At 72.3% G+C, this 91262-nt stretch carries 69 protein-coding genes and 6 pseudogenes; 43 read left to right on the top strand and 32 right to left on the bottom strand.

What is annotated here, in order from left to right; translation table 11 throughout:
* Positions 1 to 357: 357 nt before the first annotated feature.
* A pseudogene (locus ACIREI_RS41165) lies at positions 358 to 549 on the top strand (CorA family divalent cation transporter); the annotation flags it as partial.
* Between the two features lie 288 nt (positions 550 to 837).
* On the opposite strand, the gene ACIREI_RS41170 reads toward ACIREI_RS41165, so the two are convergent.
* Positions 838 to 1191: a hypothetical protein gene (locus ACIREI_RS41170; protein WP_403344753.1), complete on the bottom strand. Its 354-nt coding sequence runs from the start codon at positions 1189 to 1191 to the stop codon at positions 838 to 840.
* Between the two features lie 369 nt (positions 1192 to 1560).
* Here ACIREI_RS41170 and ACIREI_RS41175 point away from each other — a divergent pair, with 369 nt between their 5' ends.
* Together ACIREI_RS41175 and ACIREI_RS41180 are read left to right on the top strand one after the other, a co-directional pair.
* Positions 1561 to 1863 (top strand): hypothetical protein, encoded by a 303-nt coding sequence (locus tag ACIREI_RS41175; protein ID WP_403344756.1) that lies wholly within the window; start codon positions 1561 to 1563, stop codon positions 1861 to 1863.
* A 77-nt stretch (positions 1864 to 1940) separates the two neighbouring features.
* Positions 1941 to 2252, top strand: coding sequence for an ArsR/SmtB family transcription factor (locus ACIREI_RS41180; RefSeq protein WP_403344759.1), 312 nt, complete (start codon positions 1941 to 1943; stop codon positions 2250 to 2252).
* A 107-nt stretch (positions 2253 to 2359) separates the two neighbouring features.
* Here ACIREI_RS41180 and ACIREI_RS41185 read toward each other — a convergent pair whose 3' ends face one another.
* The 11 genes from ACIREI_RS41185 to ACIREI_RS41235 form a co-directional block, all read right to left on the bottom strand.
* Complete coding sequence (locus ACIREI_RS41185; protein ID WP_403344762.1) at positions 2360 to 4102, bottom strand: ABC transporter ATP-binding protein; 1743 nt, start codon at positions 4100 to 4102, stop codon at positions 2360 to 2362.
* A complete protein-coding gene (locus ACIREI_RS41190) occupies positions 4099 to 5838 on the bottom strand; it encodes an ABC transporter ATP-binding protein/permease (protein WP_403344765.1) in 1740 nt (579 codons plus the stop codon). The genes ACIREI_RS41185 and ACIREI_RS41190 overlap by 4 nt, the downstream gene beginning before the upstream one ends.
* The gene (locus tag ACIREI_RS41195; RefSeq protein ID WP_403344768.1) at positions 5835 to 6962 is read right to left on the bottom strand and encodes a SagB/ThcOx family dehydrogenase; all 1128 of its coding nucleotides are present in this window, start codon (positions 6960 to 6962) and stop codon (positions 5835 to 5837) included. The genes ACIREI_RS41190 and ACIREI_RS41195 overlap by 4 nt, the downstream gene beginning before the upstream one ends.
* A 10-nt stretch (positions 6963 to 6972) precedes the next feature.
* Positions 6973 to 8352 carry a YcaO-like family protein gene (locus ACIREI_RS41200; RefSeq protein ID WP_403344771.1) on the bottom strand — a complete coding sequence of 460 codons (1380 nt, stop codon included), beginning with the start codon at positions 8350 to 8352 and terminating at the stop codon, positions 6973 to 6975.
* On the bottom strand, positions 8349 to 9830 hold the full coding sequence (locus tag ACIREI_RS41205) for a CocE/NonD family hydrolase (protein WP_403344774.1): 1482 nt from the start codon (positions 9828 to 9830) through the stop codon (positions 8349 to 8351). Before ACIREI_RS41205 ends, ACIREI_RS41200 begins: the two co-directional genes overlap by 4 nt.
* A complete protein-coding gene (locus ACIREI_RS41210) occupies positions 9827 to 10648 on the bottom strand; it encodes a hypothetical protein (RefSeq protein ID WP_403344777.1) in 822 nt (273 codons plus the stop codon). The genes ACIREI_RS41205 and ACIREI_RS41210 overlap by 4 nt, the downstream gene beginning before the upstream one ends.
* A gap of 95 nt (positions 10649 to 10743) precedes the next feature.
* Positions 10744 to 10857: a streptamidine family RiPP gene (gene amiA / locus ACIREI_RS41215; RefSeq protein ID WP_004004115.1), complete on the bottom strand. Its 114-nt coding sequence runs from the start codon at positions 10855 to 10857 to the stop codon at positions 10744 to 10746.
* Positions 10858 to 10914: 57 nt separating this feature from the next.
* Positions 10915 to 11736: an ABC transporter ATP-binding protein gene (locus ACIREI_RS41220; protein WP_403344780.1), complete on the bottom strand. Its 822-nt coding sequence runs from the start codon at positions 11734 to 11736 to the stop codon at positions 10915 to 10917.
* Between the two features lie 17 nt (positions 11737 to 11753).
* Positions 11754 to 12761 carry a FecCD family ABC transporter permease gene (locus ACIREI_RS41225; protein ID WP_403344783.1) on the bottom strand — a complete coding sequence of 336 codons (1008 nt, stop codon included), beginning with the start codon at positions 12759 to 12761 and terminating at the stop codon, positions 11754 to 11756.
* Positions 12758 to 13780 carry a FecCD family ABC transporter permease gene (locus tag ACIREI_RS41230; protein ID WP_403344963.1) on the bottom strand — a complete coding sequence of 341 codons (1023 nt, stop codon included), beginning with the start codon at positions 13778 to 13780 and terminating at the stop codon, positions 12758 to 12760. Before ACIREI_RS41230 ends, ACIREI_RS41225 begins: the two co-directional genes overlap by 4 nt.
* A 104-nt stretch (positions 13781 to 13884) precedes the next feature.
* Positions 13885 to 14865, bottom strand: coding sequence for an ABC transporter substrate-binding protein (locus tag ACIREI_RS41235; RefSeq protein ID WP_403344965.1), 981 nt, complete (start codon positions 14863 to 14865; stop codon positions 13885 to 13887).
* A 94-nt stretch (positions 14866 to 14959) separates the two neighbouring features.
* On the opposite strand from ACIREI_RS41235, the gene ACIREI_RS41240 reads away from it, so the two are divergent.
* The 3 genes from ACIREI_RS41240 to ACIREI_RS41250 all read left to right on the top strand — a co-directional run bounded on the left by ACIREI_RS41240 (position 14960) and on the right by ACIREI_RS41250 (position 17464).
* The gene (locus ACIREI_RS41240) at positions 14960 to 16159 is read left to right on the top strand and encodes a YncE family protein (protein ID WP_403344786.1); all 1200 of its coding nucleotides are present in this window, start codon (positions 14960 to 14962) and stop codon (positions 16157 to 16159) included.
* A gap of 625 nt (positions 16160 to 16784) precedes the next feature.
* Positions 16785 to 17249 carry a Fur family transcriptional regulator gene (locus tag ACIREI_RS41245; protein WP_403344789.1) on the top strand — a complete coding sequence of 155 codons (465 nt, stop codon included), beginning with the start codon at positions 16785 to 16787 and terminating at the stop codon, positions 17247 to 17249.
* Complete coding sequence (locus tag ACIREI_RS41250; RefSeq protein WP_403344791.1) at positions 17192 to 17464, top strand: hypothetical protein; 273 nt, start codon at positions 17192 to 17194, stop codon at positions 17462 to 17464. Before ACIREI_RS41245 ends, ACIREI_RS41250 begins: the two co-directional genes overlap by 58 nt.
* Before the next feature lie 306 nt (positions 17465 to 17770).
* On the opposite strand, the gene abc-f is transcribed toward ACIREI_RS41250, so the two are convergent.
* Positions 17771 to 19423, bottom strand: a complete 1653-nt coding sequence (abc-f, locus tag ACIREI_RS41255) for a ribosomal protection-like ABC-F family protein (protein ID WP_403344794.1) — start codon at positions 19421 to 19423, stop codon at positions 17771 to 17773.
* An 817-nt stretch (positions 19424 to 20240) separates the two neighbouring features.
* Here abc-f and ACIREI_RS41260 point away from each other — a divergent pair.
* The 21 genes from ACIREI_RS41260 to ACIREI_RS41360 all read left to right on the top strand — a co-directional run bounded on the left by ACIREI_RS41260 (position 20241) and on the right by ACIREI_RS41360 (position 47852).
* Positions 20241 to 21719 (top strand): sugar transferase, encoded by a 1479-nt coding sequence (locus ACIREI_RS41260; protein WP_403344797.1) that lies wholly within the window; start codon positions 20241 to 20243, stop codon positions 21717 to 21719.
* A 133-nt stretch (positions 21720 to 21852) separates the two neighbouring features.
* On the top strand, positions 21853 to 23169 hold the full coding sequence (locus ACIREI_RS41265; protein ID WP_403344800.1) for a nucleotide sugar dehydrogenase: 1317 nt from the start codon (positions 21853 to 21855) through the stop codon (positions 23167 to 23169).
* Positions 23159 to 24433: a glycosyltransferase family 4 protein gene (locus ACIREI_RS41270; protein ID WP_403344803.1), complete on the top strand. Its 1275-nt coding sequence runs from the start codon at positions 23159 to 23161 to the stop codon at positions 24431 to 24433. The genes ACIREI_RS41265 and ACIREI_RS41270 overlap by 11 nt, the downstream gene beginning before the upstream one ends.
* On the top strand, positions 24430 to 25800 hold the full coding sequence (locus ACIREI_RS41275) for a Wzz/FepE/Etk N-terminal domain-containing protein (protein ID WP_403344806.1): 1371 nt from the start codon (positions 24430 to 24432) through the stop codon (positions 25798 to 25800). Before ACIREI_RS41270 ends, ACIREI_RS41275 begins: the two co-directional genes overlap by 4 nt.
* Positions 25797 to 27332: a Wzz/FepE/Etk N-terminal domain-containing protein gene (locus ACIREI_RS41280; RefSeq protein WP_403344809.1), complete on the top strand. Its 1536-nt coding sequence runs from the start codon at positions 25797 to 25799 to the stop codon at positions 27330 to 27332. The genes ACIREI_RS41275 and ACIREI_RS41280 overlap by 4 nt, the downstream gene beginning before the upstream one ends.
* Before the next feature lie 3 nt (positions 27333 to 27335).
* A complete protein-coding gene (gene asnB, locus ACIREI_RS41285) occupies positions 27336 to 29270 on the top strand; it encodes an asparagine synthase (glutamine-hydrolyzing) (protein WP_403344812.1) in 1935 nt (644 codons plus the stop codon).
* Between the two features lie 17 nt (positions 29271 to 29287).
* The gene (locus tag ACIREI_RS41290) at positions 29288 to 31474 is read left to right on the top strand and encodes a bi-domain-containing oxidoreductase (RefSeq protein ID WP_403344815.1); all 2187 of its coding nucleotides are present in this window, start codon (positions 29288 to 29290) and stop codon (positions 31472 to 31474) included.
* Positions 31471 to 33450, top strand: a complete 1980-nt coding sequence (locus ACIREI_RS41295; protein ID WP_403344817.1) for an alginate lyase family protein — start codon at positions 31471 to 31473, stop codon at positions 33448 to 33450. The genes ACIREI_RS41290 and ACIREI_RS41295 overlap by 4 nt, the downstream gene beginning before the upstream one ends.
* The gene (locus tag ACIREI_RS41300) at positions 33447 to 34976 is read left to right on the top strand and encodes a right-handed parallel beta-helix repeat-containing protein (RefSeq protein ID WP_403344819.1); all 1530 of its coding nucleotides are present in this window, start codon (positions 33447 to 33449) and stop codon (positions 34974 to 34976) included. Before ACIREI_RS41295 ends, ACIREI_RS41300 begins: the two co-directional genes overlap by 4 nt.
* 1 nt (position 34977) lies before the next feature.
* Positions 34978 to 36294, top strand: a complete 1317-nt coding sequence (locus ACIREI_RS41305) for an O-antigen ligase domain-containing protein (RefSeq protein ID WP_403344822.1) — start codon at positions 34978 to 34980, stop codon at positions 36292 to 36294.
* A gap of 2 nt (positions 36295 to 36296) precedes the next feature.
* The gene (locus tag ACIREI_RS41310) at positions 36297 to 37520 is read left to right on the top strand and encodes a glycosyltransferase (RefSeq protein ID WP_403344825.1); all 1224 of its coding nucleotides are present in this window, start codon (positions 36297 to 36299) and stop codon (positions 37518 to 37520) included.
* On the top strand, positions 37521 to 38771 hold the full coding sequence (locus tag ACIREI_RS41315; RefSeq protein WP_403344828.1) for a class I SAM-dependent methyltransferase: 1251 nt from the start codon (positions 37521 to 37523) through the stop codon (positions 38769 to 38771). It begins immediately after the preceding gene.
* Positions 38768 to 39562, top strand: coding sequence for a sugar phosphate nucleotidyltransferase (locus ACIREI_RS41320; RefSeq protein ID WP_403344831.1), 795 nt, complete (start codon positions 38768 to 38770; stop codon positions 39560 to 39562). The genes ACIREI_RS41315 and ACIREI_RS41320 overlap by 4 nt, the downstream gene beginning before the upstream one ends.
* Positions 39559 to 40206, top strand: a complete 648-nt coding sequence (locus ACIREI_RS41325) for a PIG-L deacetylase family protein (RefSeq protein WP_403344834.1) — start codon at positions 39559 to 39561, stop codon at positions 40204 to 40206. Before ACIREI_RS41320 ends, ACIREI_RS41325 begins: the two co-directional genes overlap by 4 nt.
* 3 nt (positions 40207 to 40209) lie before the next feature.
* Positions 40210 to 41235 (top strand): NAD-dependent epimerase/dehydratase family protein, encoded by a 1026-nt coding sequence (locus ACIREI_RS41330; RefSeq protein WP_403344836.1) that lies wholly within the window; start codon positions 40210 to 40212, stop codon positions 41233 to 41235.
* Positions 41223 to 42533 (top strand): DUF4910 domain-containing protein, encoded by a 1311-nt coding sequence (locus ACIREI_RS41335; RefSeq protein ID WP_403344838.1) that lies wholly within the window; start codon positions 41223 to 41225, stop codon positions 42531 to 42533. Before ACIREI_RS41330 ends, ACIREI_RS41335 begins: the two co-directional genes overlap by 13 nt.
* 5 nt (positions 42534 to 42538) lie before the next feature.
* Positions 42539 to 43828: a hypothetical protein gene (locus ACIREI_RS41340; RefSeq protein WP_403344967.1), complete on the top strand. Its 1290-nt coding sequence runs from the start codon at positions 42539 to 42541 to the stop codon at positions 43826 to 43828.
* A complete protein-coding gene (locus tag ACIREI_RS41345) occupies positions 43825 to 44772 on the top strand; it encodes a glycosyltransferase family 2 protein (RefSeq protein WP_403344841.1) in 948 nt (315 codons plus the stop codon). Before ACIREI_RS41340 ends, ACIREI_RS41345 begins: the two co-directional genes overlap by 4 nt.
* A complete protein-coding gene (locus tag ACIREI_RS41350) occupies positions 44769 to 45971 on the top strand; it encodes a polysaccharide pyruvyl transferase family protein (RefSeq protein ID WP_403344844.1) in 1203 nt (400 codons plus the stop codon). Before ACIREI_RS41345 ends, ACIREI_RS41350 begins: the two co-directional genes overlap by 4 nt.
* Positions 45968 to 46519, top strand: coding sequence for a dTDP-4-dehydrorhamnose 3,5-epimerase (rfbC, locus tag ACIREI_RS41355; RefSeq protein WP_403344846.1), 552 nt, complete (start codon positions 45968 to 45970; stop codon positions 46517 to 46519). The genes ACIREI_RS41350 and rfbC overlap by 4 nt, the downstream gene beginning before the upstream one ends.
* 7 nt (positions 46520 to 46526) lie before the next feature.
* The gene (locus tag ACIREI_RS41360; protein WP_403344848.1) at positions 46527 to 47852 is read left to right on the top strand and encodes a glutamate-1-semialdehyde 2,1-aminomutase; all 1326 of its coding nucleotides are present in this window, start codon (positions 46527 to 46529) and stop codon (positions 47850 to 47852) included.
* Positions 47853 to 47871: 19 nt separating this feature from the next.
* On the opposite strand, the gene ACIREI_RS41365 is transcribed toward ACIREI_RS41360, so the two are convergent.
* The gene (locus tag ACIREI_RS41365; protein ID WP_403344969.1) at positions 47872 to 48534 is read right to left on the bottom strand and encodes a phosphatase PAP2 family protein; all 663 of its coding nucleotides are present in this window, start codon (positions 48532 to 48534) and stop codon (positions 47872 to 47874) included.
* Between the two features lie 269 nt (positions 48535 to 48803).
* Positions 48804 to 49559, bottom strand: a complete 756-nt coding sequence (locus ACIREI_RS41370) for a response regulator (protein ID WP_403344851.1) — start codon at positions 49557 to 49559, stop codon at positions 48804 to 48806.
* Between the two features lie 407 nt (positions 49560 to 49966).
* On the opposite strand from ACIREI_RS41370, the gene ACIREI_RS41375 reads away from it, so the two are divergent.
* The gene (locus ACIREI_RS41375; RefSeq protein ID WP_403344971.1) at positions 49967 to 51172 is read left to right on the top strand and encodes a serine hydrolase domain-containing protein; all 1206 of its coding nucleotides are present in this window, start codon (positions 49967 to 49969) and stop codon (positions 51170 to 51172) included.
* Between the two features lie 46 nt (positions 51173 to 51218).
* Here the strand turns inward: ACIREI_RS41375 and ACIREI_RS41380 are convergent, their stop codons facing one another.
* On the bottom strand, positions 51219 to 53936 hold the full coding sequence (locus ACIREI_RS41380; protein WP_403344854.1) for a SpoIIE family protein phosphatase: 2718 nt from the start codon (positions 53934 to 53936) through the stop codon (positions 51219 to 51221).
* A gap of 340 nt (positions 53937 to 54276) precedes the next feature.
* Here ACIREI_RS41380 and ACIREI_RS41385 point away from each other — a divergent pair, with 340 nt between their 5' ends.
* Positions 54277 to 55698, top strand: a complete 1422-nt coding sequence (locus ACIREI_RS41385) for an NAD(P)H-quinone dehydrogenase (RefSeq protein ID WP_403344857.1) — start codon at positions 54277 to 54279, stop codon at positions 55696 to 55698.
* A 507-nt stretch (positions 55699 to 56205) separates the two neighbouring features.
* Here the strand turns inward: ACIREI_RS41385 and ACIREI_RS41390 are convergent.
* Positions 56206 to 56592, bottom strand: coding sequence for an antibiotic biosynthesis monooxygenase family protein (locus ACIREI_RS41390; protein ID WP_403344860.1), 387 nt, complete (start codon positions 56590 to 56592; stop codon positions 56206 to 56208).
* Positions 56593 to 56788: 196 nt separating this feature from the next.
* On the opposite strand from ACIREI_RS41390, the gene ACIREI_RS41395 reads away from it, so the two are divergent.
* The 6 genes from ACIREI_RS41395 (at position 56789) to ACIREI_RS41420 (ending at position 61767) form a co-directional block, all read left to right on the top strand.
* A complete protein-coding gene (locus ACIREI_RS41395; protein WP_403344862.1) occupies positions 56789 to 57670 on the top strand; it encodes a ThiF family adenylyltransferase in 882 nt (293 codons plus the stop codon).
* Positions 57667 to 58665 carry a hypothetical protein gene (locus ACIREI_RS41400; RefSeq protein ID WP_403344864.1) on the top strand — a complete coding sequence of 333 codons (999 nt, stop codon included), beginning with the start codon at positions 57667 to 57669 and terminating at the stop codon, positions 58663 to 58665. Before ACIREI_RS41395 ends, ACIREI_RS41400 begins: the two co-directional genes overlap by 4 nt.
* Positions 58640 to 60070: an MFS transporter gene (locus ACIREI_RS41405; RefSeq protein ID WP_403344866.1), complete on the top strand. Its 1431-nt coding sequence runs from the start codon at positions 58640 to 58642 to the stop codon at positions 60068 to 60070. The genes ACIREI_RS41400 and ACIREI_RS41405 overlap by 26 nt, the downstream gene beginning before the upstream one ends.
* Before the next feature lie 298 nt (positions 60071 to 60368).
* The gene (locus ACIREI_RS41410) at positions 60369 to 61073 is read left to right on the top strand and encodes an ArsR/SmtB family transcription factor (RefSeq protein WP_403344868.1); all 705 of its coding nucleotides are present in this window, start codon (positions 60369 to 60371) and stop codon (positions 61071 to 61073) included.
* A 50-nt stretch (positions 61074 to 61123) separates the two neighbouring features.
* A complete protein-coding gene (locus tag ACIREI_RS41415) occupies positions 61124 to 61420 on the top strand; it encodes an FAD-dependent oxidoreductase (RefSeq protein ID WP_403344979.1) in 297 nt (98 codons plus the stop codon).
* Complete coding sequence (locus ACIREI_RS41420) at positions 61417 to 61767, top strand: aldehyde dehydrogenase family protein (RefSeq protein ID WP_403344973.1); 351 nt, start codon at positions 61417 to 61419, stop codon at positions 61765 to 61767. Before ACIREI_RS41415 ends, ACIREI_RS41420 begins: the two co-directional genes overlap by 4 nt.
* A 111-nt stretch (positions 61768 to 61878) precedes the next feature.
* Here the strand turns inward: ACIREI_RS41420 and ACIREI_RS41425 are convergent, their stop codons facing one another.
* Positions 61879 to 62775: a pirin family protein gene (locus ACIREI_RS41425; protein WP_403344871.1), complete on the bottom strand. Its 897-nt coding sequence runs from the start codon at positions 62773 to 62775 to the stop codon at positions 61879 to 61881.
* 25 nt (positions 62776 to 62800) lie between these two features.
* Positions 62801 to 63727, bottom strand: coding sequence for an NADP-dependent oxidoreductase (locus ACIREI_RS41430; protein ID WP_403344874.1), 927 nt, complete (start codon positions 63725 to 63727; stop codon positions 62801 to 62803).
* Between the two features lie 92 nt (positions 63728 to 63819).
* Here ACIREI_RS41430 and ACIREI_RS41435 point away from each other — a divergent pair, with 92 nt between their 5' ends.
* Entirely contained in the window at positions 63820 to 64284 is a 465-nt protein-coding gene (locus ACIREI_RS41435) for a MarR family winged helix-turn-helix transcriptional regulator (RefSeq protein ID WP_403344877.1), read from the top strand.
* Positions 64285 to 64340: 56 nt separating this feature from the next.
* On the opposite strand, the gene ACIREI_RS41440 is transcribed toward ACIREI_RS41435, so the two are convergent.
* Genes ACIREI_RS41440 through ACIREI_RS41450 form a run of 3 tightly spaced genes read right to left on the bottom strand, consistent with a single transcriptional unit; the run spans position 64341 to position 67453 of the window.
* Positions 64341 to 66356 carry an FtsX-like permease family protein gene (locus ACIREI_RS41440; RefSeq protein WP_403344880.1) on the bottom strand — a complete coding sequence of 672 codons (2016 nt, stop codon included), beginning with the start codon at positions 66354 to 66356 and terminating at the stop codon, positions 64341 to 64343.
* A gap of 23 nt (positions 66357 to 66379) precedes the next feature.
* The gene (locus ACIREI_RS41445; RefSeq protein ID WP_403344882.1) at positions 66380 to 67063 is read right to left on the bottom strand and encodes an ABC transporter ATP-binding protein; all 684 of its coding nucleotides are present in this window, start codon (positions 67061 to 67063) and stop codon (positions 66380 to 66382) included.
* An 18-nt stretch (positions 67064 to 67081) separates the two neighbouring features.
* Positions 67082 to 67453 (bottom strand): DUF4333 domain-containing protein, encoded by a 372-nt coding sequence (locus tag ACIREI_RS41450; RefSeq protein WP_403344884.1) that lies wholly within the window; start codon positions 67451 to 67453, stop codon positions 67082 to 67084.
* 165 nt (positions 67454 to 67618) lie between these two features.
* Between ACIREI_RS41450 and ACIREI_RS41455 the strand changes: the two genes are divergently transcribed.
* Positions 67619 to 68806 (top strand): sensor histidine kinase, encoded by a 1188-nt coding sequence (locus tag ACIREI_RS41455; protein WP_403344886.1) that lies wholly within the window; start codon positions 67619 to 67621, stop codon positions 68804 to 68806.
* 82 nt (positions 68807 to 68888) lie between these two features.
* On the opposite strand, the gene ACIREI_RS41460 is transcribed toward ACIREI_RS41455, so the two are convergent.
* The 5 genes and pseudogenes from ACIREI_RS41460 to ACIREI_RS41480 form a co-directional block, all read right to left on the bottom strand.
* Entirely contained in the window at positions 68889 to 70229 is a 1341-nt protein-coding gene (locus ACIREI_RS41460; protein ID WP_403344888.1) for a DUF3500 domain-containing protein, read from the bottom strand.
* A gap of 174 nt (positions 70230 to 70403) precedes the next feature.
* A complete protein-coding gene (locus tag ACIREI_RS41465; protein WP_403344890.1) occupies positions 70404 to 71858 on the bottom strand; it encodes an ATP-binding protein in 1455 nt (484 codons plus the stop codon).
* Positions 71855 to 72589, bottom strand: a complete 735-nt coding sequence (locus ACIREI_RS41470) for a response regulator transcription factor (RefSeq protein ID WP_403344892.1) — start codon at positions 72587 to 72589, stop codon at positions 71855 to 71857. The genes ACIREI_RS41465 and ACIREI_RS41470 overlap by 4 nt, the downstream gene beginning before the upstream one ends.
* A 112-nt stretch (positions 72590 to 72701) precedes the next feature.
* Positions 72702 to 72965, bottom strand: a pseudogene (locus tag ACIREI_RS41475) (MFS transporter); the annotation flags it as partial.
* A 20-nt stretch (positions 72966 to 72985) separates the two neighbouring features.
* Entirely contained in the window at positions 72986 to 73516 is a 531-nt protein-coding gene (locus ACIREI_RS41480; protein ID WP_403344894.1) for a DinB family protein, read from the bottom strand.
* Positions 73517 to 74041: 525 nt separating this feature from the next.
* Between ACIREI_RS41480 and ACIREI_RS41485 the strand changes: the two genes are divergently transcribed.
* Genes ACIREI_RS41485 through ACIREI_RS41500 form a run of 4 tightly spaced genes read left to right on the top strand, consistent with a single transcriptional unit; the run spans position 74042 to position 86814 of the window.
* On the top strand, positions 74042 to 81571 hold the full coding sequence (locus ACIREI_RS41485; RefSeq protein ID WP_403344896.1) for an SDR family NAD(P)-dependent oxidoreductase: 7530 nt from the start codon (positions 74042 to 74044) through the stop codon (positions 81569 to 81571).
* A 14-nt stretch (positions 81572 to 81585) separates the two neighbouring features.
* A complete protein-coding gene (locus ACIREI_RS41490) occupies positions 81586 to 84621 on the top strand; it encodes an aldehyde dehydrogenase family protein (protein ID WP_403344898.1) in 3036 nt (1011 codons plus the stop codon).
* Positions 84618 to 84884, top strand: a complete 267-nt coding sequence (locus ACIREI_RS41495; protein WP_403344900.1) for an acyl carrier protein — start codon at positions 84618 to 84620, stop codon at positions 84882 to 84884. The genes ACIREI_RS41490 and ACIREI_RS41495 overlap by 4 nt, the downstream gene beginning before the upstream one ends.
* Positions 84877 to 86814, top strand: coding sequence for a fatty acyl-AMP ligase (locus ACIREI_RS41500; RefSeq protein ID WP_403344902.1), 1938 nt, complete (start codon positions 84877 to 84879; stop codon positions 86812 to 86814). The genes ACIREI_RS41495 and ACIREI_RS41500 overlap by 8 nt, the downstream gene beginning before the upstream one ends.
* A gap of 66 nt (positions 86815 to 86880) precedes the next feature.
* Here ACIREI_RS41500 and ACIREI_RS41505 read toward each other — a convergent pair.
* The 4 genes and pseudogenes from ACIREI_RS41505 to ACIREI_RS41520 all read right to left on the bottom strand — a co-directional run.
* Positions 86881 to 86967 (bottom strand): annotated as a pseudogene (locus ACIREI_RS41505) (IclR family transcriptional regulator); the annotation flags it as partial.
* 79 nt (positions 86968 to 87046) lie between these two features.
* The gene (locus tag ACIREI_RS41510) at positions 87047 to 87712 is read right to left on the bottom strand and encodes a TetR family transcriptional regulator (RefSeq protein WP_403344975.1); all 666 of its coding nucleotides are present in this window, start codon (positions 87710 to 87712) and stop codon (positions 87047 to 87049) included.
* Between the two features lie 84 nt (positions 87713 to 87796).
* Positions 87797 to 87952, bottom strand: a pseudogene (locus tag ACIREI_RS41515) (ATP-binding protein); the annotation flags it as partial.
* A gap of 526 nt (positions 87953 to 88478) precedes the next feature.
* Positions 88479 to 88565, bottom strand: a pseudogene (locus tag ACIREI_RS41520) (DNA-binding response regulator); the annotation flags it as partial.
* Between the two features lie 191 nt (positions 88566 to 88756).
* Between ACIREI_RS41520 and ACIREI_RS41525 the strand changes: the two are divergent.
* Positions 88757 to 89455, top strand: coding sequence for a LuxR C-terminal-related transcriptional regulator (locus ACIREI_RS41525; RefSeq protein ID WP_403344904.1), 699 nt, complete (start codon positions 88757 to 88759; stop codon positions 89453 to 89455).
* Positions 89456 to 89472: 17 nt separating this feature from the next.
* Here ACIREI_RS41525 and ACIREI_RS41530 read toward each other — a convergent pair whose 3' ends face one another.
* Positions 89473 to 89985 carry a GNAT family N-acetyltransferase gene (locus ACIREI_RS41530; protein ID WP_403344906.1) on the bottom strand — a complete coding sequence of 171 codons (513 nt, stop codon included), beginning with the start codon at positions 89983 to 89985 and terminating at the stop codon, positions 89473 to 89475.
* A gap of 330 nt (positions 89986 to 90315) precedes the next feature.
* Here ACIREI_RS41530 and ACIREI_RS41535 point away from each other — a divergent pair.
* Positions 90316 to 91262: pseudogene (locus ACIREI_RS41535) on the top strand (hypothetical protein); the annotation flags it as partial.

Genomic DNA, 91262 nt, shown 5'->3' on the forward strand with positions numbered 1-91262 from the left:
GCCGGTGGCCGTTCATCTATGCGGGCACCATCCCGATGCCGGAGCAAACCCCCGGATCAGGTCGAACCCGTACACCATCTCCCTGGACGCAACCCCACTCTGACTCGCCTCTGGCAGCCCTCCAACCCGAACTGTGTGTGATCGCCGGTCGACACCCGAATCACACACAGCAGGGCCGTTCCCTGGGCCACTGAGCAGTTCCTCTGGGGAGAATCTGGGGAGTATGCGCGTCTCCGGGGAGCGCGTGGGGAGAATCGACTGCGCACCGAGGCACGAACCTGAACAACCACGAAAGAAGGATCTACGCAGGCCAGAGACCCGATCCGCCACGTTTCCGCAGGTCAGGCCCGCCCGGTAGACGACTTCAAGAAGATCTCGTCCTGGGCGGCCATTTTGTTCGCTCCGACGCTGGTCGGGACGATCTACGGGATGAACTTCAAGTACATGCCGGAGTTGCACTGGGTGCTCGGATATCCCTTCGCGATCGCCCTGATGGGGGTGGTGTGCACCAGTTTGTACGTCATCTTCAAGCGGCGGGATTGGCTCTGAGTAAGCACCGTGGAGGGCTGCAGCCTTGAGCTCGTGCAACTCCGATCGAGGGCGCACATGACGCGTTCGGGGCCGCTGGGAGTGTGTGGGGAGAATGAGCCGCGCTCCGTTGGGACGGTCTCCTGCGATCGTGGGCCTTGGCATGCGAGAGCCTCGCCGACTGCGATGGCGTCTGGGAGTGCCGACGGTCACGGACCGTAGTGGCCTTCCGGGCTGAAACACCAAAACGGATGGGCCGCAGCGACGTGCTGTGGCCCATCCGTTTGCGCGGGTTGCGCGAGTGGTGGTCTACGCGGCCGCGACAACGGCGGCAGGTTGGCCGGGCAAGGCATCGATGGCCCCGCACCCCTTCCCGCCGGCCTCGGGCATGAAGTGTGCGTAGTAGTCCAAGGTGATGGTCGGGCTCGAATGGCCCAGCCAGCGGGCGAGTGTGACGACGGACTCGCCCGCTTCGGGGATGACCGAGGCATACGTGTGCCGGAGCACGTGAAAACCGTCCTTGCGAGACGCCTTCCACCGCTCGCCCTTCGAGCGAAGGGCGTTGCCGTACGGCGTGGTGAGGACGAGCGGGAACTTCTGCGTCTCACGCTCGGGTTCCGGGCCACCCCACGGCAGCTCGACCTCGACTGCGGGGTACTCCATGAAGTACTGGGCAAGCGCCGCTGCGACCGCCGGAGGCATGTCGACGACGCACGTCTTGCCGCCCTTCGGCAAAGTGAAGTACGCGGCCGTTGCGGTGTCCGTGGTCTCGGTGACGGGCCCTCCCCCATGTCGCGCAAACGTCCCGTGAGTGAGGCCACCGGGCCGTGCCTCGGCACCTGCGCCAAGAGCCACTTTCCACAAGTCATTGCCGCCACTTGGGCCACTGATGACCTTCCGTCACCGAGGATCGAAGTGGCGATCGGGAGCAGGCACTCGCCTAACGCATGCACGAATCGCTATATGTTAATGTCGCCAAGTCGCCCGAGCGGGAGAACCACGGGCGGCCGCGAGTACGAGCAAGGAGCCCCCATGAGCACTGCCACCGAGCACCACACCCACGAGGACCACGCGCACTCCCACGGCGCCGACTGCGGCCACGTCGCCATCCCGCACGGCGGCCACACGGACTACGCCCACGACGGCCACATCCACCGGCTGCACGACGGCCACGTCGACGAGTGCGCCGCCTCCGGTCACGCCGTCCACGAGGGCCATGACCACCAGCACGGCGAGGGCTGCGGTCATGTCGCCGTACCGCACGGCGACCACACCGACTACGTCCACGACGGCCACCGTCACGCCGCCCATGACGGGCACTGGGACGACCACTGACGAGCCGGGCCCATCAGCCCTACGCCACAGGAACCGCCTCAGAACTGGAAATCATTGCCACATGCTAATGTGTGCATGTGACAACGACTTCCCCTCCCCCGTCGGACGAGCCGGCCCAGGACCTGCAGGCGGCGAGCGAATTGCTGCGCGCACTGGCCTCACCCGTACGCGTGGGCATCGTGCGCGAACTGTCCGACGGCGGGAAGTACGTCCATGAACTGGTCGCCGCCCTGGGCGTGAGCCAGCCGCTGGTCTCCCAGCACCTGAGGGTGCTGCGCACCTCCCGGATCGTCACCGCCCGGCGCCAGGCGCGCGAGACGCAGTACACGCTGACCGACGACCATGTGGCCCACATCGTGCTGGACGCCATCCGGCACGCCCAGGAGTAGCGACCACCGTCACGCGACGCAGCACCACCTCGACGGCCGCCCGGCTTATCACTGGGCGGCCGTCAGTGAGTTTCGGCCCACTCTGTGGCCGGCCTCGGCCGGCGGCGTCAGGATGACGTGACGGTCAGTACACGAGTGAGCGCGCTGTCGGGGCGCGCGGTGAGTTCCTCCCAGGTGCCCTCCTCCGCGATACGGCCGGCTTCGAGGACGGCGATGCGGTCGGCCCGGCGAATGGTGGCGGGGCGGTGGGCGATGACGATCGTGGTGCGGTGCCCCTTGCCGAGCGCAGCGGCGAGTTGGGCGTCGCCGGCGTTGTCGAGGTGAGCGGTGGTCTCGTCGAGTACGAGGACCCTGGGTTCGGCCAGCAGGGCGCGGGCGAGAGCGATGCGGGCGCGCTGGCCGCCGGAGAGGGTGGAGCCGCGCTCGCCGACGAGGGTGTCCATGGGGGCGACCTGATCGACGCCGCACAGTCGGGCTGTTTCGGCCAGGAGGTGTTCGTCGGCATCGGGTGCGACGAGGCGCAGGTTCTCGGCGAGGGTTCCGTGGAAGAGGGGGGTGTCCTGGCCCACCACGGCGACAGCACTGCGGAGTTGGGCGTCGGTCAGGTCGCGGAGGTCGACGGGGTCGTGGCCGTCGGGCACCAGGTGGACTGCTCCTGTGGACGGATCCCAGAAGCGGGCCAGCAGGTGAGCGCAGGTCGACTTGCCGGCTCCCGAGGCGCCGACCAGGGCGAGGGTCTGCCCCGCCGGCACCGTCAGCTCGACGCCGTCCAGCACGGGCAGGCCCCCGTAGTCGAAGCTCACCTGGTGAATCCGGACACCCAGCGGTCCCGGTGGAAGCGGGCGGGGTGAGGCAGGCGGCGGGGCGAGCGCGGGCGCCTTCAGGGCCGCGTCGACACGGGCGGCCGCAGCGCGCAGTCCCACCGCCTGGCTCAGTGCCCGGGCCGACTCGGCGACCGGGCCCAGCACCGACAGGGCCAGCGCCATCGCCGCCGGGGCCCACGCGCCGTGCAGTCGCCCGGCGGTGACGGACTGGGCCGCGGCGGCCACCACACCGAGGACCGCGAGCACGATGAGTGCGTCGCGGACGGCTGCGGCCGTGGCCTCCCAGGTGGCCTCGGCCCGCTGAGCCTCGCCCACCCGTCGGCCCTGTTCGGCGAGCTGACCGCGTCGCTCGGCCAGTCCTCCGAAGGCGAGCAGTTCACGCAGCCCGTCGACGGTTTCCACCGTGTCGGCCGAGAGCTTCGCGGTCGCCGCTCGGGTGCGGGCTCCCCGTTCTGCGCGCCCGCGCGCGTCGGCGAAGGGCGCCACGGCGAGCAGCGCGGCGACCGGCAGCACTGCCACCAGCAGCCACGGTTCCACCGTGGCCAGCGCCGCGGCTCCGCCGGTGAAGACCACGCCGGAGGCGAGGAGTTGGGCTGTGGTGTGGGCGTAGAAGAACTCGAGTGCCTCCACGTCGGCCATCGCGGTGGCGGCCAGGTCTCCGCTGCGCTTGCCGGCCACGCGGGCGGGTGCGCTGCGGGCGAGCCCGTCGAAGATCCGCACGCGCAGTTCGGCCAGCACCCGGTAGGCAAGGTCGTGCGAGAGGTCCATCTCGCGCCAGGTCATCAGGGCGCGGACGAGGACGAGCACGACGAGAGCGGTGACCGTACCGGCCGAGGGGGCGTGGTCCTCGATGACGGCGGTTCCGACGGTGTGCGCGGCCAGCGTCAACAGGGCGACCAGTGAGCCCTGTTCGAGCAGGGCGGCGGCACAGGTGCGGGCCGTCATGGACCGGTGCCCGGCAAGGGCGGGCAGCAGGGCGCGCAGTGAGCCGCGCGCGGGCAGGGAGACGTCATGGGTGCTGGTCATGCGGCGAGACCTTCCTCGTGGGTACGGCCGGCCTTGACGAGTTCGGCGTAGACGCCTCCGGCTTCGACGAGGGCGGCGTGTTCGCCGACGGCGTCCACGTGTCCGCCGTCCAGCACCACGATGCGGTCGGCGTGCCGCACGGCGGCGAGCCGGTGGGCGACCACCAGGACGGTCCGGCCGCCCGCGGCGTCGAGCAGCTCGCGGACGATGTCGGCCTCGCGGCGTTCGTCGACGGCGCTGGTGGCCTCGTCGAGGACGAGTACCGGGGCATCGGCGAGCAGGGCACGTGCGAGGGCGAGCCGCTGGCGCTGGCCGCCGGACAGGGTGGCGCCGCGTTCGCCGAGGACGGTGGCGTAGCCGTCGGGGAGGGCGGCGATCTCGTCGTGGATGCCGGCGGTGCGTGCCGCCCGTTCGAGCTCGTCGTCCGTGGCGGCCGGCCGGGCCAGGCGCAGGTTGTCGGCGATGGTGGCGTGGAAGAGGTACGTCTCCTGGGAGACGACGGCGATGCCTTGGCGCAGCGAGTCGAGTGCGTACTCGGCCACGTCGCGGCCGCCGATCATGATGCGGCCCTGCTGCGGGTCGCGGTGGCGCAGGAGCAGGGCGAGCAGCGTGGATTTGCCGGCGCCCGACGGGCCGACGATCGCCGTGGTGCGCCCGGTCTCGGCGGTGAAGGTGACCCCGCTCAGAGCGGGTACGTCCGTGCCGTCGTAACTGAACTCGACGTTCTCGAAGCGCAGTTCGGGCGGGCTCGGCCAGTGCGCCTGGGCTGTTCCCGTGTCGGGGACGGCGGGTGCGGCGGTGCGCAGCGCCGCGAGCCCGTCCGCGGCCGACACACCCAGGTATCCGGCGTGCCACTCGCGGGACAGGTCGCGGACGGGCCGGAAGCACTCGGAGGCGAGGAGCAGCACCAGATAGGTGCCCGTCGCCGTGGTGGATCCGGTCACGGCCGACCAGCAGGCGAGCAGCGCGGCGGCCACGACGCCGCCCTGGATGGCCAGATCGGTCAGGCCGGTGTCGACGAGCGACACGCGGAGCTTGGCGACGGTCGCCCGGTGCAGGGCCGCCGAGCGTTCCTCCAGTCGCTCCCGGGTGCGCGTGACGGCGCCCGCGGCCCGCAGCACGGGCATGCCCTGCAGGGCTTCGAGGTAGTCGGCGCCCAGGCCCTCGTAGGTGTCCCAGTGTTCCTTGCCGCGCTTGGCGAGGAGCCGGTCCCAGGCGCGCGGTCCGGCCAGGGCGAGCAGCAGGGCGGGGAGGAGGCCGAGGAGCGCGCGCGGTTCGATGGCGGCCAGGGCGGCGAGCAGCAGGGGCGGCACGGTGAGGGTGATGAGGAGCTGGGGCAGGTAGCGGGAGACGTAGGCGTCGACGCCCTCGACCCCGTCGACGAGGGTGGTGCGGACGGCGCCGGCGCGGGCGGTGGTGAGATGCGCGGGCCCCAACTGCCCGATTCGGGCGAGGAGTTCGTCCCTCAGGTGCACCCTGACCTGTGCCCCGGCGCGGGTGGCGGTACGTCGCTGCCAGGTGCCGAGCACGGCCCGGCCGACGACGACGCCGAGCACGGCCCCGAGGAGCAGGGGGAGCCGGTCCGTGTCGCCCCGGGCCAGGTCGGCGAGGGCGACGGCGAGCAGCACGGCCTGCGCAAGGTGGGTGAGGGTGACGGCCCCCTGCAGGAGGGTTGCCGCGAGCAGAGGGCGCCGGGCGTGCCCTGCGGCACGGCGCAGCTCGGGGTGGACGATCACGGGGTCCTCTCCTCGGGGTGGGTGGTGCCGAGGGCCAGGCCGTGGACGATCCAATCCTTGCCCGGCGCGGCGCCGAGCGCGGCGCCCAGGTCGGCCTGCTGCCAGGAGCCGACGGGGCGGGCTGCCAGCCCCTGTCGTACGGCGGCCATGTGGGCCAGGTGGACGGCGAATCCGGCGCGCAGGTGTGCCCGGCGGATCTGCGGGGCTTCGGCGTCCGTCGGGCAGCCGTACCCGAGCAGGACGGCGCCGGCCTCCGCGATCCATGCCTGACCCGCGGCCCAGACGGCGAGCGTCGGCCGGGCCTCCCCCGCGGCGAGACGTCGCAGTGTGCCGTCCGGTGCCAACTCGGCCAACTGGGGCTGCGGTTCGCCGACGGCCACGCACCAGGAGAGCTCACCGGCGCCGGCGTCGGCGGCGGTGGCGAGCAGCGCCCGCAGAACGTCCCGGGGCGGGGTGCCTCGCAGCGGTGGCGGGGCGCTGCGGCGGGTCAGCAGCTCGTGGGCCGTGGGCCTGTCCGCCATAGGGCCGGCTCTCTCGGGGGCGGCGGCCCGACCTGGCCGCTCGGCTGGGTGAGCCTCCTGGGGCAGGCCGAAGTGCACTGCGGCCACGGGATCCTCGGTGAGCCCGTCCAAGCGAAGTACGGCTTTCGGGACGCCCAGCGCCTGTCCGGCGAGCACCAGCGCCGCGGCGGCGTGCCCGGTGTCCAGGAGGATCAGCGGCGAGGCGCGGTGGCCGTAGTGGGAGACCGTACGTCGCGGAGTGACGGAGAGTTCGGCGGTCGCTCCGGGCGACGCGTCATCGGAAACCGGGCCGAGACGGTGCACGCGATGCGCCACCGGGTCGTAGCCGTAGCGCCCGGGCGGCAGCGAGCAGTCGGTGCCTACGACAAGTCGGGTGTCCACGGGGTGCAGTGCGCCCGCGGACGGGGCGGGCCGCAGCCGACCGGCACCGTCCACGGCGGTCAGCGAAAGGCGGAGCAGCCGCCCCAGATCCAGCTCCCCGGGACCGGGCTCCGGCAGGCGGCGCGGCGGCCCCGGCCACGCGCGCACGGCGCGACCGGCGGGCGTGTCGGGGCCGGGCTGCTCGGGAGAACGGGCGCGGGCGAGGGCGGTGACGAGATCCACGGGGCGGCCCTCACATGTGGGGCGGAGGAGCGAGCGTGAAGTCCTCCGGCCCGGTCGGGGCGGTCGTACGCCAGCCACGTTCGACGGCGGCCTCGGCCAGGCGCGGGCAGCCGAAGTAGCCGAAGGCGGCGGGCGCGTTGGGTATGAGCCCGGAGACGAGGACCCGGGCGACGCGCAGCGGGGTTTCGGCGACGTCCTCCGTCGTCACGTCGAACGTCATGACGCGATGGCTCCGGTCGTGGAGCGCGCGCTGCAGCCGGGACCGGCTACCGGGCTCGACCGCTTCGATGGACACGACCCCGTGCGCGGGCTCGGTGAACCGCCGTGCCTCGGGCGCCATCCGCTCGTCCAGCCATACCTGCACGTGCGCGCCCAGGTCCCGTACGTGCTCGAACTGTTCGCCGCAGGCGTCCAGGTAGCGGCCGTCCTCGCGGTGGTCCAGGTAGAGGCCGCGGGCGAGGAGCCCGGCCTCGACGGCCTGGAAGACCCAGCCGTCGGGGTCGGTGAGGCCCTGGGTGAACACCCAGGTGTGGACGGCTTCGAGCACGGCCTTGCGGGCGGCCTCGGCCGGGTCGTACTTGCAGGCGAAGCCGGCGGCGTACAGGCCGAGTCGGGGGTCGTGGACGAGTGCGGCCATGCAGGGGGCGAACTCCGAGGGCATCTCGACGAGCCATACGTCGAGCCGGCAGCCGGCGAGGTCGTCGGTGAGGCCGGGCACGCTGGCCGGGTCGATGCCGCGGGTGGGGCCGTCGAGGTGCCACCACAGTTCGAGCGCGTCGCGTTCGACGATCTCCAGCAGGCCGCGCTCGACGGCGTCGTCGAAGCCCTGTCCGGTGGCGATGCCCGCGTAGTTGAGGTGGTGGGTGCGGGGCAGCGAACGGAGTTCGCCCTGACGCCAGTTGAGGTGGGTGAGTGCGACGGGTGCCCAGACCTCGGTTGTCTCCCCGCCGGGCAGCCGTTCCTGGCCGCGCGTCCACAGGGCGGGCGTGTCGGCGGTGAGGGGGCGGTAGGGGAATTTCTCGCGCGCGTACTGCCAGTCGGCGTACGCGGGCAGTTCATCCGGTCCGTACAGCCGCAGGCCCTTCTCGGCGAGCTCGGCGGCCGTGGCGCGCAGTGGTGCGTCGGGGTGGCCGGGCGGCGGCACGCGGTTGCCGCAGTACCGTTCGACTCCCTCGGCTATGGCGGCTGTGCGGGCGCCTTCGGGGTCGCCGAAGGTGGTGCCGAGCGACACCCGGTCGGCGGGCCACAGCCCGAGCTTGCGTGCGTCGGCGATCTCGGCGGTGAGCGCGGTGTAGCGGGGCGGGGCGCCCGCGGGGTGTTCGACGGGCTTGACCTTGCGGACGATGCCGCAGACGGGGTCGACGAGAGCTTCCAGCGGCAGCGGCGTCATCGCAGGATCTCCTCTGCGGGATCGGTGGGAGTGGGACGGGTACGGAGCACGGGCAGCCGCAGCACCACGCGCCCCGGGTCGACCGTGCGTCGGGAGGCGAGCAGCCGGGTGGCTGTGACCGGGTTGTCACCGGTGTGGGGGTTGCGGGCGTGGGCCGGGAAGTGGTGCCCGGCGATCTCCAGGCGGAGCCGAGTGCCCGCCGGCAGGCGCCGCGCGAGCCGGCCGAGCGCCACGCTGAACTCGGCGGCCCGACCAGGAGGGTCCGCACGCCGCACGACGCCGACGGCCAGCCGCTCGGCCGTGCCTTCGGGGGTGACCGCGACGAGTCTGGCGAACCAGTCGGCGGAGGGTGTGTCGGCGGTGGCCTTCAGTCGTACCTCGGCGGGTCCGACGACGTCCAGCGGGCGCGGCAGTGGTGCGGTGACGAGCAGACAGCGGTCGGGCGGGCCGTCGGCGGGGACGGTCAACTCCCCCGATGACACGGGTCGTTCGGGATCGGCGGTGAAGGAGGCGCCGTGCAGCAGCCGTACGTCCGGGCTGTACGGCTCTCCCTCCGTGCCGGCGGACACCCACAGAGGGCTGCCGCCCAGGCCGCCCGCACCGCGCTTCCCGTGCCCGAGTTCACCGGCGAGGGCGAGTCGGGCCCAGCGTGCGTAGAGGTCGCCGAGACTCACCCGGTGTGCCGGTGTGGCGTCGAGTCCGGGCGTGGCGACGAGGCCGTGTCCCCAGGGGCCCATCAGCAGGCGCGCCGAGGGCCCGCCCCAGTGGCGCCACAGCGTGACGGTGTCCTCGGCGAAGTGGTCGTGGTGGCCGCCCACCGCGAGCAGGGGCATCCCAGCAACGCCCGCCCGGGAGCCGAACCGGCCGCGCTCGTGGTCCCGCCACACGCCCGGCCAGGAGGGAAGCTCGCGGCCCAGTCGCGCCGGGAAGTCGCTCACCGGCAGGTGCGCGAGCAGCCCGGGGTCGGCCGCGAGGGCCTTCTCCAGGGCCTCCTCGTCCGAGTCGCGCCGGTCGCCGTGGGCCGCCCACCACCCGGCGCGGGCCGCCAGCCGTTCCACACCCGAGGATTCGCGCGCCGTCTCGGCGAAGCCCAGCGCGGGCACGGCCGCGATGACCGCGTCGGGGCGGGCGTCCTCGGGCGCGTCGAGAGCGAGCGCGAGGGCACAGTGAGCTGCGTAGGAGGCGCCTGCCGCCACCAGCCGCCCATTGCTCCAGGATTGTCGGCGGATCCAGAAGGCGGTTGTCGCTCCGTCGGCGGCCTCGTTCTCGTACGGGTGCCACTCCCCCGCCGAGCCATGCCGACCGCGTACGTCCTGGGCCAGTGCCGCGAACCCGCGCCGCGCCCAGCCGCGCAGCTCGGCGTGGTGGCGTCGCCGATCGTACGGCGTGCGGATGAGGACGGCCGGGAAGGGGCCCTCCCCGTCCGGGAGTTGAATGTCGGTGGCGAGGCCCTCGACCGCGGCGGTGAACGGCGTCATCCGGCCTTCTCGGGCATCGGGGCGACGTCGGGGACGGGCAGTACGGGATGCTCGGTGACGGTCAGCGTGCGCAGGTCGACACGCCGAAGTCGGCGCCGGGTGGGCAGGCCGCCGGTGTCGGGGGCGTCGGTGGCCCACCGGGTGAGGTCGTCGGCGAGCAGGGCGGCGAGCAATCCGGCTGCCGGGGTTTCGAGGCGGAAAGATTCGCCGGATGTACGAGGGCCGATCCAGTAGGCGTCCAGCTCGCGGTGCGCGGGCGTGGCGGCGAGCCGACGGGCACGGACGTGGGCCGAGGTGACGTCTCCTGCGGCAACCGCGAGCGGCTCGACGTATGCCTGCCAACCCTCGCGATGGCAACGCAACCAGGCGATACCGCGCTCGGGCAGCCGGTCGGCGGCGTCCCACAACCCTTGGGGCACGGGCCCGTCCAGGCACCACACCACGGCGGCGGGCTGTCCGTCGGCCGCATCGTCGGGCTCCGCCGCCCGCGGCTCGGCACCCGCGGCCCGCAGGTACGCGGCCAGCGGCTCGGTCAGGACGGAGTCGCCCACCAGCCGGACGTCCCGGCGCCTGGCCGGCCATGCCGTGTGCCGCGGGCGTTCTGCGAGGTATCCGGCGTCTTCGAAGGCCCTGACGAGGCGGTCGAGTTCGGCGTCCGGCCCGTCCGTCACCGCACCGGAGAGCCGGGCGAGCAGCGCCTCCTGGTCCGCCTCGCCGACCCGCACGCTGAGGAACTCCCCGTCGGCCGTACGGACGGCGAGACCCCGTCCGGGCACGGCTACGACCTCGACACCGGGTGCGAGCTGGCTGCGGGACACGTCGGTTCTCCTGTCGGGAAGGGCCGTGGAGGTGGGTGTGGGCCCGCCCGGAAGGCATCGGGCGGGCCCACGAATCAAGGGCGCTTACCCCTTGCTCACTCCTCGGTGTCGTCGAAGGGGTTCTCGACGAGCGCGTTGGAGTGGGAGGCCGAGTCGTGGGCCAGCTGACCCGGGTCGGCGATCGGCGCGAAGACCTGCTCGTTCTCCATGAACTCTCCTTATTCCAAGGGAAGTTGCGGCGTTCGGGTGAGCGCCACACGGAGAACCTAATGAATATGATTATCATTTACTACCCCTGGAAGAGGGTGATCCGGGTAACACACCGGCCAGCCGCCCTCGGGATCCTCACCGACCCGGCCCGCCACCTGGAGGACATCCGCCAGCAGCCCGGGGGTGACCACCTCCTTCGGCGCCCCGTCGGCCACCACGCGGCCGTCCCGCAGGGCGACGATCCGCTCGGCGAACCGGGCGGCGTGCGCCAGGTCGTGCAGCACCATCACGACGGTGAGACCGCGCTCCTCGCGCAGCCGCACCACGGTCTGCAGGACGTCGAGCTGGTGGTGCAGGTCCAGGTAGGTGGTCGGCTCGTCGAGCAGCAGGACGCGGGTGTCCTGGGCGAGTGCCATCGCGAGCCGGACCCGCTGCCGCTCGCCGCCGGACAGCGCGTCGATGTCGCGCTCGGACCACTCCTCCACACCGACGTCACGCAAGGCACGCTGCACCACGGGGTCGTCGCCCTCGCGCAGCATGCCGAGCGGACCCCGGGCCGCGTACCGCCCCTGCCGCACGAGCTGCCGTACGGTCATGCCGGGGACGGCCGGGGCCGACTGGTGCAGCAGCGCGACCCGCCGGGCGGTGGCGCGCCGGGAGAGCCGGACGAGGTCGTCCCCGCCGAGCAGGACGCGCCCCTCGTCCGGCCGCAGCAGCCCGGCGGCCAGCCGCAACAGCGTTGATTTGCCACAGCCGTTGAGCCCGATGAGGGCGGTCAGTTCGCCCGGTGCGACGGTCATGTCGACGCCGCGCAGCACAGGTCGGGCGGGGTAGCCGAAGCGGACCCCTTCGACGCGGATCCCCACGGGCTCGGTCATGCTTCCCTCCGTCGACATCAGAACGTATGGCTCGGCGCGCGGCGCACGACGACCAGCAGCAGCGCGGCCCCGAGGCAGGTGGTCAGTGCCCCGACCGGTAGCGTGAGCCGCCCGAAGTCCAGCGCGATGGCCAGCAGGCGTGACAGCAGCTGCGCCGCAGCGTCCGACCCGCACACCACGGCCGCCCCCACCAGGGCGGCACCGGGCAGCGACACCCGCAGGTCCGCACCGAACACCGCCACGGCGACGTGCGGCACGAGCAGCCCGACGAACCCCAGCGCCCCGACGGCGGCCACCGCACCCGCGGTCAGCGCCACCGCGCACAGCAGGGCGAGGGTCCGGGCCCGTCGGGTGGACAGCCCTGCGGCGGCGGCGAGTTCGTCCCCGCAACGCAACAGGGTCAGCGGGCCGGCGAGCAGCCATGCCGCGGCACCCCAGGCCAGCGCCCAGGGCCACAGCAGGTGCCAGTGCTGCCACACCCGGCCCTCCGTCGTACCGACAAGCCACTGCACGACGCTGCCCAGCTCCCCCGGCGCGACCAGCAGCACCATGGCGGTGAGTCCGCCGAGCACCGCCGAGACGAGGACCCCGTGCAGGGCGGTCTGCGCCGGGTCGCCCCGGCCACGTCCGGCGAGCAGCCACAGCAGCGCAGCCCCGGTGCAGCCGCCGACGCACGCGGCGACGACCACGGCGAGGGGCGATTCCCACCCCGCGAGGCCGAGGCCGGTCGCGGTGACGGCCCCTAGTACCGCGCCCGGCGTCACACCCGTGACCTCGGGCCCGGCGAGGGGGTTGCGCAGCGCGGACTGCAGGACCAGCCCCGCGACGCCCAGACACGCTCCCGCGCCGAGGGCCACGAGCAGCCGGGGCATCCGCAGTTGGAACAGGATGTGCCGTTCCGTCGCGTCGCCGCCTCCGCCGAGTACGTCCCAGACCACGGCCGGGGACATGCCTCGCCCAGCCAAGAGTTCGGCGCAGGCGCATACGATGACGAGCGCGACGAGCGCCGCGAAACGCCGGTTCACCGGGCCTCCCCCACTGTGGTCGCCCCGCCGGACTCGGAGCGCACGGCACCGGAACCCGCCGCCCGTCGCAGGGCGGCCGGCCTCCGGTTGCCCGACCGGAGCAGGGCGACTCCGGCCGGTACGCCGACCAGGGCCGTCCAAGCGCCGACCGGCGTCTCGACGGGCGCCAGCGCGAGCCGGGCCGGGACGTCGGCGACGGCCACCACGACCGCGCCCCACGCCGCCGACCAGGGCAGCCAACGCACCGCGTCCGCAGCGGGGTTGAGCCGCCGCGCCAGGTGCGGGGCGAGAAACCCGACCCATGCCACCGGCCCGCACACGGCCGTGACCGGCGCGATCAACACGACGGCGATGGCCAGCGCGGCCAACCGCGCCCGCTGTGCCCGGACGCCCAGCGCCTCGGCGTCCTCGTCCCCCAGCCGCAGCACCGAGAGAACCGGCGCGCACAGCACGAGCGCCGGTACCGCGACCAGCAGCCAGGGCCACAGCCCGGTGACGTCGTCCCAGGTGCGCGCGGACAGGGAGCCGAGCAGGTACCGGTAGATCAGCTGGAGGTCGAGCTGGTCGGCCATCACCATCAGCACCAGCAGCGCGGCCTGCAACGCGGCGGCGACCGCCGCCCCGGTGAGCAGCACGGCCGACGGGCTGCGCCCCAACCCGGCGGCGAGCAGGGTGAGTCCGCCGCCGATCACGGCCCCACCGATCGCCAGCAGCGGTTCGACGGCCGCAGGAATGGACACCGCCAGCACCAGCGGGGCGGCGACCCCGAACGCGGCTCCCGACGACACCCCCAGCATCTCGGGGATGGCCAGCGGATTGCGCAGCGCCTCCTGCAGCACGAGCCCGGCAGCACCCAGGCAGGCCCCGGCGACCAGCGCCAGCACCAGCCGGGGCACACGGAGTTCGGTGACGACGATCCCGGCGAGGGAGGCGTCGGCGTCCCGCAGCGCACCGGGCAACTGGTGCGGCGGCACATAGGGCGTGCCCAGGCTCAGCGCGCAGCCTGAGGCGACGGCCAAGAGCGCGACCAGGACGGGGAGTTGCCACGACCTTCCGGAACGCACGGCCCCCCGCCCACGCGTGGCCACGTCACCCGCTGCGTCCTTGGCCGCAGGGGGTGCACTCACCGCAGCGCGGCCATGGCCTCGTCGAGCACGATGCCGAGCGAGCGGGTGCCGCGCCCCTTGGCCCACACCTCGGAGTTCACCTCGTGGACGTCCCCGTTCTTCACTGCCGGGATCTTGCCCCACAGCGGGTTCTTGGCCAGCTTCTGCGACAACTTGCCGTCCGCCTCACCGAAACTGATCGTCTCGGAGAAGATCACGTCGACGTCCGCCGCGAGGATCTCCTCGAGGCTGTAACTCCCCTCCACGCCACGCGACTTCCACGGGTAGTCGGCCAGCTTGGGGAACAGGCTGGCCGCCACGTCCGTCTCCGGGGTGGCGACGCCGAAGTTCGCGTCACTGCCGTAGATGACGATCGCCGTCTTGTCGCTCCTGGTCTGCTCGGCCTTGGCGAGCTTGGTACGGAAGGTCTTCTCGGCCTTCTCGCCTTCGGCGGTACGGCCGGTGAGCGCGGCGGCATCACGCAGGTAACCCACGCTGTCCTGCCAAGTCTCCGGCTGCATGGGCCAGAACGTGGTCGCACCCTTCAGCGCCGGAGCGAGCTTGCCGTGGGTGTCTTCCAGGCCGATCACGAGATCGGGCTTGTGGGAGAGGATCGCCTCCACCTCCGGCGCGATGAAACCGCCGGGAATGACGTCGACCTGCTTCGCCTTCTCCTCACCCAGGAAGTCGGGGTGGGCGAGCAGTGCGCTGTTCGTGGCCGTGGGGACGATGCCCAGCTCGGTCAGGATGTCGTCGCAGAGCGCGAAGAGGCAGACGATCCGCTCCGGTTCCTTCTTCAAGGAGATCTTGACGCCGTTCGCGTCCGTCAACTCCCGCGTGGCCTTGATGGGTTCGACGGTGACGTCGGTCTTCGGCCCGGCCGCGCCAGCGTTCTGCTCACTCGCGGGTTCGGTGGACGCGCCGCATCCGACCAGGACCGACCCCACTACCGCTGCGGCGATGCAGCTACGGACGAATCTCGACGGTGAGCGCAGCATCGATGCCCTCGCTTCTTCCTTGATGGTCCCCAGACCCACCGAACATACATGATAATCGTTTTCACCAAATCCCCTTTCAACGATGGAGGCAACGATGACCACCGCTCCACTGCTTCTCGTCTCCGACCACGTGGGGGGAACCGTCCATGTGCTGACCGTGCCGGACGGCACCCAGACGGGCCGCCTCACAGGCCGCCATCTCTCCGAGCACGCCGGATTCCTGGCGCTGCCCGGCGGCCGGGTGGCCTGCGTCGACGACCGCAGGGGCGAGCTGCTGGTGCTCGACCCGTTCGGCCACGAGCTGGTGCAGGCCGCGATTCCGGTCGCCGTGCCGGCCGAGCACCTCGCCGTCGACCCGTCCGGCCGATGGGTGGCCGTCACCACCGGCCTGGGCAAGAACACCGAGCCGTGGTCGGACCTGCTGACAGTCGTAGACCTCATCACCGAAGACGCGGCCCGGGTGCGCACGCGCGTGGGCGAGCCGGGAGTGACCGTACTCGGCGACGGCGACCCCCTCGTCATCCTGCGGCACAGGGAGCCCGGCGCCCTGACCTCCCATCGGTTCGCCGACCTGCTCGGCACACCGCCCGGCTGCCCGACGGTAGCCGCCCACGCACACCTCCCCCTCCCGGACGACGGGCACGGAGATGCCCAAGCCCCGGACCGCGGCCAAGTGTTCGCGGCCACCGGCGAGGGGGTGCACCGGGCACGCCGTAAGGGCGACGCACTCCTCGCGGAGCCGGTGATCCCGTGGGGCTCGCCCGCCCGGGGCTGGTACCTGCGCCTCGACCCACGGCGGCCGGTCCTGTGGTCGACGCTACGAGGAGGCCCCGCGGACCCCCTCCGCTGGCCGGAGTGGACGAACCAGGCGTGGCGTCACGACCTGGACACCGACCGTACGACCCTGACAGAACTCGGCCCGGGGCTGGTCTTCCGGCTGGCCCTCGCCAAGGACCACACCGCCTTCACCCGCATCCACCCGGACGGCGACGAACTGATCCTGCTGGACGCCGACGGCAAGACCGCCCGCCACCTCCCCCTCCCAGCCATGGACGGCGCACCCCGCCTCGGCGGCACCCCCTGGGAGGGCGTCCAACGCCGGGCGGTGGCAGCCTCACCGGGCGGGGACTGGGTCGCCGTCACCCGCGGCGGTCATGGCGAGGTTCACCTCTTCGATGCCCGAACGGGCAGCGAGGCGGCTCGCTTGAAGCTGGGCACACCCTTGCATCACGGCGGCCACGCGGTACTGCGCACACAGACCGACAGGGCCGAAGGTGACCCCGTGGGCCGGTAACAGTCGATCGACACCGGACTGACCACCCTCGAGTGGATCCGGAACCCAACCGAGGGGCCGCGGCCGCCCCTGGGGCGCGCAAGGTCCGCCGCGTCGTCGGCCTGATCGCCGAGCGCATCCCCGATTCGCACTGAGCGAGGCCGAGGCGCATGTGCAGCGGGCCTGCGCCGCCCGGCGGAGACAGCCGCCTGGTCCACCGCACCCAGCCCCTCGCCTCCCGCAGGCCCACTTGGCTGCCGAACACCGCTGTACAACCGAACAGACGGACGCACCCATGTCCGTCGACGCCCCTCTTCGCTCACGGCCTGCTTCCATGCGGCAGACGCATCCCGTTCAGGCCAACCAGGACATGGCCCGCGCCCCGAGCGAGAGCGGAGGGGTCCCGACCAGACCTCGAGAATGACACCGATGATGAACACCCCCGGCAATAGCGCAGTTTTGTACGACCACCAGCTTCCGGGCGCGGCGTGAGAGCGCAACGGCGGTGGGCCCTGGGCACGTTCGTCGCCGAGCCCAGCCCACAGGCCCTCTGAACGAATGCATGAATCTGCATTCACATGGACATGGATTTCATTGTCATCTAGCTTGGGGTCACCGATTCGGCGAATGCCAGGAGGTGACCTGCGTGGACGGGCGAAGGACCCCGCAACGGTCGGCGGTCATGCACGCGCTGGCAAGCTGCCAGGACTTCGTATCGGCCCAGGAGCTGCACAACCGGCTCGTCGAGAACGGCATCCGCATCGGCCTGACCACGGTCTATCGCGCCCTGCGCGGTCTCGAGGCGTCCGGCGGCGCGGACGTCGTGCGCGACGACGCCGGCGAACGGCTCTACCGGACCCGGCCGGCCGACGGCCACCGCCACTACCTGCTGTGCCGCGCCTGCGGCCGCAGCCGCCCCGTGGACTCGGACGTCGTTGAGGAGTGGGCCGGACGGATCGCCGCCGCCACCGGCTACGCGGCGGTCGAGCACACCGTCGAACTCACCGGCGTCTGCACCACCTGCCAGCCCTCCGGGGCCGAAGGAGAACCGCCATGGCACTGGGAACACGCCCCGGACACCCCCGGCCGAGCCCGCAGCTGCGCGAGCTGAAGGAGACCGTGCGCACCCTGCTCGCGCTCGACGACGACACCGCCGTCATGATCCGCCGGCTGACCTGCACGGAACCGGGCTGCCCGCCGGTCGAGACCGTCGTCGCCGTACTGCCGATGGACAGCACGGCTCGCCGCTGGACGCTGCACCAGCCCACCGACCAGATCACCAAGGCCGACCTGCGGGCCGCCCTGCTCAACACTCAACCGCGCTGAGTGGAACCCGGCTTGACCACTCCGGACCACACCCGCGACGCACGCGCCCCCGTCACCGTCCTCACCGGCACAGATCTGATCTGCCTTATAGGCGCTGCCTGTCAGTCGGTTCCGGCGGGGACGGCCATCGCCACCCGCATCGTGCAGGACATCTCTCGGTAACTGGCTGTCCAGACGCAAACGCTGCCTGGATGCGAGGGAATGCGAGCCGGGCAGCATGGCTCCGTCGTTTCAGCCGGTTTTCCGGCTGTTGGGCAGGTCGAGGCGTGGGCGAGGGCCGTTCGCGGAGGACGAGGATCCGAGGGGTCAGCGCCTGCGGCCGGCGTGCAGTTCCAGCCGCTCCCCTTCGAAGCGGGTGCGGAAGTCACGGTCGTGCGACACCGCGACCACCGCTCCTGGGTACGTGGCGAGCGCCGTCTGAAGGTCCTCGACCAGGTCGAGCGCGATGTGGTTGGTCGGCTCGTCGAGGACGAGGAGGTCCGCGGGCCGGGTCACCAGGCGGGCGATCTGCAGACGCCGCTGCTGGCCCACGGACAGGGCGGCGACCGGGACGTGCAGGTCCTCCTCGCGGAACAGTCCCAGCGCCAGGAGCTTTTCTGCGTACTCCGCCGGCTGTCCGGGCCGCCCGGCAGCGAACGCGGCGAGCAGCGGGAGCCGCGTGGAGTGCGCGGGCAGTTCCTGGGCGAGGTAGCCGATCCGGGCGGGGCGGCGTGCCGTGCCGGCGTCCGGCTCCAGGTCGCCCGCCAGGACGCGCAGGAGCGTCGTCTTGCCCGCGCCGTTCTCGCCCGTGACCAGCAGCCGCTGTCCGGGAGCTATCGCAAGGAGCCCGTCCAGACGCAGCCGCTCGCCGACCCGTATGCCGTCGAACTCGGCGACGGGGCCCTGGGCGGGGCCGTCTGCCGGCGACAGCGCCGTGGTGAAGCGGAGTGGTGCCGGCGGCTCGGCCACCGGGTTGCGCCGCAGCTGGGCCAGGCGCTCCCGGACGGAGCGCACCTGCCCGCCGAGCTTCGCCTCGCTGGACCGGCGGTGCTTGCCGAAACCCTGCTTCGGGTCGCGGCCGGTGGTGGCAAGCCGCCTCCCTGCGGCCTCGAGCAGTTCCTCCATACGGGCCACCTCCTCGACCCAGTCCGCGTACCGCTGCTCGGCGCCGCGCCGGGCGGCGGCCTTCGCGGCGCGGTAGCCGGCCCAGCCGTCGCCGTACCGGAGCACCGTGCGCGTGTCCCGGTCGACCTCGAGGATGGTGGTGGCGACGCGTTCCAGGAAGCCGCGGTCGTGGGTGACCGCCACGACGGTGCCGCGGTGTGCGCGCAGGTGCTCCTCCAGCCAGTGCACGGCCGCCGCATCGAGGTGGTTCGTCGGTTCGTCGAGGAGCAGCAGTTCGGGGTTGGCGGCCAGGACGCAGGCGAGCGCGAGCCGCGACTGCTCGCCGCCGGACAGCGAGCCGAGCAGGCGGTCGCGGGTGATCCGGGCGAGCCCGAGCCCGTGCATCGCGGCATCCACACGGGCGTCCGCCTCGTATCCGCCGCGTTCCTCGTATGCGGTCAGCAGGTCGCCGTACGCGGCGAGTTCCTCTTGCGTTGCCTCGCCGAGGGACTCCTCCGCGCTCCGCAACTGGTCCTCCATGTCGCGCAGTTCGGCGAGGGCGAGGTCGACGGCGTCCTGCACGGTGCGGTCCGCGCCGAGGTCGAGGGTCTGAGCCAGGTGGCCGGTGCCGCCGGGGAAGCTGACGGTGATCTCCCCGGCGTCCGGCGTCTCAGCAGCGGCGAGCAGCCGCAGCAGGGTGGACTTGCCGGAGCCGTTCTCGCCGATGACGGCGGCCTTCTCGCCCGGACGGACGGTGAAGCAGACCTGGTCCAGGACGGTCCGGGTGCCGTAGGACTTGGTGACGTCCTTGACGGACAGCTGCGCCACGGCAGCGGGGGCGACGGTGGGCACGGCGGTATGGGCGCGGTCGCGCATATGGCTTCCCTGGGCATATGAAGGGTCTACGGGCGGCGGAAACGGCGGCATCGGCCGTGCCGTGACTCAGACGAAGAAGAGGAAAGCCATGCCCTCACCATAACAAGACGAACCGTCTCGCCTCAATTCAGATCCGGGGCCCCCGGTGATCGCGAAGTCCGCCACAAGAACCCGGAGAGGGCCCGCTCGCCCCCGGCGACAGCGGACCGGCTCGCCACCCTCGGCTCCTGAGTGACCATCGCCGCGCATGCGCTCGCCCGCCACACCTGGCGACCTGACGCCTCATCCGCGAGCGTCAGATCAGATACGCGTCACAGTTTCAGGTCCGACTTGCTCCCAGTGCACGAACACCAGGCTGGATCCAGCCCCAAAGCTTGAACACAAATTACACACATCCCCTCTACACACCGGGCCCCGATGGTCTAGATTGACCGTGCTTCAGCTGTTCGGATCACGAAGCGGACAGTAATGATCTATAGGTCCGGCGCTACGGAAAACCAGCAGTCGCGTCCCCGGCGCCAGACGTGGGGGTGATCAATTCTTGGAGCCCGAGACGGGGCCTTGGGTGCGGGGAGCACCCGGGAGCATCCGAGGTTTCGACGGGATCCCGCACACCTTGAGAGTTCGGCAGGACATGCGAATCCGCTGCCGCCAGGGTGAGTTGTTCAAGTAGCGCTGAAATAGCCGGGATGTCATGCGCGGGAGGCGGGGGCCTCCCGAGGGGAGGAACAGCGCGGCGCGGGGGGCGGGGGTGCCTCCCGGGGGGAGAAGCAGTGTTAGGCGAACACGTCGAACCACTGGTGACCTGGGGGGTCCTGTGCAACAGGGGGAATTAGTCGACCCGTTTCCGTCGGCGCGCGGGCGTCTGGCGAACGGGGCGATCAGCCGGCCCGCGATCGACTGGGAGCAGCGGTACCGCCGTACCGTGATCATGAGCGATACCGTGGCCACCGCTTTCGTGGTGGCGGCGATCGGCAACTTCTTCGGGGCCCGGGACGCGGCCAACTGGCATGAGAAATGGGGAATTCTCGCATTCGGCACCGAGCTGCTGGTGCTGGGGGCACTCGCGGTGAGCCGATCTTGGGCTCCGGCCGTGCTCGGCCAGGGGGCCGAGGAATTCCGCCGGCTCGGACGCTCACTGTTCATGGCGACCGTCGTACTGGCGCTCGGCGGTATCGCCCTCACCTCGCGCAACATCAAACTCTGGATCTTCGTCGCGATCCCCGCGATCGCACTCATCACCATGATCGCGCGGTATCTGCTGCGCCTCCGGCTGCACAAACAGCGGAAGGAAGGGCGGTGCCTGAGACCGGTGCTCGCTGCCGGGAGCCCGGACACCGTGCGCGACCTGATCACCCGGACCCGCAAGTTCCCGCACCTCGGCTGGCGGGTGGACGCTGTGTGCACGACGGACGGACTCGGGCTCGACGGTGACCATCTGGACGGGGTGCCGGTCGTCGGGCAACTGGAGGACGTCGCCAAGCACGTGCGCCACGACGGCTACCGGGTCGTCGCGGTCACCCCCGACCCGCACTGGTCACCGGACCGGCTGCAGCGGCTGGCCTGGAACCTCGAAGGCAGCGACGCCGAAATGGTCGTGGCCCCCGTGCTGATGGAGGTGGCCGGCCCGCGGCTGCACGTCGACGCGGTGCTCGGGATCCCGCTGCTGCGGGTCAGCATGCCGGCCTTCACCGGGGGCCGCCGGGCGGTCAAAGGGGTCGTCGATCGGATAGGCGCAACGTTTCTGCTGATGCTGTTCGCGCCGCTGATGGTGTTCGTCGCGGTGCTCGTGCTGATGGACAGCCGGGGTGGGGCGTTCTACCGCCAGCGCAGGGTCGGCAAGGACGGTCGTGAGTTCACCATTCTCAAGTTCCGCACCATGGTCGACGGGGCCCACGGGGCACGAGCCGAGCTCGCCGACCGCAACGAGGGTGCGGGGCTGCTGTTCAAGGTCCGCCGGGATCCGCGGGTGACCCGGGTGGGAGCGGTGCTGCGCCGGTACTCGATCGACGAACTCCCGCAGCTCTTCAACGTACTCACCGGATCCATGTCGCTCGTCGGTCCGCGGCCTCCCTTGCCGGAGGAGTCCGCCGCGTACGGCCCGGACATCCGGCGGCGGCTGCTGGTCAAGCCCGGACTCACCGGCCTGTGGCAGATCAGCGGACGCAGCGACCTGCCGTGGGAGGAGGCGGTCCGCCTCGACCTGCGGTACGTGGAGGACTGGTCGCTCGCCCTGGACGCGGTGATCTTGTGGAAGACGCTGCGTGCGGTGATCCACGGCCAGGGGGCCTATTGATGCGCGGGGGCCGTCGTCCGGCCGGCGCTCGGACCGCGGGCCATAGCGGCCTGCATGGGGGGATCGCAGGTCACAAGGGCCTGCGTTGGGGGACGGCAGGCCACATGGGCCTGCCTGGGGGGAGGAACGCGTCATGAGAGTCAGTGTTTTCGGGCTCGGCTACGTGGGCTGTGTGTCGGCCGCGTGCCTGGCCAGCATGGGTCACGAGGTCATCGGGGTGGACGTGAACCAGGTGAAGGTCGACCTGGTGAACGACGGCAAGGCCCCGGTGGTCGAGGAGCGGATCGGCGAGCTCATCGCCGACGTCGTAAGGGCGGGCTCGTTACGCGCCACCGGCGACGTCCGCGAGGCGGTCATGGGCAGCGAGATATCGCTGGTGTGCGTGGGCACGCCGTCGGAGCCCAACGGCAGCCTGTGCACCACGTACTTGGAGCGGGTCACCGAGGAGATCGGCGCGGCGCTCGCCGAGCGGGGCGGGCGGCACACCGTCGTGTTCCGCAGCACCATGCTCCCGGGCACCTGCCTGAACCTGCTGGTACCGATCCTGGAGAAGTACGTCGGCGGCACGGCCGGGGTGGACATCGGGGTCGCGGTCAACCCGGAGTTCCTGCGCGAGGGCACGAGCGTGCGGGACTTCTTCGACCCGCCCAAGACCGTCATCGGCGAGCTCGACCCGGCGAGCGGCGACGCGGTGATGAAGCTGTACGACGGCCTGCCCGGCGAGGTGTTCCGGGTGCCGGTCCCGACGGCCGAGGCGATCAAGTACGCGGACAACGCGTTCCACGGCCTCAAGATCGGCTTCGCGAACGAGCTGGGCGCGGTGTGCCAGGCGCTCGGGGTGGACTCGCACCAGGTGATGGACGTGTTCCTGGCCGACCGCAAGCTCAACATCAGCCCCGCCTATCTGCGGCCCGGCTTCGCCTTCGGCGGTTCCTGCCTGCCCAAGGACCTGCGCAGCCTGGTCCACGCGGCACAGCGGGCCGATGTCTCGGTGCCCATCCTCGCCCACGTGCTGCCCTCCAACGCCGACCATCTGCAGCGCGCGGTGGAGCTGGTCGAGCGCACCGGCAAGCGCCGGGTGGGCCTGTTCGGGCTGTCCTTCAAACCCGGCACCGACGACCTCCGCGAGAGCCCGCTCGTCGAGCTGGCGGAGAGGCTGCACGGCAAGGGCTACGACCTGCGGATCCACGACGCCAATGTGAGCCTGTCCCGGCTGATCGGCGCGAACCGCGAGTACATCGAGACCCGGCTGCCGCACCTCGCGCAGCTGCTCGCGGACTCCGTCGACGAAGTGCTCGAACACGCCGAGGTGTGCCTGGTCGGGACCAGGGATCCGGCCGTCCTTTCGGCGCTGCCCCATGGTGGCGGCCCCGTGATAGTCGACCTCATCCGCCTTCCCGACGCCGAGGCGCGCCGGGCCGAACCGGGGTACGTGGGCCTTGCTTGGTAACGCAATACGCGGTGACGGGTCGGGCCGGCGCGCGCTGATCCTGGTGGAGAACCTGTCGGTGCCGTTCGACCGGCGGGTGTGGCAGGAGTGCACGACGCTGCGCGACGCGGGCTGGGAGGTGCACGTCATCTGTCCCCGGGGGGAGAAGCGGGACACGGAGCCGGAGGCGGTGATCGACGGGGTGCGGATCCACCGCTACCCGTTGCGCGCGGCCACCGGAGGGCCGGCCGGCTACCTGCGGGAGTACGGATCGGCGCTGTGGCACACGGCCCGGCTGGCCCGCAAGGTGGGACCGGTCGACGTGGTCCACGCCTGCAACCCGCCGGACCTGCTGTTCCTGCCGGCGCTGTGGCTGAAGCGGCGCGGCGCGCGGTTCGTCTTCGACCAGCACGACCTGGTGCCCGAGCTGTACCTCTCCCGGTTCGACCGCGGCAAGGATCTGCTCTACCGCGCCGTGTGCGCGCTGGAACGACGCACCTACCGGGCCGCGGACGTCGTACTCGCCACGAACGAGAGCTACCGGGACGTCGCGGTGCGCCGTGGCGGTCGACGCCCTGAGGACGTCTTCGTGGTGCGCAGCGCGCCCGCGATCGAGCGGTTCCAACCGGTGCCGCCCGAGCCGGAGTTGAAGCGCGGCAAGCCTCATCTGCTGTGCTACCTCGGCGTCATGGGCCCGCAGGACGGCGTCGACTACGCCTTGCGGGCCCTGGCGAAGCTGCGCGACGAGGTCGGGCGGACCGACTGGCACGCGGTGTTCGTCGGCTCCGGCGATGCCTTCGACGCGATGGTGGAGCTGTCCCGGCGGCTCGGACTCACGGAGCAGGTGCAGTTCACCGGGCGCATTCCGGACGCCGACCTGGTGCGTTACCTGTCCACCGCGGACGTGTGTCTCTCCCCCGACCCGCGCAATCCCCTCAACGACGTGTCGACCATGAACAAGGTCCTGGAGTACATGGCGATGGGCCGGCCGATCGTCTCCTTCGACCTGAAGGAGGCGCGCGTCTCCGCCGGTGACGCCGCCGTCTACGCGCCCGCCAACGACGAGGGCGAATTCGCCCAGCTCATCGCGGAGTTGCTGGACGATCCGGAGAAGCGGGCCCGGATGGGCAAGATCGGCGAGGAGCGGATCAGCGGGCCGCTTTCCTGGCGGAATTCGCAGACGTCGCTGCTCGCCGCCTATGCCGCCGCGTGCCGTGACCAGACTCCGGTGTCGGCGGGCGGCCCGGTCCGCACGGTCCGTACAGGGAAGAGGCCGCGCCGTTGAGCGATGACACGATCCGCCTCGTCACGATCGGGCGGATACTCCGTCGGCGGTGGCGGCTGCTCGCCGCCCTCACCATCGTGGGCGCGCTCGTCGGCTACGGCGCCTCGGTGGTGGTGTTCCCGCCGCGCTATACGGCGTCGGCATCCGTGTTGCTGCCGGGGCAGTGGGAGGAGCGCGAACTGCTGACGCAGGCGGAGATCGCGACCAGTTCCACGGTGGTCGAGCGCGTGGCCGACAAGCTCGACTGGACGGACGTCAGCCGCGCCGAGCTGCGGGAGCGAGTGACCGCCAAGGCCGCCGACGGGAACATCATCAAGATCTCGGGTACGGCCGACACCCCTCAGCGGGCGCAGCGGCTCTCCGACCAAGTGGCCCAGCAGTTCGTCGCATTCGCCGCGCGGATCGCGGGCGGCGGCACCGACTCCGAAGCGGCCACGGGGCCCGAGGCGCTGCGCAAGAAGGTCGAGGAGACCAACCGCCGCATCACCGACCTGGCCAATGCGGCCGATCCGGGTCGGACCGTGGAGAGCGTGCAGGCCCGTACCTCGCTCGAGAAGCTGCGCACCTCGCTGGAAGAGGCCATGACGAAGCTGGACGAGGCCGATCCCGCGACCAGCATGGCCGGCATGGTCGTCATGGGGCCGGCGGTCCGGCCGACCGGCGAGGCGCCGCCGACGAGGACGCAGCTCGTCGTCGGCGGGGCAGTGCTGTTCCTCCTGCTCGCCGTCATCGGCCATCTCGTCGCCGCCCGGGTCAATCGCCGGCTGCGCACCGAACCGGAGATCGCCGCGGCGCTGGGCTCGGCGCTGCTCGGCACTGTCGACGTGCCCGATGACCCGCGCGCGCACCGGCCGGAAGGCAGCGGGTCACGGGCCCGGATCCGCCGGCTCCTCGGCATGGACACCCGCTGGGACGCGCCGGCCCCGCTAAGGTCCGTCGACGCGGCCGGCAGGCGGATCCGCTACCGGCGGGTGTGCGCTCGCCTCCGGGACCGGCTGCCCGCTCCCCGGCTCCTGTTGGCTGTCGTACCGGACGGCGACGAGGTCGCCCGCCGGGCCGCCGAACAGCTCGTCGTCGAGGCCGAGAGCGATGTGCTGCTGCGGGTGGTGGAGGTGTCGGTGGACCGGCCGATGGTGCCGGACCGCGACACCGAGAACGGTGCCCTGGTCGTCCTCAGCGCGGGCTGCTGGACCGCGGAGGAGCTCGCGGGCGTCGCCGAGGCGTGTGCGGACGGCGGGCACGAGGTCGTCGGCATCGTCGTCGCCGACACCGTCCGGGACCGTCCGGCGCGGTCTGCCGGCTCTTCCCCGGACGCCGCCACTCCGGCGCTCGCGGTGCGCGGCCACGCGACGGGAGGTTCGGTGTGACGACGAGCAAGACTTCGGAGGCGTCGGCCGCCGCTCCGCTCCTCGACCTGCAGGCGCTGGTGGTGGCGGTGCGCAGGCGCCGCCGCCTGTGGTGCGCCATGGCGCTCCTCGGCCTGCTGGCCGGCGCGGCGGTGGCGGTCCTGCTGCCACCGCCGCCGAGCGCGGTGACCAAGGTGCTGGTCGCGCACAAGCAGGACCAGCCGAACGACACCGGAACGCTGATCCGTACCGATGTCGAGCTGCTGCAGACCACACGGATCGCCGACAAGGCGCTCCAGGCCCTCAAGTCCCCTGAAAAACCTGAAGACTTCATGCGCGACTACCGGGGCACCGGCCTGACCAACAACCTGCTGCAGATCGAAGTGACCGGTGACAGCGACACGGAAGCGGTGGCCCGGGCCAAGGCGCTGGCCGACGCGTTCGTGGCGGACCATGTGCGGCGGATGCGGGAAACCGCGCAGGCCGAGGCCAAGGCCCTGCTCGACCAGCGGGACCGTATGCGGGACGAGCTCGCCCAGGTCAACAAGGACATCGGAGACCGATCGCCGGAGACGGAGAGCGACCCGAAAGCGTCGGCGAGCATCGAGTCGCTCTTCGCCCGACGGGCCGAACTCACCTCGCGGATCGCCGATTTCGACCAGCGCGCCGCGGAGGCGCGCACCGGCACGCCCGAGGTCGTCGCCGGCACGCAGATCGTGGACGCACCGCGCGCGGTGCGCCACTCCCTGCCCAAGGCCGCTGTCACCAACTCCGCGATCGGCCTCGTCCTCGGGCTCGTCCTCGGGCTGGCGCTGGCCGCGGTCGGCACGGTGGTGGCGGACCGCCCCGTGTTGCGCCGGGACATCGCGGCGAACCTGGGCGCCTCGGTCATCGCGGAGCTGCGCCGCACGTCCTTGCGGTCGCGCGGGCGGTGGCAGCGCCGACGGACCCGGGCGGCACGCGAACGGCTCACCACGACCCTTGCCCGCACGGTGCGCGGCTCCGCGGAACCGGTGTCGCTGCTGGAACTGGGCTGTGCGCGCGGCACGAGCGTGATCGCCCTGGACGTCGCCCGGGCACTGGCACCGGACGGGCCAGTGGTCATCGTCGATGGCCTGCCCGGCCCGCATCTCTCGGGCCGCCGCCCGAAGCCGGGTGACCCGACCGTGGTCAGCGGCGCGCGTGCCGCGACCGTGCCGGACCAGCAGCGTCGGCTCGGCGTCGGCTCGGTGGCGCCCGGCACGGCGTGGACCGACCTCCAGTACCTCGGCACCCGGACCGTGCTCGTCGTGCGGGCCGGGCACGGCAGCGCCGCGTGGCTGCACACCGTGGCACGGCAGCTCGCCGACCAGCGCATTCCGGTGATCGGTGTGGTGCTGATCGACCCCGATCCGCGTGACCGGACCGACGGGACGCTGTGGGACGGGCTGCACACCGCGCTGCGCGGCCGCAGCGAGCGTACGGCCGCGCAGAACGGGACGGGCCAGCGGCATACGGAACGACAGCCGGCGTGGGCCGCACGGGTCCCGGACAACGACCAGGAGGCGCGGTAGGACATGTGTGGCATCGCAGGTACTTACCGATGGCCGGACGGGAAGCCGGTGACCGACCGGCTCACCGAAACCCTCGCCCACCGCGGTCCGGACGGGGCGGGCCGGTACGGCCACTCCGTCGGTGACGGCGAAGTGCACCTCGGCCACCGCCGGCTGGCCATCATCGACCTGTCCGAGACCGGCGCCCAGCCGATGGTCTCCGACGGCCTCGCCCTGACGTACAACGGCGAGCTGTACAACGCGCCCGAACTGCGCGCCGAGCTGGCCGCCGCCGGAGTGCGCTTCCGCGGTACCTCCGACACCGAGGTGCTCCTCGAGGCCTGGCGGCGCTGGGGCACGGACTGCCTGCCCCGGCTGCGCGGCATGTTCGCGTTCGGGATCTTCGACGAGCGAACCGGTGAACTCGTTCTCGCCCGCGACCAGTTGGGCATCAAGCCGCTGTTCCTGCTCCGGCGCGGTGAGGGTCTGGTGTTCGCGTCCGAGCTGAAGGCGCTCGCCGCCGCGACCGGCGGGTCGCTGGAGGTGGACCATGCGGCACTGGTGGCCTCGCTGCTGTATTACTGGGTGCCGGACTCACGCTGCGCGTTCCGTGAGGCGGAGAAGCTGCCGCCGGGCAGCTGGCTGCGGTGCCGGCCCGACGGCCGGGTGGAGCGCGGCCGGTTCTGGAACCTGAAGGACGTCGCCGCCGAGGGGCGGGAGCGCGCCCGCAGCGGCGATCAGCCGGACCTGGCCGCCGTCGTCGAGGAATCGACCCGGCGCCACCTCCTCTCCGACGTACCCGTGGCGACCTTCCTCTCCGGCGGGCTGGACTCCAGCTACCTGACCGCGCTGGCGGCCCGCCATCAGCCCGGGATCTCCGCTTACACGATCGGATTCCGCGCCGAGGACGCCAAGTTCGAGGCGATGCCGGACGACCTGCGCTACGCCCGGCAGGTGGCCGAGCGGTTCGGCGTCGACCTGCACGAGATCGAGATCGCCCCGAACGTGCTCGACCTGCTGCCCCGGATGACGTACGCCTTGGACGAGCCGATCGGCGACCCCGCCGCGATCAACACGTTCCTGATCTGCTCGGCCGCCCGGGAGGCCGGGGTCAAGGTGATGCTCTCGGGGATGGGCGCCGACGAGCTGTTCGCCGGGTACCGCAAGCACTTCGCCAACCTGCTCGCGCTGCGCTACCAGCGCGTGCCGCGGCCCCTGCGGCGCGGGGTGTCCGCGGCCGTGGACCGGCTGCCGGTCGCCACGTCCCGCCGGGGGTACCGGTCGGTGCGCTTCGCGAAGCGGTTCCTGTCCTTCGCCGAGCTGCCGGAGGAGGCCGCGTTCCGGCGCAGCTACACCATGTACGACCAGGACGAACTGCTCGCCCTCCTCGACCCGGACCTGGCCGGGACGGTCGACGACGTGCTGACCGAGCACGCGGACATCTACCAGGACAACGACCTCGACGACTTCGTCAACCGCATGTGCCTGACCGACGCCCGGATGTTCCTGCCGGGCCTGAACCTCACGTACACGGACCGCTCCAGCATGGCCGCGTCCACCGAGGTGCGGGTGCCGTACGTGGACGTCGAGGTGGTCAAGGCGGCGTTCGCGGTGCCCGGTGATCGCAAGATCGTCGGGCGGCAGGGCAAGGCCGTCCTGAAGGAGGCGGCCGTCTCGGTCCTGCCCCGGGAGATCGTGTACCGGCCCAAGGGCCTGTTCAGCGCCCCGCTGCGGGCCTGGATGAGCCGGGATCTGGCGCCGCTGGTGCGCGAGGTGGTGAACGACGGCGAGCTCGTCCGTTCCGGGTTCCTGCGCCGCGACGCGCTGGCGCGGATGGTCGCCGAGGACGCCGCCGGGCAGCGGGACTTCTCCAAGCATCTGTGGCATGTGCTGACCCTCGAGTACTGGTATCGCGACGCGACCTCTGGGTCCGGCCAGAGCACTCGGCAAACGGCTTAGGAATCAGGGGAGTTCGAGTGAAGCAGGTTGTACAGAACTACAAGAGCGGCGAGCTGGCGGTGCTCGACGTTCCGGTGCCGGGGTGCAAGCCGGGCGGTGTGCTGGTCCGCAGCGCCTACTCGCTGATATCCACCGGGACCGAGCTCATGAAGGTGTCCGAGGCCGGCATGTCGATGCTGGGCAAGGCCCGCTCCCGCCCGGACCAGGTGGCCAAGGTCATGCAGAGCGTGGCCACCAACGGGGTGCCCGCCACGTACCGCAAGGTGATGGGCAAGCTGGACTCCTACACGCCGCTGGGCTACTCGCTGTGCGGGGTGGTCGAGCAGGTCGGCGCCGGCATCGACGACGTGAAGGTCGGCGATCTCGTGGCCTGCGCCGGCAACGAGCACGCGTTGCACGCCGAGCTGAACTGGGTGCCGAAGAACCTCTACGCCCCGGTGCCGGACGGCCTCGCGTCGCGCCACGCCGCCTTCGGCACCGTCGGGTCGATCGCGCTGCAGGGCGTCCGCCAGGGCGAGTCACAGCTCGGCGACGTGGCACTGGTCATCGGCCTCGGGCTGATCGGGCAGTTGGTGGTGCAGCTCCTGGCCGCCTCGGGGGTCCGTGTCGTCGGCGTCGACCCCGACCCGGTGCGCTGCGAGCTGGCGGAGCGTCTGGGCGCCGCGGCCTGCGGCGATCCCGCGTCCCCGGCCGTGGAGACCGCCGTCGCCGAACTCACCGGCGGTCACGGCGTGGACCAGGTGTACCTGGCCGCCGGCGGCGGCAGCAACGAGCCCGTCGAGCTGGCCGCCAAGCTGTGCCGGGACCGCGGCCGGGTCGTCGACATCGGCAAGTGCAGCTTGAACCTGCCGTGGAACGCTTACTACGAGAAGGAGCTCGACGTCCGGTTCTCGCGTTCGTACGGCCCCGGGCGCTACGACCCGGAGTACGAACTGGAGGGCCGGGACTACCCGATCGGCTACGTGCGCTGGACCGAGCGCCGCAACCTGGCGTGCTTCCTCGATCTCCTCGCCCGCGGCAGCGTCGACGTGGAGCCGCTGGTCTCCCGCATCGCCGACTTCGACGACGCCGTCGAGACGTACCGGAGCCTGAAGGACGGCGATCTGAAGGCCGTGGCGGTGCTGTTCCGGTACCCCGAACAGGCCGGGGAAGCGGAGGAAGCGGCGGCCCCGGCGGTGGCCGTGCCCGCCGTGAACGTGCAGCGGGGTCCGGTCCGGGCCGCCAGGACGCCGGTGCGCCTCGCGTTTGTCGGCGCGGGGAACTACGCGAGCTCGATGCTGCTGCCGCACCTGGCCCAGCGCGACGGCGTCGAGCTGTCCACCGTCGTCACCACGACGGCGCTGTCCGCGGCCAACGCGCAGCGGAAGTTCGCCTTCGCCGAGGCGACCACCGATCTCGACGCCGTGCTCGGCGACAAGTCCATCGACGCGGTGTTCGTCGTCACCCGGCACAGCTCGCACGCCGAACTGACCCGGAAGGCACTGCTGGCCGGCAAGACCGTCTTCGTGGAGAAGCCCTTGGCGCTCACCGAGGACGAACTGGCCGACGTACTGGCCGCTGTGGAGGAGTCCGGCAACGACCGGCTGCAGGTGGGCTTCAACCGCCGGTTCGCGCCGCTGCTGCGGGAGGCCAGGGAGCGGTTCGGCGCCCGGACCGGCCCGGCGAACCTCCGCTACCTGGTCAACGCCGGCCGCCTCGACCACGGCAGCTGGTACCTCCAACAGGGCAGCCAGGGCTCGCGGTTCGTGGGCGAGGGCGGGCACTTCATCGACACGGCGAGCTGGCTGCTCGACGCCGACCCGGTGTCGGTGTACGCGGTCGCCACGCCCGGCAACGACGACCTTCAGGTCGTACTGCGCTACCCGGACGGGTCCACCGCCACCATCAGCTACGTCACCACCGGCCCGGGCAGCTTCCCCAAGGAGACGCTGGACCTGGTCGCGGACGGCCGTGCGCTGCGGCTCGACGACTTCGTCCGTGCCGCTGTTTACGATGGCCGCCGTAAGCGGTGGGTCAGTTCGCGGCTGCCCAAGGCCCGGGACAAGGGCCAGAACGCCGAGCTGGCCGCGTTCGTCAAGGCCGTGCGGACCGGTGGGCCGATGCCGGTGCCGCTTCAGTCGCTGGTCGCCACCACGGCGGCCACCCTCGCCGTGCAGACCGGCCTGGCGGCCGGTGCCCCGGTGACGTTGGCGGGGGCGCGATGACCATGAGCGCGGGCTGGTACCTGCGGCGGCTGTCCCGGATGGGGCCGCAGGAGGTCGCGGGCCGGGTCGGCGACGCGGTGCGCAGGCGGCGGTGGCGGTCGGCGCGGCCCAGCTGCCCGAGCGTGACCGGCGCTCGGTTCACCGCGGTCCTGCCCGCCGGGACGATCGCCGCCATACCTGCGGACGCCGCGAAACGTCTCGTCGCCGAGGCGGACCGGCTGATGTACGGGCATGCCGAGTACTTCGGGGTGGTCCGCGACGACCTGACCGACCCGGACTGGTGGTACGACCCGAAGACCGGCCGCCGGGCTCCGTTCGGCTACGCCTTCGACGTGCCGTACCGGAACGAGGACGCGGTCGGGGACATCAAGCAGATCTGGGAGCTGTCCCGGCACCAGTACCTCACGGTGCTCGCCGCCGCCTACGCGATCACCGGGGACGAGCGGTACGCCGAGCGGGTGGCCGAGCACCTGCGGTCCTGGTGGGCGGCCAACCCGCCGCTGCGCGGCGTGCACTGGATCAGCGGTATCGAGCTGGGCATCCGGCTGCTGTCCTGGGTGTGGATCCGCCGGCTGCTCGACGGCTGGCCGGGCGCGGCCGGGCTGTTCGAGGGCAACCCGGTGGCGCTGAAGCAGATCTGGCACCACCAGCGCTGGCTGGCCGCCTTTCCCAGCCGGGGGTCTTCGGCGAACAACCACGTCATCGCCGAGGCCGCCGGGCAGTTGGCCGCGGCCTGCGCGTTCGGCTGGTTCCCCGCCTCGCCGCGCTGGCGGGCCGACGCGCTGCGGTCACTGGAGCGGCACCTGCGCGGCAACACCTTCCCCTCCGGCCTCAACCGCGAGCTGGCCACCGAGTATCACGGCCTCGTGCTGGAACTCGGCCTGGCCGCGGTGGCCGAGGCGGACGCCGCCGACGTGCCGGTCCCCGCGTCCGTCCGGCTGGTGCTGCTGCGGATGACCGACGCGCTCGCGGCCGTGGTGGACAGCCGGTTACGGCCCCCGCGCCAGGGCGACGCGGACGACGGGCACGGCCTGGTCGTCGACGGCCCGGCCACCGACCGCTGGGGCTCGCTCCTGGCCACCGGGGACGCCGTGTTCGGCCGGCTCGCCTGGTGGCCGACAGTGACCGGCACCGACGTACGCACCCCGCTGCTGGCCGCGCTCATCAAGCCGTACGCGAAAACCGGAACCGCACCGGCCGTGACCCGCCCCGCGAGCCGACCGGCCCATTTCGCCGACGCGGGCATGACCATCCTGCGCGGACCGGAAGGGACGGAAGAGATCTGGTGCCGCTGCGACGGCGGTCCGCACGGCTTCCTTTCCATCGCCGCGCACGCCCACGCGGACGCCCTGTCCGTGGAGGTCCGGCACGACGGGGTCGACGTGCTCGCCGACCCGGGGACGTACTGCTACCACGGGCAGCCCGAGTGGCGGCAGTACTTCCGGTCGACCCTCGGCCACAACACCCTGCAGGTGGACGGCGGTGACCAGTCCGTCTCCGGCGGCCCGTTCCTTTGGACCCGGCATGCCCACAGCCGCGTCCTGGCGGTGGACACCTCCGGTGACGGTGCGGCCCGCTGGTGTGCCGAGCACGACGGTTACCAGGGCTCCGTCCACCGCCGCCGGGTGGAACTGATCGCCGCCGGCCGGGAGTTGTGGGTGGTCGACGAGGTGCGCGGTCCGAACCGGGCCGTGCGGCTGGCGTTCCACCTCGGCCCGGCCATCGCCGCGGACCTGGTGGGGAACCGGGCCGAGCTCACCTGGACCCGGGACGGCGAGGAGCGCTCCGCGGTGCTCGACCTGCCCGGGCGGCTGAACTGGCGGGCGCACCGCGGCGAGAGTGACCCGCCGCTGGGCTGGTACTCCCCCGGCTTCGGACGCAAGGAACCCGCCACCACGCTGGTCGGCACCGGCTTCGCCGACGGCGCGGAGGGCTTCGCCACCGTGCTCAGGTTCCGCGGCCAGGGGGGCGCGTGAGGAACGGGAGGCGGCTCTGGGCGTTGGCGGCGGCACCGCTGACGCTGGCCCTGCTGGCGGCGACCGGCTGTGAGAGCACGAGCACCTCGGACGCCGGGGCGAAGCCGACCGCCACGCAGCCGTCCACGCCCGTGGCCCGGGTGTGCGCCAAGCCCGCGGCCGGACCGGCGAAGGCGCCGGCGGGCGCGGTCACCGTCGACCCCGCGGTGGTCGGCGACCTGGCGGCGAAGACCAAGAGCAGCCCCCCGAACACGACGTTCTGGCTGCGACCGGGCAAGCACAGGCTCGACCCGGACCGCTACGCCCAGGTCATCCCCAAGGAGGGGAACCGCTACCTCGGCGCGCCCGGCGCGGTGCTCGACGGCCGGAAGAAGAACCAGTACGCGTTCGGCGGCAGCGCCCGTGACGTCACCATCCGCCACCTGACCGTGCAGCGCTTCGTCGCGCCGCCGGACGAGGGCGTGGTCAACCATGACTCGGCCGACGGGTGGGTGATCGAGCACGCGACGATCCAGGACAACTCAGGTGCCGGACTGATGGCCGGCGCCCGCCAGCAGGTCCGCGCCAGCTGCCTGCGTGACAACGGCCAGTACGGCATGAACGCGTACAAGGCCGGCGACCGGATCAGCGGCCTGGTGGTCGAGGGCAACGAGATCGTGGGCAACAACACCGACGACTGGGAGCGGCGCCGGGAGGGCTGCGGCTGCACCGGCGGCATCAAGTTCTGGGCCGTCAACGGCGCCGACGTGCGCGGCAACTGGGTGCACGACAACCGCGGAACGGGGTTGTGGGCGGACACCAACAACAACGACTTCCGCATCGAGAACAACGTGCTCGAAGCCAACGACGGTGCCGCCCTGATCTACGAGACCAGCTACAACGCGGTCATCCGGAACAACACGATCCGGCGGAACAACTGGGTCGAGGGCCGCCGGGAAGCCAAGCGCGGTGACAACTTCCCCTACGCGACGGTCTATCTGTCCGAATCCGGCGGCGAACCACGGATCAAGGCCCGCACCGACAAGATCGAGATCTACCGGAACGTGCTGGAGGACAACTGGTCCGGGATCACCCTGTGGGAGAACGCCGACCGGTTCTGCAACAGCCCGGCCAACACGTCGTCCGGTGACTGCACTCTGCTGGTGCGCGACACCGACCGCTGCGCGCGCCCGGCGATCGCGAAAGCACCGCTCTACGCCGACTGCCGGTGGAAGACCCAGCGGGTGGACATCCACGACAACCGCTTCGTGCTGGACAAGTCCGTCGTCAAGTGCACGGCGAAGTGCGACCGCATGGCGGTGCTGGCCAACTACGGCACCTATCCGGACTGGTCGCCGTACCAGGGCGAGCGGGTGGCCGAGGCGATCACCCACGAGCAGCACAACCGCTGGCACGACAACGTCTACGTCGGCCCGTGGAAGTTCGTCGCCCACGACCCGAGCCGGGTGCTGACCTTCGGGAAGTGGCAGGGCACGCCGTACCGGCAGGACGCGGGCAGCACCTTCCGCGCACGGGCCGGTGGTTGAGATGGGCGAAGACCTGCGACACGGTGTGCTGCCCGGTGGGCCGGACACGGGGGCCACGCACCCCGGCGCCGAACCGCGCCCTGACAGCACACCCGACGGCACACCGAGGATCGTCGGGATCGTCTGGGGGCTGCTGGTCCTCAACACGCTCGGCTCCGCCGGGGCGAAGACCATCGTCCCGCTGCCCCGCTCCCTGATCCAGATGATCACCATGGGCGCGCTGGTCGCCGCGTTCACGCTGGCGCTCGCCGTCAATCTCCGACTGCGCGTCCGACCCAGCGCCTACGTGTTCCTGCTGACCCTGCTGCTGGTGCCGAGCGTGATCTCCAGCGTGAACCTGGAGTCCGGGTTCGGCGCGCTGTTCCGCTGCGCCCGCCTGGCTCTCTTCATCGGCACGCTGTGGCTGCTCAGCCGCTGGTGGAACGGCGGCCTGACGTTCGTCCGGCACCACATCCGGATGTACTTCGCGGTGCTCGGCTCGGTCGCCGCCGGTCTGGCCATCTCACCGGGCGCGGCCCTGCCCGAACTCTACGGCGGGCGCCTGGTCGGCGCGTTGTGGCCGCTCACCCCGCCGCAGATCGGACAGTACGCCGCGGTGATCACCGGGCTCACCGTGCTGCTCGCACTGGGCCGCCGGACCGACCGGGCCAGTGCGGCGATGGTCATCGTGCCGTCGCTCGTCCTGCTCGCGCTGACCCATACCCGGACGGCCACGCTCGGCCTGTTCATCGGGCTGACCTTGGCGATCGGCTCGCTCATCCTGACCAGCGCCGCGGCCCGCCGGTTCTTCACCTGGGCGGTGCTGTGCGCCGCCGTGGCCGCGGTGGGGTTCGCCTCCGCGCTGCAGGCGTGGTTCCTGCGCGGGCAGAGCAAGGAGAACTTCTCCAACCTCACCGGTCGCGCCAAGGTCTGGGACGCCCTGCTGGCCGCGCCCCGGTCGACCTCGGAGAAGTGGTTCGGCGCGGGCCTGGGCGACAAGTCGTTCGGCGGGCTGCCGATCGACAACAGCTGGCTGGCCGTCTACCAGGAACAGGGTCTGTTCGGCGTCGCCTTGGTGGCGGCGGTCATCATCGTGCTGGGCGGCGTCGCGTTGCTGCGGCCACCGTCGCTGCAGCGGGCCTGCGCGATCTTCCTGATCAGCTACTGCGCGATCGCCTCGTACACCGAGGCGGGCCTCGGCGACGCCTCGCCGTATCTGCTGCATCTGGCCCTGGCCGCCTCCCTGTTGGCGACCCCTGTCGCGGCCACTCCCCTCTCGACGCCCGCAGTTCCCGGACGACGTATCCCGCGCTGGGCCCGGGATCGGGAGGTGACCTGAGCATGCATGTTCTCGTGGTGCACAACCGCTACGCCTCGGCGCAGCCGAGCGGGGAGAACAAGGTCGTCGATCAGGAGGTCGAGCTGCTGCGCTCGGCCGGCCACCGGGTCGAGGTGTTCGAGCGGCGCAGCGACGACATCGCCGCCCGGTCCCTGCTCGGCAAGGTCGCGGTGCCGCTCCTCGTGCCGTGGAACCCGGGGGTCCGCAAGGAACTCGCGGCGCGGCTGCGCACCGAGCGGCCGGACATCGTCCACGTCCACAACGTCTTCCCGCTCCTGTCGCCCGCGGTCCTCGCCGCCTGCGCCGACGCCGGTGTGCCCGCCGTCGCCACGCTGCACAACTACACCCAGGTCTGCCCGCCCGGCACGCTGCAGCGGGACGGCCGGCCGTGCACCGAGTGTGTCGGGTCGGCGGTGCCGCTGCCCTCCGTCCGGCACGGCTGCTACCGCGGCTCCCGCCTGGCGACGGTGCCGCTCGCGGTCAGCCTGGCGGGCAACCGGCGCCGGTGGTGGTCCGGCGTGGAGCGGTTCTTCTGCATCTCTGCGGCGCAGCGCGACGTCCTGGTGCGAGCCGGTATGCCGGCCGAGCGGCTGGCGGTGAAGCACAACTTCGTGCCCGACCCGGACGACCGCCGATCAGGCGCCGGCGAGCATGTGCTCTATCTCGGCCGGCTCGCGGAGGCCAAGGGCGTACGGCTGCTCATGGCCGCGTGGGACGAGATCGCCGCGAGCGGCGGGGTGGGCGTGCCGCTCGTGATCGCCGGCGCGGGGCCGCTGGAGCGAGAGGTGACCGCCTGGGCGGCGGGCCGCGACGACGTGCGCTACGTCGGCCTGCTGGATCCGGCGGAGTGCCGGAAGGCCGTAGCGCGATCGGTCGCCGTGGTGGCGCCCTCGACGTGGCTGGAGGCGTTCGGCCTGGTCGTCGTGGAGGCGATGGCGGCCGGGGTCCCCGTCGTCGCCGCCGGTCACGGCGCCTTCGTCGAACTCGTCGAGGACGGCGTGACCGGCCTGCTGCACCGGCCGGGCGAGCCCGTGTCGCTCGCGGCCTGCATACGCCGGATCGCGGCCGAGCCGGACCGCAACCGGGAGATGGGCCAGGCGGCCCGGCGCCGTTACGAACAGGGCTTCAGTCCGGCCGTCGGGCTGGAGCGCCTGCTGGAGGAGTACCGCACCGCGATCGCGGGTCGGTCGGAATCAATGGGGGACGGAATCAATGGGGGGCAGTAGATGACACGATGCCGACTGTGCGGCTCGGCGGCGCTGGCGAGCGTCGTCGACCTCGGGGCGACGCCACCGTGCGAGAGCTTTCTCGCCGCGGACCAACTGGACCAGCCGGAACCGGCGTACCCGCTGCACCTGCGGGTCTGCACCGAATGCTGGCTGGCGCAGATCCCGCCGCTGATCACGCCCGAGGAGACGTTCACGCAGTACGCGTACTTCTCGTCCTACTCGACCTCCTGGGTGGAGCACGCGCGTACTTTCGTCGCCGACGCCGCACAGCGGGTGGGTCTCGGCCCCGACTCCTTCGTGGTCGAGGTGGCGAGCAACGACGGATACCTGCTCAAGCACGTGGTGGCCCGGGACATCCGCTGCCTCGGCATCGAGCCGTCGGTGAACGTCGGTGCGGCGGCGCGGGACGCGGGCGTGCCCACGCTCACGAAGTTCCTGGACCCGGCCACCGGCGACGCCGTCCGCGCCGAACACGGCCCGGCGAACCTGGTCGTGGCCAACAACGTGTACGCGCACATCCCCGACGCGGTCGGGTTCACCCAGGGGCTGCGCGCCCTGGTCGCCGACGACGGCTGGGTCTCCATCGAGGTGCAGCACCTGCTGACCCTGATCGAGGAGAACCAGTACGACACGATCTACCACGAGCACTTCCAGTACTACACGGTCGCCTCCGCGGCCCGGGCCCTTGCGAGCGGCGGACTGTCGCTCGTGGACGTCGAGTTGCTGCCCACGCACGGCGGCTCCATCCGGCTGTGGGCCCGGCCGAGCGAGGTGGCGGGAGAGCCGACGCGGCGGGTGGCCGACGTACTGGACCGGGAGAAGGCCGCCGGGCTGCAGGAGTTGTCCGGGTACACCGAGTTCTCCGCCCGGGTGGCCAAGGTGCGCCGGGACCTCCTGAAGTTCCTCATCGAGGCGGCCGAGCGCGGCGAGACGGTCGTCGGCTACGGCGCCCCGGGCAAGGGCAACACCCTGCTCAACCACTGCGGCATCCGGCCCGACCTGCTCCCGTACACGGTCGACCGCAACCCCTACAAGCACGGCAGGTTCACCCCGGGCACCCGCATCCCGATCCTGGCGCCCGAGCGGATAGCCGCCGACAAGCCGGACTACGTCCTCGTCCTCCCGTGGAACCTGCGGGCCGAGCTGGTCGAGCAGCTGTCCTTCGTCCACGAGTGGGGCGGCCGGCTGGTCTTTCCCGTCCCGGAACTGAGCATCGTCGAGGTCGCGTCCCGAAAGGTCACAGCATGAAGGTCGTTCTGTTCTGCGGCGGTTACGGGATGCGGATGCGCAACGGAACCTCCGACGACGTGCCCAAGCCGATGGCGATGGTCGGCCCGAGACCGCTGATCTGGCACGTCATGCGCTACTACGCGCACTTCGGGCACACGGAGTTCATCCTGTGCCTCGGGTACGGGGCGCACCACATCAAGGACTTCTTCCTCAACTACGAGGAGACGACGTCCAACGACTTCGTGCTGCGCGGCGGGCGGACCGAGCTGCTGTCCACCGACATCTCGGACTGGACGATCACGTTCGCGCAGACGGGCGTCGAGTCACCGATCGGGGAACGGCTGCGCCGGGTGCGCCACCACCTGGACGGCGACGAGATGTTCCTCGCCAACTACGCCGACGTCCTCACCGACGCGCCGCTGCCGGAGATGATCGACCGGTTCGCCCGGCGCGACGCCGGGGCGTCGATGATGGTGGTGCCGCCGCAGTCGTCGTTCCACTGCGTGGAGTTGGGCGAGGACGGCCTCGTGGGGGGCATCACCGCGGTCAGCGAACTGCCGCTGTGGGAGAACGGCGGCTATTTCGTGCTCCGTCAGGAGGTCTTCGACCACATACCGGAGGGCGGGGACCTGGTCGCCGACGGATGCGCCCAACTGGCCAAGAACGGCCGGTTGGTGGCGCACCGGCACCGCGGTTTCTGGAAGCCGACCGACACCGTGAAGGAGCGGGCCGCGCTCGACGCCGCCTACGCCCGGGGCGACCGCCCGTGGGCCGTGTGGGAGCGGGACGGCGCCGGGGTGAGCGCGTGATCCGGCTCGGGGCGGGGCACCCGGACCGGGTCGTCGCGGTGGGCGCGCACTGCGACGACATCGCCATCGGCGCCGGAGGCACACTGCTGGCGCTGTGCCACGCACGGCCGGGTATCCGTGTCGACGCGCTGGTGCTCTCCGGCGGCGGCAGCGAGCGGGAGCAGGAGGAGCAGGCCGCGCTCGCCGCCTTCTGCCCGGACGCCGACCTACGGCTGACCGTGCACAAGCTGCCGGACGGCCAACTGCCCGCGCACTGGGAGGAGGCCAAGGCAGCGGTCGAGGAACTGCGCGCGCAGACCGACCCGGATCTGGTCCTGGCCCCGCGCACCGATGACGCGCACCAGGATCACCGCGGCCTGGCGCAGCTGATCCCCACCGCCTTCCGCGACCACCTCGTGCTCGGCTACGAGATCGTCAAGTGGGACGGCGACCTCGGCCGTATGACGGCGTATCAGCCGCTGTCGCCGGAGATCGCCGAACGGAAAGTGCGGCTGCTGCAGGAGCACTACCCGTCGCAGCGGCACCGGCCCTGGTACGACCGGGAGGCCTTCCTCGGCCTGGCACGGATCCGCGGCATCGAATGCCACGAGCGCTACGCCGAGGCGTTCGCCGTCACCAAACTCACGCTCAACCTGGGGGGTTGAACCATGCGCGTACTTCTGACCGGACACCAGGGATACCTGGGCACCGTGATGGCCCCGGTCCTCGCCGCCGCCGGGCACGAGGTCGTCGGCCTCGACGCCGGCCTGTTCGCCGACTGCGTCCTGGGCCCGACGCCCGCGGACCCGCGGGGGCACCGGGTGGACCTGCGCGACGTCACGGCCGAACACGTGGCCGGGGTGGACGCCGTGATCCACCTGGCCGCGCTCTCCAACGACCCGCTGGGCTCGCTGGCGCCGGAACTCACCTACGACATCAACCACCACGCGTCCGTACGGCTCGCCCGGCTGGCCCACGACGCCGGAGTGCGGCGCTTCCTGTACGCGTCGACCTGCTCGGTGTACGGCGCCGCAGGCGGCGACGACCTGGTCGCCGAGGACGCCCCATTGCGCCCGGTGACGCCGTACGCGGAGTCCAAGGTGCGGGTGGAGGACGACCTGCACGCCCTGGCCGACGGCGACTTCAGCCCCGTGTACATGCGCAACGCCACCGCCTTCGGCTACTCCCCCAGGCTGCGCGCCGACATCGTGCTGAACAACCTCGTGGGCCACGCGCTCCTGTCCGGCGAGGTCTTGGTGCTCTCCGACGGCACCCCCTGGCGCCCGCTGGTGCACGCCGCCGACATCGCACGGGCCTTCACGGCCGCGCTGACCGCGCCGCGCGAAGCGGTGCACGACCGGGCGTTCAACATCGGCAGCGAGATCAACAACGTCACGGTCGCCGAGATCGCCGAGCAGGTCGCCGAGGCGGTGTCCGGCGCCGAGGTGGTGATCACCGGGGAGACCGGTGCCGATCCGCGCTCGTACCGGGTGGACTTCTCCCGGTTCCGCGCCGCGGTGCCCGGCTTCGACTGCGAGTGGACGGTGAAGCAGGGCGCGCTCGACCTCGCCGACGCCTACCGCCAACACGGGCTGACCCGGGAGGACTTCGAGCAGCGCTTCACCCGCCTTGCCGTGCTGCGCGCGGCGTCCGACGCCGGCACCGTCGACGACACCCTGCGGTGGCGCCGGTGACCGCGGCCGCCGGCGACCAGCCGATGGCCAAGCCCGGCGAAGAGATGTACGCACTGGTCGAGCGGCTGTACCCGCTCTGCCGGAGCATCACCGGCGACGGTGTGCGCGCCACCCTGGAGATCGTCGGCGAGTACATCCCGCTGCGGACGCACGAGGTGCCGACCGGGACGCAGGTGCTCGACTGGACGGTGCCACAGGAGTGGAACATCCGGGACGCGTACATCGCCGACCCCGCCGGCAAGCGGGTCGTCGACTTCGCCGAGTCCAGCCTGCACGTGCTCGGCTACAGCGTGCCGGTGTCGAGGACCATGCCCCTGTCCGAGCTGCGCGCACACCTGCACACCCTGCCGGACCACCCGTCCTGGGTGCCGTACCGCACCAGCTACTACAAGCCGGAATGGGGGTTCTGCCTGGCCCAGGAGACCCTGGACGCGCTGCCGGACGGCGACTACGAGGTGCGCGTCGACTCCACCCTCGCGGACGGCCACCTCACCTACGCCGAGCATGTGGTCCCCGGTCAGGTCCCCGACGAGGTGATCGTCTCCTGCCACGTCTGCCACCCGTCGCTGGCCAATGACAACCTGGCCGGCATCGCGGTGGCGACGTTCCTGGCCCGGGTACTGGCGGAGCGGACGCCGTACTACACCTACCGGTTCCTGTTCGCGCCCGGCACCATCGGGGCGATCACCTGGCTGGCCCGCAACGCCGAGCGGGTGGAGCGGGTCAAGCACGGGCTGGTGCTGGCCTGCGCCGGGGACCCGGGCTCGCTGACGTACAAGCAGAGCAGACGCGGCGACGCGGAGATCGACCGGGTGATGCGGCATGTGCTGGCCGCCTCCGAACGCCCGCACCGCGTCGCCGAGTTCACACCGTACGGCTACGACGAACGGCAGTTCTGCTCACCCGGGTTCAACCTCGGCGTGGGCTCGCTCAGCCGGACCCCGTACGCGGGCTATCCCGAGTACCACACCTCTGCGGACAACCTGGACTTCGTCTCCCCGGAGGCGATGGCGGACACCCTGGCGGTCTGCCGCGAGGCGTTCGCCGTCCTCGACCGCAACCGGCGGTACCTCAACCTCAGCCCCTACGGCGAACCCCAGCTGGGCCGACGTGGGTTGTACGACGCGCTCGGCGGCCGCAGCGACACCAAGCAGGCCCAGATGGCCATGCTCTGGGTGCTCAGTCTCTCCGACGGCGAGCACAGTCTGCTGGACGTCGCCGAGCGGTCCGGGCTGCCGTTCGACACCGTCGCCGCGGCGGCCGGCGCCCTGCACGGCGCCGGGCTGATCAAGGCATGACGCCGATGACCACCGAGGGGGAGAAGACGAGGCCGACGGCCGCCACCGCCGGGCGCGGCATCGTCGGCCGGCTGTCCTGGGGACTGGCCGACCAGGCGGCCTCCAGCATGACCAACTTCGCGGTGGGGATCTATGTGGCGCGCTCGCTGGGGCTGACCGCGTTCGGCGTGTTCAGCCTGGCCTGGGTGACCTACGGCGTGGTGCTCAACGTCTCCCGCGGACTGGCCACCGACCCGCTCATGGTGCGCTTCAGCGGCGTGCCGGACGCGGCCTGGCGCGCGGCGGTGGTCCGGTCGTCGGGTACCGCGCTCGGTGCCGGTGCCGCCATCGGCGCAGCGTGTCTGGTGGTCGGACTGGGGCTCGGCGGCCACGTGGGGCCCGCGTTCGCCTGCCTCGGCGTCGTCCTGCCGGGGCTGCTGCTGCAGGACGCCTGGCGGTTCTCGTTCTTCGCCGCCGGAACCGGCCGGAAGGCGTTCGTCAACGACCTCGTGTGGGGCGTCGTGCTCGTCCCGGCCATGGTGGTGGCGGCCCGGGTGGGCAGCGTGGCCGCTTTCGTGCTCGCCTGGGGCGGGTCCGCCGCGGTGGCCGCGGTGTACGGCTGCTTCCAGACCGGCATCCGGCCCCGGTTGACCGGTGCGCGCGAGTGGCTTCGCGAGCACCGCGACCTCGGCTACCGGTATCTGGCCGAGAACGTCAGCAACAGCGGCGCGAGCCAGCTGCGGGCGTACGGGCTCGGCGCGATCGTCGGGGTCGGCGCGGTGGGTGTGGTCCGGGGCGCCGAGCTGCTGCTCGGCCCGTTCCTCGCCGTGCTGATGGGGCTGTCCCTGGTCACCGTCGCGGAGGCGGCCCGGGTGCTGCGACGGGCCCCGCACCGCCTGGGCGCGTTCTGCCTGCTGCTGGGAGGCGGGCAGGCCGTCGCCGCGCTGCTCTGGGGCGGGGCACTCCTGCTGGTGCCGGACCGGGGCGGCGAGTTCGTGCTCGGCGGCGTCTGGAGCTCCGCCTCGGAGCTCATCGTGCCGGTCACGCTCGGCGTCGCGGGCGCCGGTCTCGGCACCGGCGCGGCGGCCGGGCTGCGCGCGCTCGGCGCGGCCCGGCGCAGCCTGCGCAGCCAGCTGATCGCCTCCGCCTGTTACGTCATCGGCGGGCTCGGCGGGGCCGCCGTGGGCGGCACGGTCGGCTCGGCCTGGGGCGTCGCCGCCGCGACCGTCTGCGGCTCGGCCGTGTGGTGGCTGCAGTTGCGCTCCGCCCTGCGCGAGCACCGCCGGATCCCCATCCCCGAAGTGAGGACTTCATGACCGCCCATCCCCGGCTGAGCATCGGCCTGCCCGTGTACAACGGCGAGGAGTACCTCGCCGAATCGCTCGACGCCCTGCTCGGCCAGACCTACGAGGACTTCGAGCTGGTCATCTCCGACAACGCCTCGACCGACGGAACCCAGGACATCTGCCGCAAGTACGCCGCGCGGGATTCGCGCATCCGGTACATACGGCTGACCCGGAACATCGGTGCCGCGCCGAACCACAACTACGTGTTCACCGCATGCCGCGGCGAACTGTTCAAGTGGGCCTCGCACGACGACCTCTACGCCCGGGACCTGCTGCGGCGCTGCGTCGAGGCGCTGGACGAGCGGCCGGACGTGATCCTCGCCCACTCCGGCCAGGCGGTCATCGACGGCGAAGGCCAGGTGAAGGTCCCGTACGCGTACGGGCTCGCCACCGACTCGCCGCACGCGCCGGAGCGCTTCCGCAGTCTGCTGTTCGAGCCCGGTGGCGACGACTTCTACGGCGTGATGCGGGCCGACGTGCTGCGCCGGGTGAGGCCGCACGACAGCTACCACCACGCGGACCGCACGTTCGTCGCCGAGATCACCCTGCACGGGCCCTTCCACCAGGTGCCGGAGCTGCTGTACTTCCGCCGCGACCACCCCACGCGCGCCGAGCGGGCGAACCCGAGCAAGCGCTCCCGGTGCGTCAACCTGGACCCGCGCCGGGCCGGTCCGCTGCACCCGACGCCCCGGCTGCTCGCCGAGTACGTGTGGGGCTTCGCCTCGGCGATCCGGCGGGCACCGCTGTCCCCGGCGGACCGGCGCGCGTGCTACCGGCACCTGGCCGCGTGGATGACCAGCCGGGTCCGGCCGGGCGCCGGTGAGCGGGTCGAGGACCGCGCGCCGGTCGACCCGGACAAGCTCGCTGTCTCCGTCGACGCCCTGGTCGCCGGCCGTGCGGGGAGGCAGGCGTGAGCGCTGCCCGCGTCGGGGTGTTCGGCCTGCTCGGCTCCGGCAACCTCGGCAACGACGGGTCGCTGGAAGCCGTGCTCGGGTACCTCCGCGCCGAGCACCCGGAGGCGGTCGTGGACGCGCTGTGCGGCGGACCCGAGGTCGTCGCGGCCCGGTACGGGATCCCCGCGACGCCGCTGCACTGGTACCGCGGCGAGTACCGGACCGCGTCGCGTGCGGGCGCGATCGCGGCGAAGGGTATGGGCAAACTCGTCGACGCCGTCCGCACCGCCGCCTGGGTGCGCCGGCACGACGTGGTGATCGTACCGGGCATGGGCGTCCTGGAGGCCACGCTGCCGCTGCGGCCGTGGGGCTTCCCGTACTCGCTGTTCCTGCTCTGCGCGAGTGGCCGGCTGCTGCGCACCCGGGTCGCGCTGGTCGGCGTCGGCGCGGACGAGATTCACCACCGCCCGACGCGGGCCCTGGTGCGCTGGTCGGCCGGGCTCGCCGCGTATCGCTCGTACCGCGACGACCTGTCCCGTGACGCACTGCGGGCGATGGGCGTGAACACCGCGCGCGACAAGGTCTACCCGGACCTCGCCTTCGCGCTGCCGACACCGCGCGGGAGCGCACCATCGGGCTCGGTGTGCGTAGGCGTCATGGACTTCCACGGCGGCAACGACGACCGCGCCCGGGCCGAGGAGATCCACCGGCGCTACCTGGACGGGACGACACGGTTCGTCCGCGCCCTGGTCGAGGACGGCAGGCGGGTACGGCTGCTCACCGGCGACGCCTGCGACGCGCCGGTCGTGGCCGCGATCCTCGACGCGGTGGACTCTCCCCTGGTCACCGCACCCGAAGTCGCCTCACTCGCCGACCTGATGAGGGAGATGGCGGCCGCCGACACAGTGGTGGCGACCCGCTATCACAACCTGATCTGCGCGCTGAAGGTCGGCACCCCCACTCTCGCGCTCAGCTACGCGGCGAAGAGCGACGCCCTCATGGACCGGGTGGGCCTCGCCGCCTACTGCCACCCGGCCCGCGAGGTCGATGCCGACCGGCTGCTCGAACAGTTCCGGGAACTGGAGAAGCGATCGGCGGAGCTGCGCCAGACACTGACCGAACGAAACCAGGCGGCGAACCGCCAACTCGCCGAGCAGTTCCACGAGTTGACGGCGACCCTGCTGCCCGCGAACCACCGACCCCGCCAGGAGACCGCATGAAAGTGACCGAAGTCCCGGCGATCGCGGGCGCGTTCCTCTTCGAGCCGACGCCGTACACCGACGAACGCGGCTTCTTCTGCCGCACCTTCGACGCCGACGTGGTCCGCTCGGCGGGCCTCGACCCGCACGCCTTCGTCCAGGACAGCGTGTCCCGCTCGATGCGGGGCGTGCTGCGGGGCCTGCACCTGCGCTCCGGCGCCGGCGAGGCCAAGCTCGTGCGCTGCTCGTACGGGAGGATCTTCGACGTCGTCGTGGATCTGCGGCCGGACTCGCCGACGTATCTGGGCCAGGCCTCCTTCGAGCTGTCCGACGAGACACAGGCGACCCTGTACATCCCGGCGGGATGCGCGCACGGCTTCCAGGCGCTGACCGGGACCGCCGACACCTCGTACCGGATCGACCGCCCGCACGATCCGGCCGAGGACGTGACGATCGCCTTCGACGACCCGGAGCTCGCCATCCCCTGGCCGCTGCCGGTCACTTTGATGTCCCAGCGGGACCGGGAGGCGCCGAGCCTCGCCGAAGTCCTCAAGCACAGGGAGAGTTGAGGTCGTCGTGGACACCGAGGAATTCCGACTGCCCCGGTCGCGGCAGGCCAACGAGCGGCTGCACGCCCTGATCCCCGGCGGCGCGCACACCTACGCCAAGGGCGACGACCAGTACCCCGAGAACCTGGCCCCGGTCATCAGCCACGGCCGCGGTGCCCACGTCTGGGACATCGACGGCAACCGCTACATCGAGTACGGCTCCGGCCTGCGGTCGGTCAGCCTCGGCCACGCCCACCCGCGCGTGACCGAGGCGGTGCGGCGCGAACTCGACCGCGGCAGCAACTTCGTGCGCCCGTCCATCGTGGAGGTCGAAGCCGCGGAACGCTTCCTGGCCACGGTGCCGACCGCCGAGATGGTGAAGTTCGCGAAGAACGGCTCCGACGCCACCACCGCCGCGGTACGCCTCGCCCGCGCCGCCACCGGACGCCCGCGGGTGGCCCTCTGCGCCGACCATCCGTTCTTCTCCGTCGACGACTGGTTCATCGGTACGACGCCGATGTCCGCCGGCATTCCGGCGGCGACCAACGAGCTCACCTTGGCGTTCCCTTACGGCGACCTGGCCGCCACGGAGGAGCTGCTCACCCGGTACCAGGACGAGGTCGCCTGTCTGATCCTCGAACCCGCCACCCACACCGAGCCGCCGCCCGGCTACCTCACCGGCCTGCGCGAACTGGCCGACCGGCACGGCTGCGTCCTGATCTTCGACGAGATGATCACCGGCTTCCGCTGGTCCGAGGCGGGCGCCCAGGGCCTGTACGGCGTCGTCCCCGACCTCTCCACGTTCGGCAAGGCGTTGGGCAACGGTTTCGCCGTCGCCGCGCTGGCCGGGCGCCGCGAGCTGATGGAGCGGGGCGGGCTGCGCCACTCCGGCGACCGGGTGTTCCTGCTGTCCACCACGCACGGTGCGGAGACGCACTCCCTGGCCGCCGCGATGGCCGTGCAGGCCGCCTACGCCGAGGAAGGCGTCACCGCGCGGCTGCACACCCTCGGCGAGAGACTGGCCGCCGGGGTCCGCGACGCCGCGGCGAGCATGGGCGTCGGCGACCACCTCGTCGTCCGGGGCCGGGCCAGCAACCTGGTCTTCGCCACCCTCGACGAGAACCGGCAACCGTCGCAGCAGTACCGCACCCTGTTCCTGCGCCAACTCCTCGCGGGCGGGGTGCTGGCCCCGTCGTTCGTGGTGAGCGGCGCGCTCAGCGACGCCGACATCGACCACACCGTCGAGGTGGTGGCCCAGGCATGCGCGGTGTACCGGAAGGTACTGGACGCCGCCGATCCCACTCCCTGGCTGGGCGGGCGACCGGTGAAGCCCGTGTTCCGCCGCTTGGCATGACGTACGTGCCGTGCTGCCGTCAGAGGCGCTCCCGCCGTCCGGCGTCAGCCGTCCGGTCGACCAGCCACGCGGTCGCCGGTGTCACCGCCAGCGCGGTGCACCAGCCGCCGAGGACGTCGGTCGGGTAGTGCGCGCCCAGGGCGACCTGCGCCCAGCCCATGGCGGCGCCGGCAACCAGCGCCGCGGAGAGTACGAGTGACGTGCCGGCCGTCCTGCCGAGACCGAGCCGGCCGGTCGCGAGCAGCGCCACCGCGAGGGCGAGCGCGGTGAGGAAGGCGGTGTGCCCGCTCGGATAGGACAGGTTGGCGTCACCGTGGATGGTGCGTCCCACCAGGGGTTTGAGCAGCGTCGTCGTCCCCACGGTCAGGCCGGGACCGGCAACGACGAGCACCGCCGCGCGAGGGCGCCGAAGGAGCAGGCAGCCCGTCACGGCGGCCACGACCAGCAGCGCGGCTCCGGCGGGCTCCCCCAGGAAGTCCGTCGCCAGAGCGACGTACCGCCACGGCGGGCGCACGCTGTCCGCCGTCGGCTGGACGATCCACCGGTCCACTCTGCCGGGCTCGCTCTGGCCGGCGTACAGAACTCCGAGCACGACGACCACCAGCGTGGCGAGGGCCGCGATGAGCCCGAGCCACGCGCGCGGCGACGGGGGCAGCACCGCGGGCGCCGGCCGGCCGGTCACACGCCCACCGCGTCCGGTCGAACCGCGGTGCTCTGCCGTGAGCGGTACATGGTGTTCCGAATCCACGCCACTGACGCCGGTCGACGTGCCCGTCGGCTTCTGCCGACGCCAACTCCCCGCCACCGAGCCCCCCGTGGTGTCCGACACCCTGGCGAAGAGCATCGAGATCAGCTTCTGCACTCGCCCCCCTGCCCACCCATGCCGTCGCGGCGAACCGCCGTCGGACAGCCCGCGTGTCAACGCCCGGGACAGCGGCCGCCGTCATGCTTTCACGGTGATGACGGTTTGAGCGCCTCTTCGGGTGCCCCCAGCCCCGGACGACTGTCACGACGGACCTGCTCGCCCTGCGGAACCACCCAGGCGTACAAGTGCTCGGGGCGGCCTCTCTCGCCGTAGCGCAGGCTCATGCGGACCCGGCCCGTCCGCTCCAGCAGCTTCAGATAGCGCTGCGCCGTCTGGCGGCTGAGTCCGGCCCGCGTCGCGATTTCCAGGGCCGGCAGCGGGCCCTCCGACGCCCGCAGGACCTCCCTGACCTGTTCGACGGTGAAGGTGGAGTGGCCCTTCGGCAGGGTGGCCGCGTCTGTGGCCGAACCGCCGAACGTGCCGAAGATACGGTCGACTTCGTGCTGCTCGGCCTCACCGCCGTCGGCGAGGGCCCGGCGCAGTGCGGCGTAGCCCTCCAGCTTGATGCGCAGCCCGGCGAAGGTGAACGGCTTGACCAGGTACTGCAGCGCGCCATGGCGCATCGCCGCCTGGACGGTGGCGATGTCCCGCGCCGCCGTCACCATGATCACGTCGGTGTGCAGCCCCTGCTCCCGCAGCCGCCGCACCAGCGCCAGACCGGATTCGTCCGGCAGGTAGTGGTCGAGCAGGACGAGATCGCTCGCGCCCTGTTGGAGAATGTCCAGCGCCTGCGCGGCCGTGTGCGCCTGTCCCGTGACCCGGAAGCCCGGGACCTTGGTGACGTAGGCCGCGTTGATACCGGCGACCCGGTAGTCGTCGTCCACCACCAGCACGTCGATCATCACCCGCCTCCCGGCGTCAGGACTGGAACCACCACATTCGCCAGTGGGCCGATCCGGCGTGCGGCGGCCCGGACGACCGTAGGCGGCGAAACTCGGCGTTAACAAGAGTGGGGTCCGGGAGCAATATGCGCGAAATCCCGGTCGTCCGTATACGTGTGGTGGAGTGAGCGAAACGAGCAGAGAAGGCACAAAGGTTCTTACGCTCGCAATCAGCTCAATGATTACCGTTCTGGTGGCGCCGTGCCCCCTGCCTCTACCGTGCCGGATGAGCACAGGCGGAGGGAAGTCGGCCAAAAGAGCAACAGCGACGATGCCATTGGCTCGAACCGGCGAAAAGCCCTGACGCCATCCATGGTTTATGAGCTATGAGCAAGGAAGTGATCACCGTGCTGCCACGCGGGGCCGACATGACCGCCGAGGGACCGCACGTTCAGGGCACGACGGCAGAGGGCTACGAGGCCGTGCGGGACGCCTTCGCGGCCAACTTCGCCGAGCGCGGCGACCGGGGTGCGGCGGTCGCCGTCCATCGTGACGGCGAGCTCGTGGTCGACCTGTGGGGCGGCACGGCGGACGCCGACGCGCCGGCCGGCCAGGGCAGGCCGTGGACCCGTGACACGGCTCAGGTGCTGCGCTCGGCGACCAAGGGCGTGGCGGCCACGGTGGTACTGCTGCTCGCCGACCGCGGACTGATCGACCTGGACGCCCCCGTGTCCGACCACTGGCCGGAGTTCGCGGCCGCGGGCAAGGCGCGGATCACCCCCCGCCAGTTGCTGTCCCACCAGGCCGGTCTGGCCGCCCTCGACCACGCGCTGGACAGGGCACGGGTGGGGGACCAGATCACCGGTCCGGCGGCCGTCGCCGCACAGGGCCCGCTGTGGGAGCCCGGTACGGCCCACGGCTACCACGCCCAGACCTTCAGCTGGCTGCTCGGCGAGCTGGTCCGCCGGGTGGACGGCCGCTCCCTCGGCACGGTGCTCGCCGAGGACCTGACCGATCTGATCGGCCTGGATCTGTGGATAGGCCTGCCCGAAGAGCAGCACAGCAGGGTCGGACGGATCGCCTCCGTCGAACCACCGCAGGTGGCCCAGGGATCCGGTGGGACGCTGCGTACGCGCCCCCGCGCCGGCATCGCCGCCGCCTACGCCGACTCCGGCTCCCTCACCCGCCGTGCCTTCGCCACCGTCACCCCGTCCCCCGATGAGAACGACCCCGCCTGGTGGGGCGCCGAGCTCCCCGCCTCCAACGGCGTCGCCACCGCCCGCGGACTCGCCGGGTTCTACGACGCCCTGGCCGCGGGGCGCATCGTGACCCGGCGGATGCTGGCGCAGGCACGCACCCCGCACACGGCCGGGGCCGATCGGGTGCTGCTCAGCAGCACGCGTTTCGGACTGGGTTTCATGCTGCACGGCCCCGCCTCCCCGATGACCTCCCCCACCGCCTTCGGACACCCCGGCCGCGGCGGCACCCTCGCCTTCACGGACCCCGAGCTGGGCGTCTCCTTCGCCTACGTCACCAACACCATGCAGCCCAACGTCACCAGCGATCCCCGCGCCCAGGCACTGCTGCGCGCCCTGCGAAGAGCCCTGGCCCAGCGGTGCCGGGCGGCGGCATGACCCGACCGGGAAGCTCCGGATCGAGTGATGGCGGACTGGCCGGCGGTCATAGGAGGCTCATGCCGTTCCCGGAGGGCAGCGCCTGTTCGGCCCAGATGACCTTGCCGTCCGCCGTGTAGCGCGTGCCCCAGCGGTCGGCGAGCTGGGCCACGAGGAACAGGCCGCGTCCGCCTTCGTCCGTGGTGGCCGCGTACCGCAGGCGGGGTGAGGTGCTGCTGCCGTCGGAGACCTCGCAGATCAGCTTGCGGTCGTAGAGGAGCCGGACCCCGATCGAGCCCGAGGCGTAGCGGATGGCGTTGGTGATCAGTTCGCTGAGGACCAGCTCGGTGACGAAGCCGAGTTCCTCCAGCTCCCAAGCGGTCAGCTGGTCGGCGACGGCATTGCGCACCCGGCCCACCGCCGCGGGGTCGCGGGGCACGTCCCAGCGGGCCATCCGATCCGCCGGCAGCACGTGGGTACGGGCCACCAGCAGCGCGATGTCGTCGCGCGGTCGCTGTGGCAGCAGGGCGTCGAGCACGGCTGCGCAGGTGTCCTCCGGCGTCCCGTCCACGTCCCGCAAGGTGCCGCCCAGGATGTCCAGCGACTCGTCGATCTCCCGGTCGCGGTGCTCGAACAGACCGTCCGTGTAAAGCACCAGCCTGCTGCCCTCCGGCACCTCCGTCTCGGCGGCCTCGAAGGGCAGCCCACCGACGCCCAGCGGAGGACCCGCGGGCAGTTCGAGGAAGCGCACGGTGCCGTCGGGCAGTGCCAGCGCGGGCGGGAGGTGCCCGGCGCGGGCCAGGGCACAGCGGTGGGCGACCGGGTCGTAGACGGCGTACAGGCAGGTGGCCCCGACGATCGCGTCGTCGGCTTCCTGCGTCTCCTCGCCCACGGCCAGTTCGTCGAGGCGGGCCAGGAGCTCGTCGGGCATCAGGTCCAGGGAGGAGAAGGTGCGCACGGCGGTGCGCAGCCGCCCCATGGCGGCCGCGGCGGGCAGCCCCTGCCCGACGACGTCGCCCACCACGAGCGCGACCCGGGCCCCGGGCAGGGGGATGACGTCGAACCAGTCACCGCCCACGCCGTGCTGAACCGGCAGGTAGCGGTAGGCGATGTCGACGGCGTTCTGCTCGGGCAGCCGACGGGGCATCAGGCTGCGCTGGAGCGCCACCGCTGTCGTGTGCTCCCTGCTGTAGCGGCGGGCGTTGTCGATACAGACGGCGGCACGGGCGACCAGCTCCTCCGCCAGGGCGAGATCGTCGTCCTCGAACGGCGCGGAGGGCTGTGCCCGCCAGAAGTTCGCCACTCCCAGCACCACCCCGCGGGCGTACAGCGGGGCGGTGATCAGGGAGTGGATGCCGTAGTCGACGATCTGCCGGGCCCGTTCGGCGTCCTGCGCCCAGAGCCCGGAGGCGTCGGCCACGTCGGTTTCGAGCACGGCCCTGCCCCGGTTGAGCCCCACGGCCTGTGGCGCGGCACGCACGAATCCGATCAGTGACCCGAGGGGATAGAACGGCGGGTCGTCGCGGATGCCTCGTACGGCCGTGCGCCTCAGCTCCGTCTCGGCACCCATGGGCTCGTCCCCGTACAGCACCGGCTCCGCGAGATCGACGGAGACGAAGTCGGCGTACTGCTCCACCGCCACCTCGGCCAGCTCCTCCGCCGTCCGGGTCACGTCAAGGGTGGTACCGATCCGGACGCTCGCGTCGTACAGCACCTTGAGGCGGACCCGCGCCGCTTCCGCCCTTCCGGCGAGCGTTTGCAGCTCGGTGGAGTCCCGCAGTGTCACGACACTCCCCCGAGGGCCCTGGTACCGGTCGAGGGGCCGCTGGTTCACGGCCAGCAGCCGTCCCCCGGCGAAGATCACCTCGTCGGTGGCCGCACGGCCCGAGTCGAGCAGCTCGGCGATGGGCGGGGGCAGACCGAGCCCGTCCACCCGGTGTCCCTCCGCGTCCGCGGGGATGTCGAGCAGCCGGTGTGCCTCGTCGTTGGCCAGCAGCAGACGACGGCCGGCGTCGACGATGACCACGCCTTCCCGCACCGCGTGCAGGACCGCGTCATGGTGCTCGTACATGCGGGTGATCTCGGTCGGGCCGAGGCCACGGGTCTGGCGGAGCAGCCGTCGGCTGAGGAGCGCGGCCCCGCCCGTGGTGACGGCCATGGCACCGGCGGCCGCCCCCAGCAGCGCCGGGAGCTGCGCTGCGGCCCGGTCGTCGACGTTCTCGATGGTGACGCCGGCGCTGACGGCACCGACCACTTCTCCGTCGGCGGCTCGGACGGGGACGAAGGCGCGGTACTGAGGACCGAGGGAGCCGCTCGTCTCGCTCTGGGTCGTCCGACCGGCCAGCAGGGGGCTCATGTCCTCGTTGTTGTCCTGGCCGATGAGTTCCGGGTTCGGATGCGTGCGACGGATCCCGTCCCGGTCCACGACGACGACGAAGTCGATGCCGGAGCCCTTCCTGGCCGCCTCGGCCCGGGACTGCAGCACCGCTGTCGGATCGGGTGACCTCAGGGCCTCGGCGACTCCCGGGGCCTGGGCGAAGGCCTGCGCGACGCCGAGTGAGCGGTCCTTGGCGTCACGGGTGCTCTCACGCTGGAGAGTCAGCACCAGCAGGACGACGGCCGCGACCACCAGCAGCAGGATGATCGCCACCTGGAGGACGAACATCTGGCCGATCACGCTGTGTATGTTCAGCACCGACCTGAGACGGCCGCGTTGCCGGATCGCGGGTCCGTCCGGGACCGGGGCATCCAGCGAAACCGGGTGGCGGCCCGGCATCTCAGCCATGGCACCTTTTTACTCCTGCCGCACCACCGGGGCCAACCGGCCGACTGTGCCTGGGCCCACCCGCGCGGGCGCTGTCCGGGAACCGGGCGGGTGGGTCGCTCAATTGCACACATGCTTTCCACCGCACCGCTACGACTGACGCCGTTGCGCTCATTCAGAAAGCAAAGATAATTCTGCGCTTTTTGCTCGTTCTGCTCGCGCACCGGTGTATGCGAAAGGCGCGCCGGATGCGAAATCTTTTCATCCGTCACAATGCGCGGGTACGTATTCTCTCTGGTGACGTGATGTTCCGCGCTGTTATGGTGCCCGGCAAGCGGAGAAAGGCAGGCGGTTGGGGGCCATGGCTCGGATCGTGATCATCGGTGGCGGACCCGGCGGATACGAGGCGGCCCTGGTGGCCGCCCAGCTCGGCGCGGAGGTGACCGTCGTCGACTGCGACGGTCTGGGCGGGGCGTCGGTGCTGACCGACTGCGTGCCGTCGAAGACTCTCATCGCGACGGCCGAGGTGATGACCACCTTCGATTCCTCGTACGAGGAGCTGGGGATCATCGTCGCCGACGACACGCCGCACATCGACACGCCCGCGCGTGTCGTGGGCGTGGATCTGGGCAAGGTCAACCGGCGGGTGAAGCGGCTCGCGCTCGCGCAGTCGCATGACATCACCGCGTCCGTCACGCGTGCCGGTGCGCGGGTGCTGCGCGGGCGTGGCCGGCTGGAGGGCATGCAGGCCCTGGACGGCTCGCGCAAGGTCGTGGTGCGGGCCGCGGACGGCACCGAGGAGACCCTCATCGCCGATGCGGTGCTGATCGCGACCGGCGGTCACCCGCGTGAGCTGCCCGATGCCCAGCCCGACGGTGAGCGGATCCTGAACTGGACGCAGGTGTACGACCTGACCGAGCTGCCCGAGGAGCTCATCGTGGTCGGCTCGGGTGTGACGGGTGCCGAGTTCGCCGGTGCCTATCAGGCGCTGGGGTCGCGGGTCACCCTGGTGTCGTCGCGGGACCGGGTGCTGCCGGGTGAGGACCCGGACGCCGCCGCCGTGCTGGAGGACGTCTTCCGGCGGCGCGGCATGAACGTGATGGCCCGCTCGCGTGCCGCGGCCGCCAAGCGGGTCGGTGACCGGGTGGAGGTCACCCTCGCCGACGGGCGTGTGATCAGCGGCAGCCACTGCCTGATGGCGGTGGGTGCCATCCCGAACTCCGAGGGCATGGGCCTGGAGGAGGCCGGGGTCAGGCTGCGCGAGTCGGGGCACATCTGGACCGACAAGGTGTCCAGGACGACCGCGCCGGGCGTGTATGCCGCCGGTGACGTCACCGGTGTCTTCGCTCTCGCGTCGGTGGCGGCGATGCAGGGACGTATCGCCATGTACCACTTCCTCGGCGACGCGGTGGCCCCGCTGAACCTGAAGACCGTCTCCTCGAATGTCTTCACCGACCCGGAGATCGCCACCGTCGGCTACACCCAGGCCGACGTCGACGCCGGCAAGATCGACGCCCGGGTCGTCAAGCTCCCCCTACTGCGCAACCCGCGCGCGAAGATGCAGGGCATCCGGGACGGCTTCGTCAAGATCTTCTGCCGTCCCGGTACGGGCATCGTGGTCGGCGGTGTGGTCGTGGCGCCGCGCGCCTCGGAACTGATCCACCCGATCTCGATCGCGGTCGACAACAATCTGACGGTCGAACAGATCGCGAACGCCTTCACCGTGTACCCCTCCCTTTCGGGGTCGATCGCCGAGGTCGCACGGCAACTGCACAGCGCTTGAGGGCCCCCTTGCGCCGGGCTGCAGCGGGGCGGCCGGCGTTTCCAGCGTGAGCTGCCATCAAGCCAAGGAGCGTTAGCGCCGACCGAGCTGGGCCAACTCCTCACGTGACGGGGCCCGCTGGGGCATTCGGCGACGTCGACGCCGTAGCGGCTTGCTCCGTGCGGCCGTAGGAAACGAAGTCGTCGTCGCCTCGCACCTGTTCACTCACGTGGTTGACCGCTGCGGATCCACCAGGAGCGACGGCGCGGGCGCGCGCTGTGCCGGAACTCTTGGCGCGGGCGCGGACTGCGCCATCGTCGCATCCCCGGGTGACTTGGCCGGGCGGTGCTGTCGCGGTCGGCGCCTTCGGTTCGGCCGGGCCGGACATGCTCCAGCAGTCGTAGACAGGGCAACTCGGCCACCCGGGGATTCCGGCGTCCGCGGCGCGGCGGCGTGCGGCGGACGCGATGCTGCTCCGGTGCGCGGGCGGCGGGGCCGGCTCCAGAGGCAGGAGTCGCGTCTCCGTCCTTACGGTTGCCGGGGCTTGTGCCCGACAGGTGGTGGCGGCTGCGGATCCGCCGGGCGGGTGGACCCGTAGGCGCGCTCGACCTTGGCCACGTGGAGCGAGAACGAGGCGTACCAGTGCTCGCGGCCGTGTGCACGGGCCAGGGCGTGCTCCGCGTGGTTCCGCCAAGCGGTGATCGAGTCCGTGTCCCTCCAGTACGACACCGTGATGCCCAGGCCGTTCGCGCCGCGAGCGGAATCGACACCGAGGAATCCCGGCTGGTCGGCGGCGAGTTTCATCAACCGTTCGTCTGTCTCCCCGTAGCCGTTGTCGTCGGCGGTCCGCACGGCGGTGAACACCACGGCGTAGTAGGGCGGGGCGGGCAGCGACGCGGGCGCAGCATCGGTCACGGAGGTCCTCCTGCAGACGACACGAGCATCGCCTCAAACGATGGCGCACGACGGGCGGTCTGTCGACGAAGCCGGGCCCCCACGACACTTCGGGCCGCGTCGAAGCCACTGGCTCCTAGCGTGGGAAACGTTCCGGGGGCGGCGCCTTGCCGTGCGGGGCCCTCCCCCGACGTCCTGAAAGAGCCGGGAGGTTGTCATGGCAGACCGTCAGCGCTTGGTCGCCGAACGGACTGACGAGAACTACTACTGGGAGCGGGTCAAGCGGAACCTCGGCTGGCTCGGCGACACCGAGGAGGAGCAGCGCGAGCGACAGCTCAGGTTACGCAACGCGACGATCGGTGTGGCCGGGGTCGGTGGCATCGGCGGTGCCACCGCTGAACGGCTAGTCCGCATGGGTGTGCAGAACCTGAAGGTGGCGGACCCGGACACGTTCGAAGTGTCCAACATCAACAGGCAGTTCGGCGCGACCATCGGCAACGTAGGGCGCAACAAGGCCGAGGCCGTCGCCGAACTCGTCCACGACACCACCCGCGACGTGAACATCGACGTCTTCCCCGAGGGCATCTGCGAGGACACCGTCGACGAGTTCTTCGAGGGCTGCGACTACGTACTCGACAAGATCGAGCTGTACGAGATCGACGCCCGCTACACCCTCCACCAGGCGTTCCGGCGTTCCGAGCAGTGCCGGTTCATGATGCTGACGCCGGTCTTCGGGCATCGCACGTTCTTCTTCAAGTGGACGAGGGACTCGATGACCGCCGAGGACTACTTCGGCGTACCCGCGCACGAGCCGATGAACGAGAAGAACGCACGTCAGCTCATCAGCCGCTTCATACCGGAGATGCCCGACTACCCGAGTCGGGAGATGCTCGACGAGTGGTTCGTCCACCGGCAGGAGTGTCCGATCTTCGCCGGTACACCGCCCCTCGCCCAGGGCATGCTCGCCTCCCGTCTCGGCCAGGCGATCACCGGCCTGGACCAACTCCCGGGCTCGGTACCGCTGCCCGTCACGCCGGGCTACTCGATGATCGACACGCAGAAGTGGACCATGAAGACGGTGGAGGGCCAGTGGTGGTGAAGACACTGACGTCGCCCCCGCGTCACGCGGCCAGTCTGGCGCAGTGGACGGAGGCCGACTACGAGGCCCTCTTCGACCGTGCGAACTGGCTGGAGTCACAGCCCCGGGACGTCGTCTCGCGCATGGCGCCCGGGCTGCTGGTGGGCACCGCGTTCTACCAGAACAGCACCCGCACCCGGCTCAGTTTCGAGGCCGCGGCGTACCGGATCGGCGGCTCCGCCATCGGCTTCGCCGACGTCACGACCACCCGGGCCGGGGACTTCTACCGGGAGTCACTGGACGACACCGTACGGGTGCTCGGCTCCTACGTCGACGTACTGGTCCTGCGGCACACCGACGACGACGCGGCCGAACAGGCGCTCCAGGTCAGTCCGGTGCCGGTGATCAGCGCCGGTACGGGTGACCGGGAGCACCCCACGCAGGTGATGCTGGATCTGTGGACCATACGGCAGGAGTTGGGGACACTCCACGGCACGACCATCGGCTACCTCGGTGATCCGAGCTGCCGTGTCGCCCGCTCGCTGGTGTACGCGCTGAGCGCCTTCGACGCCGCGGGGCTGGTGTTCCTCACGCCCGATGGGGCGACGCTGCCGCAGGACGTGGCGGACCTCATCGACGGGAGCGGTCTGTCCCGGCGCCACGTGGAGACCAGCGAGGAGTTGCTGCGGCTCTCCGACGCGGTGTGCGCGATCCCGTTCGAGCTGTCCGACTTCCATCAGGGAGCGGTGCGCGACCACGGCCGCGGCACGGCGCTCGACGAGCGGTTCGTCCTCAGTTCCCGGCTGCTGCGCACCGTGGGGGCGGGTGTTCCGGTCACCCACACGGGGCCCCGTGGACCCGAACTGCCGCCGGACACCGACGAGTTGTCGAACAGCCACTACTTCGACGGAGTCGGCCGAGGGGTGACGCTGCGCGCCGCCCTGCTGTCATTGCTCCGCACCGAACCGTCCCGGAGTAACGATGGAAACCATGAAGACACCGTCCTCCGCACCTGACCGGGAAGATCCGGATCGCTCCCCGGCGCCCGAGGGACTGCGACGCACCATCGTGCTGCTCGTGATGTGTGTCGGCATGTTTCTCGTGCAACTCGACGTGACCGTCGTCAACGTGGCCCTGCCGAGCATCGGCCACGACCTGGGCGGCGGGCTGTCCGGGCTCCAATGGGTGGTCGACGCCTACAGCGTGGCGCTCGCCGCGTTCCTGCTGGCCGGCGGTGCGTTCGGGGACCGGCTGGGGCACCGGCGCGTGGTCGTCGTAGGACTCGTGCTGTTCGGGCTGGCCTCCACGCTGTGCGCGCTGGCCCCCGCCGCCGGCGCTCTCATCGGCGCTCGCGCGCTCCAGGGTGTCGGGGCGGCGCTGCTGCTGCCCGGCACGCTCGCCGTCGTCCAACGCACCTTCCCCGACCGCGCGGAACAGGCCCGTGCTCTCGGCATCTGGGCCGGGGTGTCGGCCCTGGCCCTGCCGGCCGGGCCGTTGCTCGGCGGGTTCCTGGTGGCCGCCACCGGCTGGCGCGCGGTGTTCTGGCTGAACGTTCCGCTGGTGGCGGTGGCCGCCCTGGTCACCCTGCGACTCGTGCCGGGCGGTGACGGCACGCCGGAGCGCCGGATGGACCTGCCCGGAGCCGCGCTCGCCGCGGCGGCCCTCGGCTCCATCGTGTACTGCGCGGTCGCTGCGGGAGGGGACGTTTCCGCCGTGACCGTCGCGGTGGCGGCGCTGCTCTCGGTCGCGTTGCTGGCCGGGTTCCTGTGGCGGGAACGGGTGGCGGCGGCGCCGATGGTGCCGCTGGAGCTGTTCCGTCGCCGGGCGTTCTCCGGCGCCAACTCGGTGGCCGCCGCGATGAACTTCACCGGTATCGGCGCGGTGTTCGTGGTGACCCTGTACCTCCAGGGCGTGCAGGGGCACGGTGCCTTCCAGGCGGGCCTGATGATGCTGCCGCTGTTCGTGCCGCTCGCGGCCGGCGCGCCCCTCACCGGGCGTCTGGTCGCCCGCTTCGGGCCGCGTCCACCGATGCTCGCCGGGCTGCTGATCGGCGTGGCGGGTGCGCTCTGTCTGCTCGCGGTGGCCCCCGGCAGCGGATACCTGGCCCTGGTTCCGGTCCTCGTCGGCCTGGGCGCCGGCATGGGGCTGCTCACCGCCGCGGTCGTGGCGGCGGCGCTGCGGGCCGGTCCCGACGACCGGCCGGGCCTGTCGTCCGGGGTCAACAACACCGCCCGGCAGGCCGCCGGGGCCCTGGGCATCGCGGTGCTCGGCTCGCTGGTCGGTGACCCGGCCGCGCACGGGAGCTTCCTCACCGGACTGCACCGGGTGGGGCTGCTCTGCGCCCTGCTGTGGGCGGCAGCCGCACTGCTGACCGTGGTGACCATCCCCCGGCAGGGGGCGGAGGAGGCCCCGGCACACTGACCAGGGGGCGCCCACTACCGACGTCCCTCTCCCCCACACACATCGAACGGCCCGCCGGACGCCATGTGTCCGGCGGGCCGCCGTCGCGCGCCGGAACGGGCCGGTGCGTATCGAAGGAGCAAAGGGCCGCCAACGCCTGCCCAAGTCCTCCTCAAGAATCGGAAACCCCTACGGCTCGCAGCGTGCTCCCCACCCCGGCGTGGTAGGCGCTCTCAGACCGAGTAACACCGTGAAGTACGAACGGTTTCCGGGCTGTTTCCCGCCTTCCGTTCCCGGGAGAGACCAAGGAGTGGAGCGCGTGCGTGAGTTCGCCGGCGACGCCAACTTCGTAGATCCGGCCGCCCTGATGGCTGATCCGACCAGAGCGCGGATCCTGCTGTCCCTCCTGGACCGGCAGTCCTTGGCGATGTCGGAACTGGCGGCTGAGGCCGGGGTCGCCCAGTCCACGACGAGCGCTCACCTCGCCCGGCTCGTCGACGGGGAGCTGCTCACCGTGCGCAGCGAAGGGCGGCACCGCTACTACAGCCTCGCCTCCGCCGACGTGGCCACCGCCCTGGAGTGCCTGGCTCGGCTGTCGCCGCCCTTCCGGCCGAACTCGCTTCGCTCGTACCGCCGTTCATGTTCCCTGAAGGTCGCCCGCACGTGTTACGACCACGCGGCGGGAGACCTGGGCGTCACCGTCATGGAGGGGTTGCTCGACCGTGGTGCGATAGCCCGGACGGGCAGGGGGCCCACGGCGTACCGGGTCACCCTGGCCGGTCAGGAGATGCTCGGTGCCATCAAGGTCCACGACATCGGCGGACCGTCGGCCGCGGTCCGCCACTGCGTCGACTGGACGAGCGACAAGCACCACCTCGCGGGTCGGGTCGGGGCGGCCATCCTGTCCGCGTTCCTGGCCAAGGGCTGGGTGACCCAGAAGCGCGACAGCCGGATCCTGGTGGTCGGGCAGGAGGGGAAGCGCGCCATCGCCCGCTGGTTGGGGATGGACACATGCCTGCCTTGACTTGTACCCCCTCCTGAAGGAAGGAGTTTCTGGCCATCCCGTTCGTTGCCGTGCCGCTACGCGGCACGTGCGACCTCGACCAGGTCCTGCCCGGCTTCGCCGACCACGTCGTCGAGGCCGAGGTCCAGCGCTGGCCCACCGGTGCCCCGTACTGCTTCCCCGGCCGCGGCAAGCTCCAGCAGACCCTGACCCGCCGCACCGGCCGGATCCTGCTGGCCGGCGACCACCTCGGCACCCTCTACACCGAAACCGCCATCCAGAGCGGTCTGTCCGCCGCGCAAGAAGCCCGCAGCCTGCTCGCCACCCACCGGCAGACCCCCCGCGCCCCCTTCGCCCCGGCCGCCTGAAACTCGCCCGACTCGCCCAGAACCCGGAGCTCCCTCATGACCTCAGGCCTCAGCGGCATCCTCACCGCGCTCGCCACCCCCTTTGCGTACCGTCACCGACTCCGTGCCGGGCCAACGGCGTCCCCGTCGGCCTCGCGGCCTGCGTGTGGACGGAGAGCGCGCGCCGCAGCCACGCGGTCGCCGCACGCCTGGACTCCGGCACCGTCTGGGTCAACTCGCACCTCGTCCTCGCCAACGAGGTCCCCTGGGGCGGCTTCAAAGGCTCCGGCTACGGCCGCGACCTGTCCCTGTACGCCCTCGTGGACTACTCCCGGACCAAGCACGTGATGCACAACCACGGCCGCTGAGAACGCGGCGGGCCGGGGAGTCGGGGCGGGGCAGCTCCCGACTCCCCGCCAGGACGGACCTGGTGCTGAGCGTGGCCGCCCACATCGGTGACGGGCCGTTCAGGCCGCGGCTCAGCGGTCGTAGGCGAGACGGGCCAGGCGTGGCACCGGTCCGAAGGCGCCGGCGTGGAAGTCGGTGAACGCCTTGGTGATCTCGGCCTTGGTGTTCATCACGAACGGGCCGCCGAGGGCGACCGGTTCGCGCAACGGCGTACCGCTGTAGACCATCACCCGGGCGCGCCGCCCTGGGTCGACGGCCGCGAGCTGCAGCGTCGGGGTCGCCGTACCGGCCGTCTCGGCTGTGACGGGGTCGGACCAGCCGGTCTGTCCGGCGCGCAGTTCCCGGCCGCCGATCAGCAGACGTCCGTCCATGACGTGCGCGAACAGGCGGTGTTCGGCGGGGACTTGAAGGTCGTAGGAGGTACCGGGGTCGAGCGTGGCGACCACACCCTGGACCGGGTGGTGGGTCCGGGCCGCGCCCGTGACGCCGCCGACGGTGCCCGCGTGGACGTCGATCGTCACGCCCGGCGCCCGAACGCGGGCCATGGCGGCCCGGGTCAGGTCCTGGTAGCGCGACGGCGTCATCTTCTTCCCGGTGGGCAGGTTGAGCCACATCTGCAAGACGTGCGCGCGTTCGTCGCGGTAGGCGAGCTCGCGGTGGATGATGCCGCGACCGGCGGTCATCCACTGCACCTCGCCGGCCTCCAGGGCGCCGGCGTGGCCGAGGTTGTCGCCGTGTTCGAGGACGCCGTCGATGACGGTGGTGACGGTCTCCAGGCCGCGGTGGGGGTGCCACTCGAAACCGGGGGTGGAGAACCAGTCCTCGACCAGGGCGAGGAACGGGTCGGTCAGTGCCGGGTCGGTCGGCACGAACACGAGGGCCTTGTCGTCGACCTGGGCGTCGGGGCCCAGCTGTTGCTTGGTGGTGATGCGGGTCAGCGTCCGTCGGCCCGTCAACTGTGCGGTCACGGCTGCTCCTTGAAGGTAGTGGGGGTCAGGCGACGCGCACGGCGATCTTGCCGCGCGTGTGCCGAGTGGTCAGGGCCCGCAGGGCCTCGGCCGCGTCCGCCAGGTCGTGGCTCTCCTGGAGGGGAATCGTGATCGTGCCGTCCACGAGGTGGCGCGCCACGCGCCCGAGGATCTCGGTGCACGGACCGTGCGTGACATTGGTGCGGCCGGGGCCGTAGCCGGCCGCGTCGGTCGGCGAGGCGATCCGGCCGCCGTCCCGGACGGCCTCCGCGAACGGGGTGATCTCGTACGCGGTCACCGCGTCGAGCAGCGCGTCCACCCCGCCGGGACGGCGCTCGCGTACGGCGGCGATGACGTCGTCCCCTCGCGGGAGGACCTCGCTCACGCCGAGGCCGCGCAGGTACTCCTCGTCCTCGGGCAGTCCCGGCGCGAGGACGGTCGCCCGGGCCGCGCGGGCGAGTTGCACCGCGATGCCGCCGACGCCGCCGGTCGCGCCGACGACCAGGACGGAGTCGCCGGGCATCAGGTCCAGCGCGTCGACGGCCATCACCGCGGTCGTGGCCGCCAGAGCGGCGACCCCGGCGGTGGCGGTGTCCAGGGCGGGCGGCTTGCGGGTGAGCGTGTGCTCGCCGGTGACGATGAGCTCGGCCCAGGCACCCGCGTGGACCGGCTCCCCCAGGGGGACCAGCCCGAAGACCTCGTCGCCGGACTCGACGGTGCGGACGCCTTCACCCACCGCCACCACGATTCCGGCGAAGTCCCGGCCGAGGGTGATCGGCAGCCTGTGCGGCGCGATCTGCGTGAACGTCCCGTGGGCGATGTCCGCGTCGAACCAGTTCACCGACGACGCCCGCACACGGACCAGCACCTGCCCCGGCCCCGCGACCGGCTCGCGAACGTCGTCGCGCACCACGGGCGGACGGCCGAACTCGCTCACAGTGACGGCTCTCATGGCGGTTCCTCGTACTCCGGGCCGGGCGCCGGCTTTGTATGACACATCATGCAACTTACATGATGCGTCATTCATTCCCCTAGGCTGCCCTCATGACGACATGGCTGACGACCGAGGAACAGCAGGCATGGCGCGGGCTGATCAACCTGACCGCGCAGCTCCAGTCCGTACTGGGCCGGCAGCTCCAGGACGAGCACGGCATCTCCCTCGCCGACTACGAGGTACTCGGTCGCCTGCACGACGCCCCCGACCACCGGCTGCGCGTCCGCGATCTCGGCGCCTCCCTCGCCTGGGAACAGAGCCGCCTGTCCCACCAGCTCGCCCGGATGCAGCGACGGGGGCTGGTCGAGCGGGAGGAGTGCGAGACCGACCGGCGCGGCGCCACGTTCCGTCTCGCCCCCGCCGGCCGGGCCGCCATCGTGCGGGCCGCCCCCAGCCACGTCGAAGCGGTACGCAGACTGGTCTTCGACGCCCTCTCGCCGGAGCAGGTGACCCAGCTGGCCGGCCTGACCGGCGGCCTCCTCACCCACCTGCACGACAGCCTCGGCACGGGCTGAGCGACCCTGTGCGGGATCGGGCCCGTGCCGAGGTGCGGGTCCCCAGCGCCACGGCGTCAGTCCGCCGTCTGTACCGGCCCCTGCGTCACCTTCCGCAGCAGCGGCCTGCTGCCGACGATAGCGGCGAGCACGGCCAGCGCGCCGACGGCCACGCAGAGCACCAGTTGCACGGCACCCGAGGCGTTGATCGTGGTCCCGGCCGCCTTGTTGAGCTGCACGGCGCCGAAGACACCCATCGCGGTGGTGCCGCCGGCCAGGACGGCCAGCGGGATGACGGTCTCGCGGATCCGGGCCCGGTCCAGCACCTGAAGCGGTGTGCCGGACAGCCGCAGCAGGCCGTACACCCGGCGCCGGTCGAGGACGTTCGCGGCAGCCGTGAGGCCGGCGGAGGCGGCGGCGACGAGGAAGCTCAGCACCAGGGTGGCGGTGCTGACGGTGGCGACGCGGGCGGTGACCGTGTCGTCGGGCGCGGACACGTACTCCTGCGTGAACGGGTACCTGCCCGACCCGAGGCGCGTCAGGGCGGTGACGGCGGTGTCGACGCGCTCCTGCCCTCCGGAGACCTGGGCGATCACGCCGTCGGCGCCGCCGAGCAGGCTGTCGTAGTCGTCCTCACTCACGACGGAGACGGTCCCCTCGACGCCCGCCCGGTGCAGCGCCGTACGGGCCTCGGTGGCGGCGTGCCGGGCGTCGGCGGCGTTCGCCGTGATCACCGCCACCTGGCCGCGGCGGCTCGGGCCCTCCGAACCCAGCGTGCTGACGGAGAAGAAACCGGCCACGAACCCCGCGAGGACCAGGCCGCTGACGGTGCGCCAGACCGCGCGCGGGTCGTCGCTGAGCCGGCGCGCGGCCAGCAGCGTGGCCGGGCGCCTGGCGCGGCGGCCCACGATCCGGCCCAGCCGGTCCACGACCCAGGGGCCGAACAGCCAGAACGCGCCGTAGAAGAGCGCCAGCAGGGCGAGCAGCTGACGGGTCTTCAGCTGACCGCTGTCGCCCGTGGTCAGCCAGATGTAGGCCAGGACCGCGACGAACAACACGAGGCGGATCAGGCGGGTGCGGCGCGGATCGGCCTGCTGGGCGACGCCCAGGGGCGAGGTGGCCACCTGGCGCAGCATCGTCACCGCGCTCACCGTGATCAGCGCGGTGACGGCCAGCACCACGGCCGCGAGCCACGGCAGCCCCACCCACAGCTGCCCGGTGTACCAACCGCCCACGCCGTACGGGAGTTCGGCGAGCGCGGGCAGCAGCGCCGTATAGGCCAGCGCGCCCGCCAGAGCCCCGGCCGCGCCGACCCCCGCCGCCTCCACGGCGGTCATGGCGAGGATCTGCCGCGGGGTCGCCCCGGCCAGCCGCAGTGCGGCGAGCCGCTGTTCGCGCCGGGCCGCCCCGAGCCGCCCGGCGGCCGAGGCCAGCACGACGACCGGCATGACGAGCAGCACGACGCCCAGCAGCACGGTCCCCTGGTCGACGCCGGTGAACACGCTCGCCTTGGTGCCGGTGAACCCGGAGACCAGCGCGCGCTCGCTCAGCCCGTCGTCGTAGTAGTTCTGCTCCCCGGCGGTCTCGGAGACGGCCTTGTCGCCGGGCGCCCGTCCGACCACCGCGACCAGCTCGTCGGGCGAGGCGAGACCGGCGGCGCCGATCGTGCCGTAGGACTTCGTCTTCGGGAAGCGGTCGGCGAGTTGGCCTGCGGGGAGGTGGTGCAGCAGATCTGCCAGGGCCGGGGAGACGTACACCTCGCCCCGCTTCGGGAAGGCGCTCAGGCCGGGCGGCGCGGGGGTCTGCTCACGGCCGGACAGCTGGGCCAGGTTCACGACGGTGACGGGGTCCTGGCGTACGTACGTCGTGGTCGTGGCCTGGACGGCCGTCGCCTCCTTGGCCGGTACGGCGTCGGGGGTGCGCCATGTGGTGTGGTCGGCGCGGGCGCCGGAGCCGAGGGCGGCGGCGATCATCAGCAGCAGCAGGAACGAGCCGACGGCTGCGGCGCCGGCCGCGAGCAGCTGGGACTGCAGGCCGCGGCGGCCGGAGGACCTGGCGAGGTGCCAGGTCAGGGGCAGGACGGGGGAACGCATGGCGGGCTCCGGGGAGGGCGGGGTCAGGCGACGGTGTACTGGGTGTGGCCGCTGATGCGGCCGTCGCGGACCTGGAGGATCCGGTCGCAGTGGGCGGCGACGTCGGCGTCGTGGGTGACCATCACCAGGGCGGCGCCCGTCTCCCGGGTCGCGAAGGTCAGCAGCTGGATCACTTCGGTGCTGGTGCGCTGGTCCAGGGCGCCGGTGGGCTCGTCGGCGAAGACCACGTCCGGTTCGACGGCCAGGGCGCGGGCGATGGCGACGCGCTGGGCCTGGCCGCCGGACAGCTGGCCGGGGCGGCGCTGCTCCAGCCCGTCCAGGCCCAGCGGCCCGAACCAGCGCCGGGCACGAGCGACGGCCTCGCCGCGCGGCATGCCCTCCAGCATCAGCGGCAGCGCGACGTTCTCCTCGGCGGGCAGCTCCGGCAGCAGCTGGCCGAACTGGAACACGAACCCGAACCGCTTGCGGCGCAGGGCACTGAGCCGGTTCTCGCCGAGTCTGTCGATGCGCTCGCCGCGCAACAGGACCTGGCCGCCGTCGGGCCGGACGATCCCGGCGAGGGTGTGCAGCAACGTGGACTTGCCGGACCCGGACGGGCCCATGATCGCCAGCGAGTCGCGCTCGCCGACCTCGACGTCCACGCCGGCCAGCGCGGTGGTGGAGCCGTACTTCTTGACGAGGCCGTAGCCGGCCAGAACGGTGCTCATGATGTGCGGGGGCCTTTCTCAGCGCTCGAACTTCCAAGTGACGCTCTTGGCGTCGGCCTTGGTCACGCGGACGGGGATGTCGACGGTCGTGCCGTCGCTCTTCTTGCCGGTGCAGGTGAGGGTGGCGCCGGCCACGGCCTTCAGGCCGGTCGGGCAGGTGACGCCGGAGACCTTCTCGCCGACCCAGGGCAGCGGGTGGATCTTGCTCTCGGTGCGGCCCGCGACGACGTTCGCCGCGAGCGCCTTGTGCCCGTCGACCGAGGCGGTGCTGTACTCGTCCAGGCGGCTGGTGGACTCGGTGCCGGAGAGCAGATACGTGCCGAGGCCGCCCAGCGCGACCACGGCGGTCACGCCGCCGACGAGGCCGACGAGGAACTTGCTGCGCTGCATCGCGTACTCCTGATGTCCGAGGGTCCGTAGGTCCGTGGTGAGGATGCGGCTCCACCCTCGCCCGCGCGCCGGGGCGCGCGCCTCGGCCATAAGGCCGGCGTCAGCGGCGGCCCCTCGGCCGTTCGGCCGACCCCGCTGCCCGGGGTCTGGCCTACGGTGATCGGCATGAAGTCCGTTTCCGCCCGCGGCTGCGTCCACGGCCTCGCCGTCGGGGTCCTGCTCGTCGCCTGCGTCGTCGACGTCGTTCTCTACGCGGGCTCCTACGACGGGACGAGCGTCGTGCCGGCGGCGAGTCCCGTCTGGCAGACCCTGGCCGTGGTGCTCGTCGGGCTGGCCGCCGTGCTGTGGCCGGCCGGGCGGCGGCCCGAGTGGCTCACGCCGCAGGTGCGCACCGCCGTGCCCGCCCTCGCCTCGGCCCTCCTCACCGCCGCAACCCTGCTGGTCGAAGGGCCGGTCGTGCTCGGCCCGGGCGAGATGATGATCCTGCTGAGCCTGCTCTTCATCGCGGTACGGCACTGCCCGCCGCGCTGGGCCGTGGTGTGCGGCGTCCTCGACGCGGGCGCGCTGCTCGTCCTGCCGGTACGCGGGGACGTGACGCTGAGCAGTGACGTGATGGGCCTGGAGATGGTCGGCCTGCTGCTGGTCGGTCTCGTCGCCGGGCTCGCCGGCTATCTGCGCACGATGGACTACCGGCGGACGCTCGCCGTGAGCGAGACCCGGCGCGCCGAACGCGTGGCCATCGCCGCCGACCTGCACGACTTCGTCGCCCACCACGTGACCGGCATCCTCGTGCAGACGCAGGTGGCCCGCATGATGGCGCAGACCCAGCCGCAGGAACTCGACCCCGTCCTGGCAGGCATCGAACGCGCCGCGACCGAGGCCCTCGCCTCGATGCGCCGCACCGTCGGGGTGCTGCGCGACACGGGTCGCGAAGCGGCCGACCACCGCCCGGTCGGCGACCTCGCGGGCGTCACCGAACTGATCGACGGCTTCGCGATCCCGGGCCAACAGGTCGTCCTGCGCCGCGACCCGGCCGTGTCCGACGACCTTCCCCACGAGGTGCAGGCCGCGGCCTTCCGGGTCGTGCAGGAGGCGCTGACCAACATCCGTCGGCATGCCTCGGACGCCGCGCACATCGAGGTCCGCCTGCGAAGCGCCCCCGGCCGCCTGGAGGTGTCGGTCGCGGACGACGGCCGCGGCGGCACCCGGCTTCCGGCGGCCGCGCACGGCGGCGGCTTCGGCCTCGTCGGCCTGAAGGAGCGGGTGACCGCGCTGGGCGGGGAACTGCACGCCGGGCCGCGGGGCGACGCGGGGTGGCAGGTGCGGGCGGCGCTTCCGGCGGGGAAACCCTGAGGGCGGCGCACCCCGGGCGGACGCGCGGAGGGCCGCACCCACACGGGTGCGGCCCTCCGGCATGACGGGACATCCACGTGCCTCACTGATGGTGAGGCGAGGTCAGATAGTGCTGCCTGAGGAGCTCCTTTCCGTAGTCGTTGCCGTTGGGGGTGCGGATGACGGAGTGGACGTGCTTCTGGGTCGGACCGTCGCCCTGCGAGGCGCCGTACGCGCCGGCCAGCGGGCCGGGGCCCTGGCAGTCGACCTCGACCCAGACCACGGGGCTGTGGACGCGGACGTAGAAGGCGGCGTCGTCGGCGGTGCCTCCGGCCCAGGTGACGTAGGTGTCGTCGAGGTGGGCCCGGACCTCGGCCATCCGCACCTTCGCCACGTCCGCCTTCGCCCGGTCGACGAACGCCTCGACGATGCCGAGGAGCTTCTTCTTCTGGGCGGCGTTCAGGGCGTTGCCGCGGATGCCTTCGTACGCCTGGACCGTGTTGTCGGAGAACGCGCCCGCTTTCATCGACTCGTTCGACTTGGTCGCCGAGGCGATCGCCACCGACTGCTGCGCCGTCGTGAGGGAGTTGATGAAGGCCAGCGAGGCGACGACCTCCTCGTGGCAGACCGTGACCGTCTCGCCGTCGATCTCCATGGAGGTCGGCTCCGAGCCCCAGAAGCAGGGGCTCATCACGACCTGGCTGCCGAGGACGAAGTAGTTGATGACCAGGTGGTGGCCGTCGAACTGGAAGCCCCAGGGCTCGGTCGCGGACGGGGTGCCCAGCACCGTCCAGTAGAAGGCCTCCTCGTTGAAGGCGTTCGTGTTGCCGATCGCCTCGCCGGCCGCCTGGTTGATCTTGCGGATCTTCTCCGTCGTCTCCAGGCCGTCCGCGCTCAGCGCCGCCTTCAGCAGGGCGGTGCCCAGGGCCTTCTGGTCGTCGGTCAGGTCGGCGAGGGAGACGCCCTGGCGGTCGTAGGAGTCGATGTTGCTCCACAGGCGCCACTCGGTGGAGTGGACGGTGAACTGGGTCGAGCTCTTCTGGTCGTCGCTGAGGCCGGCCAGGAAGGCGTTGGCCGCCGAGATGACGGGGGCGGTGGCGACCTTGGTGGAGTGGATCGTGAACAGGTCGTCGACGCGCTTGCCGTCGGTGGTCAGGCCGAAGAAGTCCTCGGTGATCGACTGGTTGCCGGGGCCTCCGGCACCCCCGCCGGGGGCGCCGCTGGGAGCCCCGCTCGGGGTCGGGCTCGCCGAGGCGTCGGCCGTGGCGGTGGAGTCGTCGGCGAGCGCGGCCCAGGCACCGGCGCCGCCCATCGTGGCCACGGCGGTGGCACCGGAAGCGAAGAAGACCTTGCGCATGAAGGTGCGGCGGCTCGCGTGGGCGCGCCGGCCCCTGTCCTGCTCCGGATCGCGCGCCGTGCTCTCCCCGGTGTCGAGCTCGGTCATCGTCGCTGGCTCCCTTCGTCATGGGCACGTCCACGGTTGGCCGGCCACCGCCGACAACCCTGGAGCCCCGAACTGAGGCTGAGCTGAAACGGATGGCGTACGGCAGGGGGAAAGAGCGCCTGTATCGCCGTACACGGCATGGCTGACCTGCGTGTCTGTGAATGTGCTGGGGATTCAGCGGAGGTCTGCGGCGTGCGGCAGTACGACCGTGAACTCCGTGCGTCCGGGCTCGCTCTCGACGTCGATGCGGCCGCCGTGCGCCTGTGTGATCGCCGCGGCGATGGACAAACCCAGGCCCGAGCCGCCGCCCTTGCCGGGGGTCCGGGTACGGGAGGTGTCGGCGCGGGTGAAGCGTTCGAAGACGGTCGGGAGGAGAGCGGGCGGGATGCCGGGGCCCTCGTCCGTCACGCGGATGACGCAGCCCGCGCGCGTGGCCTCCAGGGTCACCGTGATCCGGGTGCCGGGCGGGGTGTGCGCGCGGGCGTTGGCCAGCAGGTTGGCCACGACCTGGGTGAGCCGGGCCGGGTCGCCGGTCACCGTGGCCGGTTCGTCGAGGCGCAGCGCGAGCTGCCAGTCGTGGTCGGTGCCGGCCGCCCGCGCGTCCCACACCGCCTCCGCGACCAGGGTGGCGAGGTTGACCTCCAGCGCTTCCAGCGGCCGTCCCTCGTCGAGGCGGGCGAGGAGCAGGAGGTCCTCGACGAGCCCGGCCATCCGGGCCGACTGCGCGGACACGCGACGCCATGCCTGCCCCGGGTCGATCCGGGCCGCGCCCCGGTCCATCAGCTCGGCGTAACCGGCGATGGACGCGAGCGGGGTGCGCAGTTCGTGGCCGGCGTCGGCGAGGAAGCGGCGCATGCGTTCCTCGGTGCGCTGCCGCCCGGACAGCGCGGACTCCATGCGGTCGATCAGGTGGTTGAGGGCCGCGCCCACCTGGCCGGCTTCGGTGGCGGGGTCGGTGTCCCGGGCCGGGACCCGGGTGAGGCCGGTGACGTCCCCGCGGTCCAGGGGCGCCCGCGCCACCTCGACGGCGGTGGCGGCCACCCGGCCGAGGGGGCGCAGCCGGCGTCGTATGACCATCGCGCTGACGCAGCCCGCGACGGCGAGTCCGGCGCCGGCGATCACCGTCTCCGTCACGATCAGCCGGTGGATCGTCTCCTGTACGGCGGCCGTGGGGAGCCCGGCCAGTACGGGGGCGCCGTGGCCGCTGACGGCGGTGACACGGTAGGTGCCGAGGCCGGGGATCGTGCGGGTGTGCAGGGTGCCGTCCTCGGTGAGGCCGGACAGGGCGGCACGCTGGGTGGCGGTGAGGGTCGTGCGGTGACCGTCCTCCGTCACCACCTCGGCGGCGGTGACGCGCCCGTCGGCGAGGCGGGCCGCGACCGTGCCCGCGGGCTGCCCCTGCTCGCTGAGGAAGCTCAAATCCTCCGCGCTTCCGGCGCGGTAGCGGGCCCCGCCCTGACTGCGCTCCGCGGCGTCACGCACGCGCTGGTCCAGTTCGTCCAGCAGATGGGCCCGCTGGACCAGGACCGTGGTGAGCGCCATCGCCGCGCAGACGACGGCCAGCGTCACCGTGGTGAACAGCACCAGCCACGCCCGCAGGGAGCGCCCCCTCTTCCGCCGGGGCGTCATGTCCCGCCGTCCGCCGCCCTGATGACGTAACCGGCGCCGCGCACCGTGTGGATCATCGGCGCCCGCCCCTTGTCGATCTTCCCGCGCAGGCTGTACACGTACACCTCGACGAGGTTGCCCTCGCTCTCGAACGAGCTGTTCCAGACCTCGCCGAGGATCTGCGCCTTGCTGAGCACCTGGCGCGGATGCCGCATCAGATAGCTGAGCAGGTCGAACTCCTTCGCGGTGAGCGCGATCGGCGTACCGTCGCGCTGCACCTGCCGGGTCGTCTCGGCCAGCACCAGATCGCCGAGCACCCGTACGGGCTCCTCCGCCGCCTCCTGTTCGGCACCGGCGCGGCGCAGCAGGCCGCGCAGCCGCAGCATGACCTCCTCCAGCGAGAAGGGCTTGGTCACGTAGTCGTCCGCGCCGGCCGACAGCCCGTCGAGGCGGTGTTCGAGGGTGTCGCGGGCGGTGAGCATGAGCACGGGCAGGTGCGCGTTCTCGTACCGCAGGCGTCGCAGCACGTGCACGCCGTCCAGGTCGGGCAGCATCCTGTCCAGGACGACGGCGTGCGGGGCGCAGCCGCGTGCGAGCGTCAGGGCGCTGCGGCCGTCCTCCGCCGTGAAGGGCTGCCAGCCCGCCTCCGTCACGGCCCACGACAGCAGTTCGGTCAGCTCGGGCTCGTCGTCGACGATCAGCACACGCACCGCGCTCCGACGGAGGGCGAGGGCTTCTCTGGCGGCAGGCATGCGCCTGATCCTGTTCCGCATCCCTGTCGGTTCCCTGTGGGTGCCCCGTTGCCCCGCTATGAGCTCGGGCTCAGGACGGGCCCGCATCCGCGCCGGACCGCCGCCATGGCGGCCCCGGCCGGCGGCCCCGGGCCTGGGAGATGCGGCCGATGGTGACGGCGGCCAGGGCGGAGCCGGCGGTGAACAGGGCGCTGGGCAGACCGGCGAGGCCCGTGGAGCCGAGCATGTCCTGCGCGAGCAGGGCACCGACGGTGATACCGGCCGCGAGCCCCGCCCCACTGAGGATCTGGCTGCTGACCAGGACGGTGAGGACGCGGCGCTGCGCCTCGGCCCGGGGGGCTATGCCGGCGGTGGTGTCGGGGGCGGTGCTGGTCACAGGCGGGCTTCTCCCTGGGGCTACAGAACGTCCACGACGAGATAGCCGTCGATGCGGCGTACGTACTCGCTGTCGGGGTCGGACGGAATCGCGTGGCCGAGGTCACCGGCGCGGACCTCGCCGATCCACTGGTCGTGCTGGTACTCGTGGTTGATGAGCGTGGTCAGCAAGTGGGTGGCCACGATGGTGAGTTGGGTGGGGGCGCCGACCCGGCCGGCGGCGATGTCCCCGATGCGGGCATGCACCCGCTCGGCGACGGTGTCACGGAACTCGGTGAGCCGTTTGACGGTGGGCAGCGTGCCGCGGAACTTCTCCGGGTTCGCCGAGTCCATCAGGGCGTCCAGCTCCGGGTCCGGGCTGGGCTCGGCCGCGGTGAGGTTGCGGATCATGAAGTGGGCGACATGGGCCTGGTGGCCCAGGTGCCAGCCGATGGCGCTGGAGTTCTCGTGCGGGCGCCAGGTCACCTCGTCCGGGGTGAGGTCCTTCCACAACTCGTCGGTGTAGGCGCGGGCACGGTCGTACTCGCGCAGCAACACGTCCATCTGAAGCATGCGTTCGCCTCGTCTGTGTTCAGGAGTGGGGCCAGGGACGCCGTCACCGATCTCTCCCAGACATGAAAAGGGGGAAGCGGATCTCCACGGAATTCCGCGCGCATGGCATCCGTCTGCACCGTAAGACGTCCCCGACGATCCCGGTAGAGGATCATGGTGAATGAGGGCATAAGTAACGGCTATAACCACTGCGGGGCCCAGCCGACACCGCCTGCGTCTGGCCGAGCCAGTAATTTGCCTCAGCTATAGCCACATTACTGACGTGCGCACCCCCGCCCGAGCGGCCTCCGACGGCCGCCCGCCGACCGCCCGTCACTGCCCGCAGTCGGCCACCGTTCCCCCACTCGGTTCTCCCGGCTCCGCAGGTTGACTCCGATTGCCGTCGTTCGCATGGGAGTTGTCGCAGGTCACGGCCTGAAATGGCAGGTGGCTGCGTCGGATTCCGCTTGACCTGTCCCGGCACCCCCGCCATGGTGATCCCGTAGTCGCACGATTACACAGAGTTTCTGCACTGGGGGCGTGAGGATGTCGGGGGATTCGTACGGTACGGATGCGTTCGCGATCGTGGGTCTGGGGTGCCGACTGCCCGGCGGGATCGTGGATCTGCCTGGACTGTGGGGGGCGTTGGAGGCCGGGCGCGACCTGGTCGGGGCGGTCCCTGAGGACCGGTTCGAGAGCGCGCGGTTCGTCGACACCGCGATGCCGCGGCCGGGGAAGTCGTACACCGCGCGAGGCGGGTTCCTGGCGGACATCGCCGGGTTCGACGCGGAGTACTTCGGGATCTCGCCGCGGGAGGCGGCGCAGATGGACCCGCAGCACCGGCTGCTGCTGGAGACGGCCGTCGAGGCACTGGACGACGCCGCGATCGATCCCGCGACGTTGGCGGGCTCGGACACCTGTGTGTTCGTCGGTGTCTCGGACTTCTCCTACGGCGGGCTGCAGATGGTCAGGACCCGGAGCATGAACGCCTATTCCATGGCGGGCACGGCCCATTCGATCGCGGCGAACAGGCTGTCGCACTTCTTCGACCTGCGCGGGCCCAGCATGGCCGTCGACACCGCCTGCTCGTCGTCGCTGGTGGCCGTGGAACGCGCCTGCCGGGAACTCGCGTCGGGAGGCAGCCGGGTGGCGCTGGCGGGCGGGGTCAACGTGCTGCTGAACCCGGCCGGGTTCGTCGGGTTCAGCCAGGCGTCGATGCTGTCGAAGCGGGGCCGGTGCGCGGCGTTCTCGGCGGACGCCGACGGGTTCGTCCGGGCCGAGGGCGCGGGCATGGTGGTGCTGAAGCCGCTGGCGGACGCGCTGGCCGCCGGAGACCGGATCCACGGCGTGATCGCCGGCGCCGGCAGCAACTGCGACGGACGCACCATCGGGCTGGCCCTGCCGAGCGCGCGGGCGCAGGAGGACCTGCTGCGCCGGGTGTACGAGCGGGCGGGGATCGCGCCCGACGAGGTCGGGTACGTGGAGGCGCACGGCACCGGCACGCAGGCGGGCGATCCGGCCGAGTGCGCGGCGCTGGGCCAAGTGCTGGGCGTCGGGCGGACGGTGGGGCCGCTGCCCATCGGGTCGGTGAAGTCCAACGTGGGGCACCTGGAGCCGGCGTCGGGCATGGCGGGGCTGTTCAAGGCCCTCGCGGTGCTGCGGTACGGCACGATCCCCGCCTCGCTGCACCTGGATCCGCTCAACCCCGGCATCGACTTCGCCGGGCTGGGGCTGGAGCCGGTCGACCGGCCGCGTCCGCTGGCGCCGGAGGGCCGGAGGTGCTTCGTGGGCGTCAACTCCTTCGGGTTCGGCGGGGCCAACGCCCACGTCGTCGTCGGGCCGCCGCCGGCCGCTCCCCCACGGACCGGCACGGATACGGTCGGCGCACTGCCGGTGATCGCCTCGGGACGCACCCCACAGGCGGCTGAGGAGGCGGCGCGACGGCTGGCCGCCCGGCTGACCGGCACCAGGCAGGAAGAGCCGACAGCGCCGCAGGACACGACAGCGTCCGCGAAGTTCTACGACATCGCCGCCACCACCGCCGTCCGCCGCGCCAGGCACCGCTACCGCCGCGTGGCGCTCGCCTCCTCCCTGCACGAGGCCGCGCGGATCCTGGCCGACGACGGCGTGACCGGTGAGGCGGTCGAGCACGGCCGGGTCGGGCTGGTCTTCGCGGGCAACGGCTCGCAGTGGGCGGGGATGGCCGCCGATCTGCTGGACGCCGACCCGGCGTTCGGCGCCGAGGTGGAGTCGGTCGACGCCGCGCTGGCGCCCCGGATCGGCTGGTCGGTGGCCGCGCAACTGCGCCGGCCGGCGGACGAGTGGGGGCTGGAGGCCACCGAGGTGGCGCAGCCGCTGCTGTTCGCGGTGCAGGCCGGGATCGTCGCGGTCCTGCGCGAGCGGGGCGTGCGGTGGACGGTCGCGCTCGGGCACAGCGTCGGCGAGGTGGCCGCCGCCTACGCGGTCGGCGCGCTGACGCTGCAGGAGGCGGCGTGGGTGGTCGCCGAGCGCGGCCGGGCCCAGGCGGCGACGGCCGGCCGGGGCCGGATGGCCGCGGTGGGGCTGCCGTCGGCCGAGGCGGAGCGGGTCCTGGCGGCGTACCCGGGCCTGGTGGTGGCCGCCGTGAACAGTGCCAGGGATGTGACGGTCGCCGGTCATGTGAACCAACTCAAATCGCTGGGCGAGGAGTTGACGGCCCGCGAGGTGTTCTTCCGGCTGATGGACCTCGACTACGCCTTCCACAGCCCGGTCATGGAGCGGGTCCGCGCCCCGCTGGCCGTCGGCCTCGCAGGGTTGGCCCCGGACGGGAGCACCGGGGCGCTGATCTCCACGGTCACCGGCGGCCCGGTACCCGCGAGCGGCCTGGACGCCGAGTACTGGTGGCGCAACGTCCGCGAGCCGGTCCGGTTCGCCGCCGCCGTCGACCACGCCCTGGACGCGGGCGTCGACGTCCTGCTGGAGGTCGGCCCCCACCCCGTCCTGCGCACCTACCTGCGCCGGATCACCGCCGGACGCGACCGGGTGGCCGTACTCGGCACCCTGCGCCGCGACGCCGCCGGCCCGGCCGCGCTGCGCCGGTCGGTCGAGGCGCTGATCGCCGCCGGGGCGCGGACGGAGTGGACGCGCTGGTTCCCGCGCCCCGCCCGGGTGGCGGAGCTCCCGGCGTACCCGTGGCAGCGGGAACGGCACTGGAGCGGCAGCCCGCAGCAGTGGATCGTCACCAGCGGAACGGGACACCTGGACCACCCTCTGCTGGGCGAGCGGCTGCCGACGGCGGAACCTTCCTGGCACGGGCCGGTCGAACCGGTGCTGGTGCCCTGGCTGGCCGACCACAAGGTGGCCGGGTCGGTGGTCCTGCCCGCGACGGGCTACGTCGAGATGGCCCTGTCCGCCGGCCGGCGGGTGCTGGGCGGCCCGGTGGAACTGGCGTGGCTGGAGGTGAGCCGCCCGCTGGTCGTGCCGTGGGACCGGGCCGGGGACGTCCATGTGCAGCTCGGGTTCTCACCCGACGACGGCATGGTGTCCATCACCAGCACCGAGGCCGCCGACGGCACCGATGCCGACGGCACGCGGCCCCGCCCGCACGCCCGCTGCCGGGTCCGCGAGCTGATCGGCCGGCCGCCCGCCCGGATCGACCTGACCGCGGTGCGCGCCCGCTGCACCCGCCGGGCCGACGTCGACGCCCTGTATCCCGAACTGGCCGCGACGGGACTGGACTACGGGGCCGCGTTCCGGCAGCTCGCCCGGCTGCACATCGGGGACGGTGAGGTGCTGGCGGCCTACCGGCACACCACCGACGCGGCCGACACCGCGCGGTACGTGGCGCATCCGGCGCTGCTGGACGGCGCGCTCCAGGCCTGTGTGCCGCTCGTGGCCGCCCGGGCCGGCGCCGGGCAGTGCTGGCTGCCTGCCGCGATCGGGGCCGTACGCGTCTGGCGGAGCCCGTCCGCGACGGGGATGCTGCACGTGCGCGACCGCACGCGTGGCACCGCCGAACTCTGCTTCGACATCACCGTCACCGACCCGGACGGCAGCGTCACCGCCGAACTGGACGGCGTACGCATGCGGCGGGTGCCCGGCCCGGGCGACCGGGCGCCCCTGCGGTACGAGACGGTGCTGCGGGCCGCGCCGCATCCCCACCTGCCGGCGGCGCCCTCGCCGCTGCCCGCCAACCATGAGCTCGCCGCGGCCGCGGCGGGGAGCGTCGCCGCGCTGGAGGCCGGCTGGCGTGCCACGCGCTTCGCGGAGTTCGCCGCCCGGCTGAAGCTGGTGACCGCCCATGTGGCCGCCGCCGCGTTCAGGGATCTGCTGCCCCCGGACGGGGCCGAGTTCACCCCTGCCGACCTGGTCCGGCAGGGGATGCTCCCCGGACACGAGCGGCTGGCGCGGGCCCTGCTCGCCCTGATGGCCGGTCACGGTCTGGCCGCCGCCGGTGAGGACGGGCGGTGGCGGCTGACCGGCGCCGCGGACCCGGGGCCCCTCCTGGCCGGGCTGCCCTGGGACTTCCCGGCGTGCGGTGCCGAAGTGCAGCTGGCGGTCCGCCAGTTGTCGCATCTGCCGCAGGTGCTGCGCGGTGAACACGACGCCCTGCAGCTGCTGGTGGGCCAGGGCTCCCAAGAGGCCCTGGAGCAGTTCTACGACGTTGCGCCGTCCTGCCGTTTCCACAACCGGGTCATCGCCGCGCTCGCGGCGGAGATCGCCCGGGTCTGGCCCGGGGACCGGCCTCTGCGCATCCTGGAGATCGGCGGGGGCACGGGGGGCACCGCCGCCGCGGTGCTGCCGCTGCTGCCGCCCGAGCGGACCGTCTACCACTTCACCGACGTCTCCGCTGCCTTCTTCGCCCGCGCCCGGCACCGTTTCGGCGACCACGACTTCGTCGACCACCGCCCGTTCGACCTGAACACCGACCCGGCCGAGCAGGGCTTCGCCGACGGCGCCTACGACCTGGTCATCGCAGCCAACTCCCTGCACACGGCGACCGACTTGAGGGCCGCCCTGCGCCGGGTACGGAGGCTGCTGGCCCCTGGGGGCCGACTGCTGGCCGTCGAGACACACGACACGGACTATCTGCTGCCCTTCTTCGGCACGCTGGACAGCTTCTGGCGGCACGACGACGAACTGCGGCCGGAATCACCCCTGTTGAGCCGGGACCAGTGGGTCGATGCGCTGCCCGCATGCGGCCTCGCCGACGTCGTCCGCCTCGGCGGCCCCATCGAGTCACCGTCTGGGGACGGCGTCTCGGTGCTGCTGGCCTCGGCCCCCTCACATCGGACCGCCCGGCCCGCGCTGCCCCGGCCGGACGACGGCACCCGATGGATCGTGGCCACGGAGAGCGGATCCGAGACGCCACTGGCCGAGCACCTCGCCGCGTTCCTGGACGGCGGCGGAACGCGGACCGTCCCGGTGATGCCCGCTCCCGTCGCCCCGGCGGTCTGGACGGCCTCGCTCACCGGTGACGGCGACCCGGCCGTGGTGCTGGTCCTGGGCGACTCCCCCACCGCCTCCCCCGCCGACCCGCAGGCGCTGCTCGACCAGACCGTACGGCGTGCCGCCACCCTGCGCGCCCTGGCCGTGGCCTGCCGGAACCTCCCGGACGGCGCCCGGCCCGCCCTGTGGCTCGTGACCCGGCCCAGCGGCGCGCTGCCCGCACCCGAACGCGCCGCCCACCCGCAGGACGCCGCCGCCTGGGGCACGGCCCGCACCCTCGCCAACGAGCACCCCGGCCTGCGGGTGACCCGGCTGTCGCTGGAACGCCTCGGCGACCCCGCCGCCGACGCGCACCGGCTGGCCCGCGAACTGCTGGCGCCCGCCGTGCCGTTCGGCGCCGGCGACGAGGTGGCCGCGGCACGCGAGGACGAGATCGTCCTCACCTCGGGCGGCCGCTTCCTGCCCCGGGAACGCGCACTCCCGTCCGACGAGCACGTCGAGCAGAGCGGCGAGGCACCCTTCGCCCTTCGGATCCGCACGCCCGGTCTGTCGTACGAGCCGCTCTGGACGCGGACCCGCCCCCTCGCTCCCGGAGCCGGTGAGGTGGTGATCGCGGTGCGCGCCGCCGCGCTCAACTACCGCGACATCATGCAGGCGACGGGGCTGCTGCCCCCGGAGGCCGGCGAAGGGGGGTTCGGGGCGGACGGTCCCGGTCTCGAGTGCGCCGGAATCGTCACGGCCGTGGGCGAGGGGGTAGGCGATCCGGCCGTCGGTGACCGGGTGTGCGCGGCCGTCCCGTCCTGTCTGGGCTCGCACACGGTGGCTCCCGCGGCGGCCGTGGTGAAGATCCCCGACGGGCTCGGTTTCGCGGCGGCCGCGACCTTGCCGGTGGCCTTCCTGACGGTCCATTACGCGCTGCACGACCTGGCGCGGCTCGCGGCCGGGGAGACCGTGCTGGTGCACGGCGCCGCCGGCGGGGTGGGGCTGGCCGCCGTCCAGTACGCCCGTCTGGTGGGGGCCACGGTGATCGCCACCGCTGGCAGCCCGGCCAAGCGCGACCTGCTGCGCGCGCTGGGCGTGGAGCACGTACTGGATTCCCGGAGCCTGGACTTCGCCGGTCAGGCGCTGCGGATCACCGCCGGGCGCGGGGTCGACGTGGTGCTCAACTCGCTGGCGGGGCAGGCCATCGACCGGGGCCTGGAGACGCTGCGGCCCGGCGGCCGGTTCGTCGAACTCGGCAAGCGCGACATCTACGCCAACAGGCCGCTCCTCATGCGGCCGTTCAGCCGCAACATCGCCTTCTTCGGCGTCGACGTCACCGCCCTGCTGTCCGACGAGGCCGGGCCCGCACAAGGTCGGCGGCTGCTGGCCGAGGTCGCCGAACGGGTGGCGGACGGCCGCTACCGGCCGCTGCCGTACGCCCTCTACCCGGCCGCACGGGTCGGGGAGGCGTTCGCGCTGCTGCAGCACTCGCGGCACATCGGCAAGGTCGTCGTGAGCCTCGACCCCCAGGACGGCCCGGTTCCCGTCCGGACCCGGCCCGAGCCGCCCCGCCTGGACCCCGACGGCACCTATCTGGTGACCGGCGGACTGAGCGGATTCGGCGCCGCGACCGCCCGGCGGCTCGCCGACCGCGGCGCCCGCCACCTGGCCCTGGTCTCCCGGCGCGGCGCCGACGGGCCGGAGGCGACCGACGTACTGTCCGACCTGGCCGCGCTGGGCGTGACCGTCACGCCGTACGCCGCCGACGTCACCGACGCCGCCGCCATGGCCGAGGTGATCGGCCGCGTCGACGCCACCGGGCACCGGCTCACCGGTGTGGTCCACGCGGCCATGACGCTCGACGACGTCCCGCTCACCGAACTGACCGACGAGCGGATCCGCGCGGTCCTGGCCCCCAAGATGGCCGGGGCGGCGGTACTCGACTCGCTGACCCGCGACCACGACCTGCGGCTGTTCTGGCTGTACTCCTCCTTCACCGCGGCCGTCGGCAACGTCAAGCAGTCCGCCTACGTCGCCGGGAACCTGTTCACCGAAGCGCTGGCCCGGCAACGGCACGACGGTGCCCGGCCGGCCGTCGCCGTCGCCTGGGGTGCGCTCGGGGACTGCGGCCATGTCGCCCGCGAGGGCCTGGTCCCGTCCATGGAAGCGCTCGGCACCGTCCCCCTCGGCTCGTGCGAGGCGCTGGCCGCCCTGGAGACGCTGGCGGCGTCCGGCGCGTGCGTCGCCGGGGTCGGCCGCTACGACTGGGCCCGGCTGCGCGCCTTCCTGCCGACTCTGACCACGCCCCGCTTCGCGGCTCTGCTGCCCGCCGAAGGCGACCTCGGCGGCCACACCCGCCAGGACCTCGTGGCGGCTCTGGCCGGCCTCGGCGCCGAGGAGGCGCTGAAGGCCGTGAGCGGCACGCTCGCCGAGTACCTGGCCCAGATCCTGCAGACCGACGCCGCCCGCCTCGACCCGAAACTGCCGCTGCAGGACTACGGCGTCGACTCCCTGATGGCCGCCGAACTGCTGACCACACTGCGCCAACGCCTCGATGTCGAGATCCCGCCCCTGGAACTCCTCCAGGGCGGAGTCACCGTCACCGACCTCGCCCGCCACGTGCTGCTGCGCCTGGGCGTGCGTACCACCGACACCGCCAACGGCTGAAAGGGAGGCCCGTCATGGTGACCTGTCAGGAACCCGAGACCCGGGCGGCGGACCGCGCCGACGAAGGCTTGCTCAGCTTCGGCCCTCTCATCGGCGGCGCCACGCCCCCCGGTCCGACCGAATGGGTCTACGCGATCCGCGCCGGCGCGCTCATCGACGACCCCATCGGCGCCACCTGCTACCGCAACGCGCTCAACGCCGGGCACATGGGCCCCGACGCCCACCCGGAAACGATCCTGGGACGCTGCGCCGTCGCCGGACCCGACCACATGGAGACCGCGCTGCGCACCGCGCGGCATGCCGCGGACGAATGGGGCGGCAGCCCCCGGCCCCTACGCGCCGCCGTCGCCGAGGCGTTCCGGGCACGGCTGCGAGAACACGCGGACACGCTGACCGACCTCCTGGTCGAGGAAGGGCACCCGGTCCGGCTGGCCCGGATGGAGGTCGCCGACCTGCTCACCTTCTTCGCCCCCGAGACGACCGACTGGTGTCTGCGGCAGCTGGAGACACGGCACACCACCGGTCGCCGGACGGTGTCGCTGCGCAGGGTGCCGGACGGCGTCGTATGCGTGCAGCCGCCGCAGAACACCCCGGCGCTGAGCGTGGGCGCGGCCTTCCAGTCCGTGCTGGCGGGCAACGCGCTGGTGGTGCGGCTGTCCCGGCAGGCGCCGATCGCCGCGATGTATCTGCTGGAGCGGATCGCCGTGCCGGCGCTCGCCGAGGCCGGTGCCCCGCCCGGTGTCCTGTCGGCACTGTGCACCGACCCGGCCCAGGCGCTGGACGCCTGGCTGGACAGTCCGCTGGTGGACGACGTGCTGTACTTCGGCGACTCGATCCGCGGCGAACAGATCGAGAAGGCCTGCCTCGTCGCGGGCAAGAAACCGATCCTGGAGCTCGGCGGCAACGACATGGTCGTGGTGTGGCGGGACGCACCCCTCGACCGAGCCGTGGACGCGCTGCTGGAGTCGTACCACGGCAGCGGCCAGATCTGCTGTGCGCCCAACATCGCGCTCGTCCATCCGGAGATCGCCGACCGGCTCACCGAGCAACTCCTCGACCGGGTGCGGGCGTTGCGGCCCGGCTTCCCCGACGACCCCGACGTGGTGCTGGCCGCCACGCCCAACACCGCCGGATACGACGCCGCGCTCGCCGACGCCCGGCGCGCGGGCGCCCGGGTACTGACCGGCGGACGCCACCTGGACGTGGGCGGCCGGGAGAGCGACGTCGCCGTGTTCGCGGAGCCGGCGCTCATCCGGGTCGACGGGCTCGCCCGGGCGCGGGAGCTGCGGTCGGTCCGGCACGAGACCTTCTTCCCGATGCTGACCGTCGTCGTCCCCGAGCCCGCCGGGGACGACGAACTCCTCGCCGGGACGGTGTCGTTCGTCGCCGCCGGCGCCTACGGCCTGCGCAACTCCCTGTGGGCCCGGGACCCGGAGGTCATCGACCGGTTCGTGCGGGACGTCCGCTCCTGCGGACAGCTCCGGGTGAACGACTCGCACCTGGCGGGCGTCCCGTACCTGTCCAACCATGGCGGCCCGGGGCTGAGCGGCGACCGGTTCGGCGAGCTCAACTACCCGATGCTGCGCACCAGTCGCCTCCAGGGCGTGTCCGTGGCGCAGTCCCCGCCCGCGCCGTCCGACGCCGTCGCCCCGTATGTCCCGGCGCGGCGCAGGCCCAGGGTCGAGGCGGTCCGGGAGTATCCGCCGGGCTGGCCGCCCGAGGAGTTGCCGGGCGGGCTGCCGGCGCCGTTCACGGAGGCGTTCCAGCACGACCCGTACCCGACGCTGCACTGGCTGCGTGAGCACCGGCCGGTGAGCCGGGTCATGTCGCCGGACGGTCCGGGCTGGCTGCTGACCCGGTACGACGACGTCCGCCGGGCCCACACCGACCCGCGGGTGAGCTGCGACAGCAAACGCGTCCCGGCCGGCCGTATGTGGCTGCGGCACTGGCCGTCCGAGCTGCGGGAGCGGCTCTTCACGCACCTGCTCGACAGTGACGACCCGCGCCATGCCGAACTGCGGGCGATCATGCGGCCGTTCTTCACGCCCGCGCGGCAGGAGAAGTGGCGCTCCCGGGTGCAGCGCGTCGTCGACACCCGGATCGACCAGATCGTGGACCGGGGCCGGGCCGACCTCATGGCGGCGGTCGCCTACCCGCTCGGCGGCAACGTCCTGTTCTCCGTCCTCGGCGCCACCCCGCCCCGGATGAACCATCTGCGGGCGATGATCTGGCGTACCGCCGAATGGAACAACGACGTCCCCTACGTGGCGGCCCTCGCCCACGAGATCGACGGGTTCGTCCGCAAGGCCGTGGCCGAGAAACGCCGCGCCCCCGGCGACGACCTGATCTCGCTGCTGGTCCGGGCCCGCGACGAGGACGGCCTGATCAGCGAGGACGAACTGCACGGCCAGGTCATGATGATGCTGGTGGCGGGCCAGGACCCCAGCATCAACAGCGTCGGCAACAGCCTGCACGCCCTGCTCACCCACCCGGACCGACTGGCCGAACTCCGCGGCGATCCGGCCCTGCTGGAGACCGGAATCGGTGAACTCCTGCGCTACGAGAGTCCGTTGCCCTTCACCAGCTGGCGGGGCACCCTCGAACCCGTCGAGTTCGGCGACGTGACCGTCCCGGCGAACGAGTCCCTGTTCCTGTGCCTGGGCGCGGCCAACCGGGACCCCGCCCGCTTCCCCGACCCCGACCGGCTCGACCTGCACCGGCCCACGTCCGGCCACCTGGCGTTCGGGCACGGCGCCCACTACTGCCTGGGCGCCCACATCGGCCGCATGACCGCCGAGGCCGCCGTCACCACCGTCCTGCGCCGGCTGCCCGGCCTGCGGCTGGACGGCACACCGCGGTGGCGGCCCAGCATGTTCGAGCGCGGACTCAGCGTCCTGCCGGCCGCCTGGGACGTGCCGCAGCGAACGCAGAAGGCTCAGATCGCCCAGCTGGGGACTCAGAGGGCCCAGAGGACGGAGAAGACGCACAAGGTACAGAAGGTGCAGAAGCTGCCGAAGCTTCGCAAGCCCCAGAAGGGGTCCGTTCGGTGAACCGCTCCGAGATCCTCGCCGAACTGAAGGCCATGCTCGCCGAGTTCGGCGACGTCGACCCCGAACAGGTCGACGAACAGACGGCGTTCGTCGCGGACCTCGCCCTCGACTCGCTCGTCCTGGTGCGGATGACCGTCGTAGCCGAGGAACGGTTCGGGGTGCGCATCCCCGACGAGGTCGCCTGGGAGCTGCACACGGTCGGTGCGGTGGTCGGCTATGTGGAGGAGGCCCTGGCCGGGCGGATCGGAGCCGGCGGTGAGTGAACTCGTCCGTTTCCTGCGCGAGAAGATGTGGCTCGTCGGGGACACCCGCTGGTACGCACGGGTGGACAGCGTCCGGGGCGAACTCGTCGAGGTGGAGCGGCTCGGGTACGCCCAACTCGACGCCCGGGCCCGTGCGGTGGGGGCATGGCTGGCCGGCCGGACACCTCCCGGCGCGCGCGTGCTGCTGATGTATCCGGCGGGGCTGGAGTTCCTCGCGGTCTTCCTCGGCTGCCTGTACGCCGGGCGGGTCGCCATCCCCGCCCCGCTGCCGGCCACCGACCGGCGGGCCCTGGAACGCGCCGAGGGCATCATCCGTGACGCGGACGTCGGGCTCGTCCTCAGCGACGCCGCGCACCGGCCGGGGCTCGGCTCCTGGCTGGCGGGGCTGGGCGCGGTTTCACGGGCCGAGTGCGTCGCGACCGACGGGGCCCACGGGACGGACGGGAGCGGCGGGACCGGCGGGACCGTACCGCCGGACCCCGGGACCTGGCCCCCGGTCGCCCTGGAGCTCTCCGCGACCGCCTACATCCAGTACACCTCCGGATCGACCAGCGAGCCGCGCGGTGTCGTCATCACCCACCGGAACCTGCTGCACAACCTGCTGTCGATCAGGGAGAAACTCCTCCCCGACGAAGTCCTGGACGAGCTGCGCCACGACCCGTCGCAGTCCGGCGCAGGATGGCTCCCGCACTACCACGACATGGGCCTGGTCGGCATGCTGCTCAGCCCGCTCGCGAGCTGCGGCAACCTCGTCTTCTGCTCCCCGGTGTCCTTCATCGCCCATCCACTGCTGTGGCTCCAGATGATCAGCCGGTACCGGGCCTTCTACACCTTCGCCCCGAATTTCGGCTACGACTGGCTGCTGAGGAGCCTCAAGGACGGTCAACTCACGGATACGGACGAGGACTTGAGCCTGGACTGTCTGCGCTTCGCGCTGAGCGGCGCCGAGCCCGTCCGCGCCGAGGTCCTGAGCGCGGTCGCCCGGCGTCTCGCCCCGATCGGCTTCCGTCCGGACATCTGGGCGCCCAGCTACGGCCTGGCCGAGGCCACCCTCATGGTGACCGGCACCTCCTGCGGCAGCGGGCCTGCCGTGGGGCGCTTCGACCGGGGCGCGCTGGAGGCCGGCCGGGCCGTGCCCGCCCCGGACGGCGTCGATCTGGTCGGCTGCGGCCGGCCCGCCGGCGCCGACGTCCGGATCGTCGATCCCGCGACCTCAAGTCCCCTCGAGGACGGGCGGGTCGGCGAGATCTGGGTGCGCGGCGACAGTGTCGCCGACGGCTACCTCAACGACCCGCAGGGCACCGCCGATCACTTCGCCGCCGTCACCGCCGACGGCGACGGCCCGTATCTGCGCACCGGAGACCTCGGCTTCCTCCGGGACGGCGAGCTCTATGTCACCGGTCGCGCCAAGGACCTGATCATCGTCAACGGCCGCAACATCCTCCCCCAGGACATCGAACGCGTCAGCGAAACCACCGATCCCGCGACCGGTCCCTGCGCCGCCTTCGCCCTGCCCGACGCCTCCGGCCACGAGCAGATCGTCCTGGTTCAGGAAATCCGCCCGGTCCATCTCGACGGCCGTACTCCCGCGGCCCTCGCCGACCTCATCAGGAGGCGCCTGGCCCACGAACTGCGGCTGGCCGTCCAGGTCGTCATCGTGGGGCCGATGCGCGTGCCCCGGACCACCAGCGGCAAGATCCAGCGCTCACGCACGCGCGACGAGCTGTGCTCGACGGGCCTCGATCCCCTGCACTCCGACCTCCTCACCCCGGCCGGGCCGACCCCTCGGCCGAGCCCCGGGCGCGCCGCACGGACCGCCCCGGCCTCGAAGGGAGAGAGGCCGGTGCGCGAGGGCGGCCCGTGCGGGACCGAACGGGGGCAGTCGTCCACCCTCTCAGAGGCTGCCCGCACCCACCCGGCCCAGCCATAATTGCACACCGCCGGGCAGATAGGCGGGTGGCGCCCCTCACGATTCCGTACGACCGGATCGCCCCCGTCAGCCGCCGCCCCGCAGCACCCGCGACAGCCCCAGCGCCGCGGTGCGCACGGCGGGGGCCAGTTGGGCGGGGCTGAAACGCGACCGGAGAGCTCCTTGTCGTTGGTGTGCCGGCCGAGGTGCTGCCGAACCGCAGCCGACTGCGCCGGACCCACTCCATCCCCGCTCAGTCGTCGGCCGCCGCCTCCTCGGCCTGCGTGGCCATCGTCGAGGCGACGGCGTCGACCGTGTCGCGTGCCTTCTGCTCCGGTACGCCGGCCGCGATGAGTATGGCTACGGCGGTGTGGGTGCCGTCGTCCTCCAGCGCCCCGGTGTTGACCTCCTCCAGCAGGGCGACCGTCATCGCCTCCAGACCGGCGCTCAGCACGGCCGGGGGGAGGTGCGCGTGGAAGACGCCGTCCCGCTGGCCTCGGTCGAGGATGGCCGTGGTCGCGGCGCGGGCCGGCGCCAGGATCTCAGCCACGCGTTCGATGCCCAGGTCGCGGCGGGCCAGCGCCAGCAACAACCGGTAGCGGTCGCCCACGGGCCACATCGAGAACGCGAAGTACGCGAGCGCCCGCTCGGCCGGCTCGCCCGGCCCGAAGTGCGTCGCCCCGGCGGCCAGCGCGCTCCGCAGGGATTCGGAAGCCTCCTCGGCGAGCGCCTCCAGCAGCGCCGCGCGCCCGGGGAAGTGACCGAAGAGGGTGCGCCGTACGACACCGGAGGCCCGTGCCAGTTCCTCCAGCGTGATGTCCGGGTTCCGGCCGAGTTCCTGGCGTGCCGTGGCCAGGATGCGCGCCCGGTTGGAGCGCGCGTTGCGTCGTTGGGGAACGCGGGCCATGGGCTTGGTCACGGAAACCTCGAACATCGGGGGGTCGGAAACGACGGGCGGGCCTGCGCAGACTGTACCGCCACCGAGATCTCCGAGGTCACAGCCCTACGTCGAGCGGTGCGAGGCCGGCAGCACCAGCCGGAAGACGCTTCCGCGGCCGGTGGCCGTCTCCAGTTCCAGTCGGCCGCCGTGGCCCTGGGCGATCACGCTCGCGATGGCGAGGCCGAGCCCGGAGCCGCCGTGGTCGGCGGAGCGGGACGGGTCGGCCCGGTAGAAGCGTTCGAAGACCCGCGCGGCCGCTTCCGGGGGGGAGGCCGGGCCCCTGGTCGGCGACCTCCAGCACGCAGATCCGCGTTCCCCCGGGCAGCGGTGGCGAGGGGCTCGTCCGGCCGGGCCGGTTCGTGCCTCCCACGGTGGGCCCGGCCCGCCCCGTTCCCACGCGTACCTCCACCCTCGTACCGGGCGGGGTGTGCGTCAGCGCGTTGGACAGCAGGTTGGCCGCGACCTGCCGCATCCGGTGCGGGGCGCCGGTCGCCTCGACCAGTTCCAGTTCCTCCTCGTCGTCGGCGCCTCCGCCGCCGAGGGTGCCCAGCCGGATCGGGTGCCTGGCGCTGTGGTGGGCCGCCGCGCTGACGGAGTCGGCGGCCACCGCCGGCAGATCGACCCGCTCGCTGCGAGGACAGGCCCAGGGCCGACTCCAGCAGATAGCGGATGCCGGGGTCGTCCTCGGCGACGAGGATGCGTTGGGTGAGCCGGACGGAGGACTGCTCACCCATGGGGCGTCATGGTCCGCGTTCGTCCAGCCCTGGCCGATGGCGACCAGGATCTCGCGTTCGCGGTCGCTGAGGGTCCGCAGCCGGGGATCCTCCGGGGACCCGGGGTCCTCGCCCCAAGCTCGGGGCACGCGACCGCGTCCAGGCCGTGGTCATGGCCTACGACGCCGGGCTGGTCCGGGTGAAGTCCTAGCCGATCCTGTACTCCGGCTTTACATCAGCGGCGCTAATCTGGAGTACGAAACCGTTTCGTTCAGCTCGGGCACCCGGCTTCACCAGGGAGAAGACAGGCATGGTCTCCGTACTCGTCGTCCACGACCAATACCTCCACCGACTCGCCCTGCGCATGCTCCTGACGGCCGAGCCCGACCTGACGGTCGTGGGCGAGGCGACGGACGCGGAGGGGGCGGTCCGGGCGAGTGCCGAGCTCCGCCCGGACATCGTCCTGATCGACACCGACCTGTCCGGGGCGGACGGCATCGACACGATCCGACGCATCGCACAGCCCCCACGCGCCCCCGACATGGCCGAACCCGGCCCTGCGGCAGGACACGCCCCCCGGATTCTGGTCCTGACCCCGGTCGGCCAAGAGAGGTACGCGTACGCCGCCCTGCGTGCCGGGGCCGGCGGTTTCCTCCTCGACGACGCCGCCCCGGACGAACTGACGGCGGCGGTCCGCATCGTGGCCGCCGGTGACGCCGTCATCACCCCGGCCCTGACCCGCGAACTGATCGACGCCGTCCGGCAGCAGCGCAGCCCCCGGCTCCGCCCGCACGCGCACGGCCTGGACACCCTCACCGGACGCGAACGCGACGTCCTGTTCGCCGTCGCCTCCGGCTGGTCCAACGCCGAGATCGCCGAACGCCTGTCCATCGCCCCGACCACCGTCAAGACGCACGTCAGCAACATCCTCACCAAGATCGGCGCACGTGCCCGCGTCCAGGCGGTGACCTACGCCTACGAGTCCGGACTGGTTCGACCGGCCGCCTGACAGCTACCTGAGTACAGCTACCTGAGCACCTTCTCCAGCAGCGTGAAGGACTTGGGCGTCCCGCCCGGCTGCGGCTTGCCCTCCTTGCGACCCACGACGCGGTAACCGGCATCCCGGTAGTAGGCGTTGAGCTGTGCGTTGCCGGCCAGGCAGTCCAGGCGCACGCACGTCCGGCCCGTCTCGGCGACTCGGCGTTCGGCGGCCCTCAGCAGCCGCAGGCCCGTCCCGGGCGCGGCGGTGGAACGGTCGACCATGAGCCTGTGCACGTATCCGGCCACGGGTGGCTGCGCGCCCCATGCGGCGACATCCTTCCACCACAACTCCCAGGCGCCGACGACACGCCCGCCGGCCTCCGCGAGCCAGACCTCACCGTGCTCCATGACCTGGCGGAAATGGTCCTCGACCAGTTCTCCCGGCTGCCACTGACCGGTGATACCCCGAGCCGACATCCAGCGGGCCGCGTCGTCGCGGAGGCGGACGAGGGTGGGCGGATCGGCGTCGGTCGCCCGGCGGATGCGTAGATCATTCACCCGGGCGATCCTCGCACATCGGTCCCATGACGGTCCGTCAGCCCCGAACCCGCTACCAGGCCCTTGTCCTGGCCACCGGGGAGCCGGTCGGCACGCACCGGGCGCCCGTCCTGGCCCCTCGTTCCTGGTTCCCGATCGCGCGGCCTCGGTCTCGGTCCCGGCAGTTGGCCCATCGCACGGGCCAACTGGTGTGCCGCGCTACACCATCCGGTGACTAATGACCGTCGCAGTGTTATGCATATCTACCGATTTCCTATCCATCCACTGTCCGGCTCTTGGTGCTGACCAGCCGTCATGAGGCCCTGAACCAAGTCGAGGAGAGTGGAGAAGATGACGACATCGCCGAGATGGCGATCCGTTCTGGCGTCGGCCGCCATGGCTACGGCGCTCGCCGCAGCCGCGCTGACGAGCGCGGGAACCGCCTACGCCCACGACAACCACAAGACCCCGCATCCGCCGTACCCGGCGAAGCCCGCCCACCACCCGGTGCACGCGATCAAGCCCGCCCACCCGGTGTACCCGGCCAAGCACGAGAAGCCCGCCCACCCGGCACACCCGGTCAAGCCCGTGTACCCGGTGCACCCGGTCAAGCCCGAGAAGCCCGCCCATCCGGTGCATCCGGTCAAGCCCGTGTACCCGGTGCACCCGGACAAGCCCGAGAAGCCCGCCCATCCGGTGCATCCGGTCAAGCCCGAGCTTCCGGCCAAGCCCGCCTACCCCGTGCACCCGGTCAAGCCCGAGCTTCCGACCAAACCGGCACTGCCCGCGAAGCCGGCCCTCCCGGCGAAGCCCGCCCACCCGGTCAAGCCGAAGCTTCCGGCCAAGCCCGCACTCCCGGCCAAGCCTGCGCTCCCGGCCAAGCCCGCACTCCCCGCCAAGCCCAAGCTTCCGGCCAAGCCCGCGCTCCCGGCCAAGCCCGCACTCCCGGCCAAGCCCAAGCTTCCCGCGAAGCCTGCGCTCCCCGCCAAGCCCGCACTCCCCGCCAAGCCGAAGCTTCCAGCTAAGCCCGCACTCCCCGCCAAGCCGGCTCTCCCGGCGAAGCCCGCCCTCCCCGCCAAGCCCAAGCTTCCCGCGAAGCCCGCGCTCCCGGCGAAGCCGGCCCTCCCGGCCAAGCCCGCACTTCCGGCCAAGCCCAAGCTCCCGGCCAAGCCCGCACTCCCCGCCAAGCCGGCCCTCCCGGCCAAGCCCGCCCTCCCCGCCAAGCCCAAGCTTCCCGCGAAGCCCGCGCTCCCGGCGAAGCCGGCCCTCCCGGCCAAGCCCGCACTTCCGGCCAAGCC

Source organism: Streptomyces sp. NPDC093591 (assembly GCF_044764885.1).
Lineage (GTDB): Bacteria > Actinomycetota > Actinomycetes > Streptomycetales > Streptomycetaceae > Streptomyces.

Coding starts and splice junctions, on each gene's coding strand:
- abc-f (WP_403344794.1), bottom strand. CDS start 19,423: ATGCGCGACCGCGCCCATACCGCCGTGCCCACCGTCGCCCCCGCTGCC.
- ACIREI_RS41450 (WP_403344884.1), bottom strand. CDS start 67,453: ATGCAGCGCAGCAAGTTCCTCGTCGGCCTCGTCGGCGGCGTGACCGCC.
- ACIREI_RS41295 (WP_403344817.1), top strand. CDS start 31,471: ATGACCATGAGCGCGGGCTGGTACCTGCGGCGGCTGTCCCGGATGGGG.
- ACIREI_RS41175 (WP_403344756.1), top strand. CDS start 1,561: ATGAGCACTGCCACCGAGCACCACACCCACGAGGACCACGCGCACTCC.
- ACIREI_RS41525 (WP_403344904.1), top strand. CDS start 88,757: ATGGTCTCCGTACTCGTCGTCCACGACCAATACCTCCACCGACTCGCC.
- ACIREI_RS41345 (WP_403344841.1), top strand. CDS start 43,825: ATGACCGCCCATCCCCGGCTGAGCATCGGCCTGCCCGTGTACAACGGC.
- ACIREI_RS41455 (WP_403344886.1), top strand. CDS start 67,619: ATGAAGTCCGTTTCCGCCCGCGGCTGCGTCCACGGCCTCGCCGTCGGG.
- ACIREI_RS41490 (WP_403344898.1), top strand. CDS start 81,586: ATGGTGACCTGTCAGGAACCCGAGACCCGGGCGGCGGACCGCGCCGAC.
- ACIREI_RS41235 (WP_403344965.1), bottom strand. CDS start 14,865: ATGCTGCGCTCACCGTCGAGATTCGTCCGTAGCTGCATCGCCGCAGCG.
- ACIREI_RS41480 (WP_403344894.1), bottom strand. CDS start 73,516: ATGCTTCAGATGGACGTGTTGCTGCGCGAGTACGACCGTGCCCGCGCC.
- ACIREI_RS41200 (WP_403344771.1), bottom strand. CDS start 8,352: ATGACGCCGCTGCCGCTGGAAGCTCTCGTCGACCCCGTCTGCGGCATC.
- ACIREI_RS41170 (WP_403344753.1), bottom strand. CDS start 1,191: ATGGAGTACCCCGCAGTCGAGGTCGAGCTGCCGTGGGGTGGCCCGGAA.
- ACIREI_RS41405 (WP_403344866.1), top strand. CDS start 58,640: ATGAAGACACCGTCCTCCGCACCTGACCGGGAAGATCCGGATCGCTCC.
- ACIREI_RS41185 (WP_403344762.1), bottom strand. CDS start 4,102: ATGACCAGCACCCATGACGTCTCCCTGCCCGCGCGCGGCTCACTGCGC.
- ACIREI_RS41465 (WP_403344890.1), bottom strand. CDS start 71,858: ATGACGCCCCGGCGGAAGAGGGGGCGCTCCCTGCGGGCGTGGCTGGTG.
- ACIREI_RS41240 (WP_403344786.1), top strand. CDS start 14,960: ATGACCACCGCTCCACTGCTTCTCGTCTCCGACCACGTGGGGGGAACC.
- ACIREI_RS41250 (WP_403344791.1), top strand. CDS start 17,192: ATGGCACTGGGAACACGCCCCGGACACCCCCGGCCGAGCCCGCAGCTG.
- ACIREI_RS41320 (WP_403344831.1), top strand. CDS start 38,768: ATGAAGGTCGTTCTGTTCTGCGGCGGTTACGGGATGCGGATGCGCAAC.
- ACIREI_RS41305 (WP_403344822.1), top strand. CDS start 34,978: ATGGGCGAAGACCTGCGACACGGTGTGCTGCCCGGTGGGCCGGACACG.
- ACIREI_RS41380 (WP_403344854.1), bottom strand. CDS start 53,936: ATGGCTGAGATGCCGGGCCGCCACCCGGTTTCGCTGGATGCCCCGGTC.
- ACIREI_RS41430 (WP_403344874.1), bottom strand. CDS start 63,727: ATGAGAGCCGTCACTGTGAGCGAGTTCGGCCGTCCGCCCGTGGTGCGC.
- ACIREI_RS41485 (WP_403344896.1), top strand. CDS start 74,042: ATGTCGGGGGATTCGTACGGTACGGATGCGTTCGCGATCGTGGGTCTG.
- ACIREI_RS41460 (WP_403344888.1), bottom strand. CDS start 70,229: ATGACCGAGCTCGACACCGGGGAGAGCACGGCGCGCGATCCGGAGCAG.
- ACIREI_RS41435 (WP_403344877.1), top strand. CDS start 63,820: ATGACGACATGGCTGACGACCGAGGAACAGCAGGCATGGCGCGGGCTG.
- ACIREI_RS41470 (WP_403344892.1), bottom strand. CDS start 72,589: ATGCCTGCCGCCAGAGAAGCCCTCGCCCTCCGTCGGAGCGCGGTGCGT.
- ACIREI_RS41205 (WP_403344774.1), bottom strand. CDS start 9,830: ATGACGCCGTTCACCGCCGCGGTCGAGGGCCTCGCCACCGACATTCAA.
- ACIREI_RS41375 (WP_403344971.1), top strand. CDS start 49,967: ATGACCGCCGAGGGACCGCACGTTCAGGGCACGACGGCAGAGGGCTAC.
- asnB (WP_403344812.1), top strand. CDS start 27,336: ATGTGTGGCATCGCAGGTACTTACCGATGGCCGGACGGGAAGCCGGTG.
- ACIREI_RS41330 (WP_403344836.1), top strand. CDS start 40,210: ATGCGCGTACTTCTGACCGGACACCAGGGATACCTGGGCACCGTGATG.
- ACIREI_RS41385 (WP_403344857.1), top strand. CDS start 54,277: ATGGCTCGGATCGTGATCATCGGTGGCGGACCCGGCGGATACGAGGCG.
- ACIREI_RS41445 (WP_403344882.1), bottom strand. CDS start 67,063: ATGAGCACCGTTCTGGCCGGCTACGGCCTCGTCAAGAAGTACGGCTCC.
- ACIREI_RS41265 (WP_403344800.1), top strand. CDS start 21,853: ATGAGAGTCAGTGTTTTCGGGCTCGGCTACGTGGGCTGTGTGTCGGCC.
- rfbC (WP_403344846.1), top strand. CDS start 45,968: ATGAAAGTGACCGAAGTCCCGGCGATCGCGGGCGCGTTCCTCTTCGAG.
- ACIREI_RS41370 (WP_403344851.1), bottom strand. CDS start 49,559: ATGATCGACGTGCTGGTGGTGGACGACGACTACCGGGTCGCCGGTATC.
- ACIREI_RS41220 (WP_403344780.1), bottom strand. CDS start 11,736: ATGACCGAGCCCGTGGGGATCCGCGTCGAAGGGGTCCGCTTCGGCTAC.
- ACIREI_RS41310 (WP_403344825.1), top strand. CDS start 36,297: ATGCATGTTCTCGTGGTGCACAACCGCTACGCCTCGGCGCAGCCGAGC.
- ACIREI_RS41440 (WP_403344880.1), bottom strand. CDS start 66,356: ATGCGTTCCCCCGTCCTGCCCCTGACCTGGCACCTCGCCAGGTCCTCC.
- amiA (WP_004004115.1), bottom strand. CDS start 10,857: ATGGAGAACGAGCAGGTCTTCGCGCCGATCGCCGACCCGGGTCAGCTG.
- ACIREI_RS41315 (WP_403344828.1), top strand. CDS start 37,521: ATGACACGATGCCGACTGTGCGGCTCGGCGGCGCTGGCGAGCGTCGTC.
- ACIREI_RS41395 (WP_403344862.1), top strand. CDS start 56,789: ATGGCAGACCGTCAGCGCTTGGTCGCCGAACGGACTGACGAGAACTAC.
- ACIREI_RS41340 (WP_403344967.1), top strand. CDS start 42,539: ATGACCACCGAGGGGGAGAAGACGAGGCCGACGGCCGCCACCGCCGGG.